105 protein-coding genes and 2 pseudogenes (1 of these 107 only partly in view) are annotated in these 112,141 nt (G+C 71.5%); 65 read left to right on the top strand and 42 right to left on the bottom strand.

The window, feature by feature from the left end; translation table 11 throughout:
• From ACZ6TD_RS33470 to ACZ6TD_RS33385, 18 genes are all read left to right on the top strand, one after another.
• Positions 1-348, top strand: the 3' portion of a protein-coding gene (locus tag ACZ6TD_RS33470; protein ID WP_471344209.1) for a Pycsar system effector family protein. The gene continues 144 nt to the left of window position 1, outside the view; only the last 348 of its 492 coding nucleotides appear in the window; its start codon lies off the left edge, out of view; it ends in the stop codon at positions 346-348.
• Entirely contained in the window at positions 345-1,955 is a 1,611-nt protein-coding gene (locus ACZ6TD_RS33465; RefSeq protein ID WP_471344208.1) for a DUF2637 domain-containing protein, read from the top strand. The genes ACZ6TD_RS33470 and ACZ6TD_RS33465 overlap by 4 nt, the downstream gene beginning before the upstream one ends.
• Positions 1,956-2,349: 394 nt before the next feature.
• Positions 2,350-2,628 (top strand): hypothetical protein, encoded by a 279-nt coding sequence (locus tag ACZ6TD_RS33460; protein WP_471344207.1) that lies wholly within the window; start codon positions 2,350-2,352, stop codon positions 2,626-2,628.
• 140 nt (positions 2,629-2,768) lie between these two features.
• Positions 2,769-3,218: a hypothetical protein gene (locus ACZ6TD_RS33455; protein WP_471344206.1), complete on the top strand. Its 450-nt coding sequence runs from the start codon at positions 2,769-2,771 to the stop codon at positions 3,216-3,218.
• Entirely contained in the window at positions 3,218-3,412 is a 195-nt protein-coding gene (locus ACZ6TD_RS33450; protein WP_471344204.1) for a hypothetical protein, read from the top strand. Before ACZ6TD_RS33455 ends, ACZ6TD_RS33450 begins: the two co-directional genes overlap by 1 nt.
• Positions 3,413-3,536: 124 nt before the next feature.
• Positions 3,537-5,426 (top strand): DNA polymerase III subunit gamma/tau domain-containing protein, encoded by a 1,890-nt coding sequence (locus tag ACZ6TD_RS33445; protein WP_471344202.1) that lies wholly within the window; start codon positions 3,537-3,539, stop codon positions 5,424-5,426.
• 3 nt (positions 5,427-5,429) lie between these two features.
• Positions 5,430-5,852 carry a hypothetical protein gene (locus tag ACZ6TD_RS33440; RefSeq protein ID WP_471344200.1) on the top strand — a complete coding sequence of 141 codons (423 nt, stop codon included), beginning with the start codon at positions 5,430-5,432 and terminating at the stop codon, positions 5,850-5,852.
• A gap of 87 nt (positions 5,853-5,939) precedes the next feature.
• Positions 5,940-6,731, top strand: coding sequence for a hypothetical protein (locus ACZ6TD_RS33435; protein WP_471344199.1), 792 nt, complete (start codon positions 5,940-5,942; stop codon positions 6,729-6,731).
• A complete protein-coding gene (locus tag ACZ6TD_RS33430) occupies positions 6,731-8,098 on the top strand; it encodes a DNA/RNA helicase domain-containing protein (RefSeq protein ID WP_471344197.1) in 1,368 nt (455 codons plus the stop codon). Before ACZ6TD_RS33435 ends, ACZ6TD_RS33430 begins: the two co-directional genes overlap by 1 nt.
• A gap of 34 nt (positions 8,099-8,132) precedes the next feature.
• Positions 8,133-8,279, top strand: coding sequence for a hypothetical protein (locus ACZ6TD_RS33425; protein WP_471344196.1), 147 nt, complete (start codon positions 8,133-8,135; stop codon positions 8,277-8,279).
• An 88-nt stretch (positions 8,280-8,367) separates the two neighbouring features.
• On the top strand, positions 8,368-8,559 hold the full coding sequence (locus ACZ6TD_RS33420; RefSeq protein ID WP_471344194.1) for a hypothetical protein: 192 nt from the start codon (positions 8,368-8,370) through the stop codon (positions 8,557-8,559).
• Between the two features lie 41 nt (positions 8,560-8,600).
• Positions 8,601-8,927 carry a hypothetical protein gene (locus ACZ6TD_RS33415; RefSeq protein ID WP_471344192.1) on the top strand — a complete coding sequence of 109 codons (327 nt, stop codon included), beginning with the start codon at positions 8,601-8,603 and terminating at the stop codon, positions 8,925-8,927.
• Positions 8,928-8,941: 14 nt separating this feature from the next.
• Positions 8,942-9,337, top strand: a complete 396-nt coding sequence (locus tag ACZ6TD_RS33410; protein ID WP_471344190.1) for an ASCH domain-containing protein — start codon at positions 8,942-8,944, stop codon at positions 9,335-9,337.
• Positions 9,338-9,361: 24 nt separating this feature from the next.
• Positions 9,362-9,637, top strand: coding sequence for a hypothetical protein (locus ACZ6TD_RS33405; protein WP_471344188.1), 276 nt, complete (start codon positions 9,362-9,364; stop codon positions 9,635-9,637).
• Positions 9,638-9,726: 89 nt separating this feature from the next.
• Positions 9,727-10,611 carry a bifunctional DNA primase/polymerase gene (locus tag ACZ6TD_RS33400; protein WP_471344186.1) on the top strand — a complete coding sequence of 295 codons (885 nt, stop codon included), beginning with the start codon at positions 9,727-9,729 and terminating at the stop codon, positions 10,609-10,611.
• Between the two features lie 2 nt (positions 10,612-10,613).
• Positions 10,614-12,089: an ATP-binding protein gene (locus tag ACZ6TD_RS33395; RefSeq protein ID WP_471344184.1), complete on the top strand. Its 1,476-nt coding sequence runs from the start codon at positions 10,614-10,616 to the stop codon at positions 12,087-12,089.
• Positions 12,090-12,603: 514 nt separating this feature from the next.
• Positions 12,604-12,846 carry a helix-turn-helix domain-containing protein gene (locus tag ACZ6TD_RS33390; RefSeq protein ID WP_471344183.1) on the top strand — a complete coding sequence of 81 codons (243 nt, stop codon included), beginning with the start codon at positions 12,604-12,606 and terminating at the stop codon, positions 12,844-12,846.
• A 90-nt stretch (positions 12,847-12,936) separates the two neighbouring features.
• Positions 12,937-14,202 (top strand): tyrosine-type recombinase/integrase, encoded by a 1,266-nt coding sequence (locus tag ACZ6TD_RS33385; RefSeq protein WP_471344181.1) that lies wholly within the window; start codon positions 12,937-12,939, stop codon positions 14,200-14,202.
• A 75-nt stretch (positions 14,203-14,277) separates the two neighbouring features.
• Here ACZ6TD_RS33385 and glnA read toward each other — a convergent pair whose 3' ends face one another.
• The gene (gene glnA / locus ACZ6TD_RS33380; RefSeq protein WP_470011235.1) at positions 14,278-15,639 is read right to left on the bottom strand and encodes a type I glutamate--ammonia ligase; all 1,362 of its coding nucleotides are present in this window, start codon (positions 15,637-15,639) and stop codon (positions 14,278-14,280) included.
• A 428-nt stretch (positions 15,640-16,067) separates the two neighbouring features.
• Here glnA and ACZ6TD_RS33375 point away from each other — a divergent pair, with 428 nt between their 5' ends.
• Both ACZ6TD_RS33375 and ACZ6TD_RS33370 read left to right on the top strand, forming a co-directional pair.
• Positions 16,068-17,822 (top strand): multicopper oxidase family protein, encoded by a 1,755-nt coding sequence (locus tag ACZ6TD_RS33375; protein ID WP_471344179.1) that lies wholly within the window; start codon positions 16,068-16,070, stop codon positions 17,820-17,822.
• 153 nt (positions 17,823-17,975) lie between these two features.
• Positions 17,976-19,730, top strand: a complete 1,755-nt coding sequence (locus ACZ6TD_RS33370; protein WP_471344177.1) for an NAD+ synthase — start codon at positions 17,976-17,978, stop codon at positions 19,728-19,730.
• A gap of 24 nt (positions 19,731-19,754) precedes the next feature.
• Here the strand turns inward: ACZ6TD_RS33370 and ACZ6TD_RS33365 are convergent, their stop codons facing one another.
• The 5 genes from ACZ6TD_RS33365 to ACZ6TD_RS33345 form a co-directional block, all read right to left on the bottom strand.
• Complete coding sequence (locus tag ACZ6TD_RS33365; RefSeq protein ID WP_471344174.1) at positions 19,755-20,552, bottom strand: alpha/beta fold hydrolase; 798 nt, start codon at positions 20,550-20,552, stop codon at positions 19,755-19,757.
• Positions 20,553-20,924: 372 nt separating this feature from the next.
• On the bottom strand, positions 20,925-22,130 hold the full coding sequence (locus ACZ6TD_RS33360) for an MFS transporter (RefSeq protein ID WP_471344172.1): 1,206 nt from the start codon (positions 22,128-22,130) through the stop codon (positions 20,925-20,927).
• A gap of 235 nt (positions 22,131-22,365) precedes the next feature.
• Positions 22,366-23,391 carry an endonuclease/exonuclease/phosphatase family protein gene (locus ACZ6TD_RS33355; RefSeq protein WP_471344169.1) on the bottom strand — a complete coding sequence of 342 codons (1,026 nt, stop codon included), beginning with the start codon at positions 23,389-23,391 and terminating at the stop codon, positions 22,366-22,368.
• A 199-nt stretch (positions 23,392-23,590) separates the two neighbouring features.
• A complete protein-coding gene (locus tag ACZ6TD_RS33350; RefSeq protein WP_164432731.1) occupies positions 23,591-24,199 on the bottom strand; it encodes a TetR/AcrR family transcriptional regulator in 609 nt (202 codons plus the stop codon).
• Positions 24,196-25,821 (bottom strand): MFS transporter, encoded by a 1,626-nt coding sequence (locus ACZ6TD_RS33345; protein ID WP_471344166.1) that lies wholly within the window; start codon positions 25,819-25,821, stop codon positions 24,196-24,198. Before ACZ6TD_RS33345 ends, ACZ6TD_RS33350 begins: the two co-directional genes overlap by 4 nt.
• A gap of 170 nt (positions 25,822-25,991) precedes the next feature.
• Here ACZ6TD_RS33345 and panB point away from each other — a divergent pair, with 170 nt between their 5' ends.
• The 3 genes from panB (at position 25,992) to ACZ6TD_RS33330 (ending at position 28,832) form a co-directional block, all read left to right on the top strand.
• Positions 25,992-26,852: a 3-methyl-2-oxobutanoate hydroxymethyltransferase gene (panB, locus tag ACZ6TD_RS33340; RefSeq protein ID WP_471344163.1), complete on the top strand. Its 861-nt coding sequence runs from the start codon at positions 25,992-25,994 to the stop codon at positions 26,850-26,852.
• 145 nt (positions 26,853-26,997) lie between these two features.
• The gene (locus ACZ6TD_RS33335) at positions 26,998-28,011 is read left to right on the top strand and encodes an ATP-binding cassette domain-containing protein (RefSeq protein ID WP_471344160.1); all 1,014 of its coding nucleotides are present in this window, start codon (positions 26,998-27,000) and stop codon (positions 28,009-28,011) included.
• Positions 28,008-28,832 carry an ABC transporter permease gene (locus ACZ6TD_RS33330; RefSeq protein WP_471344157.1) on the top strand — a complete coding sequence of 275 codons (825 nt, stop codon included), beginning with the start codon at positions 28,008-28,010 and terminating at the stop codon, positions 28,830-28,832. The genes ACZ6TD_RS33335 and ACZ6TD_RS33330 overlap by 4 nt, the downstream gene beginning before the upstream one ends.
• A gap of 94 nt (positions 28,833-28,926) precedes the next feature.
• Here the strand turns inward: ACZ6TD_RS33330 and ACZ6TD_RS33325 are convergent, their stop codons facing one another.
• Complete coding sequence (locus ACZ6TD_RS33325; RefSeq protein ID WP_471344155.1) at positions 28,927-32,301, bottom strand: ATP-binding protein; 3,375 nt, start codon at positions 32,299-32,301, stop codon at positions 28,927-28,929.
• 248 nt (positions 32,302-32,549) lie between these two features.
• On the opposite strand from ACZ6TD_RS33325, the gene ACZ6TD_RS33320 reads away from it, so the two are divergent.
• Complete coding sequence (locus ACZ6TD_RS33320; RefSeq protein ID WP_471344153.1) at positions 32,550-33,347, top strand: site-2 protease family protein; 798 nt, start codon at positions 32,550-32,552, stop codon at positions 33,345-33,347.
• A gap of 212 nt (positions 33,348-33,559) precedes the next feature.
• On the opposite strand, the gene ACZ6TD_RS33315 is transcribed toward ACZ6TD_RS33320, so the two are convergent.
• The 6 genes from ACZ6TD_RS33315 to ACZ6TD_RS33290 form a co-directional block, all read right to left on the bottom strand.
• Positions 33,560-33,751: a hypothetical protein gene (locus ACZ6TD_RS33315; protein ID WP_471344150.1), complete on the bottom strand. Its 192-nt coding sequence runs from the start codon at positions 33,749-33,751 to the stop codon at positions 33,560-33,562.
• 135 nt (positions 33,752-33,886) lie between these two features.
• Positions 33,887-34,624: an NADPH-dependent F420 reductase gene (gene npdG / locus ACZ6TD_RS33310; protein WP_137977668.1), complete on the bottom strand. Its 738-nt coding sequence runs from the start codon at positions 34,622-34,624 to the stop codon at positions 33,887-33,889.
• Between the two features lie 47 nt (positions 34,625-34,671).
• A complete protein-coding gene (locus ACZ6TD_RS33305; protein WP_471344147.1) occupies positions 34,672-35,670 on the bottom strand; it encodes a carbohydrate ABC transporter permease in 999 nt (332 codons plus the stop codon).
• A complete protein-coding gene (locus ACZ6TD_RS33300) occupies positions 35,667-36,599 on the bottom strand; it encodes a carbohydrate ABC transporter permease (protein ID WP_470011204.1) in 933 nt (310 codons plus the stop codon). Before ACZ6TD_RS33300 ends, ACZ6TD_RS33305 begins: the two co-directional genes overlap by 4 nt.
• A gap of 5 nt (positions 36,600-36,604) precedes the next feature.
• Complete coding sequence (locus ACZ6TD_RS33295) at positions 36,605-37,960, bottom strand: ABC transporter substrate-binding protein (protein WP_471344144.1); 1,356 nt, start codon at positions 37,958-37,960, stop codon at positions 36,605-36,607.
• The gene (locus ACZ6TD_RS33290) at positions 37,957-39,084 is read right to left on the bottom strand and encodes a sialidase family protein (protein WP_471344141.1); all 1,128 of its coding nucleotides are present in this window, start codon (positions 39,082-39,084) and stop codon (positions 37,957-37,959) included. Before ACZ6TD_RS33290 ends, ACZ6TD_RS33295 begins: the two co-directional genes overlap by 4 nt.
• A 261-nt stretch (positions 39,085-39,345) precedes the next feature.
• Between ACZ6TD_RS33290 and ACZ6TD_RS33285 the strand changes: the two genes are divergently transcribed.
• Together ACZ6TD_RS33285 and ACZ6TD_RS33280 are read left to right on the top strand one after the other, a co-directional pair.
• Positions 39,346-39,951 (top strand): hypothetical protein, encoded by a 606-nt coding sequence (locus ACZ6TD_RS33285; protein ID WP_471344138.1) that lies wholly within the window; start codon positions 39,346-39,348, stop codon positions 39,949-39,951.
• 102 nt (positions 39,952-40,053) lie between these two features.
• Positions 40,054-41,370 carry an MFS transporter gene (locus tag ACZ6TD_RS33280; protein ID WP_471358256.1) on the top strand — a complete coding sequence of 439 codons (1,317 nt, stop codon included), beginning with the start codon at positions 40,054-40,056 and terminating at the stop codon, positions 41,368-41,370.
• Between the two features lie 83 nt (positions 41,371-41,453).
• Here ACZ6TD_RS33280 and ACZ6TD_RS33275 read toward each other — a convergent pair whose 3' ends face one another.
• Positions 41,454-41,678, bottom strand: coding sequence for a hypothetical protein (locus tag ACZ6TD_RS33275; RefSeq protein ID WP_471358254.1), 225 nt, complete (start codon positions 41,676-41,678; stop codon positions 41,454-41,456).
• Between the two features lie 72 nt (positions 41,679-41,750).
• Between ACZ6TD_RS33275 and map the strand changes: the two genes are divergently transcribed.
• The 5 genes from map (at position 41,751) to ACZ6TD_RS33250 (ending at position 47,341) form a co-directional block, all read left to right on the top strand.
• Positions 41,751-42,608: a type I methionyl aminopeptidase gene (gene map / locus ACZ6TD_RS33270; RefSeq protein ID WP_471344135.1), complete on the top strand. Its 858-nt coding sequence runs from the start codon at positions 41,751-41,753 to the stop codon at positions 42,606-42,608.
• Positions 42,609-43,044: 436 nt separating this feature from the next.
• Positions 43,045-44,178 carry an iron uptake system protein EfeO gene (gene efeO, locus ACZ6TD_RS33265; protein WP_471344133.1) on the top strand — a complete coding sequence of 378 codons (1,134 nt, stop codon included), beginning with the start codon at positions 43,045-43,047 and terminating at the stop codon, positions 44,176-44,178.
• 11 nt (positions 44,179-44,189) lie between these two features.
• Positions 44,190-45,467: an iron uptake transporter deferrochelatase/peroxidase subunit gene (efeB, locus tag ACZ6TD_RS33260; protein WP_471344130.1), complete on the top strand. Its 1,278-nt coding sequence runs from the start codon at positions 44,190-44,192 to the stop codon at positions 45,465-45,467.
• A gap of 40 nt (positions 45,468-45,507) precedes the next feature.
• The gene (gene efeU / locus ACZ6TD_RS33255) at positions 45,508-46,485 is read left to right on the top strand and encodes an iron uptake transporter permease EfeU (RefSeq protein ID WP_471344127.1); all 978 of its coding nucleotides are present in this window, start codon (positions 45,508-45,510) and stop codon (positions 46,483-46,485) included.
• Entirely contained in the window at positions 46,418-47,341 is a 924-nt protein-coding gene (locus ACZ6TD_RS33250; protein ID WP_471344124.1) for an SCO2278 family lipoprotein, read from the top strand. Before efeU ends, ACZ6TD_RS33250 begins: the two co-directional genes overlap by 68 nt.
• 123 nt (positions 47,342-47,464) lie before the next feature.
• Here ACZ6TD_RS33250 and ACZ6TD_RS33245 read toward each other — a convergent pair whose 3' ends face one another.
• Positions 47,465-48,202: a bifunctional DNA primase/polymerase gene (locus ACZ6TD_RS33245; RefSeq protein WP_471344121.1), complete on the bottom strand. Its 738-nt coding sequence runs from the start codon at positions 48,200-48,202 to the stop codon at positions 47,465-47,467.
• Between the two features lie 169 nt (positions 48,203-48,371).
• Between ACZ6TD_RS33245 and ACZ6TD_RS33240 the strand changes: the two genes are divergently transcribed.
• Positions 48,372-49,277, top strand: coding sequence for a glycerophosphodiester phosphodiesterase (locus ACZ6TD_RS33240; protein WP_471344119.1), 906 nt, complete (start codon positions 48,372-48,374; stop codon positions 49,275-49,277).
• A gap of 331 nt (positions 49,278-49,608) precedes the next feature.
• Complete coding sequence (locus tag ACZ6TD_RS33235; RefSeq protein ID WP_471344117.1) at positions 49,609-50,625, top strand: small ribosomal subunit Rsm22 family protein; 1,017 nt, start codon at positions 49,609-49,611, stop codon at positions 50,623-50,625.
• Between the two features lie 55 nt (positions 50,626-50,680).
• On the opposite strand, the gene ACZ6TD_RS33230 is transcribed toward ACZ6TD_RS33235, so the two are convergent.
• The 3 genes from ACZ6TD_RS33230 to ACZ6TD_RS33220 all read right to left on the bottom strand — a co-directional run bounded on the left by ACZ6TD_RS33230 (position 50,681) and on the right by ACZ6TD_RS33220 (position 54,552).
• Complete coding sequence (locus tag ACZ6TD_RS33230) at positions 50,681-52,033, bottom strand: cytochrome P450 (RefSeq protein ID WP_471344115.1); 1,353 nt, start codon at positions 52,031-52,033, stop codon at positions 50,681-50,683.
• Between the two features lie 123 nt (positions 52,034-52,156).
• A complete protein-coding gene (locus ACZ6TD_RS33225; RefSeq protein ID WP_471344113.1) occupies positions 52,157-53,260 on the bottom strand; it encodes a serine hydrolase domain-containing protein in 1,104 nt (367 codons plus the stop codon).
• Positions 53,221-54,552 carry a multidrug effflux MFS transporter gene (locus ACZ6TD_RS33220; protein WP_471344110.1) on the bottom strand — a complete coding sequence of 444 codons (1,332 nt, stop codon included), beginning with the start codon at positions 54,550-54,552 and terminating at the stop codon, positions 53,221-53,223. The genes ACZ6TD_RS33225 and ACZ6TD_RS33220 overlap by 40 nt, the downstream gene beginning before the upstream one ends.
• A gap of 91 nt (positions 54,553-54,643) precedes the next feature.
• Between ACZ6TD_RS33220 and ACZ6TD_RS33215 the strand changes: the two genes are divergently transcribed.
• Entirely contained in the window at positions 54,644-55,663 is a 1,020-nt protein-coding gene (locus ACZ6TD_RS33215; protein ID WP_471344109.1) for a Gfo/Idh/MocA family protein, read from the top strand.
• Positions 55,664-55,788: 125 nt separating this feature from the next.
• On the opposite strand, the gene ACZ6TD_RS33210 is transcribed toward ACZ6TD_RS33215, so the two are convergent.
• Entirely contained in the window at positions 55,789-57,411 is a 1,623-nt protein-coding gene (locus ACZ6TD_RS33210) for an alkaline phosphatase D family protein (protein WP_471344107.1), read from the bottom strand.
• Positions 57,412-57,584: 173 nt separating this feature from the next.
• On the opposite strand from ACZ6TD_RS33210, the gene ACZ6TD_RS33205 reads away from it, so the two are divergent.
• The 3 genes from ACZ6TD_RS33205 to ACZ6TD_RS33195 all read left to right on the top strand — a co-directional run bounded on the left by ACZ6TD_RS33205 (position 57,585) and on the right by ACZ6TD_RS33195 (position 60,215).
• Positions 57,585-58,358, top strand: coding sequence for an SDR family oxidoreductase (locus ACZ6TD_RS33205; RefSeq protein ID WP_471344105.1), 774 nt, complete (start codon positions 57,585-57,587; stop codon positions 58,356-58,358).
• 238 nt (positions 58,359-58,596) lie between these two features.
• Positions 58,597-59,208 (top strand): hypothetical protein, encoded by a 612-nt coding sequence (locus ACZ6TD_RS33200; RefSeq protein ID WP_471344102.1) that lies wholly within the window; start codon positions 58,597-58,599, stop codon positions 59,206-59,208.
• A gap of 167 nt (positions 59,209-59,375) precedes the next feature.
• The gene (locus ACZ6TD_RS33195; RefSeq protein WP_471358251.1) at positions 59,376-60,215 is read left to right on the top strand and encodes a glycosyltransferase family 2 protein; all 840 of its coding nucleotides are present in this window, start codon (positions 59,376-59,378) and stop codon (positions 60,213-60,215) included.
• Positions 60,216-60,545: 330 nt separating this feature from the next.
• Here the strand turns inward: ACZ6TD_RS33195 and ACZ6TD_RS33190 are convergent, their stop codons facing one another.
• The 4 genes and pseudogenes from ACZ6TD_RS33190 to ACZ6TD_RS33175 form a co-directional block, all read right to left on the bottom strand.
• Entirely contained in the window at positions 60,546-62,636 is a 2,091-nt protein-coding gene (locus ACZ6TD_RS33190; protein ID WP_471344100.1) for a hypothetical protein, read from the bottom strand.
• A 617-nt stretch (positions 62,637-63,253) separates the two neighbouring features.
• Positions 63,254-63,610 carry an HAD hydrolase-like protein gene (locus ACZ6TD_RS33185; RefSeq protein WP_471344097.1) on the bottom strand — a complete coding sequence of 119 codons (357 nt, stop codon included), beginning with the start codon at positions 63,608-63,610 and terminating at the stop codon, positions 63,254-63,256.
• 133 nt (positions 63,611-63,743) lie between these two features.
• Positions 63,744-64,442 (bottom strand): annotated as a pseudogene (locus tag ACZ6TD_RS33180) (IS5 family transposase).
• Between the two features lie 41 nt (positions 64,443-64,483).
• The gene (locus ACZ6TD_RS33175) at positions 64,484-65,104 is read right to left on the bottom strand and encodes a TetR/AcrR family transcriptional regulator (RefSeq protein ID WP_471344096.1); all 621 of its coding nucleotides are present in this window, start codon (positions 65,102-65,104) and stop codon (positions 64,484-64,486) included.
• Positions 65,105-65,293: 189 nt separating this feature from the next.
• Here ACZ6TD_RS33175 and ACZ6TD_RS33170 point away from each other — a divergent pair, with 189 nt between their 5' ends.
• The 13 genes from ACZ6TD_RS33170 (at position 65,294) to ACZ6TD_RS33110 (ending at position 80,811) form a co-directional block, all read left to right on the top strand.
• Positions 65,294-66,358, top strand: coding sequence for a DMT family transporter (locus tag ACZ6TD_RS33170; protein WP_471344093.1), 1,065 nt, complete (start codon positions 65,294-65,296; stop codon positions 66,356-66,358).
• A 61-nt stretch (positions 66,359-66,419) separates the two neighbouring features.
• Positions 66,420-67,622, top strand: coding sequence for a PP2C family protein-serine/threonine phosphatase (locus ACZ6TD_RS33165; protein WP_471344091.1), 1,203 nt, complete (start codon positions 66,420-66,422; stop codon positions 67,620-67,622).
• A 22-nt stretch (positions 67,623-67,644) separates the two neighbouring features.
• Entirely contained in the window at positions 67,645-70,086 is a 2,442-nt protein-coding gene (locus ACZ6TD_RS33160; protein WP_471358249.1) for a SpoIIE family protein phosphatase, read from the top strand.
• A 184-nt stretch (positions 70,087-70,270) separates the two neighbouring features.
• On the top strand, positions 70,271-72,190 hold the full coding sequence (gene dnaK / locus ACZ6TD_RS33155) for a molecular chaperone DnaK (RefSeq protein WP_471344089.1): 1,920 nt from the start codon (positions 70,271-70,273) through the stop codon (positions 72,188-72,190).
• 103 nt (positions 72,191-72,293) lie between these two features.
• Positions 72,294-72,905: a nucleotide exchange factor GrpE gene (locus tag ACZ6TD_RS33150; RefSeq protein ID WP_471344085.1), complete on the top strand. Its 612-nt coding sequence runs from the start codon at positions 72,294-72,296 to the stop codon at positions 72,903-72,905.
• 7 nt (positions 72,906-72,912) lie between these two features.
• Entirely contained in the window at positions 72,913-73,881 is a 969-nt protein-coding gene (locus tag ACZ6TD_RS33145) for a DnaJ C-terminal domain-containing protein (RefSeq protein ID WP_471344083.1), read from the top strand.
• A complete protein-coding gene (locus tag ACZ6TD_RS33140; RefSeq protein WP_471344082.1) occupies positions 73,878-74,246 on the top strand; it encodes a chaperone modulator CbpM in 369 nt (122 codons plus the stop codon). Before ACZ6TD_RS33145 ends, ACZ6TD_RS33140 begins: the two co-directional genes overlap by 4 nt.
• Positions 74,237-76,879, top strand: a complete 2,643-nt coding sequence (gene clpB / locus ACZ6TD_RS33135) for an ATP-dependent chaperone ClpB (RefSeq protein WP_471344080.1) — start codon at positions 74,237-74,239, stop codon at positions 76,877-76,879. Before ACZ6TD_RS33140 ends, clpB begins: the two co-directional genes overlap by 10 nt.
• 121 nt (positions 76,880-77,000) lie before the next feature.
• Positions 77,001-77,264 carry a UBP-type zinc finger domain-containing protein gene (locus tag ACZ6TD_RS33130; protein WP_471344078.1) on the top strand — a complete coding sequence of 88 codons (264 nt, stop codon included), beginning with the start codon at positions 77,001-77,003 and terminating at the stop codon, positions 77,262-77,264.
• On the top strand, positions 77,264-78,877 hold the full coding sequence (locus ACZ6TD_RS33125; RefSeq protein ID WP_471344075.1) for an FAD-dependent oxidoreductase: 1,614 nt from the start codon (positions 77,264-77,266) through the stop codon (positions 78,875-78,877). Before ACZ6TD_RS33130 ends, ACZ6TD_RS33125 begins: the two co-directional genes overlap by 1 nt.
• A 51-nt stretch (positions 78,878-78,928) precedes the next feature.
• The gene (locus ACZ6TD_RS33120) at positions 78,929-79,441 is read left to right on the top strand and encodes an Hsp20/alpha crystallin family protein (protein ID WP_471344073.1); all 513 of its coding nucleotides are present in this window, start codon (positions 78,929-78,931) and stop codon (positions 79,439-79,441) included.
• A 69-nt stretch (positions 79,442-79,510) separates the two neighbouring features.
• Positions 79,511-79,942 carry a DUF2267 domain-containing protein gene (locus ACZ6TD_RS33115; RefSeq protein ID WP_471344070.1) on the top strand — a complete coding sequence of 144 codons (432 nt, stop codon included), beginning with the start codon at positions 79,511-79,513 and terminating at the stop codon, positions 79,940-79,942.
• 98 nt (positions 79,943-80,040) lie between these two features.
• Positions 80,041-80,811: an IclR family transcriptional regulator gene (locus ACZ6TD_RS33110; protein ID WP_471344067.1), complete on the top strand. Its 771-nt coding sequence runs from the start codon at positions 80,041-80,043 to the stop codon at positions 80,809-80,811.
• Positions 80,812-80,814: 3 nt separating this feature from the next.
• Here the strand turns inward: ACZ6TD_RS33110 and ACZ6TD_RS33105 are convergent, their stop codons facing one another.
• Together ACZ6TD_RS33105 and ACZ6TD_RS33100 are read right to left on the bottom strand one after the other, a co-directional pair.
• A complete protein-coding gene (locus ACZ6TD_RS33105) occupies positions 80,815-81,690 on the bottom strand; it encodes a citryl-CoA lyase (RefSeq protein ID WP_471344064.1) in 876 nt (291 codons plus the stop codon).
• Positions 81,687-82,913: a CaiB/BaiF CoA transferase family protein gene (locus ACZ6TD_RS33100; protein ID WP_471344061.1), complete on the bottom strand. Its 1,227-nt coding sequence runs from the start codon at positions 82,911-82,913 to the stop codon at positions 81,687-81,689. Before ACZ6TD_RS33100 ends, ACZ6TD_RS33105 begins: the two co-directional genes overlap by 4 nt.
• Positions 82,914-83,048: 135 nt before the next feature.
• On the opposite strand from ACZ6TD_RS33100, the gene ACZ6TD_RS33095 reads away from it, so the two are divergent.
• Positions 83,049-84,449 (top strand): MFS transporter, encoded by a 1,401-nt coding sequence (locus tag ACZ6TD_RS33095; RefSeq protein WP_471344059.1) that lies wholly within the window; start codon positions 83,049-83,051, stop codon positions 84,447-84,449.
• An 11-nt stretch (positions 84,450-84,460) separates the two neighbouring features.
• On the opposite strand, the gene ACZ6TD_RS33090 is transcribed toward ACZ6TD_RS33095, so the two are convergent.
• The gene (locus tag ACZ6TD_RS33090) at positions 84,461-85,363 is read right to left on the bottom strand and encodes an alpha/beta fold hydrolase (RefSeq protein ID WP_471344056.1); all 903 of its coding nucleotides are present in this window, start codon (positions 85,361-85,363) and stop codon (positions 84,461-84,463) included.
• Between the two features lie 130 nt (positions 85,364-85,493).
• Here ACZ6TD_RS33090 and ACZ6TD_RS33085 point away from each other — a divergent pair, with 130 nt between their 5' ends.
• The 4 genes from ACZ6TD_RS33085 (at position 85,494) to ACZ6TD_RS33070 (ending at position 89,432) form a co-directional block, all read left to right on the top strand.
• On the top strand, positions 85,494-86,384 hold the full coding sequence (locus tag ACZ6TD_RS33085; RefSeq protein ID WP_471358246.1) for a LysR family transcriptional regulator: 891 nt from the start codon (positions 85,494-85,496) through the stop codon (positions 86,382-86,384).
• A gap of 57 nt (positions 86,385-86,441) precedes the next feature.
• Positions 86,442-87,518, top strand: a complete 1,077-nt coding sequence (locus ACZ6TD_RS33080; protein ID WP_471344053.1) for a tartrate dehydrogenase — start codon at positions 86,442-86,444, stop codon at positions 87,516-87,518.
• 188 nt (positions 87,519-87,706) lie between these two features.
• Complete coding sequence (locus ACZ6TD_RS33075) at positions 87,707-88,939, top strand: serine hydrolase domain-containing protein (protein WP_471344050.1); 1,233 nt, start codon at positions 87,707-87,709, stop codon at positions 88,937-88,939.
• A gap of 91 nt (positions 88,940-89,030) precedes the next feature.
• Positions 89,031-89,432 (top strand): VOC family protein, encoded by a 402-nt coding sequence (locus tag ACZ6TD_RS33070; protein WP_471344048.1) that lies wholly within the window; start codon positions 89,031-89,033, stop codon positions 89,430-89,432.
• Between the two features lie 85 nt (positions 89,433-89,517).
• Here ACZ6TD_RS33070 and ACZ6TD_RS33065 read toward each other — a convergent pair whose 3' ends face one another.
• The 3 genes from ACZ6TD_RS33065 to ACZ6TD_RS33055 form a co-directional block, all read right to left on the bottom strand.
• Complete coding sequence (locus tag ACZ6TD_RS33065) at positions 89,518-89,595, bottom strand: 50S ribosomal protein bL37 (protein WP_370443954.1); 78 nt, start codon at positions 89,593-89,595, stop codon at positions 89,518-89,520.
• 165 nt (positions 89,596-89,760) lie between these two features.
• Positions 89,761-89,895, bottom strand: a complete 135-nt coding sequence (locus ACZ6TD_RS33060) for a hypothetical protein (protein ID WP_471344046.1) — start codon at positions 89,893-89,895, stop codon at positions 89,761-89,763.
• Positions 89,896-89,954: 59 nt separating this feature from the next.
• Positions 89,955-90,356: a metal ABC transporter solute-binding protein, Zn/Mn family gene (locus ACZ6TD_RS33055; RefSeq protein WP_471344042.1), complete on the bottom strand. Its 402-nt coding sequence runs from the start codon at positions 90,354-90,356 to the stop codon at positions 89,955-89,957.
• A gap of 111 nt (positions 90,357-90,467) precedes the next feature.
• On the opposite strand from ACZ6TD_RS33055, the gene ACZ6TD_RS33050 reads away from it, so the two are divergent.
• Together ACZ6TD_RS33050 and ACZ6TD_RS33045 are read left to right on the top strand one after the other, a co-directional pair.
• Entirely contained in the window at positions 90,468-91,451 is a 984-nt protein-coding gene (locus tag ACZ6TD_RS33050; protein ID WP_471344039.1) for an ATP-binding protein, read from the top strand.
• Positions 91,452-91,517: 66 nt separating this feature from the next.
• Positions 91,518-91,910, top strand: a complete 393-nt coding sequence (locus ACZ6TD_RS33045) for an SCO5389 family protein (protein WP_256655947.1) — start codon at positions 91,518-91,520, stop codon at positions 91,908-91,910.
• 62 nt (positions 91,911-91,972) lie between these two features.
• Here the strand turns inward: ACZ6TD_RS33045 and ACZ6TD_RS33040 are convergent, their stop codons facing one another.
• Together ACZ6TD_RS33040 and ACZ6TD_RS33035 are read right to left on the bottom strand one after the other, a co-directional pair.
• Positions 91,973-92,737, bottom strand: coding sequence for a TIGR03943 family putative permease subunit (locus ACZ6TD_RS33040; RefSeq protein WP_471344036.1), 765 nt, complete (start codon positions 92,735-92,737; stop codon positions 91,973-91,975).
• Positions 92,734-93,804 carry a permease gene (locus ACZ6TD_RS33035; protein ID WP_471344034.1) on the bottom strand — a complete coding sequence of 357 codons (1,071 nt, stop codon included), beginning with the start codon at positions 93,802-93,804 and terminating at the stop codon, positions 92,734-92,736. The genes ACZ6TD_RS33040 and ACZ6TD_RS33035 overlap by 4 nt, the downstream gene beginning before the upstream one ends.
• A 108-nt stretch (positions 93,805-93,912) precedes the next feature.
• Between ACZ6TD_RS33035 and ACZ6TD_RS33030 the strand changes: the two are divergent.
• Positions 93,913-94,077: pseudogene (locus ACZ6TD_RS33030) on the top strand (ArsR family transcriptional regulator); the annotation flags it as partial.
• Positions 94,078-94,141: 64 nt separating this feature from the next.
• On the opposite strand, the gene rpsR reads toward ACZ6TD_RS33030, so the two are convergent.
• From rpsR to ACZ6TD_RS33005, 5 genes are all read right to left on the bottom strand, one after another.
• Entirely contained in the window at positions 94,142-94,387 is a 246-nt protein-coding gene (gene rpsR, locus ACZ6TD_RS33025; RefSeq protein ID WP_210944082.1) for a 30S ribosomal protein S18, read from the bottom strand.
• A 34-nt stretch (positions 94,388-94,421) separates the two neighbouring features.
• Positions 94,422-95,588, bottom strand: a complete 1,167-nt coding sequence (locus ACZ6TD_RS33020) for a GTP-binding protein (RefSeq protein ID WP_471344033.1) — start codon at positions 95,586-95,588, stop codon at positions 94,422-94,424.
• Positions 95,585-95,842: a type B 50S ribosomal protein L31 gene (locus ACZ6TD_RS33015; protein ID WP_471344031.1), complete on the bottom strand. Its 258-nt coding sequence runs from the start codon at positions 95,840-95,842 to the stop codon at positions 95,585-95,587. The genes ACZ6TD_RS33020 and ACZ6TD_RS33015 overlap by 4 nt, the downstream gene beginning before the upstream one ends.
• A gap of 5 nt (positions 95,843-95,847) precedes the next feature.
• A complete protein-coding gene (gene rpmG / locus ACZ6TD_RS33010; protein ID WP_026252351.1) occupies positions 95,848-96,012 on the bottom strand; it encodes a 50S ribosomal protein L33 in 165 nt (54 codons plus the stop codon).
• Positions 96,013-96,160: 148 nt separating this feature from the next.
• Positions 96,161-96,373, bottom strand: coding sequence for a hypothetical protein (locus tag ACZ6TD_RS33005; RefSeq protein WP_471344030.1), 213 nt, complete (start codon positions 96,371-96,373; stop codon positions 96,161-96,163).
• A gap of 53 nt (positions 96,374-96,426) precedes the next feature.
• Between ACZ6TD_RS33005 and ACZ6TD_RS33000 the strand changes: the two genes are divergently transcribed.
• Positions 96,427-97,389, top strand: a complete 963-nt coding sequence (locus tag ACZ6TD_RS33000; RefSeq protein WP_471344028.1) for a phosphotransferase family protein — start codon at positions 96,427-96,429, stop codon at positions 97,387-97,389.
• Positions 97,390-97,550: 161 nt separating this feature from the next.
• Here the strand turns inward: ACZ6TD_RS33000 and ACZ6TD_RS32995 are convergent, their stop codons facing one another.
• Positions 97,551-98,297, bottom strand: coding sequence for a response regulator transcription factor (locus ACZ6TD_RS32995; RefSeq protein ID WP_471344026.1), 747 nt, complete (start codon positions 98,295-98,297; stop codon positions 97,551-97,553).
• Positions 98,298-98,348: 51 nt separating this feature from the next.
• Positions 98,349-98,480 (bottom strand): hypothetical protein, encoded by a 132-nt coding sequence (locus ACZ6TD_RS32990; protein ID WP_471344025.1) that lies wholly within the window; start codon positions 98,478-98,480, stop codon positions 98,349-98,351.
• 9 nt (positions 98,481-98,489) lie between these two features.
• On the opposite strand from ACZ6TD_RS32990, the gene ACZ6TD_RS32985 reads away from it, so the two are divergent.
• The 6 genes from ACZ6TD_RS32985 (at position 98,490) to ACZ6TD_RS32960 (ending at position 108,714) form a co-directional block, all read left to right on the top strand.
• Positions 98,490-99,797, top strand: coding sequence for a sensor histidine kinase (locus ACZ6TD_RS32985; protein WP_471344024.1), 1,308 nt, complete (start codon positions 98,490-98,492; stop codon positions 99,795-99,797).
• Positions 99,798-99,971: 174 nt separating this feature from the next.
• A complete protein-coding gene (locus tag ACZ6TD_RS32980; protein WP_471344022.1) occupies positions 99,972-101,336 on the top strand; it encodes an aspartate aminotransferase family protein in 1,365 nt (454 codons plus the stop codon).
• A gap of 12 nt (positions 101,337-101,348) precedes the next feature.
• Positions 101,349-102,680, top strand: a complete 1,332-nt coding sequence (locus ACZ6TD_RS32975; protein ID WP_471344021.1) for an aspartate kinase — start codon at positions 101,349-101,351, stop codon at positions 102,678-102,680.
• Positions 102,650-106,828 (top strand): Pls/PosA family non-ribosomal peptide synthetase, encoded by a 4,179-nt coding sequence (locus tag ACZ6TD_RS32970; RefSeq protein WP_471344018.1) that lies wholly within the window; start codon positions 102,650-102,652, stop codon positions 106,826-106,828. The genes ACZ6TD_RS32975 and ACZ6TD_RS32970 overlap by 31 nt, the downstream gene beginning before the upstream one ends.
• Before the next feature lie 14 nt (positions 106,829-106,842).
• Positions 106,843-107,682, top strand: a complete 840-nt coding sequence (locus ACZ6TD_RS32965; RefSeq protein WP_471344016.1) for a COG4705 family protein — start codon at positions 106,843-106,845, stop codon at positions 107,680-107,682.
• A 141-nt stretch (positions 107,683-107,823) separates the two neighbouring features.
• The gene (locus ACZ6TD_RS32960; protein WP_471344014.1) at positions 107,824-108,714 is read left to right on the top strand and encodes a COG4705 family protein; all 891 of its coding nucleotides are present in this window, start codon (positions 107,824-107,826) and stop codon (positions 108,712-108,714) included.
• Here ACZ6TD_RS32960 and ACZ6TD_RS32955 read toward each other — a convergent pair.
• From ACZ6TD_RS32955 to ACZ6TD_RS32940, 4 genes are all read right to left on the bottom strand, one after another.
• Entirely contained in the window at positions 108,695-110,086 is a 1,392-nt protein-coding gene (locus ACZ6TD_RS32955; protein ID WP_471344012.1) for a sensor histidine kinase, read from the bottom strand. The genes ACZ6TD_RS32960 and ACZ6TD_RS32955 overlap by 20 nt on opposite strands.
• Complete coding sequence (locus tag ACZ6TD_RS32950; protein WP_471344010.1) at positions 110,083-110,745, bottom strand: response regulator transcription factor; 663 nt, start codon at positions 110,743-110,745, stop codon at positions 110,083-110,085. Before ACZ6TD_RS32950 ends, ACZ6TD_RS32955 begins: the two co-directional genes overlap by 4 nt.
• 91 nt (positions 110,746-110,836) lie before the next feature.
• Entirely contained in the window at positions 110,837-111,244 is a 408-nt protein-coding gene (locus ACZ6TD_RS32945; RefSeq protein WP_471344009.1) for a BlaI/MecI/CopY family transcriptional regulator, read from the bottom strand.
• 60 nt (positions 111,245-111,304) lie between these two features.
• Positions 111,305-112,090 carry an ABC transporter permease gene (locus tag ACZ6TD_RS32940; RefSeq protein WP_471358242.1) on the bottom strand — a complete coding sequence of 262 codons (786 nt, stop codon included), beginning with the start codon at positions 112,088-112,090 and terminating at the stop codon, positions 111,305-111,307.
• Positions 112,091-112,141: the final 51 nt, after the last annotated feature.

Here is a 112,141-nt window from a genome sequence, read left to right as displayed (position 1 = left end):
ACTGTCGCCACCAGCCTGCCCCTCCACCCGGTAGCCCTGGCCGTCGGCGCGGTGGGCGTCGCGCTGGTGGTGGCCTCGGTCGCCGTGCTCCTGGCCGCGGTCCGCCCCGACCTCGGTGGCCCCCGTCGGAAGGGCTTCCCGCTGTGGGCGACGCTGACCGCCGAGCATCTGCGCGCAGCCCTGCTCGCCGATGACCTGGCCGAGCATGTGGCCCGCCTGTCGCGGCTGGCGGTGGGCAAGTTCGACCGGGTACAGCGCGCGGTGGACCTCACCCGCGCCGCCGGTGCCGCCTTCACCGTCGCCGCGCTGATCGCAGCGGGCCTGGCCCTGGCGGGAGGCGTCCGATGACCTCCTGGCTGTTTGACCTGTTCCCGGCCGCGCCGGGCTGGCTGTCCTGGGCCGCTCCCCTGGCCGCCGCCGTCCTGGTACTCGCGCTCGGATCGTGGGCGCTGGGGCGGCTGCGGAAGTCGGAGTGGCTGTCCGGCATCGGCCCCCAGGCCGTCGTCGCCCTCGGAGGCGTCGCCGTCTCCGTCCACGGCCTGTGGGGCTTCGCCACCGGCACCGCAGGACTGCCGGCACTGCTGGCGGTGGCGTTCATCGCCGTCTTCGACGCGGCCGAGATGACGCTGCTGGTCATGATGTACCGGGCGGCTGACCCGGAGGTGGGGTGGACGCCGGAGCTGCGGCTGATGCACCGCACCGCCTGGCTGCTGGTGTCCTTCTCCGCCGCGATGAACGCCGTCCACGCCCCGAACTGGTGGGCCCGCCCGGTCCTGGCCGCCATCCCCGGCCTGGCCGCCTGGCTGATCGAGCTGCAACTGCGCAGCAAGCTGCACCACGAGCGCCCCGACCAGGACGAGACGGGTGGGCGGCCGGGCCCGGTCCGGCTGGTGGTGCTGCTGTGGCAGCACGCATGGGCCGCCCTGTTCGCGCTGCTGGGCCTGGACGCCCGCACCTCCTCCTCCAGTGTCGCCCGCGCTGCGCTGGCGCAGCGGGCCGCGCACCGCGTCTACCGGCTCCGCCTGGCCCTGGAAACCCGCTCGTCCGGCAGGAGTTCTCGGCGAGCGCAACGCCGGTTGAAGCGGCTGCGGGGCCGGGCGCAAAAGGCGTTGGACCGTGCCGATGTCGCCACCGACACCGGCCAGTCGCTGGCCCTGGTGCGCCGTCTGGCCGCGCTCACTCGCGCGGATGAGGTGGCTCGCCTGAACTATGCGGATGCCCCGGCGGTGCTGGCGCTGATCGAGGACCTGGCGGTCACCCCGGCTGCGGAGCGGTTGGAGTCCTCGCGCGCGGATGCCGCGCGGCAGGAAGCCGAAGCCGCGCGGGAGCGCGCGGAAGAGGCCCTGCGTGCCGCGCAGAGGGACCTCGAAGCGGCCCGTGAGGAGCATGCCGTGCTGCTTGAGCAGCGGCAGGGTGTGGATGGTGAGGTGGAGGCTGCGCGGCAGCGCGCGGAGGATGCGCGGCAGGCCGAGGAGGCCGCGCGGAAGCGCGCGGATGGCCTGATCACTGCCGCGCAGCAGGAAGCCGACCGCATCCGCACCACCGTCGAAGGCGAGCAGCAGCGGCTGGAGCGACTGACCGCCAGAACCGACTCCCTTCAGCGGGCCCACGACCAAGCGTGCACCGCGTTGGGGCAGGTCAGGGACCAGATCGAGGAAGCCACGGCGCTGCGGGAGCGGCTGCTGGGGGACGTGGCCGAGCAGGCCAGCGGCGACCCGGATCCAGTGTTCAAGTCCGAGGCCAAGCAAGCCGGATGGCAGCTCTACCAGGACAAGGTCACCTCCGGGAACGGGGCCGAGCCGAGCGCTGCGGAGCTGGCTGAGCGCTGCTCGGTGGATCCGGGGAACGCGCGGAACTGGCTGCGTGATTTCCGTGCCGCGCGCGCCGCGCAGCTCACCGCGCACCAGCCGCGCGCCGCCGCGCAGAACGCTGACAGCGCGCTGGCGGGTGCCTGATGGAGCACTACGTATCGGGTGCTTTCCCGAACAACAACGCCTGCGAAGTTCTCAGTCTGGTGACCTGTAAGCGCTGCGGTGACGACCGGCTCGCATGGAAGAAGTCGGCCCGGACCGGCAGGTGGTACCTCTGCGACGTGCAGGCGATCGATCGCTGGTGCACTCCGCAGAACCCCCCGGCGTCGCTACTTCGTGCTGGCACGCCTGCCTCACAAGTGCACCGGGATGCAAAGCGCTACGGCCTGATGTCCTCGGCGTTCGGCAAGTGCTACGACCCCACCGGCGCCCGCTGCGGCATCCCCACCTCGATTGGTGTGCGTGACCTGCGCCTATCCGCTCGATCTCGCCGCCTGACCCGATTCCCATCACTCTGTTCATGCCTTTGGAGGCATTCGTGAAGCAGCGTCTTTTCCCTCTGCTCGTCGAGGCCATCGCCGCAGCGATGGCTGGGTACCTGGGATATCAGCTCACCACCTACGAGGTGCCGTTACTGCTCGACCTGGCGTGCGCTCTGGCGTTGTACATCGCTTTCCGCGAGAGCCTGCACCAGCTCAGGCAGGCGCCCCACACGGTCACGCACCGCTGCGCGTTCACCGTCCGGCTGACCCGCGCTGACGCGGTCGAGAACCGGCGGTGGCAGGAGATCGCCGCCGCCCATCCCAGCCACACCTGATCCCAGCAGTTCGTCCGGCATCACCAGTGAAGGCCAGCCCAGGGCATGTGGGCTGGCCTTTGCTGCGACTGCCGGAAGCAGTCGAACCCGGAGCGCCACGCACGCCCCGGGGCACGTTCACGATCCCATGGAGGAGCTGTATGGCACAGGAGAAGTGGTCTCCTGACCTGCTCAAGACGCCGGAGGACCGGGCGATCCACCTGGCGCAGCGGCGGGCGCAGATCGAGCCGATCATCGATGACCTGCGGAGGCTGGCCCGCGAAGTCGCCGCGGATCTCAAGGAGCGCGGGGGCCTGGAGGGTGACCTGCCGTTCCAGGCCAGGGCGCGCGCGTGGACGACTGGCCGTCCGATGTTCCAGGCCGTTGACGATCTGGAGGCGGCTATCACGCACCTGGTGGCGTTCGGCGCCCGCTACGAGCGGTCGTACGAGGAGCTGCCGGAGAAGCGGGCGAGGAAGGCGGCCGAGAAGCAGCGGGTCAAGGAGCTGAAGGCATCCGGCGGTGCCCCGCAGCTTGAGCAGCAGCGGACCGACGAGGGGTCGCAGGCCCAGAACGGTGGTCTGTTTGATCACCTCACGAAGGGCGCGTGATGGCCGGGAAGGATCCGGCGCGTGCGAAGCGGCTCCGTGCGGAGCTGTGGGCGCCGAGGGTCAACGAGGCCGCTGACGCCCGGTCGCGGGCCATCGTTCTGTTCGATCTGGCCCGCGCCAGGCTCGCCGATGATGACCCGCTGTGGCGGTCGCTGGCGTCGGAGCTGTCGCGCTACCTGGACGGCAAGCAGTGACGCTCTGTGTTCAACAACAACGCGTTCAACGAGGCGGTCCGGCCTCGCGCGCATAATGCGTGCGCGTCACGCGCGCGCGTACGCGAGGCGGCCCGCTACGTCAAGTAGTTGAAAGGGGCGGCCGATGGCCGACGACGACCCGGGGAATGTGATCACACTCCCCGTCATCAACCTGAACCCGCCAGGGGACGATCCGCCGGCATCCGGCGGCGGGCTGCCAGCCCTGCCGGACACCCCGCCCGCCGTCCCGCCGGGGCACATCAACCTTCCCTCGCCCGACCTGGACAGCGACGAGGACGACGAGAACGAGGACGATCCGGCCCCGGGGGTGATGGCGCGCGCCGCTGATGCCGGGTCACCGGCCCGGGGGAGTGCGTCCATGGCCATGGTGGCCCTGGCCGGTATCGCCGTGGCGGCCCTGCGCGGGGCCTGGAACGTGGCCGCCTACCTCAAGGCCCGGCGCGAGCATCATCAGGCCGTGGCCGAACAGGCCCGGCAGGACGCCAGCAAGAGCCGGTCTGGGGTGGACAAGGCCAGGACCGGTGCCGACGCGGCCCGTTGGAAGGGCCGTGTCCCGAGCGGTCCGGAGTTCGGCCGCGGCGCCGCCAGGGGCAGCGCCAAGCCGGGTGCCGCGATCTCCCGTACGGCGCCCACCCCTTCGGCCAAGCCCCACCACGCCACGGCAACGCACCCCAAAGCGTCCACGAAGGCCGATGGGTCCAGGAGCAGGACGCCGGACGGCATGAGGGCTGCTGACGCGCGCAGGGAAGCGCGGAGGGACGCTGCCGCTCGTGGGGGCGGCAGGAAGCCGACTAGGGGTTCCTCGTCGGCGGGCGCCGGGAAGGACCCGGGCACGCTGGGGAAGATGGCCCTGGCGCGGCAGGCCCGGAAGAACGATGACGCCACGGCGGCCCGGCAGGCTGATGCCGACCGGCGTAAGGCTGATCTGGCCGATCGGGCCAGCGCTCGGAAGCAAGCCGAGAAGGACGCTGACGCCAAGCGGGCCCGGAAGATCGCCAAGGACAAGGCCCGGAAGCGCAAGAACGACAAGCCCGACGACCCGAAGAAGCAGGACAAGGACGCACCACAGTCACCCGACAAGGCCAAGGACGGCGTCTCGAAGGCCGATCTGGCCACGAGACCCAACGGCGACAAGGGCAAGGACGACCAGACGAGGAAGCCGGGACGGTCCTCGTCGCACACGCCCGGCGGTGAACCGGGCAGCAGGCCGTGGAAGAACCGCACCAAGACAAAGCACACAAAGCGGGATACAAAGAAGCGCCGGAAGGCCCGCCAGGGTCCGTCAACTAGCGGGCCGCGCCCATCGGGTGGGCGTAGTCGTAAGAACGGCGCGCGCGGCCGTCAGCGCCCGCAGGACGCGCCCCGCACCGATGGTGAGTGGCTGCGTCCCCCACCCGGCTGGAAGGTCGGCTACTCCGTCACCATCACGCGGCCGGACCGCGAGAAGCCCGTACCGCAGCCCGCGGCCATCACCCGGGGTCAACTGGGGCTCCCCGCCGGAACCTCCACCGTCGCCGCCCCGACGGCCGGCACCGCCCCCGGACCCAGCGGTCCGGCAGCACCACAGAAGGGAGCGCCGCCTATGAGCGCAGCGCCAGCCGTGCGGACCACGCAGTTCACCGACGCCGAGCTGACGGTCTATGACGTCATCGACTCCGATGAGGACATGGCCGAGGAGATCCTGGCGGGCGCCGAGCACGCCCAGGCAGTCGCCGACCGGTGCGAGGACCTGACATCCGCCCTGGAGTCCCTGCGCGCCGAGCTGATCGACAAGAAGGTCCCCGGTGTCCTCATCGGCTGGACGGCGCGGCTGATCGAGCGGGCCCAGGTCGTCCAGGGCAAGGCCGAGGGCCTGGCGGCCGCGCTCCCCCGTGCGTCCGAGGCCATCACAGCTGCGGGCCAGCGAGCGGCCGAGGCGGACAAGCACCGCGCTGATGCGGTCAAGGACGCCGGACACGTCGCTCCGGCCGAGCGTGAATACCACCAGGAGTAACCCATGAGCGAGATCGAACCCGCAGGCATCGGCGGCCGGATCGCCCATCTGATCGGCGACGGGGTGACCTTCACCATCGTCACGGTCAGACTCACCGCCGCCTCCGCCGCCATGGCGGCCCTCTCGCAGGCCGTCAGGGGCGCCTACAAGTACGTCGAAGACTGTGCCACCTCGGTTGACCGGCTGGCCGACACCGCAGCGTCACTCCACGTGGACGCCGACGTGATCGCGGCCCACCGCGACGCGGCGGCCGTCATGCGCTCGGTACTGGCCGAGGCGGAGGAGCTGGCGAACGAGGCGGCCGAGATGTCCGGCGACTTCCGCCAGGCCGCCGACGGCCACGAGGCCGATTACGGCCCAGTCGCCGCCGCCATGCAGACCGGCGGCGCCGACGTGGCCGACCGGACCTACTACAGCAACCGATAACCCGATAACACCGCGCGACCCGGGGCGGCCCGCCGAACGGGCCGCCCCTTCGCGTCCCTGCCCGTCAGTCAGGAAGGACCGAAGGTCATGATGCCGCTGCGCACCTACATCGCCACCGCACGGGCCCGCATCGGCCGCGTGGCCACCACCGCCGGAGCCGCCACCCTCACCGCCGGTCTCTTCACCGACGCGGTCACACTGCCGGGCCTTACCGCCGCCCTCGGCGCGGCCCTGCTCGGAGTCGGCTTCTCTCCCCGGCTGATGGCCGCACACGAGAAGGTCAAGCCCGTCGCGATGATGATCTATGCCTCGCCGCACGCAGGCATGGCCGGGATCCTCGTCGCCGAACGCGTCACCTCCGGTGGGGTGGCCCGCCTTGTGGAGGCGGGTGCCGTCACCGTCTGGACGGCCGGTGTCTGGTGGATCCGCCCCGCCTTGCTGGCCAAGCGGATCGCCAAACCCTGGCTCACTACGGAGCAGCAGCAAGAGGCGGCGCCCGCCGTCGTCCAGGAGCTGGCCGACCCGGCGGCCCGCTGGTGGGCGGAGCACGTGGCCCGTGAAGGCGGCATCGCACCGGGCACACGGCTGGTCGCCACGCAGCGGATCGACGCCGATCGCAAGGCGGCCGTCATCGCCGCGACCACACCCGGCGAGCCCGTTCCCGAGATCAGCATCACGCGCCTGTCCGCCCTGACGGACATCCCCGAAGAGAAGATCTCGATCGACCCGTTACCCGGCCGGGGCGCGGGCCTGCGCATGCTCACCATCGGCAAGAAGCGTGAAGCATCCGCCGACACCTGGACCGAGATCGCCCGCTCCGCCCTGCCGGGCGTGGAGCTGGTGGAGACCAACACCTACGAACTCAAGGAACTCCGCTGATGGCGGACGTCACCGAACACGTCCTCAAGACTCCACCGGGGGGAGTGAAGAACATCGACCACGACGCGCTGTGCGACCTGCTCAAGATCGATGACCCCTCCCGGGTCATCTTCGAACAAGCCCGAGGAGAAGCAGTGGTCAGGGTCTTCCCCACCAACCCCCTGATGAACATGCGCCCCGCGACCCTGGCCGACCTGACCATGGACACACGCGGCCGCATCACCGTTGGCGCGTACTACGACGGATCGCCCCTGCGCATCCGCCTGTACGACCCGAAGACCGGCAACGCACAGCGGATGGCGATCTTCGGCACCACCGGAGCCGGGAAATCCCGGGCCCTGCAATCCATCCTGGCCGCCTGCAAACGCTCCGGCATCGTCGTCCACCTGGCCGACCTCAAGGAAGGCCAGAGCGTCCCCGAGGCGGCCGGGAACGTCGCCACCAGGGTCACCACCCAAAAGGGCGCCATCCGGCTTCTGCGCCGCCTCGTACGCGAGGCCGAGCGGCGGATGAAGGCGTACGGCGAGATGGGCCGGTCCGGCTTCATCATCGGCGACCCCGACCCGCTGATGTACGGCGTCATCGACGAGGCCAACCGGCTCCTGGAGAAGGGGGCCCCGTACCGCGATGAGGCAGCCGGGCTCATCAAGGAGCTGGGCCGCACCGGCCGGAGCGTCGGCGTCGGCATCATCCTGGCCGCGCAGGCCGGCCACCTTGAGGAGATGGGCGGAAGCGACACCCTCCGCGGCATGCTCAAGGAAGGCGAAGTGATCCTGCTGCGCTGGTCCTCCGCGATGATGGCCCAACTCGTCTCCGACGGCCTCCTCCCCCGGGGCGAATCCCTCCAGCCGATCCCGAAAATCGTCGGCCAGGTCCGCCGCATCCGCCGGTGGAACGAGGCGGCCGACGAGGACGAGGAGGAGCCGAACTCGCAGGGTATGTGCTACCACCTGACCTCGGCGCGGCCGACGAGCATGGCGCGCTTCTTCCTCGTCGGCTCCATCGCCCCGTGCCGTGGCCACGATCCCGTCATCCTCGCGCTATACGGCGACGGGCCACCCCCGGGCGAGCCGTTCGACCTGGACGACACGACAGAGGAGACCCCTTCGGGGGGCACTGCGGCCCCGTCGGGCCGACCGTCCGTACCGGCCACGGTGGAAGCGATGCCGCCGGGGCCGGTGACACTGGCCGACCGGATCACCGCCGCTCTGTCCAAGGGGCCGCTGACCGAGGCCGACCTCCTGACGGCCGTCAACGCCGACGGCCACAAGCAGATCAAGCGCGGCTCCCTGCGGACCCGCATCTCCGACCTGCGCCGGGACGGCGTGATCGGGCCGCCCGACGGCGGCCTGGTGACGCTGTCGTAGGCGCGCGCCATGCTGGCTCCAGGGAGGAGACGGCATGGACTTCGAGTTCGAATGCTGGTGCTGCGGCGCAGACTGCGTGGTCTACGGCAAGCCGGTGGGCTTCTGGACCGAGCGCTACCGACTACCCGCCGAATGGGACTGCTGGAACTGCGGCGCCACCAACACCACCCCCGACGAATAACCCCACAACACCCCAGCGACCAAGGGCCCCGGAGGGCAAAGCCTCCGGGGCCTTCGCATGCTCACATCCCTTTCAGCAAGGAGCCGCCGTGATCGTCTCCATATCCACCGTGCTCATCCTCGGAGCCCTCCTGGGCCTCATGCTCCGCAACCGCAGCCTCGGCGCTGGCGGCGCCACCGTCGCCGCGCTCTTCGGCTTCTGCCTCGCCTCGACCGGCGCGGCGCCTGCGATCAACGACGCCTTGCAGTCCCTCGCGGACTCCCTCAGCCGCATCGGCTGACACAGCCCCAGCACCCGCGCCAACCGGCCCCGGAGGCAGCCATGCAGCAACCCGACCCGCGCCACAACATCCCCGGAAACCTCGCCCCGCACATACCCGCCGACGTCTACCAGCGCGCCCAGGCCACCGGACAGCCGGTCATCATCGTCGTGACCGACACCGCCCCGACCGGCTTTCCCTGGCGGCGCGTCCTGATCCCGTTCGCGATCGCCGGGGCGGTCGTCGCCGGGGGCTGGGGACTGGTCGCGGCCCTGTGCTGGCTGATGGACGTCGCCGCCCACACCGCAACCGTCATCGCCGGGGCCACCGCCGGACCCCTCGGGGTCGGTGGCATCACCCTCAAGCTCTTCCAGCCCAAGAACAAGTGAGGAACACACACCGCATGAAGGCACTGACCGTTCACCAGCCATGGGCGGACGCCATCGCCTACGGCAGCAAACGCATCGAAAACCGCTCCTGGACCCCGCCCGCCGCGACTGTCGGCAGCACCATCCTCATCCACGCGGGCAAGAGGTTCGATCCCATGGCCCGCTTCCTCATCACCGACTGGGACACGCTCGACGGCTGGCCCGACACCCGCGGAGCTGTCATCGCCACCGCTGTCCTGGCCGGGTCCCACCGTGCTGATGGCTGCTGTGCCCCATGGGGTGACCTCCGCGGCCATCACTGGCAGCTCACCGACGTCCAGCCGCTCACCAAACCGGTGCCCTGCCACGGGGCCCAAAGGCTCTGGACCCCCACCACAGCCACCATCCAGCGCATCATCCGCACCGCCTGATCACCACGAAACGAGGAACGCCGCATGACCCGACTACGCATCCAGCTCACCACCTGGCCACGCCGCGCGCTCATCCTCACCGACACCCCCCGCCCCGACTGCCCCGACTGCGACGGATACGGCGGCATCGAGCACGACTACGGCGACTACGAGACGGGCGAATACGCGGGCACCGACTACGAGCCCTGCACTTGCTGGAACGAGACCCGCCGCTGGACCCTGCTGCCCCTCCCGCGCCGCCCCCGGTGGCTACGTCGGCACCGCCCCAACGTCGACCCGTGGGCCGAGCCCCCGTTCTAGACACGCCCGGGGCGGCGGCCTCCGACCAAGGACAGCCCGCCGCCCCGGCTTCCCCTGCCCATCCACAACGGAACAGGAGAACCCCAAGCATGCCCCAACCCGATCCACCCCGGCGAGACCACCCCGCCCGCACCCACCTACAGACCGCGCTCGAACTGGCCCAGGTCGGCATGCCGGTACTGCCCCTGCGGAAGGGCAAGGTCCCGTTCGGGAACTGCCCCGCGTGCACCGGCCAGCCGCCCGCATGCGGCGGGCGGCCGAACATGAAGACCCCCGGCCCCTGCCGGTGCCCCGGCCCCTGCCACGCGTGGGCCGCCGCCACCACCGACCCGTCCGTCATCACCTCACCCGTATGGGCCCCGGCCTGGCGCCAAGCCGTAGCCGTCGCCTACCACCCCGGGGGTGCCGGGCTGACCGTGGTGGACCTCGACGACACAGCAGCCGTCGCATGGGCCCGGAAGACCCTGCCCGCCACCAAGGTCGTGCCCACGACCCGCGGCGAGCACTGGATCTACCGAGGCGCCGTGCGCTCGGTGAACGCCGTCCGGGACGGTGTCGACATCAAATCCACGATGGCCTACGCCCGGTGGCTCGGCCCCGGCACCGGCACCATGACCGATCTGCCGGACATCGTGCGCGCCCTGGCCGTGAAGGAGCCCTCCACCGTCCGGTCGGCTCCGCAGGCCATCACCGTGCCCGCACGGGCCGCGGGGGAAGGGGGGTGCCCTCACCGCACGCCCGCCTACCTGGACCGTGGAATCGCCATGGCCGAGCAGCGCATCACCGAGGCCCGCAGCGCGATCCACACCACCGTCTACCGCGCCTTCCTCGCCGTGCTCTCCACGCACGGCCGGTGCGGCTGCCTCACCGAAGCCCACGTCACGCGGCTGTTCACCGCCGCGCAGGCCAAAGGCGAATCCCCGCGGCACTGCACCGACGCATGGACCAACGCCCGCACCACCTTGGGACTGTAGCCATGGCCGAGGACGAGAAGACTCCAGCCCGCGAGGTCATCACCGACTACGCGCAAGCGCACTTCCGGTACTTCCGCACCGCCGACGGCACCGTATACGCGCAGCGCAACGGCCACCCCGTCGCCCGCCCGATCCGCTCACAAGGCACCACGGGCAGCCACCGCCAGGAACTCATGGTCGGCCTGTTCAAGGACGGACACGGCGTATTCAACGGGACCGCGCTCAAGGAGGCGTTGGACTTGATCGAAGCACTCGCGCTGACCGAGGACGTACAGCCCACCCACATCCGCGTCGCCCCCGGATTCGACGGAGCGACCTGGCTCGACCTGGGCCGCAACGACGGCAAGTCCGTCCGCATCCACCCCACCGGCTGGGACATCACCACCCCCGACCCGCGCGAGGTCTGCTGGCGCCGCACCCAGCTCACCGGGGAACTGCCCCTGCCCGTCAAGGACACCGACGGCAAGGGCATCGACCTCCTTCTACGGCTGTGCAACTTCGCCAGCGCAGAGACCGAATGCCTGGCCATCGCCTGGCTCATCGGCTGCCTGGAGCCGTCCGTGCCCGTCCCTGCCCCCTTCCTCACCGGCCCCCAGGGCGCGGGCAAGTCCACCGGCGGCCGGATGCTCGTGCGGATCATCGAGGGCATGAGCGGCGACCTGCGCCGGGCGCCGAAGGACGAGGAGAACATGATCACGGCCGTTGCCGCCGGATGGGTCACCGCCCTGGACAACCTCTCCCACCTGCCCCCGGACCTGTCCGACCTCATGTGCTGCATCGTGACCGGCGCCGAGAGCATCAAGCGCGCGCTCTTCACCGACGGGGACGTCGTCCGCTCCCGCTACCGGCGCCCCATGCTCCTGACCGGCATCGACGTCGGCGTCATCAGGCCCGACCTCGCCGAACGCCTCCTCCCGCTCCGTCTCGTGCGGCCCCGGGTACGGCGGACCGAGGCGGAGCTGTGGACGGAGTACGCGGAGATCCTGCCGGTAGTTCTCGGCTCCCTGCTGGACCTCACGGTGAAGGTGCGGGCCGCGCAGGCGGAGACCCCCACCGATCTGCGGATGGCCGACTTCGCCCACCTGTGCGCGCAACTCGATGCGGCTACCGGCTTCGGCTCACTGGCCGCATACCGAGCCAGCCTCGATGACCTCAACGACGACGTCATCGAAGGAGACCTCCTCGCGCAGACGGTCTTGAAGCACGCCGCCGGACTCGACACGGGCGCGGAAGTCCGCATGACGTCCACAGAGTGGCTGCACTGCCTCACCGGCCTCTACAGCGGCGAGGAATGCCGTCCCCTGCCCAAGGGCTGGCCCACCACCGGCAAGGTCCTCTCCGACCGGCTCAAGCGCCTCCAGCCGACCCTCGCCGCACGCGGCGTCCTCATCGACTGGGGCCGCACCAGCGCCGCCCGCTACATCGAGATGACCCGCCCCGCGACACCACCCCCGCACCAGCAGAACGCGGCGTTCTGACCCACGTCACCGCGGCGGCCGAACAAGCAAGAGGAGCACCCCCGCCGGGCGCGCGGTGCTCCTCTTGCTGTTCCGGCGGCTTGCCGCCGCTGCACAAGACGGCCGCGAAGCGGCTCCTTCTTGTCCTGAGCAGCACCGCACCACCACAGACACCGCCCCTCTTCTTTTCCTAAGAGAAGAGATCTTGCGTCACCCACGTCACCAGCCATCCGAACCCGGACCCTGACCAGCGGCGACAGCGGTGACGCAGACGGCGAAACCTGCGTCATCCCGCGTCACCCACGTCACAGGTGACAGAATCCCGCTCCGCCCTGTGACACGCCCCGAGCTGCCCGCGTCACCGGATAACCACAGGTCAGAAGCGCAAATGACGTGCGTGACGCGATGACGCAGAAATCCGCGCTTCGGACAGGCGCGAGCAACAGCATCCCCTCGATCTCAGGGCAGCGGCCCCCGACCAAGGACAGCCCGCCGCCCTGTTCGCCCATCCCGACAGCCCCATCAGGAGGGCCAGGTGAGTCCAACCACCGCCACACAGGCCGACCCCCGCGCCAACCTCCGGGCCGGACTCCCGGACCGCTACCTCACCCCCGACGACATCGCGGAGCTCTTCGAGGTCCCCCTGGAGACCGTCTACCAGTGGCGTAAGAAGCGCATCGGCCCGCCCGGCTTCCGCATCGGCAAGCACCTGCGCTACGACCCCACCGACGTCCATCACTACGTCAGGGACCGGAAGGCCGCCCCCGAGGCCGCCTGACAGCAGACATCACCCAGCACGCCCACCAGCGGGGCGGGACCGCACGGTCCCGCCCCGCTCTCATGCATGCGAGAAGGGACCACCGCCTCAATGGCAGGTCACATCCAAGACCGCTGGTACAAGACCGAGATCGGCGCCGACGGGAAACGGCGTCGCGTCAAGACCGACCGCTACGGCACCGGCATGCGCTACCGCGCCCGGTACATCGGCCCGGACGGCACCGAGAAGAGCAAGTCATTCCCCGACAAGCAGAAGCGCCTCGCCGAGAAGTGGCTCACCAACACCGAGGCCGACATGTCGCGCGGGCAGTACATCGACCCGCGCGCCGGACGCACCACCTTCCGCGAGTACGGCGAGAAGTGGCTCGCCGCGCAGACCACCGACCCGAACACGCGGGTACCGGTGGGTGTGCAGCTCAGGCTTCACGCCTTCCCGTACATCGGCTCGCGCCCGCTGGACTCCTTTCAGCCTGGACACATCCGAGAGTGGCTGGCGGAGCTGGAGCGAGCGGTGCCGGCATCGTCGTACCGCCGGGTGATCTTCGCGAACGTCTCGTCTGTCCTGAACGCTGCCGTGGACGACAGCCTGCTGCTCAAGAACCCGTGCAAGGCGCGATCGGTCCGTGCGCCCGAACGCGGGGCCCCTCGAGTACGTCCATGGCCTGCCGAGCGTGTCTTCACGGTGCGGGCCGCGCTCCCCGAGCGCTATCAGGCGATGGTCGACATCGGGGGCGGCTGCGGTCTCCGGCAGGGCGAGATCTTCGGTCTGCCCGATGACGAGGTGAACTACGAGGCCGGATGGCTCCACGTCGCCTATCAGGTGAAGGTGGTCAACGGGCACCTGGTATTCGCACCGCCGAAGCGCAACAAGGAGCGGGACGTGCCACTGCCGGAGCGCGTCGGTCGCGTACTCAAGGAGCACCGGAAGCACTTCCCGCCCGCCGAGGTCACGCTGCCCTGGCTGCGGCCGGACGGCCCGCTCATAACCAAGAGCCTGCTGTTCTCCCTCTCAGGGGGCGGCGCGGTCCGTCGGACCGACTTCAACACCCGGGTGTGGAAGCCCGCACTCGTCGCGGCCGGGGTGATACCCGAGCCCGAGAGGGGTGAGCGGCACGAGGCGGCCCGCGAGCACGGCATGCACGCGCTCCGGCACTTCTACGCCTCGGTCCTGCTGGACGCCGGGGAGAACATCAAGGCCCTGAGTGGCTACCTCGGCCATGCTGATCCCGGCTTCACTCTCCGGACGTACACGCACCTGATGCCCAGCAGTGAGGGACGTACCCGGAAGGCCGTGGATCGGCTGTATGAGGCGGTCGAATCCGCGCCGGACGGCCCACAGACGGCCCAGGAGGAATGAGACGACTCCGGGCCAGCGTCGTGACGACGCTGGCCCGGATCATCGGTCGAGCGGGAAACAGCCACTGACCTGCGCCTACAGCACCGGGAGGTTCTTCCGCAGTTCGAACGGTGTCACCTCGGAGCGGTACTCCTCCCACTCCTGCTTCTTGTTGCGCAGGAAGAAGTCGAAGACATGCTCCCCGAGCGTCTCCGCGACCAGTTCGCTGCGCTCCATCAGGTCGATCGCCTCGCCCAGGTTCTGCGGGAGGGGCTCGATGCCGAGGGAGCGGCGTTCGGCGTCGGAGAGGGCCCAGACGTCGTCGTCGGCGCCGGCCGGGAGTTCGTAGCCGCCCTCGATGCCCTTGAGGCCGGCGGCGAGGAGCACCGCGTAGGCCAGGTAGGGGTTGGCGCCGGTGTCCAGGGAGCGGACCTCGACACGGGTGGAGCCGGTCTTGCCCGGCTTGTAGAGGGGGACGCGGACGAGGGCGGAGCGGTTGTTGTGGCCCCAGCAGATGTAGGAGGGGGCCTCGCCGCCCGCGCCGGCGGTGCGCTTGGAGCCGCCCCAGATGCGCTTGTAGGAGTTGACCCACTGGTTGGTGACGGCGGAGATCTCCCCTGCGTGGCGGAGCAGACCCGCGATGAAGGAGCGGCCCACCTTGGAGAGCTGGAACTCGGCGCCGGACTCGTAGAAGGCGTTGCGGTCGCCCTCGAAGAGGGAGAGGTGGGTGTGCATGCCCGAGCCGGGGAATTCGGAGAACGGCTTGGGCATGAAGGTGGCCTGGACGCCCTGCTCCAGCGCGACCTGCTTCATGACCAGGCGGAAGGTCATGATGTTGTCGGCGGTGGAGAGCGCGTCGGCGTAGCGCAGATCGATCTCCTGCTGGCCGGGGGCGCCCTCGTGGTGGGAGAACTCGACCGAGATGCCCATCGATTCGAGCATGGTGATCGCCTGGCGGCGGAAGTCCATGCCGATGTTCTGCGGGGTGTGGTCGAAGTAGCCGGAGGAGTCGGCGGGCACCGGGCGGCTGCCGTCCACCGGCTTCTGGCTGAGCAGGAAGAACTCGATCTCGGGGTGGGTGTAGAAGGTGAACCCGAGGTCGGAGGTCTTGGCGAGGATGCGCTTGAGGACGAAGCGGGGGTCGGCGAAGGACGGTGAGCCGTCCGGCATCAGGATGTCGCAGAACATCCGTGCGGTCCCGGGGGCCTCGGCGCGCCAGGGCAGGATCTGGAACGTCCCGGGGTCCGGCTTGGCGATCATGTCGGACTCGTAGACCCGGGCGAAGCCCTCGATCGCGGAGCCGTCGAATCCGATGCCCTCGTCGAAGGCACCCTCGAGCTCGGCCGGTGCGACGGCCACGGACTTCAGGAAGCCGAGCACATCGGTGAACCAGAGCCGCACGAACCGGATGTCGCGCTCTTCGAGCGTGCGGAGCACGAACTCCTGCTGCTTATCCATGGTCCCCTATCCTTGCAGGTCAAACGGCTCTTTGTGCGGGCGCGGGGCACCTTCCGCATCCCCAGTATCACGCGGCGGCATTTCACGGAGGTTTCGTCCGGTCGCCCCGGTCTCCCCTCACCTCACCACGATGGGTGCATCGTACTTTCACCCGGCCGGTCCCGGACCCGACCGTTCTGCCCCCTCCGTGGCGCCTTCCGGGGCTCCATACCCCTTGGGGGTAGGCTGCCGATCAACACGATGATCAAACGGTCAGATGATGATCTGAACGGTCAGATGGAGGCGGCGATGCACCGAGGCCCCTCACCCCTGAGCCGATCGCTGATGCGGCGCATAGAGCGGCGCGTCGGCCGCCCGCACTCCCGGCGGGGCGGTGGACGCGCCGACCCTGACGCATCCGGCACACATCAGCATTGGGGTACTGACTCATGCACGAAAAGACTCGCCGTGCCGTGCTCGGCACGGGCATCGCCGCCGCCGGCAGCGGTCTGCTCGCCGCCTGTGGCTCTTCCGGCCCCCGCCCCCGCCCCCGCGCCGAAGGCCCCGACGGCATGGACGGCACCGCGATGGACGCCCCCGCCAGGCCCGGCGCGCCCGCGGACGACACCCCGGCGCAGTACGTCTCCCCCCACGGCCCGGAGGTCGCCGCGGCCGAGCGGCGGCGGGGCCCCGGCCCGGTGCGCGCCTTCCGGCTCACCGCTACCGCGACCACCCTGGACATCGGTGCCCGCAAGGTGACGTCCTGGGCGTACGAGGACCAGGTGCCGGGCCGGGAGATCCGGGTGACCGCGGGCGACACGATCGCGCTCACCCTCACCAACAACCTGCCGCAGTCCACCACCCTGCACTGGCACGGCATCCGGCTGCGCAACGACATGGACGGCGTCCCCGGAGTGACCCAGCGGCCGATCAAGACCGGCGCCGCCTTCGACTACCGCTTCACCGCGTTCTACCCGGGCACGTACTGGATCCATCCGCACTCGGGCGTCCAGCTGGACCGGGGGCTGTACGCACCGCTGATCGTGGAGGATCCGAAGGAGCCGCTGACGTACGACAAGGAGTGGGTCGTCGTCCTGGACGACTGGCTCGACGGGGTGGGCGGCCGCACCCCGGACAAGGAGTTCGAGCGGCTCAACGCGGGCAAGGGCGGCAAGGGCGGCCATGCGATGGACGACGGCTCCATGGATGCCGACGGCAAGCGCGGCGCCACGGCCACAGGCAAAGCCATGGCCAAAGCCAAAGCCAAAGCCACGGCCACGGCCACGGCCACGGCAAAAACCACGGCGACAGCCGAGCCCAAGGCGACAGCCAAGAGCACCGCCGCGGGCGGCGCCGAGCGCGACCGCGCCCGGTCCACCGCGCGGAAGAAGACCGCGCCCATGGAGAGCCGGCTGCTGGGCGGCCCCGCGGGCGATGTCACCTACCCCTACTACCTGGTCAACGGCCGCGCCCCCGAGTCCCCGCAGGTCTTCCGCGCCAAGCGCGGCGACCGGGTCCGCATCCGCATCATCAACGCGGGCGGTGACACCGCCTTCCGCGTCGCCCTCGGCGGCCACCGGATGACCGTCACCCACACCGACGGCTACCCCGTCGTACCGGCCAAGACGGACGCGCTGCTGCTGGGCATGGGCGAGCGCTACGACGTGCTGGTCACGGTCAAGGAGGGGGTCTTCCCGCTCGCCGTGATCGCCGAGGGCAAGGGGCGGTCCGCGATGGCGGTGCTGCGCACCCGTGGCAAGAACCCGGTGAAGTTCCCGCGCCCCAAGGAGCTGGACGGCGAGCTGCTCACCGCGGACCGGCTGAAGGCGGCGGAGGACGTCCGGCTGACGCCCAAGGAGCCCGACCGCATCATCCGCATGCGGCTCACCGGCTCGATGCGGAAGTGGGACTGGGCGATCAACGGCCGGCCGTACGACCCCTCGCAGCGTTATCCGGTACGGGAGGGTGAGCGGGTGCGGATCTCCTTCATCAACGGCACCGACATGTGGCATCCGGTCCATCTGCACGGCCACACCTTCGCGCTGCCGGACGGCGGCCCCCGTAAGGACACCACGGTCCTGCTGCCGCACCACAAGGTGAACGTGGACCTCGACGCCGACAACCCGGGGCTGTGGATGGTCCACTGCCACAACGTCTACCACTCGGAGTCCGGGATGATGACCGTTCTCGGTTACCAGAAGTAGCCGCTCGCGGCGGGCAAGGCCCGGCCCCCGGAGGCGACGGGGCCGGGCGTGGTTCGCCCCGGCACGGTTCGCCCGGCGTGAGACCGCGTGAGACCGGCGTGAGAAGGGAGACACCCCCGGCTATCGCGTCAGACAGACGATTACACTGGGCGCGTGCCTCAACTTCGCCTCGCTCTGAACCAGATCGACTCGACCGTCGGCGACCTCGACGGCAACACCGAATCGATACTCCACTGGACCCGGCACTCCGCCGAGCAGGGCGCCCATCTGGTGGCGTTCCCGGAGATGGTGCTGACCGGCTACCCCGTCGAGGACCTGGCGCTGCGCTCGTCCTTCGTCGAGGCGTCGCGCGCCGCGCTGCGCTCGCTCGCCGAGCGGCTGGACGCCGAGGGGCTGGGCGAGGTGCCGGTGGTCGTCGGCTACCTCGACCGCAGCGAGCGCGCCCGGCGCTACGGCCAGCCGGCCGGCTCACCGCAGAACGCGGGCGCCGTGCTGCACCGGGGCGCCGTCGCCCTGACCTTCGCCAAGCACCATCTGCCGAACTACGGGGTCTTCGACGAGTTCCGCTACTTCGTGCCCGGCGACACCCTGCCCATGGTGCGCGTCCACGGCATCGACGTGGCCCTCGCCATCTGCGAGGACCTGTGGCAGGACGGCGGCCGGGTGCCGGCCAGTTGCTCGGCGGGGGCCGGGCTGCTGCTGTCGATCAACGCCTCGCCGTACGAGCGGGAGAAGGACGACACCCGGCTGGACCTGGTGCGCAAGCGGGCCCAGGAGGCGGGCTGCACCACCGCGTACCTGGCCATGATCGGCGGCCAGGACGAGCTGGTCTTCGACGGCGACTCGATCGTCGTGGACCGGGACGGCGAAGTCATCGCGCGCGCCCCGCAGTTCGCCGAAGGCTGTGTGCTGCTCGACCTCGAGCTGCCCGCCGCCGACCCGGGCTCGGTCCCCGAGGGGGTCGTGGACGACGGCCTCCGCATCGACCACGTCACCCTCTCCGCCGAGCCGCTGCCCGCTTACGAGCCGGAGCTCGCGGGCGGCGAGGCCGAGCGGCTCGGGGACGACGAGGAGGTCTACACGGCGCTGGTCGTGGGGCTGCGGGCCTATGTGGCGAAGAACGGTTTCCGCAGTGTGCTGATCGGACTCTCCGGCGGAATCGACTCCGCACTCGTCGCCGCCATCGCCTGTGACGCGGTCGGCGCGCAGAACGTGTACGGCGTCGCGATGCCCTCGCGCTACTCCTCCGAGCACTCGATCGACGACGCCACCGAGCTGGCACGGCGCACCGGGCTGAACTTCCGCACGGTCCCGATCGCCCCGATGTTCGACGCCTATATGGGCTCCCTGGGCCTCACCGGGCTGGCCGAGGAGAACCTGCAGTCGCGGCTGCGCGGCACGATGCTGATGGCGATCTCCAACCAGGAGGGCCACATCGTCCTCGCCCCGGGCAACAAGTCCGAGCTGGCCTGCGGCTACTCCACGCTCTACGGGGACTCGGTCGGCGCGTACGGCCCGATCAAGGACGTCTACAAGACCTCCATCTTCCGGCTGGCGAAATGGCGTAACCGTGCGGCGGAAGAGCGGGGCCAGACCCCGCCCATCCCCGAGAACTCGATCACCAAGCCGCCGAGCGCCGAGCTGCGCCCCGGCCAGGTCGACACCGACTCGCTCCCCGACTACGACGTCCTCGACCGGATCCTGGAGCTGTACGTCGACCGCGACCAGGGGCGTGCCGAGATCGTGGCGGCGGGATACGACGACACGCTGGTGACCCGGATCCTGCGGCTGGTGGACACCGCCGAGTACAAGCGCCGGCAGTACCCGCCGGGCACGAAGATCTCCGCGAAGGGCTTCGGCAAGGACCGCCGGCTGCCCATCACCAACCGCTGGCGGGAGCGCGTCTGAGGCTCTTGGGCGGCGCCCTGTGAGCTATGCCTGAGCGTCCAGGAATGTCCTGATCAGGCCCAGCCACGCGTCGGGCGCCTCCGCGAACGGCAGATGGCCGGACTCCAGCTCGGCGAAGCGCGCCCCCGGGATCGCGTCCGCCACCTGGCGGTGGTGGTACGGCGTGGCCATCGTGTCCTGCGTCGTGGAGATCACCAGGGTCGGCACCCGGATCCGGCCCAGGTCCTCGCGGACGTCGATCCGGCCGACCAGCTCGACCTGGTCGATCGCGCCGGGCGGTACGGAGGCGCGGGCGCCCTCGATCACCGCGCCGAGCTGCTCGGGCGTCATCCGGTCCAGATAGGGCGCGCCCGCGCCGATGAGCGCGGTCCAGCGGGCGGTGGCCTCCTGGTCGCCCGAGCGGAGATGGCGCAGCCAGTCGTCCACCAGGAGCCGCATCCGGGCGCTGGGGTGGGCGAAGGTCGCGGTCAGGACCAGCGCGGTGACCCGCTGCGGATGGCGGGTGGCGGCGCGCAGGGCGACCGGGCCGCCGAGGGAGTATCCGGCGACGGCGAAGGTGTCCAGGCCCTCCTCGAGGGCCGTGGCCACCAGTTGGTCGGCCAGGGTGTCGAGGTCCAGCGGTCCGCTCGCGCACGGGGTGCGCCCGGAGCCGGGGTAATCGGGGCCGACCACGCGGTGGCGCTCGGCGAGACCGTCCAGGATGGGGCCGTAGTTCCCCTCGATGGAGCCGGTCCCGCCGTGGGCGAGCAGCAGTCCGGGGCCGGTGCCCCGGACGATGCGGGCCAGGGGTGAGGTGCTGGTGCTGGTGCTGGTGCTGGTCATCAGGTGGTGTCCTTACGTCTCACGGCTGATGACGGGACGCTAAAGCCTCACATGGGTGTCAAAGTCAAGCGAACGGGTCCCGGGGCCGCCCCGGGTCGCGGCCCCGGCCGCCCCGGACGACGGGGCCGGCACTCGCCGGGCAACGGAAGGCCCCCGCCGGGCGGCGGGCCCCTCGTCTCGGTTACGGCTCGGAGGCGCGCCGAAGGGCCGGCGCGGGGCTGTGTCGATATGCGGCTCCGCCGCGTGAGCGGAGCCGCGTGGTGGGGGCTTCGCCCCAGATCTCGGGGGCTGGGGCGGAGCCCCAGTTTCGGGAAGGGGCGGGGAGGGGAGCAGCCCGCCGCAGGCGTCACGGTCCGCCGGACACCCGTCAGCTCAGCGCACCTCGGACATTTGCGGCATCGACTCGCTGCTCGCGACGACCCGCGAGCCGCTCACCGGGGCCCGGTCGGTCAGGCCCGCGATCAGCGCGATCGCGAGACCGATCACCGCGAGCACCGCACCGACCAGCGTCGGGGAGGTCCAGCCCCAGCCCGCCGCGATGGCGACGCCGCCGAGCCACGCGCCACCGGCGTTGGCCAGGTTGAAGGCGGAGTGATTGGAGGCGGAGGCCAGCGTCGGGGCGTGCTGGGCCTTGTTCATCACCAGCATCTGGAGCGGGGTGGTGGTCATGAAGCCGACCGCGCCCAGCACCACGACCGACAGCAGCGCCGCCCACTTCACATGCACCGTGAAGTCGAAGACCACGAGCACGGCGGCCAGCGCCGCCAGCGAGCCGTAGAGCGTCGGCCGCAGCGCCCGGTCGGTCAGCGGACCGGCGACCAGGGCGCCCAGCGTCATGCCGATGCCGAACAGCGCCAGCACCAGGGTGACCGTCGACTCACCGAACCCGGTGACCTCGGTCATCATCGAGGCGAGGTAGCTGTAGACGGCGAAGACACCGGCGAAGCCGAAGACGGCGGTGAGCAGCCCCAGCAGCACCTGGCGGTCGCGCAGCGCGCCGAGCTCCTGGCGCAGCCCGCCGTGCTGCTCGTGGGAGACCTGCGGGACCAGCCGGGCGAGGGCGGCCATGGCGACCACGCCGATCACGGCGACGACCAGGAAGGTCGCGCGCCAGCCGAGGTGCTGGCCGAGCAGGGTGGCCACGGGGACGCCGACGATGTTGGCGATGGTCAGCCCGAGGAACATGGTGGCGACCGCGCGGGCCCGCCGATCCTCGGTCACCAGCCGCGCGGCGACCACCGCGCCGACGCCGAAGAACGCGCCGTGGGGCAGCCCGGCGAGCACCCGGCCCGCGATCAGCAGCCCGAAGTTGGGGGCGAGGGCGGAGGCGAGGTTGCCCACCGTGAAGAGCGCCATGAGCAACACGAGCATCCGCTTGCGCGGGATACGGGAACCGAGGGCGGTCAGCAGCGGAGCGCCCACCACGACTCCGATGGCGTAGGCAGAGACGAGGTATCCGGCCGTGGGCACCGAGGTGTCCAGATCATTCGCGACATTGGGCAGCAGGCCCATCATCACGAATTCGGTAGTACCAATGCCGAAGGCGCTCACAGCAAGGGCGAGCAGGGCCAGGGGCATGAGAGACCTTTCAAACGAAGGAGAAACGTGCAGGGATGCGTATGTTCTCTAGCTGAACAAAGTCTCTCACGCAGAATGTTCCCGAGGAGATCCCCAAGATGAACGGCACGTAAGATCTCGCCGGGTGCCCCGTGAGCCGTGTCACCCGACGGCTCCGAGCGGCACGGGCTCAGTACCCCAGCGGCACGGGCTCAGTACCCGAGCGGCACGGGCTCAGTACCCGAGCGGCACGGGCTCAGTAGTCGACCGACGCCGCCACCGGAAGGTGATCGCTGCCGGTCCTGGGCAGCGCCCACGCCGAGACCGGATCCAGCCCCCGCACCATGATCTGGTCGATCCGGGCCATCGGGAACGAGGCGGGCCAGCTGAAGCCGAAGCCGTCGCCCGCCGCGCCCTGGGCGGACCGCATCTGCGCGGTGACGGGGGCGAGCGCGCGGTCGTTCATGGTGCCGTTCAGATCGCCGAGCAGGATCACCTTGTTGAGCGGCTCCCGGGCGATGGCCTGGCCCAGCGCCTCGGCGCTGTCGTCGCGCTGCCCGGCGGTGAAGCCCGCGTTGAACTTCACCCGCACCGAGGGCAGATGGGCCACGTAGACACCGACCTCACCGCGCGGGGTGGCCACGGCGGTGCGCAGCGCGCGCGTCCAGCCCAGCTTGATGTCCACCGGCTTGGTCCCGGACAGCGGGTACTTGCTCCACAGCCCCACCGTGCCCTGCACCGTGTGGTAGCGGTAGGTGCCCGCCAGGGCCCGCTCGTACGTCGGCACGGCCGAGCTCGTCAGCTCCTCCAGGGCCACCACATCGGCGCCCGAGGCGGCCACGTCCTTCGCGGTGCCGGTCGGATCGGCGTTCTCCGCGTTGACGTTGTGGGTGACGACGGTCAGCTCACCGCCGCTGCCGGACTTGTCGGCGAACATCAGCCCGCCGAAGAGGTTCAGCCAGACGGCGACGGGCAGCACCAGCGCCAGCACGGCGCTCGCCGACCGCCGCACCAGGCCGAGCACCAGCAGCACCGGAAGGAACAGGCCCAGCCAGGGCAGGAAGGTCTCCAGCAGCGAGCCCAGGTTGCCCACCCGGTTGGGGATGTCGGCGTGGAAGATCATGACCAGGGCGAGCAGGACCGCGATCGCCGCCAGCACCAGTCCGCGCCGCCAGATGCCGCGATCGTTCCGGAGCCGGTCGAACAGGCGGCCGATCCGGGAGCCCGATTGCTGGGGCGCGTCCCCGAGCTGTCCCGTCTCCTGCGTGTACGCCTGCGTCATTCGCTGTCCCTCACTGCCTCAACTGCCGCGCCTTGGACTACGACCCTAGGTGATGACCAGGGCTTTTCCCGACGCCCCCGGTGGGAGTGCGCAACGCCCCCGGTGGAGGTGCTCCCCGTCCGAGGACGACGGGACGACGGCCGCGAGTTCCACGTCCCGGCCCGGGAGGGGGCGTTGTGACACAACAGGCACAAACCGCTCAGCGGCGTGGGGAGACCCCTTCGAGGACCGTGTCGACGATCCGTTCGGCCAGCCCCTCGGGCAGCTCCTTCCACTCGTGGAGCATGGCGCGGGCGAGCATCGGGCCGGTGAAGAGGTCGGCGAGCAGCTCCAGATCCACATCGGCACGGATCTCACCGCTCTCCCGCCCCCGCCGCAGCACGGCGCGCAGGCTCGCGCGGCGCGCCGCTATGACGTTCTCGTCGTAGGCCCGCCACAGCTCCTTGTGCGCGTGCATCTGGGTGATGACGCTGCGCAGCAGGGCGGAGTTGCGCTTGGCGAGCCCGCGCCGACGCATGAACTCCAGGATGGTGACGAGGTCGTCGCGCACCGAGACCCCGGCCGGCTCGGGGCTGGGCTCCTCCAGGGAGCGCAGCACATCGAGCATCAGCGCGTCCTTACCGGGCCAGCGGCGGTAGACGGTGGCCTTACCGACCCCCGCCTCGCGGGCGATCCCCTCGATCGAAAGACCGCCGACCGAGGCACCCTCCTCCAGCAGCCGCAGCGCGGCCTCGATGATCGCGGCGTCGGTGGCGGGGCTGCGGGGACGGCCGCGGAGCCTGGGCGCGGAGCTCTCCGGTGCGGTCATCGGTCGGCCGACGCCTCCTCCCGCGGATGCGGCCGCCCGTCGTCGGGGGCCTTGCCGGAGCCTTCCTTGCCGGGCAGGAAGGCCAGGACGACCAGCGCGCCGAGGACGGCGACGCCCGCCGAGCCGAGGGCGGCGATGTGCATGGCGTGGACGAAGGCGTCCTGGGCCGGGCCCACCAGCGCCTGTCCCCTGGGCCCCAGCTTCTCGGCGACCCCCATGGTGGCCTCGACGGACTCGCCCGCCGAGCGTTGTACGGAGTCGGGCAGTCCGGGCACGGCGGCCAGGGTGTCCCGGATGCGGTCGCGGTAGGCGGTGGAGAGCACCGAGCCCAGCACCGCGACCCCGAGCGCGCCGCCGACCTGCCGGAAGGTGTTGTTGAGCGCCGAGCCGGAGCCGGCCTTCTGGCGCGGCAGCGCCTGCATGATCCCGGTGGTCACCGGCGGCATGATGTGCGCCATTCCGGTGCCCTGGGCGAAGAACAGCACCTCGAGCACGACGATCGGGGTGTCCACGCCCAGCAGCAGGAACCCCGACATGGTGGCGGCCACCAGCAGCATCCCGCAGGTGCACACCGCGCGGGCGCCGAACCGCTCGACGACCAGCCGGGCGCGCGGGGCGAAGATGAGCTGCGCCACGGCCAGCGGCAGGATCAGCAGCCCGGATTCGAGGGCGCTGTAGCCGCGCACGCTCTGGGTGTAGAAGACCATGAAGAAGGTCACGCCCATGAGGGCGAAGAAGACCAGGGCGACGGCGGCGATGGCGGCGGAGAAGGCGGGGTTGCGGAAGTAGCCGATATCGATGGCCGGGTGGTCGCTGCGCTTCTCGTGCACCACGAACAGGGCCAGGACGGCGAGCCCGGCGGCGATCGAGCCCAGCACCTGGGCGTCGGTGAAGTCGGCGAGCTGGCCGCCCTTGATGATGCCGTAGACCAGCAGGACGAGCCCGACGACGGACAGCAGCACGCCCAGCGGGTCCACCCGGCCGGGCGCGGGGTCCCTGGAGTCGGGGACGAGCACCACCATCGCGATCAGTCCGACGATCACGATCGGCACATTGACGAAGAAGACCGAACCCCACCAGAAGTGTTCGAGCAGCAGTCCACCGGTGATCGGGCCGATGGCGATGGCCAGCCCCACCGCGGCGACCCAGATGCCGATCGCCTTGGCCTGCTCCTCGCGTTCGAAGACATTGACCAGGATGGCGAGGGTCGCGGGCATCACGAACGCGGCGCCGAGACCCATGAGCGCCCGGAAGCCGATGAGTTCACCGGGCGATCCGGAGAAGGCGGCGAGCACCGAGCCCGTGCCGAACACCGCCATCCCGCCGAGCAGGACCTTCTTACGGCCGATCCGGTCGCCGAGGATCCCCGCGGTGAACAGCAGCCCGGCGAAGACCAGCGTGTAGGAGTTGATCGCCCATTCGAGCTGGCTCTGGGTGGCGCCGAGCCCGGTGGGCTTCGGCGTGGCGATGGTCTTCATCGCCACGTTGAGTATCGAGTTGTCGAGGACGACGACCAGCACGCTGAACATCAGGACGACGAGGATCGCCCAGCGCCTGCGGTGGATCGCCTCCGCGACGCCGGACCCGGCCGGCGCGCCCTGGGTGCTGGGTGGGGTTGCCATGCGGCCCAGGCTAGGCGACTTACGATACGAGACCGTCTCGTATTGGAGAATCTTTGCGAGGCTTTGGGTCGATCCGGGCCCACTTTCGCCTCGGCAGGAGCCGTGCCAGCATGGGGTTGGTCCGGGGACGCCGTCAGGGCGCCTCGAGATGATGAACAGGAGCCGTAGCGATGACGCACGTCAGTCCTGCGCGAAAGCAGTCCGAGAAGGCGCTCTACGGGGGCACGGGCTCCCGCCGCATCACCGTCCGTGACATCGCGGCCGCCAAGGAGCGCGCCGAGAAGTGGCCGATGCTCACCGCCTACGACGCGATGACCGCGTCCGTCTTCGACCAGGCGGGCATCCCGGTGCTGCTGGTCGGCGACTCGATGGGCAACTGCCACCTGGGCTACGAGTCCACCGTGCCCGTCACCATGGACGAGATGGCGCTGCTGTCCGCCGCCGTGGTCCGCGGCACCCGGCGCGCCCTCGTCGTCGGCGACCTGCCCTTCGGCTCGTACCAGGAAGGCCCGGTCCAGGCGCTGCGCAACGCCACCCGCCTGGTCAAGGAGGCGGGCGTGGGCGCGGTGAAGCTGGAGGGCGGGGAGCGCTCCGCCCATCAGATCGAGCTGCTGGTCCAGTCCGGCATCCCGGTCATGGCCCACATCGGCCTGACCCCGCAGTCCGTCAACGCCTACGGCGGCTACCCCGTCCAGGGGCGCGGCGAGGAGGCGGCCCAGCAGCTCCTGCGGGACGCCAAGGCGGTCCAGGACGCGGGCGCCTTCGCGGTCGTCCTGGAGCTGGTCCCGGCCGAGCTGGCCGCCGAGGTGACCCGGTCGCTGCACATCGCCACCGTCGGCATCGGCGCAGGTCCGGACTGCGACGCCCAGGTGCTGGTGTGGACGGACATGGCGGGCATGACCGACGGCCGGGTGCCGCGCTTCGTCAAGCAGTACGCCGAGCTGCGGCAGGGCCTGGGCGACGCGGCACGGGCCTTCGCGGAGGACGTCGTCGGCGGGGCCTACCCGGCCGAGGAGCACTCCTTCCACTGAGACCACACCGGAGCCCCGCTGAGCACCACGCCGTCAGGCGCCAGGAGCCACCGCGGTACAACGACAGCCCGCCGATCTTCCCCCGTCGGCGGGCTGTCTGCCGCTTGTCGGTGGTCTGTCGGTGGCGGCTGTCATCGTGGGCGGCATGACGCGACGGGAACACAGGATCAGGGACGGCAACGCCGTCGAAGTTCGGGGGCTGGTCAAGCACTTCGGTGACACCAAGGCCGTCGACGGAGTGGATCTGGACGTGCCGGAGGGCACCGTCCTGGGGGTGCTGGGCCCCAATGGCGCCGGTAAGACGACACTCGTCCGGTGTCTGTCCACCCTGCTGGTGCCGGACGCCGGCACCGCGGTGGTGGCCGGGTACGACGTGGTGCGCCAGCCCCGGCAGTTGCGCCGCACCATCGGGCTGACCGGGCAGTACGCCTCGGTCGACGAGAAGCTCCCCGGCTGGGAGAACCTCTACATGATCGGGCGGCTGCTCGATCTCTCCCGCAAGGAGGCCCGTGCGCGGGCGGACGCCATGCTCGAGCGGTTCTCGCTCACCGAGGCGGGCAAGCGGCGGGTGCGCACCTACTCCGGCGGTATGCGCCGCCGGCTGGACCTGGCCGCGTCCATGATCGGCCGGCCGTCGGTGCTCTATCTGGACGAGCCCACCACCGGTCTGGACCCGCACTCCCGCAACGAGGTGTGGGACGAGGTCCGGCGGATGGTCGCCGACGGCGCCACCGTGCTGCTGACCACCCAGTACATGGAGGAGGCCGAGCAGCTCGCCGACAACCTGACGGTGATCGACCGGGGCCAGGTCATCGCCAACGGCCGGGTGCACGAGCTCAAGGCCAAGATCGGCGGCCGCACCCTGCAGATCCGCCCGTCCGACCCCGGTGAGCTGCACCGCATGGTCGGCGCCATCAGCCAGGCGGGGCTCGACGGCATCGGCGGCGCGATCGCCGACGTCGAGGAGGGCCAGGTCAATGTGCCCATCGCCAGCGATGAGCAACTGACCGCCCTGATCGGTCTGCTCGGTGAGCGCGGCTTCGCGATCTCCGGGATCCACACCCAACTGCCCAGCCTGGACGAGGTCTTCCTGGCCATCACCGGCCGGAAGGCGTCCACACCGCAGGACGACAAGAAGCTGGAAGAGGTCGCCGCGTGAGTACGGCCACGATGACCGCGCCCGTGGGGGGAAAGAGCGACGGCCGGATCGGCCTCCGCGCCAATCTGCGCCACATCGGCGCGCTGGTGCGGCGCTATACCATGCAGATCAGGTACGAACCGTTCGCGATGTTCGACGCCCTGGCGATGCCGATCGTCTTCGCGCTGCTGTTCACCTATGTCTTCGGTGGCGCGATGACGGGCGGCAACCGCTCCGAGTACGTCAACTACTTCATTCCCGGTCTGATGGCGATGGGCGGGCTCAACATCGCGATGTCGATCGGCATCGGCGTCAATGACGACTTCAGCAAGGGCGTCATGGACCGCTTCCGCACGATGCCGATCGCCCGCTCCTCGGTGCTGATCGCCAAGCTGATCGTGGAGAGCGGCCGGATGCTGGTGTCCACCATCATCCTGCTGATCATGGGCTTCATCATGGGCTTCGAGCTCGAGACCGGCCCCCTGGAGCTGCTGGCCGCGGTGGCCCTGTCCGTGGTCTTCGGATCCTCTCTGACCTGGATCTTCATGCTGCTGGGGATGTCGCTGAGCACCCCGCAGGCGGTCAGCGGCATGGGCTTCCTGGTGATGATGCCGCTGCAGTTCGGCTCGTCCATCTTCGCCCCGACCGCCACCATGCCGGGGTGGCTGCGGTCCTTCACCGAGTACAACCCGCTGTCCCGGCTCGCGGACGCCGCACGGGCGCTGACCAGCGGCCACGGCGCGGTGGCCGAACCGGTGATGGTGACCCTGGGGTGGGCGGTGGCCCTCACGGTGGTCGTGGCGCCGCTCGCGGTGCGCAGGTTCCGCAACAAGACGAGCTGACGGTCCGCGGACCGCGGCCACCGGCAGGGCGCGTCCTGCGGGGGGACGCGCCCTGCCGGTCGGCATGTCGCCGCCGGACCCCGGGCGGGCCCGCTCAGAGCAGTGCGGTGGCCTCCTCCAGCGTGAGGCCGGTGCCCTCGGCGTGGGCCCGCTCGTACGCGGCGTCCCCGAGCTCGGCCCGCGCCGCGGCCTCGGTGCGCTCCCGGCCCGTCAGCTCGACGGCGGACTTCCGGTAGTACTGCGCCTTGCGCAGCGCGTCGTACGCCCCCACCAGCCGCGCCGCAGTACCGGCCCGCTCGGCGCCGCCGAGGCCGCTCAGCGCCTCGGCCCCGGTGAGCAACTGGGTCACCGGGATGTACGGCGCGATGAGGTCCGTCATCGCGCCGCCGCACTTCGCCAGCGCACCGCGCACCCTCTCCAGGGCGTCGCCCGGCCGTCCCTCCAACAGGTCCAGCCAGGCCAGCATCCCCTCCACCATGCCCGCGAACAGCCGCAGCGACCGGCCCTCGAACTCCCCGTGCAGCGTGACCAGCAGGGCCCGTGCCTCCGCGACGCGGCCCGTGGACCCGCAGCGCAGCGCCAGATGGATCCGGGCGTACGACAGCGCCTCGGCGCCCACGTGCTGCCGCTGCCCGACCACCTCGCGCAGGATCCGCTCGCCCTCCGCGGCCTCCTCCTCGTCGCCCAGCTCCACGAAGACCCCGGCCAGCCGGGAGCGGAGGAACAGCACCTGCTCATGGGCCCCGAGCTCCTGGGCGCAGCGGATCGCCGCGCGGTAGTCCTCGGCCGCGGCCGCGCCCTCGCCGCGCTGCTCCCGTGTCTCACCGCGGCCGGCCAGCGCCTCCGCCGTGCCCCATACGTCACCGAGCCGGCGGAAGATCTCCAGGGCCTCGTCGGCGTCGCGGATCGCGCCCTGGTGCTCGCCTCTGCGCTCGTTGTGCACCCTGGCCCGCAGTTGGAGGTTGAACGCCAGCTCCCACGCGTAGCCCAGCTCCCGGCAGGTGCGCACCGCCTCGTCGGCCATCCCCCGCAGCAGGCCGAAGTCACCCTTGAGGATCACCGCGAAGAACCACAGCACGCCCGGGAGACGGCAGGTCTGGGGCAGCCCCGGCCGGTAGGCGGAGACGATGCCCTCCAACTCGCGCCGGGTGTCGCCGCCCACCATGGCCTGGAGGTCGCCCTCGATGTTGGACAGCGCGAACAGCCGCACCCCGCGCCGCGCCTCCTCCAGCAGCTCGGGCTCCATCGGCGGCGGGGCGGCGGTACAGCTCACGTACAGCGGCGGCGCGGGGGTCACGGGCGGCGCGAAGGGGCTCGGCCCGAGCTCGGCCGCGGCGGTCGCCCAGTGGTGGGCCTCGACGCGGTGGCCGCGCAGATGCCAGAACCAGCCGAGCGAGAGCACCAGGCACAGCGCCTCCTGCTCGTCGCGGGCGGCCACGGCCCGGCGCAGCGCGGTGCGCAGGTTCTCGTGCTCGGTCTCCAGCCGGAGGAGCCAGTGGCGCTGTGCCGGGCCGCGCAGCAGCGGGTCGGCGGTACGGGCCAGCTCCCGGTAGGCGACGAGGTGGCGGCGTTCGACCGCGGCCCGCTCGCCGGACTCGTCCAGCCGCTCCGCCGCGTACTCGGCGACGGTCTCCAGCAGCCGGTAGCGCATGTCCCCGTCCGCCCCGGGCTCCGGTCCGGGTGCCGTTCCGGGTGCCGTTCCGGGCGCGGTGACGACAAGCGATTTATCGACAAGGGAACCGAGCAGGGCGGCCACATCGCGGGGGTCCACGGCCCCGGCGTGCTCTTCGGTGTCCCCGCACACCGCCTCCGCCTCGGCCAGCCCGCAGCCGCCCGCGAAGACGGACAGCCGGGCGAGCACGGTGCGTTCGGGGGCGTCGAGCAGGCCCCAGGACCAGTCGACGACCGCGCGCAGGGTCTGCTGGCGGGGCAGCGCCGTACGGCTGCCGCTGGTCAGGAGGCGGAAGCGGTCGTCAAGCCGGTCGGCGAGCTGCCGCGGGGTGAGCAGCCGCAGCCGCGCGGCGGCCAGCTCGATCGCCAGCGGCAGCCCGTCGAGGCGGCGGCAGATCTCGGCACACGCGGCCGGGTCGTCCTCGGTACGGAACCCGGGCCGGGCCGCCGCGCCCCGGTCCTGGAGCAGCCGCAGCGCGACGGGGTCGGGCAGCGGCTCCACGGGGCGCACCAACTCGCCGGGGACGCCCAGGGGTTCGCGGCTGGTGGCCAGGATGGTGACCCCGGGGCACTGGGCGAGCAGGGACTCGGCGAGGTGGGCCGCGGCCGCCACGAGGTGTTCGCAGTTGTCGAGCACGATCAGCATCCGGCGCGGGGCGCAGTGCTCGATCAGCCGAGCGCGCGGATCGTGCAGGGTCGGGTCGGTCGCGGCGCGCAGCCCCTCGGCCGCCGTGCCGAGGATGACCGTCTCGCGCGCCCCGAGCGCGCTGAGGACCGTCTCCGGAACGGTCTCGGGGTCGTCCACGGGCGCGAGCTCGGCCAGCCACACCCCGTCCGGCCAGCCGGGCGCGACCGACTCGGCGGCCTCCTGCGACAGCCGCGTCTTCCCGGCCCCGCCGGGCCCGAGGAGCGTGATCAGCCGGTGCTCGGCCAGATCGCCGCGCAGGGCCGCCAGATCGGCCTCGCGCCCGACGAAGCTGGTCAGCCGGGCCCGCAGATTGCCACCGCCGGTGCGGGCGGGACCGGCCGGTACGGGCTCCGGGGAACCGGGTCCCGACGGCCCGGGAACCCCCTCACCGGTCACCGCCAGCAGCTCGGCGTGGAGCGCCCGCAGCTCCGGCCCCGGATCGGCGCCCAGCCGCTCGGCGATCTCCGTACGGATCGCCTCGTACGCGGCCAGCGCCTCCGCCACCCGCCCCACGTCCCGCAGGGCACGGATGCGCAGCGCGTGCAGCGGCTCGTCCAGGGGATGGGCGTCGCAGAGCCCGGTGAGCGCGGGGAGGGCGTGGTCGGCGCGGCCGAGGGCGAGGTCGGCGGCGAGCCGGGCGCGCCGCGCGTCCAGCCGTCGCGCCTCGGCGCGGGCGGCGGGCGCGGTGGCGTCGGGCAGATCGCTGAGCGCGGGCCCGCGCCACAGGGCGAGGGCGGCGTCGAGCAGATCGACGGCCTTGGCCGGATCGCCGTCGGCGAGGGCGCGGGCGCCCTCCTCCGCGAGCCGTTCGAAGCGGTGCAGATCGACGTCGTCGGGGTCGGCGCTCAGCCGGTACCCGCCCGGAACGGACTCCACGGCGTCCCTGCCGAGCGCCCGCCGCAGCCGCCCGACCAGCGCCTGCAACGCACCGTGCTCGTCGGCGGGCGGATCGGTGTCCCAGATCTCCCCGATGAGCGCTCCGGTGGTCCGCGCCCGCCCGGGCGCCAGCGCGAGCGCCGCCAGCAGCGCACGCAGCCGCGCCCCGCCGACGTCCACGGGGGTGCCGTCGTCATGGCGGGCCTGGGTGGTGCCGAGGATGCCGTAGCGCACGGGCCCATTCTGATGGATGGCCCGCCGGGCGAGGCATCGGCCTCGGACGCGCGGGAACGGTGACGGGCCGCGGGAACGGCGACGGGCCGCGGGAACGGCGACGGGTCGAGGGAACGGCGACGGGTCGAGGACGGGCGTCCGCGGGCGCGTGGCACTGATCACATCTGTGCCTCCCGGCCCGGAACTCCGCGCACACTGTCCGTCGTTTCCCCCTCAGCGCTCACCAGCCCGTATGGAGACCCCACCCGATGACCACCGCAGTCAGCCGCCGTGACCGGCGTATCAGCCCCGTCTTCCTCGGTCTGTTCGCGATCATGGTCGTGTCCGCGTGGGCCGTGTGGACGGAGTACTCCGCGAGCCCCGGCTTCGCCGTGTTCCTGTTCGTGGTCTCGGGGTGGATCGTCTCCCTGTGCCTGCATGAGTACGCCCATGCGCGCACCGCGCTGCACGGCGGGGACCTGACGATCGGCGCGAAGGGCTATCTGACCCTCAACCCGTTGAAGTACACCCATGTGGCGCTGAGCATCGTGCTGCCCGTGATCTTCGTGATCATGGGCGGGATCGGGCTGCCGGGCGGGGCGGTGTTCATCGAGCGGCACCGGATCCGGGGGCGGTGGAAGCACAGCCTGATCTCGGCCGCGGGGCCGCTGACGAATGTGCTGTTCGCGGCCGCGCTGACCGCGCCGTTCTGGCTCGGCGCCACCGACCGGGTGCCGGAGCTCTTCCGCTACGCGCTCGCGTTCCTGGCGCTGCTCCAGGTCACGGCCGCGATCCTTAACTTCCTGCCGGTGCCGGGCCTGGACGGGTACGGGGTGATCGAGCCGTGGCTGTCCTACCGCATCCGGCGCCAGGTCGAGCCGTACGCGCCGTTCGGGCTGCTCGCGGTCTTCGGGATCCTGTGGATACCCGAGGTCAACCAGGGGTTCTTCGATGCGATCGACGCGGTGATGCGGGCCCTGGGCGTATCGGCGTGGGACACCTACTGGGGGCAGGAGTTCTTCCGCTTCTGGCAGGGCGAGCCCGATATCGCGGGGTTCCGCTCCTAGGGGGCGCCTGCGGCGGGCTGTTCCCCTCCCCGCCCCTTCCCGTATCCAGGGGCTCCGCCCCTGGATCCCGGACGCCCTTCGGGCGTGTCCTCAATCGCCGGACGGGCTGAAATCAGCCCCTCCGGCGATTGAGGAGCGGGGTCTGGGGCGGAGCCCCAGTTGTGGGAAGGGGCGGGGAGGGGAACAAGCCCGCCGCAGGCGCCCCCGTGGCCTCAGCCCGCCGCGCCCGTGCTGCTCTCGCGGTCGGCGCGGGCCTTGCGGAGGTAGTACCAGGCCATGTTGGACGAGATACCGGCGATCAGGATCCAGACGATGCCGAGCCAGCTCCCCCGCGCGAAGGACACGACGGCCGCGGCGATCGCGAGCACGCAGACGGCCAGGGTGTAGAGGGCGAGGCGGGGCATGGGGTCGGCTCCTGTCGGGGGGTGTGTCACTCCCCGCCATTGTCCCCCATGCGCCGCCGGAGGGGCCGGGCGCCCCGGATGTGGGCCAGGGCCCTTCTGACGGATCTCCGCGGCGTCGCGACGCCCGGCACGCCCTCAGACGTCCGTGACGCGCAGGCCCGCGTGGGCCTTGTAGCGGCGGTTGACCGAGATCAGATTGGCCACCAGGGACTCCACCTGGTGGGCGTTGCGCAGCCGGCCCGCGTAGACCCCGCGCATGCCCGGGATGCGGGCCGCGAGCGCCTGGACCACGTCGGTGTCGGCGCGCGACTCGCCCAGGACCATCACATCGGTGTCGATCTGCTCGACCTCCGGGTCCTGGAGCAGCACGGCCGAGAGGTGGTGGAAGGCCGCGGTGACCCGGGAGTCCGGCAGCAGGGCGGCGGCCTGCTCGGCCGCGCTGCCCTCCTCCGGCCGCAGCGCGTACGCGCCCTTCTTGTCGAAGCCCAGCGGGTTGACGCAGTCGATGACCAGCTTGCCGCCGAGCTCCTCGCGCAGCCCCTCCAGCGTCTTGGCGTGGCCGTCCCACGGGACGGCCACGATGACGATGTCGCTGCGGCGCGAGCACTCGGCGTTGTCCGCGCCCTCGATGCCGAGCTCCGCACCGCCCAGCTCCCGCGCCGCGGTCTGCGCGCGCTCGGCGGCGCGCGAGCCGATGATCACCTTCTGGCCGGCCCGGGCCAGCCGGTAGGCGAGGCCGCGGCCCTGGTCGCCGGTGCCGCCGAGGACACCGACGGTCAGGCCGGACACATCGGGGAGGTCCCAGGGGTCCTTGGCCGGGGCCTTCTTCGCGGGGGCGCCGGACGCGGAGTTCGTGGCATCAGGAGTAGTCATGACAGTGATCCTGTCACGCACCGCGGTCACCTTCACGGTGACGTCTCTTACGCTTTGACACTCCCCTCCGTCAGCCCTGTGCGCCAGTACCGCTGGAGTACGCCCATCAGCACCATCAGCGGCAGGACGGACAGGAACGCCCCGCCGACCGTGTACTGGTACAGCTCCGGCTGCCGGTCCGCGTACCCCTGCCAGGCCGTCAGACCGAGCTGGATCGGATAGAGGTCGGAGTCGGAGAGCATGACCAGCGGCAGAAAGAAGTTGTTCCAGATGTGCACGAACTGGAACAGGAAGACGGTCACCAGCGCCGGGGTCATCAGCCGCAGCCCCAGCGTGGAGAAGATCCGGGCCTCCCCCGCGCCGTCGATCCGCGCCGCCTCCAGGAGGGAGTCCGGGACGGCGGCGGCCGCGTAGATCCGGCACAGATAGACCCCGAACGGGCTGACCACGCTGGGGATCAGCACGGCCCAGTAGGTGTTGGCCAGACCGATCTCGCTGAAGAGCAGATACAGCGGGAGGGCGAGTGCCGTGCCCGGGATCAGCACTCCGGCCAGGATGACGTTGAAGACACCCTCCCGGCCGGGGAAGCGGTACTTGGCCAGGGCGTAGCCGGCCGCGGCCGACAGCAGGGTGGCCGCGAGCGCGCCGACGCCCGCGTACATCAGGCTGTTGGCGAACCACCGGGCGTAGATGCCGTCGTCGTAGGTGAGCACCCGGTGCAGATAGTCCAGCGGATGCGGGTCGTGGAACCAGAAGCCGAAGGTGCCGAAGAGATCGCTGCTGGACTTGGTGGAGGAGACCACGAGCCAGTAGACGGGGGTCAGGAAGTAGAGGGCGGCGACGGTGAGCAGCGAGACGGTGATGATCCGGTGCCGCAAGGGGGGTTCCAGCCCCTCCCGGCCCTTCGCCGCCCGGCGGCGGCCCGCACCGGGCCGGGCGCCTGGCGGGGCCGCCTCGGGCCCTCGCCGGGGCGCGGCCTCGCCCCCGGCCTCGTCCCCGGGCTCGCCGGCGACCACGCCGCCGGTCAGGTCGTTCGCCTCGCTCATCCGCTCTCGCCGTCCTTCCCCCGCTGGCCCACGAGCCTCAGGAAGCCGAAGGACAGCACGCAGGCGACGAGGGCGAGCAGCACCGCCTCGGCCGCCGCGATGTGCTGGTTGTTGCTGGTGAACGCCTCGTTGTAGGCGGCCAGATTGGGGGTGTAGCCGGAGTCGATGGAGTTGCTCAGCGGTTTGAGCACCTTCGGTTCGGCGAAGAGCTGGAGGGTGCCGATGAGGCTGAAGACGGTGGTGAGCACGAGCGCGGGCCGGATCAGCGGGAGCTTGATGTGCCGGGCCACCTGCCAGGCACTGGCCCCGTCGATCCGCGCCGCCTCGTACAGCTCGCCGGGGACGGCCTTGAGCTGGGCGATCAGCACCAGCATGTTGTAGCCGGTGAACTGCCAGGTGACGATGTTGGCGATGGACCACAGGACCGCCCCGCGGCCCAGGAAGTCCACGTTCCAGCCCACCGAATCGGCCATCTCCACCAGCGGGCTGATCCCGGGGACGTAGAGGAAGCCCCACAGGATCGAGGCGATCACGCCCGGCACGCCGTACGGCAGGAAGAAGGCGGTCCGGAAGAAGCCGACCCAGCGCGCGGACGCCGCGTCCAGCAGCAGCGCCAGCGCGGTGGCGAAGGCGATCATCACCGGGATCTGGACGGCGCCGAAGAGCAGCACCCGCCCGAAGCCCGCCGTGAACCGGTCGTCCTCCAGGGCGTGGGCGTAGTTGGACAGGCCCGCCCACACCTGCTTGGTCTCCCCGCCGAGGCCGAGCGGCCCGGTGCGCTCGACCTTCAGCAGGCTCTCGTAGAGGGCGTAGGCGATCGGGGCGATGAAGCACAGCAGGAAGAGGGCGAGGAAGGGCAGCAGGAACCCGGACGCCGCCCGGGCGCTGCGTGCCTCGGTCCTGGTGAGGCGGCGGGGGGCTCCTCTCATCCGCCTCACCCGGCCTTCACCTGGAGGCCCTTTTCCTTCAGATCGGTGATCGTCTGGCTCTGCACCTTCTTCAGCACGGAGCGGAAGTCGGACCCGTCCCCGATGGCCGCCGTGAAGGCGTCGCCGAGCCGCTGGTAGAGGGTGTCCGTGGCGGGGCCCCACTTCCAGCTGGTGTCCACGCCCTTGCTCGCCTGGTCGAAGACCTTGCTGTACTCCTGGCCGCCGAAGAAGTCCTTGTGCACATCGAGCTGGGAGGTGGTGTAGCCCTGCTTGGCGCCCGGGGTGCCATAGCCGTTCTCGATCAGGAGCTTGATCGACTCGGGGTCGGTGTTGAGCCAGATCGCGAAGGCCAGCGCGTCCTTGGGGTACTTGGTCTTGGCGAAGACCGCGGTGGTGGAGCCGCCCCAGTTGGCGTAGGCGGCGTCGCCCTTCTTCCACTGCGGCATGGGCACCACGCGCCATTTGCCCGCGGTCTTGGGGGCGTTGCCCACCAGCAGGGCGTCGCCCCAGCTGGCGCCGAGCCAGGAGGCCATGTCGCCGGTCTGGACGTCCTTGTACCAGGCGTTCTGCCGGTCCGGGATGGTCTTGATGAGCTTCCGGCGGACCAGCCCGTACCAGTAGTCGGCGACCTTACGGGTGGGCTCGTCGTCGATGGAGACGGTCCAGGTGTCGCCCTCGGCGCCGAACCAGCGCGCCCCGGCCTGCCAGGCGAGCCCCGCGAAGCGGTTGCCGTTGGTGGCCGAGAAGGTCTCGATCCAGGCGCCCTTCTTACGGATCGCGGTGGCGGCCGCCTCGTACTCGTCCCAGGTGGTGGGCGGCTCTATGCCCCACTTCTCGAAGAGGTCCTGACGGATGAACAGGCCCATCGGACCGGACGCCTGCGGTACGGCGTAGACGGCCTTGCCGAAGACGGACTGCTGCCACTGCCAGCCGATGAACTCGTCCTTGTGCTCGGCGACCCCGTACTTGGTCAGATCCAGCAGCCCGTTGTCGATGAGGAAACTGGGCACGACCGGGTATTCGATCTGGCCGAGGTCCGGCGGATTGCCCGCCTTGATGGCGGCGTGCATCTTGGCGTACTGGGCGCCGTCGACGGCCGAGACCTTCTCGACCTTGACCCGCACCTCGGGGTTCTTGCTGTTCCACAGGGCGACGGGCTTGTCGATGCCCGGCACCCAGGACCAGAAGGTCAGGGTGATCTTCTCGCCCTTCTTGCGGCCCTTGGGCTCATCACCCCCGTCGTCGTCCGAGCCGCAGCCCGCGAGGGCGAACCCGGCGGCCGCGGCGGCCGCGCCGCCGAGGACCGCGCGGCGCGGCGTTCCGTGCGTCCAGGTGTTCCGGTTCCTTGCGGTGTCGCTCATACCAGCTCCTCCATCGGAATGCGCCGGAATGTGATGGTCGAGTAGGCGCTGAAGTCGCCGGTCTCGTAGAGCAGTCCGACCGTGGCGTCGTCGAGCCGGACCAGATCGGAGTAGGCGGCGGGCAGGCCGTTCACGGTGTGGGCGGGCCGCCAGGTGACGCCGCCGTCAAAGCTGGTGCGGACGGTCATCAGCGCCCGGTACGCGGGGTCGGCGGGGCCGGAGAAGAGCAGCGCGTCCGGCTCGCCGAGGTGCAGCACGCTGCACTCCACGACGGGCGCGACCAGACCGGCCTGCGGCCGGAAGGGAAGGTCCAGGGTGACGCCGCCGTCGCCGGAGTGGGCGTCGGCGCGGGTGCCGGGCGCGGTGGCGTCGGTGCGGGTGTTGAAGTAGACCCGGCCGTCGGGGAGTTGGGCGGCGGTGGTCTCGTTGACGTTGACGTAGCCGTCGGGGTTGTCGTCCACGTACCCGATCCGCCAGGTGGCGCCGTCGTCGTCGCTGAGCAGGTCGTGCCCGCCGTTGTACCGCCCCTCGGTGCCGTCGTCGCCGGGGACGGTCGGGGGCAGGGAGTGGTTGCCGGGGATGACGATCCGGCCCGCGTGGGGGCCGTACCGCAGTTGGAGGGCATGGCCGGGGGTGGTGGCGTACCAGCGCCATTCGGGCCGCTTGACGCTCGCGGTGATCTCGCGGGCCTCGCTCCAGCTCGCGCCGTCGTCATCGCTGTACGTCAGCCACACCCGCCGCCCGTCGGCCGCGCTCACCTCGCCGCGCCGGATCCGGTCCTCGGTGGCGGAGGCGGCGCTGCGGACGTGCACCAGCAGGACGCGGCCGTCGTTCGGGCCGCCGTCGAGGACGACGGGGGCGGGGTTGCCCGCGGTTCCGTCGCCGTTGCGGGCGACGACCCGTAAGGGGCCCCAGGTGCGTCCGCCGTCGGCCGACCGCTTGAGCACGAGGTCGATATGGCCGTCGTCGGCGGAGGAGTCCACCCGGCCCTCGGCGAAGGCGAGGACGGTGCCGCCGTGGGTCAGCACGGCCGCCGGGATCCGGTAGCTCGCATAGCCGTCGGTCCCCGCCCGGAACGGAACGGACACCTCGTACGAGCGTGCCGCCCCCGTGCCGACTGTCATCAGACCTCCCGATGCCCCGTCGCAATCGAGTGCCGAGTCAGAAAAATAGGACGTAGGACGTCCCTTGTGTGCGGCGACCTTAGGGTTTGCCTCACAGAGCGTCAAGAGACGGCGCATGAACAGTTGGAGACGCGGACGGAGCGCGCGTGGGCGCCGGGCGCGGGGCGGGTCGACGGCATGCCTGGCGCATATGCCCCGAACGGGTGAGCCGGGGCCGAATCGCGCCCGCCGGGGCGCGGGCCGGGGCAGGATCCGGATGCCATGGACGCCGTAAGGGTCGCGCTGCTGCGCGAAGTCCTCGCCGGAACGGAATGGCTCCAGGCCACCCGCCGCTTCGCGGGCTCGCTACGGGCCTCGGTCGGACCGCGTGCGGGCGGACTGCTGCTGGTCGGCAGCGAGGCGTACGAACCGTGGCACCTGGCCGCGCACCTCGACGACGAGGCGGCCTGGTCCGGGCTGCCCGAGCTGTCCCCCACCCTCGTCCGCCACCGGGTGCCGGAGGGCGGCGCCGTCCCCGCGCACCTGGCGGTCGGGCTCGGGCGGCTGGAGCGGGCGGGCCGCGGGGAGACCCTGCTGGTGGTCGCGCCGGGCGACCCCGGGGCCGGGCTGCTGGAGCGGGTGAACGACGCCCGCCGGGGCGGGGCGACCGTGCTAGCCCTCGACGGCGGCGACGCCGAGCTGCACGCCCTGGCCCATGACGCGCTGTCCGCGCCCGAGGGCGGCGAACTCGACCTCGACACCCTCCAGCACCTGGTCAGCGCGGCCACCGGCGAAAACAGCCTGCCGCGCCCGGGCCGCCGCCGCTTCCAGGACCGGCTCGCCCGGCTCGCCGAGCACTTGGCGGCGCCGCCGCCCGCGCATTGGTGAGGGTGGCGTACGGACCGCGGCCTACGGCTGGTGATGGCGCCCTGGGGCCCGTAATTCGGTTGCCCGGTACGGCGGCCCGGCCGGACGATTCGCCTCGTGGCCTTGACCGACCAGGACGACCCTCCGGCGCCCCGCGCGCCGCGGCGGGCTCGCGCACTGCTGCCCGATCTCGCCCCGTGGCGCTCCTCCCGCGACTTCCGGCTGTTGTGGACCGCGGGGCTGGTGACCGCCTTCGGCAGCTTCCTGACGATGGTGGCGCTGCCGCTGCAGATCAAGGAGTTGACGGGCTCCGCCGCCGCGGTGGGCGCGATCGGGGCGGTCGAACTGGTGCCGCTGATCGTCTTCGGGCTGTACGGCGGTGCGCTGGCCGACGCCGTCGACCGGCGGCGGCTGATCCTGCTCACCGAGGCCGGGCTCGGGCTGCTCTCCGCGCTGCTGCTGGTCAACAGCGTACTGCCGGATCCCATGCTGTGGCCGCTGTATGTGGTGGCCGCGCTGACCAGTGCGCTGACCGGGCTGCAGCGCCCCGCCATCGACGCGGTGGTCGCCCGGATCGTCCCGCACGGCCAGCTCACCGCGGCCGCCGCGCTCAACTCGCTGCGCTGGCAACTGTCCGCGATCGCGGGGCCCTCGCTCGCCGGGGTCGTCGTGGCGTACGCCGGGCTGCCGCTCGCCTACGGCCTCGATCTGCTGACCTTCGCCGTCTCGGGGCTGCTGGCCCTCCGGCTGGCCTCCGCCCCGCCCGCGCACGACGCCGAGCCGCCGTCGCTGCGCGCGATTCGAGAGGGCGCGCAATACGCCTGGCGGCGCAAGGAACTGCTGGGCACCTACGCCGTGGACATGGCCGCCATGTTCTTCGCCTTCCCGAACGCGATCTTCCCCTTCCTCGCCGACGATCTGGACGCGCCCTGGGCGCTGGGCCTGATGTACGCGGCGGGCTCGATCGGCTCGGTGGTGGTCAGCGTGACCAGCGGCTGGACGTCCCGGGTGCACCGCCACGGCCGGATGGTGGTCGCGGGCGCGGCCGTGTGGGGCCTGGCCATGGCGGCGGCCGGATGGCTGTCCAACGTCTGGCTGGTGCTGCTGTGCCTGGCGGTGGCGGGCGGCGGGGACATGGTCAGCGGGCTGTTCCGCGCCACGCTGTGGAACCAGACGATCCCGGAGAAGCTGCGCGGCCGACTGGCCGGTATCGAGCTGCTCTCCTACGCCACCGGCCCCCAACTGGGCCAGGTCCGGGCCGGTTCCATGGCGGGCTGGACGGGCGTACGGGCCTCGGTGTGGTCCGGCGGGCTGGCCTGTGTCGCCTCGGTCGGCCTGCTGGCCCTGGCACTGCCCCGGCTGATGGCCTACGACGCCCGGACGGACGAACACGCCCGCCGGGCACGAGAGTCCCGCGAGCTCCGCCCCGCCACTGACTGATCGCCCCGCCTGGGCCGATACCCGACGCCCCGCACCCGGGGAGGCTCTCCGCACCCGGGGAAGACCCCGGCACCCGGGAAACCTCAGCCCGCCGCCGGGGGCTCGTCGTCGCGCCAGCGCGGGTCGTTCCGCCACTCCTCATCGCGCTCGCGCGCCGTCTCCATCGCACGGGCGGCCTCCTCCGGGGAGGCGTACGGGCCGAGGCGGTCGGCGGCCCGGCACTCCGGGCCCTCCTCGACCTTCTGGTGCTTGATGCAGTAGTACCACTCGCCGGGCTTGCCGGCGGTCCCTCTTCTGAACAGCGCCATCCCGGCCCCGACCTTCCGCTCGTACTCCCTTGCGGCCATGCTGCCCCACGCGCCGCCGATACACTCGCTGATATGTCTGGCCAGTCGCTTCTAGTCCCGGGGAAGCTCTCCCCCACCCGCACCGTCCCCGCCTCGATCCCGCGTCCGGAGTACGTCGGGAAGGAGGGCCCCACTCGTTACGACGGGCCCGAGGTCCAGGACGCCGAGACGATCGAGCGCATGCGGATCGCCGGGCGGATCGCCGCGCGGGCGATGGAGGAGGCCGCCAAGCTGATCGCCCCGGGGATCACCACGGACGAGCTGGACCGGGTGGCCCACGAGTACATGTGCGACCACGGCGCGTACCCCTCGACGCTGGGCTACCGCGGGTTCCCCAAGTCGCTGTGCAGCTCGGTCAACGAGGTCATCTGCCACGGCATCCCCGACACCACCGTCCTGAGGGACGGCGACATCGTGAACCTCGACGTCACCGCCTACATCGGCGGCGTGCACGGGGACAACAACGCCACCTACCTGTGCGGTGAGGTGGACGAGGAGTCGCGGCTGCTCGTCGAGCGCACCCGGGAGTCCCTCAACCGCGCGATCAAGGCCGTCAAGCCGGGCCGCCGGATCAACATCATCGGCCGGGTCATCGAGTCGTACGCCAAGCGCTTCGGCTACGGCGTGGTCCGCGACTTCACCGGCCACGGGATCAACACCTCGTTCCACTCGGGCCTGATCGTGCCGCACTACGACAGCCCGCACCACACCACCGAGATCAAGCCGGGGATGACCTTCACCATCGAGCCGATGCTGACGCTCGGCACCCACGAGTACGACATGTGGGAGGACGGCTGGACCGTGGTCACCAAGGACCGCAAGCGGACGGCGCAGTTCGAGCACACGCTGGTGGTGACCGAGACCGGGACGGAGATCCTCACCCTCCCGTAGCGGCCGGGCGGTTCGCATGTCGTGTGAGTGCGAGCGCGCCTACGCGCTGAACGCGGGGACCTTCCGGGAGCCGGCCGAGGAGTTCCGGCCCAGCGCCTGAGCGGGGCGCCCGCGGGTGCGGCGGGTCGGTCAGGACCCGCCGGTGTCGCCGCCAGGCAGGTCGGGGTCCTCGTCGAGGGAGACGGACGCGGCGACCGGGCCGGGGGCGTCGCCCGCCGCCAAAAAACGAGCCGCGCCCCTAAGAGGCGTGCGTCACTCTTCCCGGACTGCGAACCGCATCAAATCAGCCACCTTGGCCAAACCTTTGCCATCCACTGGGTACTCCTTGACCTTACACGGGATCCACACAGGCAAGGCTCAGTTAAGTTAGGCCAGCCTTATCCGACCGCCGTACGTCCGCCCTGTCCCGCCTGTCCCGATTCCGTCTGGAGCCCGTATGCGAGCCGCTCGCACCTCCGTTGTCGCCGCGATATCGGCACTGACGACGATCACCGCCGTCGCCGGATGCGCCCAGAAGTCCGACGCCAAGGACTCGGACGCCATCCAGGTCACCGCCTCCGACAGCGCGTGCGAGGTCTCCAGGACCTCCTTCCCCGCCGGGCATGTGAAGCTCGCGGTGGAGAACAAGGGCTCCAAGGTCACCGAGGTCTATGTCTACGCCCCGGGCGACCGGATCGTCACCGAGCGGGAGAACATCGGCCCCGGCACCCGCGCCTCCATCAACGCCGAGGTCAAGGCCGGTTCGTACGAGATCGCCTGCAAGCCCGGGATGAAGGGCCACGGCATCCGCCAGAAGGTGTCCGCCACCGGCAAGGGCAAGCAGCCCCAGCGCGATCCGCGGCTGGACAAGGCGGTGGCCGCGTACCGGACGTACGTCCAGAAGCAGGCCGACGACACGCTGCCCGCGGTGAGGAAGTTCGCCGACGCGGTCAAGAAGGACGACCTCGAGGGCGCCAAGAAGCTCTACGCCCCCTCGCGCATCGGCTGGGAGCGCACCGAGCCGGTCGCCGAGTCCTTCGGCGACATCGACCCCAAGGTGGACGTGCGCGAGGACGGCCTGGAGAAGGGCCAGAAGTGGACCGGCTGGCACCGGCTGGAGAAGTCGCTGTGGCAGACCAAGAAGATCACCGCGGCCGACCATGACCTCGCCGACCGGCTCATCGAGGACCTGAAGGACTGGCAGAAGCGCGTCGGCACGGCCGACATCACCCCCACCGGCATGGCCAACGGCGCCAAGGAGCTGCTGGACGAGGTGCAGACGGGCAAGGTCACCGGTGAGGAGGAGCGCTACAGCCACACCGACCTGGTGGACTTCAAGGCCAACGTCGAGGGCGCCGAGACCTCGTACAAGCTGCTCAAGCCCGTGGCTTCGAAGAACGACCCGGAGCTGGCCAAGGAGCTCGACAAGCAGTTCGCGGCCGTCGCCAAGCTGCTGGACCAGTACCGCGAGGGCGATGGCTTCGTGTCGTACGACACCGTCTCGGAGTCCCAGCGCAAGAAGCTGTCCGACGCGGTCAACGCGCTGGCCGAACCGCTGTCCCGGCTCGCCGCCGCCGTCGTCACCAAGTGAGGGGGCCGGACATGACCGACGAGGCCAACACGGCTGACGAGACCGGTACGGCTCCCTCGCGCCGGGCGCTGATCGGCTGGGGCGGCGCCGGGCTCGCGCTCGGCGCCGCGGCCGCCGGGGGCGCGGCGGCCGCGCTCAGCGGCGACGCCGACGACACCCGGACGGTGGCCGACAGCGGTGGCGCGGTGCCCTTCTACGGGGCGCACCAGGCGGGGATCGCCACCGCGGTGCAGGACCGGCTGCACTTCGCGGCGTTCGACGTCACCACCGACGACCGCGCCGAGCTGATCGCGCTGCTGAAGGAGTGGACGAAGGCGGCGGCCCGGATGACCCAGGGGCACGCGGTCGGCGGCGGCGCGGTGAGCGATCTGGCGGAGGCCCCGCCGGACGACACCGGCGAGGCGCTGGGCCTCAAGGCGTCCCGGCTCACCCTCACCATCGGCTTCGGCCCCACGCTGTTCAAGGACAAGAAGGGCAAGGACCGCTTCGGCATCGCCGACCGCCGCCCCGAGGCGCTGATCGACCTGCCCGCCTTCCCCGGCGACAACCTCGACCCGGCGCGCAGCGACGGCGATCTGTGTGTGCAGGCGTGCGCCGACGACCCGCAGGTGGCCGTGCACGCCATCCGCAACCTGGCCCGCATCGGCATGGGCAAGGTGGCCATCCGCTGGTCGCAGTTGGGCTTCGGCAAGACGTCCTCGACCACGCCGGACGCGCAGACCCCGCGCAACATGATGGGCTTCAAGGACGGCACCCGGAACATCGCGGGCACCGACACCGCCGCCCTGGACAAGCATGTGTGGGTGAGCCGGAAGGCGGGCCCGGCGTGGCTGGCCGGCGGCTCGTACCTGGTGGCGCGCCGCATCCGGATGCACATCGAGACCTGGGACCGCACCTCGCTCCAGGAGCAGGAGGACGTCTTCGGCCGCGACAAGGGCGAGGGCGCGCCGCAGGGAAAGCAGCGCGAGCACGACGAGCCGAACCTGAAGGCGATGCTGCCCACCGCGCACGTCCGGCTCGCGCATCCGGACTCCAACGGCGGGGCCCGGATCCTGCGCCGCGGCTACTCCTTCACCGATGGCACGGACGGTCTGGGACGGCTGGACGCGGGGCTGTTCTTCCTCGCCTACCAGCACGACGTACGCGACGGATTCGTGCCGGTGCAGCGGCGGCTGGCGCGCACCGACGCGCTCAACGAGTACATCCAGCACGTGGGTTCGGCGCTCTTCGCCGTCCCGCCGGGCGTCCGGGACGCGGACGACTGGTGGGGCAGGGCGCTGTTCTCCTGACGGACTCCTCCAGGAACCCTCGACAAGGAAGGCGAACCTCGTGTTCGGCAATTACCTGATCGGTCTGCGCGAAGGGCTCGAAGCCAGCCTGGTGGTCTGCATCCTGGTCGCCTATCTGGTCAAGACCGGGCGCCGGGAAGCACTGCGCCCGGTGTGGCTCGGGATCGCCGTCGCGGTGATCCTGAGCATGTCCTTCGGCGCCGCGCTGGAGTTCGGCTCGCAGGAGCTGACCTTCGAGGCCCAGGAGGCGCTGGGCGGCTCGCTGTCGATCCTGTCGGTGGGCCTGGTGACCTGGATGGTGTTCTGGATGCGGCGCACCGCCCGCCATCTGAAGTCCGAGCTGCACAGCAAGCTGGACGCGGCGCTCGCCATGGGCACCGGGGCGCTGGTGGCCACGGCCTTCCTCGCGGTCGGCCGGGAGGGCCTGGAGACCGCGCTGTTCGTGTGGACGGCGGTCCGGGCGAGCAACGACGGTACGGCGGACCCGCTGATCGGCGTGGTCCTGGGCCTGGTCACCGCGGTGGTGCTGGGCTGGCTGTTCTACCGGGGCGCGCTGCGGATCAACCTGGCGAAGTTCTTCACCTGGACCGGTGCGATGCTGGTCGTGGTGGCGGCGGGGGTGCTCGCTTACGGCTTCCACGACCTCCAGGAGGCCGACTGGCTCCCCGGGCTGCACTCGCTGGCCTTCGACATCAGCTCCACCATCGCGCCGGACTCCTGGTACGGCACGGTGCTCAAGGGCGTCTTCAACTTCCAGCCGGACCCGACCTGGCTCCAGGTGGGGATGTGGGCGCTCTACCTGGTCCCCACGCTCGCGCTGTTCCTCCGTCCCGGTAGGGTGTCGCCGTCCACAGCAGCCCCCACGAATCGGGAGCCGGAGCCCCATGACACGCAGGTCGCCCCGTCGGCAACTGGCAGTTCCGACCGCAGCGGTGGTACTGACGCTGGGGATGACGCTCACGGGGTGCATGACGGTGCACGGCGAGCGGGAGAACATTCCCTCGGTGGACAAGGCTGAGGCACCCAAGGCGCTCCAGCGGTTCACCGACACGTACAACAAGGCGTACCGGGAGCTGGATCCGGCGCTGGCGAGCCAGGTGGAGACGGGCCCGCTGGAGGCCATCACCACGGCCGATCTCAAGGCCCAGCACGCGAGCTCGCCCGGCGGCAACCCCACGTACCCGTCGCTGGAGCTGTCCGACGTCACCTACCACATCCCCAAGCAGGTGGGCTGGCCGAAGTTCTTTGTCGCGGACACCGACAGCAACCGCGACGACAACCGCTGGCTGTTCGTCTTCACCCGCGGCGGTGCCGATGAGCCGTGGAAGGCCGCGTATCTGTCGATCCTCAGCCAGGACGAGGTGCCGGACTTCGCGACCGACAAGGACGGCTGGGCCAAGCCGGTCCGGGCCGCGGGGCCGGCCCCGAAGCTGGCCACCCGGCCGGACCAGCTGAGCGCGGAGTACACCGACTACCTGATGACGGGCAAGGGCTCGGTCTTCGCCGACGGGCAGTCCACGTCGGGGCTGCGGGACACCCGGAAGAAGTACCTGCGCACGCCGAAGTTCTGGACGGAGTACATCGACAGCCCGGCGCAGGGCGCGGAGGACGCCCCGGTGGGGCTGCGCACCTCGGACGGCGGGGCGATCGTGTTCTTCACCTCGCACCACCGGCAGAAGCAGACCATGGCGAAGGGCTTCCGGCCCAACCCGGATCCGCAGATCAAGGCGCTGATGACGGGGGAGGCGAAGAAGGCGGTGACGCTGACGAGGATCGCCGAGTCGGCGGTACGGGTCCCGGCGAAGGACGCGGCGGACCCGAAGGTGGTCTTCCTGAACCGCCTGGAAGGGGTAACAGCGGCAAAGGGCGAATAAGCACTGGTGTGGGCAATCGTTCCGCGGAGGGGGCACCTCCCAGCGGTAGCTGGGGGAGGAACGGGTGGGCACACCCCACCCACCGGGCCGCACCCGGCAACGAAACCCCCAGGCGCGACGGCCCTACCGCCCCATGGGCCAGGCGGCCGTCTCCTGATCCTGGTCCTCGCCCGCGAAGCGGGCACACGCATCGGTGAGCGCCTCCAGCAGCGTCAGCGGATCCGGCAGCGGCCGCTCCGGCCCGAGCACCCACCCCACATGCCCGTCCCCGGGCAACCGCGCGGGCGGCATCAGCACATAGCTCCCCCGGCAGTGCCACCGAAGCCCCGGGTGCTCATCCATCGTCTCCGGATGGCAGTCCAGCTCACACGGCCACCACTCGTCCTCGTCGTCGGGCGTGCCCCGCGTGGCCGTGAAGAAGAGCATCCGGCCCTGCTGGAGATCGCCACTGCTCGTGGCCACCGGCCCGACCTCGACCTCGGCCGCGCCCAGCCGCTCCAGGGCCAGCCGGCCCGCGTCCGCGGGCACGTCGAGCACATCGTGGACGATGCCGGTGGCGGTGATGAAGTTGGCCTGCGGATCGGCGCGCAGCCACTGCGCGACCTTGTCCGGGTCCGTCGTCGCCTGGGTCTGCCAGGCGAACGAGACGGGGTGGCGGGCCGGGGTGGGACAGCCGATGCGGTCACAGGAGCAGCCGTAGCCGGAGGGGTGCGCGGCCGGCGCGAGCGGGAATCCCGCCGCCGCGGCGGCCATGAGCAGGTCCTCGCGGACGCCCCCGGCGCCCGCCCCCGTGCCCTGGTCGCCGCCCGCTCCGCTCCTCGGCCGACGCAGCCACTGGGAGAACCTGCCCTTGCGTTCCATCTACCGCCTCGCTTCACCGCCCGTACCGGCGGTACCGCCGGTACCCGATCAATGCTGCCACCATCCTGCTCCGGAAGTGGCCGGTGTCCGCATCCGGGGTGGGCGAGAGCACCCCGACCGGGTGTCGATATCAGGACATAAGGGATGTCACGCCCCTAGCGTTCCGTTTATGATCAGCAGGCATTTTCTGACCGCCGTCGTGGTGCTCGGCCTCTCCATACCGGCGGCCGTCGCGGCCCACCCCACCGCTCGTCCGTCCGTACGACGCCTCATCCCCCCGGCCGCCGAACCGGCGCGCCTCCGCCTCCAGCCCGCGCTCACGCCGTCGTCCCGGAAGCCCGCCGTCGTCTACACCGCGCACCGCGGCGGTGCCCTGGAAGTGCCCGAGAACAGCATGTCCGGGCTGGCCACCGCCTTCCGGCGACATGACGTCCAGGTCCTGGACTTCGACAGCCGCATGCTCGGGGACGGCACGCTCGTGGTGATGCACGACGCGACGCTGGACCGCACCACCGACCGGACCGGGCCCGTGCGGGCCCTCACCGCCGCCCAGTGGCGGGACGTCCGGCTGCGCCCCGACCCCTCCCTGCGCGGCACCTGGCGGCCCGAGCGGCCGCCGACCGTCGCCGAGGTGCTGGACCGGTTCGGCGGCCGGATCACCTTGATGGTGGAGGCCAAGGACCCGGAGAGCCTGCCGCGGCTGGCGAAGATGATCCGCGACCGGGGGCTGATCCACTCCGTCTACGTCAACAGCAACCGCCCCGAGGTGGCCCGCGAGGCCCACCGCAAGGGGCTGCTCACCCAGCTCTGGCGGTCCGCCCGGCAGATGCGCACCGACACCCCGCGCGGCTGGCGCGGGGTCGTCGATCTGCTGGACGTGGACTACCGGGCGCGCGACACGGACGTACGGCGGGCCGTCGCCTCCGGGATACCGCGGGTGTGGGCGCACACCGTGGACACCCCGGCGCAGCGGGACCGGATGCTGCGGCTGGGCTGCGACGGCATCATCACGGACGCGCCGGGACTGCTGGTCTCCACGCCCGTACGAATGCCGCGGGCGCTCGGCGGGGGATGAGCGGCGGCCGGGGTGGGCGTCGGCCACACCCAGGCCGCCGCCGGTGTCGCCCGGGCCGACCAGCGGCCTCCGGCCCGGGCTGCGAGGTCGGCCCTGGCCGCGAGACCAGCCCCGGGGCGAGGCCGACCCCGCAAAGGGACCCCGTGAGGCCCCGGCCCCGGGCGGCGGCCAGCCCCCGGTCCGCGCGGCGGGGGCGGCCCTGGGGGCAGCGGACCGCGCGGGAGGTTCCCGGCCCGGGTGGCGAGGGCGCCGCCCAGGGGCAGCGCGGCTCCCGCGAGAGGCCCCCGCCCAGGCGCCGGAGGCGCCCCCTCCCACCGGTAGAATCCCCCGAATGCACGCCCCCGACGCCGCCTCCACCGACGAGACGCCCCACACCGCGCTCGCCGGACTCCTCGACGGTCTGCCGCCCCGCCAGGCGACCCAGGCGGTCGACCGGCTGATCGGCCACTACCGGGGGCGCACCCCGACCGACGCGCCCGTGCTGCGCGACCGCTCCGACGTCGCCGCGTACGCCGCGTACCGGATGCCCGCGACCTTCGAGGCCGTGCGCGCCGCCCTCGACGCCTTCCGCGCCCGGACGCCCGGGTGGACCCCGGCCACGCACATCGACATCGGCGGCGGTACCGGCGCGGCCAGTTGGGCGGTGGCCGCCGCCTGGCCGCGGGCCGGGCACACCACCACGGTCCTGGACTGGGCCGAGCCCGCGCTGGCCCTCGGCCGCGAACTGGCCCGGCAGGCGCCCTCCGAGGCGCTGCGCACCGCCCACTGGCAGCGCCGGGCCATCGACGACGGCCTCGCGCTGCCGGACGGGACCGACCTGGTCACCGTCAGCTATGTGCTGGGCGAGCTGACCGAGGCCGGCCGGCACGCCGTCGTGGCCGAGGCGGCGCGCGCGGCGCGGGCCGTGGTGCTGATCGAACCGGGCACCCCGGACGGCTATCTGCGGATCCGCGAGGCCCGGGACCGGCTGCTGGCGGCGGGGCTGCGGATCGTCGCCCCCTGCCCGCACGGCGCCTCCTGCCCGATCGAGCCCGGCGCCGACTGGTGCCACTTCGCCACCCGGGTCCGCCGCTCCTCCCTCCACCGGCGGGTCAAGGGCGGTTCGCTGCCGTACGAGGACGAGAAGTTCAGCTATGTCGCGGCCGTACGGTTCGACGGGACGCCCGCCGGGGCGCGGGTGGTGCGCCGCCCGCAGATCCGCAAGGGCCAGGTGCTGCTGGACCTGTGTGCGCCCGAGGACGGGCTGGGGCGCACCACGGTGACCAAGCGTCAGGGGCCGCTGTACCGGGCCGCCCGCGATGTGGCCTGGGGCGATGTCTGGCCGCCCGAGGAGGAGCCGCCCCGCTAGGGGTCCGACGGACCTTGACGCCCGCGGCGGGGAGGGGAACAGCCCGCCGCAGGCGTCAAGACTCGCCGGACACCCCCTGGCTCGCGGCCGGTGCGGGGGTGAAGGTGACCGGGAGGGAGACCAGGCAGCGGTACCACAGGGAGTCCATCCACTGCAGCTCATCGGGCTCGACCGCCAGCTCCAGGTCCGGCACCCGGTCCAGCAGCACCTCGATCGCCGTCTCCGAGATGATCTTGCCCAGGTCGGGCGCGCCCACCGGGCATCCGTAGTCGCCGCCGGTGAAGGACACATGCGCGTTGTTCCCGGCGTAGCCCGCCTCGGTGTCGGGCCACAGCAGCGGGTCCGCGTTGGCGGCGGCGAGGCCGAGGACGAGGAGGTCGCCGGCGCGGATGCGCTGGCCCCCGAGCGTGGTGTCCCGGGTGGCGAAGCGGCCGATGACGTTCTGGAGCGGGGAGTCCGCCCACAGCACCTCGTTCATGGCCTCGCCGATGCTGCGGCGGTTGCCCGCGAGGGTCATGGTGAACCGGTCGTCGGTGAGCATCAGCCGGACGGTGTTGCCGATCCAGTAGGACGTGGCGGGCATGCCCGCGGCGATCATCACCATCAGGTCCCCGACGAGTTGCTCGTCGGTGAGGTCCGGGGAGTTCTCGATGAACCGGGAGGTGACGTCCGGGCCCGGCGTCTCGCGCTTGGCGGCCACCAGCCGCTGTACCACCTCGGCGGCCCGCTGCTGGGCCGCCATGGCCTCGTCGTTGGAGAGCAGCGAGACGGTCACCGCCTCCGCCATGTACTCGAGCTGGTCCTCGGGCAGGCCGAACATCTGGCCCATGGCGAGGGCGGGTACCGAGTAGACGTAGTCGAAGACCAGGTCCGCCTTGCCGCTGCCGATGAACTTGTCGATCAGCGAGTCGGCGAAGCGCTCGCAGTGCCGGCGCAGCTCGAAGGGGTCGACGGAGGCGAGGGCGTCGCTGACGGCCGCCGAGCGCCGCCGGTGCTCGTCCCCCTCCGTGAAGTGCATCATGGGGCTGTGGGCCACCCAGGGCATGAGGGGCCAGTCGGACGGCACCTCGTCCCAGCGGTTCCAGCGGCGCGAGTCGCGGCCGTAGGTCTGGACGTCGGTGACGACCTGGCGTATCTCGCGATAGCCGAGGACGAGCCAGGCCGGGACGTCGGACTCCAGCAGGACCGGGGCGACCTGCCCGTGGTCGCGCCGCATCCGCTCATAGCTCTCGGCCGGATTCCGCAGGTACCGCTCCCCGTACAGCAGCGCGGGGCCGGTGGAGGAGGGGTCGGCGTGGGCGGGGCAGCCGGGGGGCGGCGCCGTCGGGCCCGGGTCGCCGGGCGCGTCCTCCGCGCCCGGCGCGTCCTGAGGGGCCGAAGAGTCCTGCGGGTCCTGGAGGTTCGTCACAACGGTCTTCCTCATGGGGCGGTGGAGCAGCGCGGCCGTCCGGGGGTACACGGCAGTGGCACAGGCTAGCCAAGCGAACGGATCAGGCCAACTGTCCTGACGTCCCCGGCTGGTGAGAGCCGGTCAGTCCAGGGCGCGGGCCAGCGCCGTGGCCGCCGCCGCGCGGGGCGCGCTGTCGCCGGGGCGGCGGCGCGGATGCACGGTGGTGGCGAGCAGCACCAGGTAGGCCCCGCGGGCGCGGTCCACCACCAGGCTGGTCCCGGTGAACCCGGTGTGCCCCGCGGCGCCCCGGCCCGCCAGCTCCCCCATGAACCACGGCTGGTCGACCTCGAAGCCCAGCCCCGGCGCGGTCAGCATCAGCTCGGTGGACTCCGGCGACAGCACGGGCCCGCCCCCGGCCAGCAGCGCCCGGCACAGCACGGCCAGGTCCCCGGCCGTCGAGAAGAGCCCGGCGTGCCCCGCGACCCCGCCCAGCGCCCAGGCGTTCTCGTCGTGCACCACGCCCCGCAGCATCCCCCGGTCCAGCTTGCCCCAGGGCCGCCGCTGGTCCTCGGTGGCCGCGATCCGGGGCAGCCAGGAGGCGGGCGGGTTGAAGCGGGTGCCCGCCATGCCCAGCGGGCCGGTGACCGTCTCCTGGACGAGCCGGTCCAGCGGCCGCCCCGCCGACCGCTCCACGACGCGCTGGAGCAGCAGGAAGTTGAGGTCGGAGTAGCGGCGGGCGGTGCCGGGCGGGGTGGCCGGCGGCTCGGCCGCGAGCCGGGCCAGCGCCCGCTCCCGCCCGTCCTCCTCGTACAGCGGCAGTTCGGGGATCAGCCCCGAGGTGTGGGTGAGCAGGTGCCGCACGGTGATGCCGTGCTCGGCGGCGGCCGTGCACTCCGGGGCGTACGCGGCCACCCGCCCGTCCAGCGCGATCAGCCCGCGCTCGACGGCCCGCAGCGCCACGATCGTGGTGAACAGCTTGGTGAGCGAGGCGAGGTCGAAGACGGTGTCGCGGCGCACCGGCACCCAGCGCTCGCGCGGCAGCTCCACGCCCCGGTCGGCCCTCTCGTCGTACGCCGCGTGGCGCACCGCCCAGCCGAAGCACTCCTCGGCCAGCGGGCCGGAGCCGGTCCCGGCGGCCAGCGCCACCCCGGAGCACCAGGGGCGCTCCCCCTCGGGAAGCGCGTGGACGGTCTCCAGCAGCCGGGTCAGACCACGGTCACGCTGTGCTTCGTACGTCGCTGCCACGGACGGCAGAGTCCCATGAAGCAGGCCATGGCCGCGACCGCGCAGCAGAGCTGGACGACGGCCATCGGCACCGCGGTGGTCTCGCCCGCGACCCCCACCAGCGGGGAGGCGACCGCGCCCAGCAGGAAGGTGGAGGTGCCCAGCAGCGCGGAGGCGGAACCGGCGGCGTGCGGGGTGCGGTTCAGGGCCTGGGCGTTGGTGTTCGGCATCGCCAGGCCCATGGCCGACATCAGCACGAACAGGCTCCCCGCCACCGGGACCAGACCGGCCTTCCCGAAGACCCCGGAGGCCAGCACGAGCAGCGCGGCCGCCGCGACGGTGATCACGACCAGCCCCACGGTCAGCACCTTGTCCATGCTGACCCGGCCCACCAGCACCCGTCCGTTGAGCTGACCGGTGGCCACAAGACCGATCGAGTTCAGCCCGAAGAGCAGGCTGAAGGTCTGCGGCGAGGCGCCGTAGATCTCCTGGACGACGAAGGACGAACCGGAGACATAGGCGAACAGCGCCGCGAAGGCGAAGCCGCCCGCGAGCACATAGCCGGTGAAGACGCGGTCGGCGAGCAGCCCGCGCATGGTGCGCAGAGTCTGGCCGAGCCCTCCGTCGTGGCGCCGCTCGGGCGGCAGCGTCTCGCCCAGCCGGCGCCAGACCACGAGGGTGAGCAGGGTGCCGATCACGGTGAGCACCACGAACACCCCGCGCCAGTCGGTGAAGCGGAGGATCTGGCCGCCGATGAGCGGGGCCACGATGGGCGCCACGCCCGAGATGAGCATCAGGGTGGAGAAGAAGCGGGCCATCGCGATGCCGTCGTAGAGGTCCCGGACGACGGCACGGGCGATCACGATCCCGGCCGCGCCCGCGAGCCCCTGGAGCAGCCGGAAGCCGATGAGCAGCCCTGCGGTGGGGGCGAAGGCGCAGACGGCGGTGGCGATGACGTAGACCACCATGCCGATGAGCAGCGGACGGCGGCGCCCCCAGCGGTCGCTCATCGGACCGACGACGAGCTGGCCGAGCGCCATGCCCATCAGGCAGGCGGTGAGGGTGAGCTGGGCGGTGGCGGCCGAGCTGTGGAGCGCGTCGGTGACCTCCGGCAGGGCCGGGAGGTACATGTCCATGGACAGCGCCGGGAGGGCGGTGAGTCCGCCGAGGATCAGGGTGACGAGAAGGCTCGTACGGCGCTGCGCGGTGAGCCCGGGAGTGGCGGCAGCGGAGCTGAGGGAGACGTCGGGGGACGGGGTCCCGGGCAGGTCGGCCCGGGTGGGAGCGGCGGCCGGTTGGCCGGGCTGCTGCATGCGTACCTTCCATGAGTCGTTGATGCGTTTCTATGCTCTCAGCGATTCGAATGGACTCGAACCTCTGGGGACAGGGGGGAACGGGGTGGGGATGGCCGGGACGAGCGGGTCGGGGACCGTGCGGTGGGGGATTCTGGCGACCGGTGGGATCGCCGCCTCGTTCGCCACGGATCTGCTGGAGATGGCGGATGCGCAGGTCATCGCGGTCGGCTCGCGCCGGCCGGAGTCGGCGAAGCGGTTCGCGGAGCGGTTCGGGATACCCCGCGCCCACGGCGGCTGGGAGGAGCTGGCCGCCGATGACGACATCGATGTGATCTATGTCGCCACCCCGCACTCGGCCCATCGGGCGGCGGCCGGGCTGTGTCTGGAGGCGGGGCGGGCGGTGCTGTGCGAGAAGCCGTTCACGCTCAATGTCCGCGAGGCCGAGGAGCTGGTGGACCTCGCCCGGGCCCGGGGCCGCTTCCTGATGGAGGCGATGTGGACGTACTGCGATCCGGTCGTCCGCCGGATGACCGAGCTGATCCACGACGGCGCGATCGGCGAGGTCCGGGCGGTCCACGCGGACTTCGGGCTGCCCGGCCCGTATCCCCCGGACCACCGGCTGCGCGATCCGGCGCTGGGCGGCGGCGCCCTGCTGGACCTCGGCGTCTATCCGGTGTCCTTCGCGCAACTGCTGCTCGGCGAGCCGGACGAGGTGCGGGCGGTGGGGCGGCTCTCCCCCGAGGGCGTGGACGTGAACACGGGCCTGGCGCTGGGCTGGGACAGCGGGGCGGTGGCGCTGCTGTCCTGCTCGATCACCGCCGATACGCCGATGACGGCGGCGGTGACGGGCACGGCGGGGCGGATCGAGTTCCCGCGCGGCTTCTTCCACCCCGAGCGCTTCGTACTGCACCGGCCGGGCCGGGATCCGGAGGAGATCACGGCGGTGGACGGGCTGCGCTCCTACCAGCGGGAGGCGGCGGAGGTGATGCGCGCGCTGCGCGCGGGCGAGACGGAGTCCCCGCTGGTGCCGCTGGACGGCACGCTGGCGGTGATGCGGACCCTGGACGCGGCGCGGGAGCGGCTGGGGGTGCGGTATCCGGGAGAGGCCGGATACGAGGGCGAGGGGTGAGCGGGGCGGACCGGTGACGAGGCGAGCGGGGCGGGCCGGTGACCAGGGGTGAGCGGGGCGGGGCGGCGCATGGGGTGAGCGGGGCGGGCCCGGCGCATGGGGTGCGCGCCGGGCCCGCCCGCCCGTCAGACCTGCTTCAGGCCGGGGTTCCCGGCCTCGCTGACGAACGACGCCGCCGTGGTGAGCGGCGCGCCCTGGGTCGTGACCGCGGAGACCGTCTTGTAGTCGGCCCGTGCCCGCTCCTCGTCCAGCGAGACCGTCACATAGCCGCGCCGGCCGTTGTAGAACTTCATGTGCGGGTTGGCGGCCATGTACGTGGCCCAGTTGGCGGGCTTGTCGGCGCCGTCCTTGCCACTGCTGATGGAGGTGCCGACGAACTCCACGCCCAGGGTCCGGGAGCCCGGGTCGTCGAAGTCCTTCTTGATGTCGAAGGCGTAGTGCACATGGACATCGCCGGTCAGGACGACGAAGTTGTCCAGGCCCGCCTTCTCCACACCGGCCAGGATCCGCTCCCGGGAGGCGGGGTAGCCGTCCCAGGAGTCCATGGAGAGCTTGGAGCGCGCGGCCGTGGTGTTCTTCCGCTGGGAGAAGGTGACCTGCTGCGGCAGCACGTTCCAGGTGGCGGTGGAGCGCTGGAAGCCGTCGAGCAGCCAGCGCTCCTGGGCGGCGCCGGTGAGGGTGCGCGAGGGGTCCTCTGACTCCGGTCCCGGGTACTGCCAGCCGTCGCCGTACGCCTGGTTGGAGCGGTACTGGCGGGTGTCGAGGATGTCGAACTGGGCCAGCTTGCCGTAGTGGAAGCGGCGGTAGAGCCGCATGTCGGCGCCGCTCGGCTGCTGCGGCATCCGCAGCGGCATGTTCTCCCAGTACGCCCGGTAGGCGGCCGCCCGGCGGATCAGGAACTCGTCCGGCGGGCCGCCGTTCTCGTCGGTGTCGCCCGCGTAGTTGTTCTCGGTCTCGTGGTCGTCCCAGGTGACGTACCAGGGGAAGGCGGCGTGGGCGGCCTGGAGGTCCTCGTCGGACTTGTAGAGCGCGTAGCGCAGCCGGTAGTCCCCGAGCGTCATGGTCTCCTTGTTGAACACCGCGGGGAGGGTGCGGTCGGTGTAGTCGCGGGCGCCGCCCGCGGCGTTGACCGCGTACTCGTACTGGTAGTCGCCCACGTGGAAGACGGCGTCCAGGTCCTCCTCCGCCAGGTGGCGGTAGGCGGTGAAGTAGCCGTCGTGGTACGCCTGGCAGGACACCAGGCCGAAGCGGACCTCCTGGACCTTGGCGCCCCGGGCGGGGGTGGTGCGGGTGCGGCCCACCGGGCTGGTCCAGTTCCCGGCCTTGAAGCGGTACCAGTAGACGCGGCCCGGCTCGAGCCCCTTGGCGTCCACGTGCACCGTGTAGTTGAACTCGGCGTGCGCGGTGGTGGTCCCCCGGCGGGCGACGCGCTGGAACGTCTCGTCGCGGGCGATCTCCCACTCGACCTCGACGGTGCCCTCGTCGGGCAGCCCGTTGCCCGGCTCGTACGGGCGGGGCGCCAGCCTGGTCCACAGCACGACGGCGTCGGGCAGCGGGTCGCCGGAGGCCACGCCGAGCGTGAAGGGATTGTCGGCGAGCGCGTGCGGCGACACCTGCGCGGCGTGGGCGCTGGGCAGGTTGGTGGTGAAGGCGAGCGCGGCGGCCGCCCCCGTCACGGTGAGGAAGCGGCGGCGTCCGGGCGTTGCGGCCGCGGCTCGTATGGCGCGCTGATGCGAGTCGTGTGCCATGTGCTCTCCCCTGGCTCGTGGCGTCAGGGGAATTGGAGTGCCGGGGGACGGCCGGGCGTTTGCGTGCACACGACATCGATATGGCCGCTCGGTGAGGTCCGTTGCGGGAAGGGACCTTTACGGCGAATCGGCGCGCCTGCGCGGCGAACTGACCTGGCGTACGCTGCGGCGCCATGAGCGACGGTCGTGTGTCGGTGGTGTCGAAAGTGGCGGTGGTGACGGGTGCGGGCTCCGGGGTCGGCCGGGCCGTGGCCCTCGAGCTGCTCGAGGCGGGCTGGTCGGTGGCGCTGGCGGGGCGCCGCGAGGAGGCCCTGGCCGAGACGGCGCGGCTGGCCGGTGGCGGTCCCCCGGCCCCGGTGGTGCCGACGGACGTGGCCGACCCGGAGCGGGTGGACGCGCTCTTCGCGGCGGTGCGGGAGCGGTTCGGACGGCTGGATCTGCTGTTCAACAACGCGGGCAGCTTCGGCCCGCGCGGCGTGCCGCTGGAGGATCTGGCCTACGAGGACTGGCGGTCGGTCGTGGACACCAACCTCACGGGGGCGTTCCTGTGCGCGCAGGCGGCGTTCCGGCTGATGCGGGATCAGGACCCCCGGGGCGGTCGGATCATCAACAACGGCTCGCTCTCGGCGCATGTGCCCAGGCCGGACAGTGTGGCGTACACGGCCACCAAGCACGCCATCACCGGGCTCACCAAGTCGCTGTCGCTGGACGGGCGCCGGTACGGCATCGCCTGCGGACAGATCGACATCGGCAACGCGGCGACCGAGATGACCGAGCGGATGTCCGCCGGTGTGCCGCAGGCGAGCGGGGAGGTGGTGGCCGAGCCCGTGATGGACGTCGCGGACGTGGCACGCACGGTGCGGCACATGGCGTCGCTGCCCCTGGAGGCGAATGTGCAGTTCGCGACGGTCATGGCGACGGCGATGCCGTACATCGGCCGCGGCTGACGGATGAGGGTACGTCACTCGTCGTAGATAACCCTCCGATTGTGGAGATAATGTGAGGATGCGGGCAATTCACCCCATCGGCACAGCGGTTCCCGGACGCCCCCGCGCCACCCCCCGGACTGTTCGAGGTCCGCTCGATATGGCAGGGTCGTTCCCCACCGCACCACATCCTTCACCACCGCCCCACCACCGCCTCACCACCGCCCCACCACCGGCATCCGAACGAAGAGAGACCGCCATGCGTTCTCTGCCGCTCACCTTGGTCGCCCGTCTGCTGCCCGTCGCCGTCCTCGCCGCCGCGGGGGTGGCCATGACGACCTCGGACGACTCGGACGCGAGCGCCACCCCGGCGAGCCCCTCCCCGCAGACCTCGGCCCCGGCCACCGGCGCCGCCGCTCCGCGCTACGCCAAGCCGCCCGAGGAGGCGTGCACGGTCCTCCCGGAGTCGATGATCAAGGACCTGGTGCCGGGCGCCAAACCGGCCGGGAACGAGCTGAAGTCCAGCGACCTCAACCGCCGTACGGGCTGCTCCTGGCACGCGCTGGACGACTTCGACTACCGCTGGCTGGACATCGCCTACGACGTCAAGAGCGTGGCGGGGAAGCAGAAGAGCGAGGGCGGCAGCCCGGTGCCCGGCCTCGGCGACAACGCCTCGGTGACCGAGAAGACCACCGAGGACGACGACCAGGGCATACGCGAGGCCGTGGTGACGGTCCACCAGGACAACGCCACGGTCACCGTGACCTACAACGGCGGCGACTTCGAGAGCCACAAGGCCGCCGACTCCGATGAGATCCGTAAGGGCGCCATCAGCGCGGCCAAGAAGGCGCTCGGCGCACTCGACGGCTGATGGTGCCGCTCAGCCTTTGAAGCTCGTCGCTCAGTCCTTGATGAACATCCGCCGTACGGAGGTGGCCTTCTGAGTGAACGGTTACGATCGCGGGCATCGCAACCGAACTCTGGAGTCCCACCGTGCCCGCCGCCCCCGAACCACGCCTGGGTATCGCCGTCCTGACCATGGGCAACCGGCCCAGAGAGGTGGCCGCCCTGCTCGAGTCGGTCGCGAAGCAGGACGTGCCCCCGGCCCGCGTCGTGGTCGTCGGCAACGGCTCCCCGCTCCCGGAGCTCCCCGCCGAGGTGACCGCGGTCGAGCTGGCGGAGAACCTCGGGGTCTCGGGCGGCCGTAACGTCGCCTGGCGGCGGCTGCGCGAGTTCGGCGACGTGGACGTGGTCGTCGACCTCGACGACGACGGGCTGCTGGTGGACGCCGACGTCTTCCGCCGGGTGCGCGACCTGTACGCCGAGGATCCGCGCCTGGGCATCGTGAGCTTCCGCATCGCCGACGAGACGGGCGAGACCCAGCGCCGCCACGTGCCCCGGCTGCGCGCGTCCGACCCGATGCGCGGCGGTGAGGTGACCACCTTCCTCGGTGGCGGCCACGCCCTGTCGATGGCGATGCTGGAGCAGATCGGCGGCTGGCCGGACGAGTTCTTCTTCACCCATGAGGAGACCGACCTCGCCTGGCGGGCCCTCGACGCGCGCTGGAAGGTCCTCTACGCCCCCGAGCTGCTGCTCCAGCACCCCCGGACCTCCCCCGCCCGGCACGCCGTCTACCACCGGATGACCGCCCGCAACCGGGTCTGGCTGGCCCGCCGCCACCTGCCGCTGCCACTGGCGCCGCTCTACCTGGCCACCTGGACGCTGCTCACCCTCGCCCGCACCCGCTCCCTGACCGGGCTGCGGGCCTGGGCGGGCGGCTTCCTGGAGGGCCTGCGCACCAGCTGCGGGCGGCGCCGCCCGATGCGCTGGCGCACGGTATGGCACATGACCAAGCTGGGCCGGCCGCCCATCATCTGACGGCGGCCCGGCAGCGCGGACAGAACGGGCCCGGCAGCCCAGCCGACGAGCCCGGCCGCCCAGCCCCCTGGCCGACGGGCCGACGAGCCGACGAGCCGAGCAGCCCGGCCGACGGCCTTACGGGGCCGGCCCGAAGGTGCCGAAGGCCGTACGAGTTTCCGGCGGACCACGCGGCGGAGCCGCATATCGATGCTGCCGGGAAGGCGCGGAGCTCCGATCCTCGGTCTGGGGCGGAGCCCCGGTTTCGGGGCCTGGGGCGCAGCCCCAGGTTCGGGAAAGGGCGGGGAGGGGAACAGCCCGCCGCAGGCGCCAACGCCCGCCGGACACCCCCTATTCGAGCAGGAACCGCGCTTGGGAGCCGGGGCCGGTGGAGTCCATCCAGAACGAGATGATCGCGTGTCGACTGGCCTGCGCCCAGCCCGATGGCGCGTATTCCTCCAAGGGGAGGACGAGCTTGGCCTGGTCAGCCCGAGCACGATCAAGTTCCCGGGCCTCGACCACGACATCCGCGGTCGGGCCGCCCCGCCCCCACGGCAAGGGCGTCTTCCTGCGACTGTCGAAGGTATCGCCGTGCCAGAGCACGCTCTTCACGGGTTCATCCGCGAGCAGATAGTCGACCCGGATGCCGAACATCGCCTCCGACGACTTCGGGTCGGAAGCCAACGTGTCGGCCGATATCTCCAGTTTCAGGGAATCCGGCAGCTTGCGGTATTCCGCGCCGACCAGGGCGGTTCCCGCGTTCCCTTCGACACCCACGTAGGCGATGGCCCGTACGGCGTCATAGCAACCGTAGGCGTTGCCCCGCACGGAGGTCGTGTTTTTCGAACCTGGTATCCGATCGGCGAATGTGTGCTTGCGGACCAGTTCGGCATCCAGGCCATTCCGGTCCAGGACCGGATGCGCAGACTTGGTACCGACCTCGATGTACGCGATGCCGGGGCCGGCTACGGTCACGGTCTTGGACAATGACCGGGGAAGCTCGTCAAGGGTGGTGACCTCGGTGGGGACGAACTTGTTGTCGCTGTGTTCCAACGGACTGCCGTGCTTGCTGTCGATGAGGTAGACCCGCAACTCGGCCTCACCTCGGCTGGAGCTCTGAAGGTGAGACAGCTGCACATCGATGCTTTGCGCTCGGCTGGTTTCATTCCACACCAAGACCGCGCTGCGATACTGGTCACTCGAGGCCATGGCGCCGATACCGGAAGGCAATTCCCCCTGTACCGAGCCGCGGCGGTCCGGCATCCGCGCATAGAGCTTCAAGGCATTGAACAAAGGAAGTTGGAGCGCCTCGCCCCCCTTGTATTCAATCAGGTGGGGAATCCAGCCACTGAAGGTGAATGTCTGTAGGTCGGGCACTTGCAGCGCATTCTTCAATGACACCATGGACCGCACCGCTTCCAACGTGGTCCCGCGACGCTTCCCCCACTCGTGCGGCTTGAACACACCGGACTGCGCCTGAATGATGGGAACGGTGTTGAAGTCGGTTCCCAGTGCATTGCGAGCAGCGGCGAACAGCTCGTCGAGATCCGCGCCATAGCTGTTCAGGGTGAGGTAGTCGAACGGCAGGCCAGAGTTGGCCTTGACTCGTTTCCGCAATGCATCGATCGTGGCTTGAAGGTGGGTGCGGCCACCTAGCTTCTCCCGGACGGGAGCGCTTGTCTTGATGAAGCTCGCCATACCGAACAGCCCTCGAGGAGCGATCGCATTCGTGTAGGCGTCGTAGATGTCGACCATTTGCCTGACCGAGGCGCGGTTCGGGGACCCGGTGAGATTGTGACTCGGCTCGTTCCACATGCACCAGCTGATCGGATAATCGCTGTAGAGCTTGGTCCACTTACCGATAGCATCCGCAGCGGCCGTCAAGTCGGTCGGCATGGGGAACAGGTGTGGCCGTTCAGCCTTTTCGTAGTCCCACCACTGCTTCGGCGCGCCCATCAACTGGATCATGATCTCCATGTTGCGCCGTTGCAGCCCGGTGAACAGTTTTTCGAGGAACTCATTCGGCAACACCGAGACCTCGTCGTTCTCACCCACCACGAAGGGGTATGGCGTCAACGAGGGGTAATCGGTCTCCGGAAAGCGGATCTCCCCGTCGTAGACCGCCGGCCGGATCTGGTCCATGTACGGCAGACTGTCCAGGATCTCAGTCATACTGAGGGCTCGCCCCACCCCGATCTTCGACTTGAGCAGCGGAAAGAACTCCACCTTCCCAAAATCTACCTGAAGTGTCGACGAGGAGGACTTTCCCTCGGAACTGCTGCAAGCGCCGAGGAGAGCTGCGGTCGCGACCCCGGCGGCAGCCAGGACGCCACGCCGGGTGTGCTCGACGGAAGTCGACTGAAATGATTGTTCCATTACTGGTACTTCTTTCCTGAATTCGCGGTCGGCGCGGTAAGGAATGATTTCCCTGTTCGGGATCACGATTCACGCACTCCACGGCGATCACTCTCGCGGCGGCATCGACGAGTACATGGCTCGAGAGCCGAGGTTGCGCGGTGTCCGCAGTGGCCGAACTCCACCTCGGTGCCGGTGCCGGTGCCGATGAAAGTGAGGCATGCACGGTCGCCTCCCGGTGCGGCCGTGGTGCGCTGTATACGTGAAGGAAGTGAAAATATCCGGTCGCAAAACCTCCGACTCCGACTTGCCAGCCCTTCATTCCGTCCGTGCACCGCACAGCGGCGGCCTCACGGACCCGTTCCCCTCTTTTCTCCTAGATGCACTACAGCGCGCTTTGGTTCACCACAGCACGCCGCCCGCACTTTCTCGCCCTTCTCACACTTCCCTCTCGCGGCTTTGCGGGCATCGCTCGCGCTGCACGCCTTCTGTGCGGTTTTGCCTTTTTCGTTCTCCCCGCACCTCTGATCCGTGTTTTCACCTTTTTCGCAGCTCCTGCGTTTCCGCGTACCCGCTCAATTTTGGCTGTGCTTTTCTTTCCTCCTTTTCGTTTCCCTCGGAGAGGCTGGTGCCCTTGGCGTCGGCAGTGTTTGCTGTTGCTCACACAACGGGAAGTGGCGGCAGGGCGGTTCGGCGCGCCGACTTCAACGGCGGCGAGGAACTGACCGACCGGATCTTCGACCAATTTCGGCAGCTTCAGCGGCCCGCGGATCCTCCGCGCTGGTGCGCCCGGTGGCGACGCCGACCACACGGACGCCTGCACCCAGCCCACCCCGCACATCTGATGGCGCGTCCCCGACCGCGACTTCCGCACTTACCTGGGGGCACCCGACTGCGGTACGCACCAGCTCCGGGCGCCCGTCAGCCAGTCCGTGGCTGCCCGGCCTGGCGCGTTCTGCGATGGATGCTGTGGCTCTGGCCTCATCGAGTACACCCCGGCCAGCCTGTCCTCCGGCATCGGCCGTGCGTTGGCGGACCGCCTCACGGCACACGTCGACCATCTGAGGGTGCGCCTCGCCTGATCGATGTCATCTGTGGATGTCAAAGACCCCCAACCGGGATCGGCTGGGGGTCTTTTCGCTGGTGGGCGCAGACGGATTCGAACCGCCGACATCTGCCTTGTAAGAGGGCATTTCATTTGGTGAGTCTGCGGTGGCATATGAGGGTTGCCGCGATGGCGGTAAAGGCGAGGAAGTGCTCGGGCTTGCGCTCGGTGGGGGATCTGACGTAAGGAGAGCCGTCGCCGCAGGTGGGAGTAGTCGTAGCCCTTGTCGCCGTGGAGCTTGGCGGGCCGTCGGCGCCGGGGGCCGCGGCGGGAGCGTATGGGTGGGTTGCCTCGGACCAGCGGTATGAGTGCCTGACTGTCGTGAAGGTTGGCGGCGGAGATACCGAGTGAGAGGGGCAGGCCCTGGCGGTCGACGATCAGATGGATTTTCGATCCGTTCTTGCCGCGGTCGGTCGGGTTCGGTCCGGTCAGCCGCCCCCTTTGAGGGCGCGGACACTGATGGAGTCGATCGCGCACCGCGACCAGTCCAGCTCACCGCGGGAGCCGAGCTCGTCGAGGACCAGGCGGTGGAGCTTGGCCCACACCCTCGCCTCGGTCCACTCGGTGAACCGGCGGAACGCGGTCACTCCCGAAGGGCCGAAGCCCGGGGGCAGCTGGTTCCATGTACAGCCTGAGGTGGCCACGAAGATGATCGCGGCCAGTACCTCCCGATTCCCGTGCCGACGCCGGCCGCCGCCTTGCGGTCGCTCCGGCGCAGGTGGCACCACTCGCTCGAACAACTCCCACAGACCGTCCGGAGCCATCCGCTCAACAAGCGAAGAAGTCACCACACCAGACTGGCGCAAGATCACATCAAACGAAATGGCCTCTAAGGCGCCAGCCCCAGCGCGGGGAAGACCGACGCCTCGAGGAAGCGCGTCAGATACGGGCGGTCGGCGAGCCGCCCCTCGAGCAGGGGGCGCACCCGCATCGCGCCGATCAACTGGGCGGGGACGAACTCGAGGGCGGGGTTGTCCGCGTCCACCTCACCGCGCTCCACGCCCCGGCGGATCATCGCCTGGATCGTCTTCACCTCGTGCTCGATCAGCGCGGCGCGCAGCGCCTGGAGCAGATCGGGGTTCTGCAGCGCGGCGTGCCCGAGCGCGTACACCAGCGCGGTGTCACCGCCGCACACCTCCCCCGCCTCGCCCACGGCCTCCGCGACGGCGCGCAGATCGCCCGTGAGGGACCCGGTGTCGATGCCCTCCAGCGCGAAGGGGCGCTTGCAGGAGCGCAGCGCGGCGACGACGAGCTGGGGCTTGGTGCACCACTGCCGGTAGAGGGTGGAGCGGCTGGCGCGGGTGCGGGCGGCGACCGCCTCGATGGTGAGGGCCTCGTAACCGCCCTCCTGGAGCAGGTCGAGGACCGCCTGGTAGAACTCCTGCTCCCGCTCGGGGGTGATCTTGGAACGGCGCTGCGGCGCGGCCGTCTCCGGGCTCTGCGTCGCCATCGGGTCCTCCTCCTCGGTCCACCGGACTCCGGCTCCCCTCCCCGACCACGCAGTGTACCGACACATCCGCGTACCGATACGCCCTTGTACCGATACGGCCCCGCACCGGTACACTCTCGTATCGATACGTCTGTGTGCCGATAGGTCCACCGGTAGCAGGCAGACAGTGCCCAGAGGAAGGCACGGTGGATGAATCCGACCGTCATAGCCGTCGCGCTCGCGCTCGCCTCGGCCGTCGCCTACGCGACCGCGGCCGTGGCCCAGGAGCGGCTGGCCGCGGGCGGGCGGCCGGACCGCATGCCGCGGCTGCTGCTGCGCGGCGCCTGGTGGGGAGCGGTCGGCCTCAACTCCACCGGTGCCCTGCTGCATGTGGCCGCGCTGCGGTACGGGCCGCTCACCCTGGTCCAGCCGCTCGGCGCGCTGACCCTGGTGGCGGCCGTCCCGCTGGGCGCGCGGCTCGCGGGGCGGCGGGTGGTCCGGGACGAGTGGCGGGGCGTGGTCCTCGCGCTGCTCGGCCTCGGCGCCCTGCTGCCGGTCACCGCCGGGGAGACCCCGCGCGAGACGCTGAGCCTGCCGGAGGCGGTCGGGCTCGCGGCCGTCGTGCTGGCGTTCATCGGGCTGTGCGTCCGGCCGGGGCGCGGGGGGCGCGGAACGCCGGGCCGGGGCCTGCGGTTCGCCACCGCGTCCGGGGTCGCCTCCGGCGTCGCCTCGGCGCTCACCCAGACCCTCACGGTGGCGCTCGCCGACTCCCGCGCCCCGGGGGCGGCCCTGGTGTCCTGGCGGACCGCGGTCGTGGCCGTGCTGGTCGCGGTCTTCGCGGTGAGCGGCCTGCTGCTGTCCCAGAGCGCCTACGGCAGCGGCCTCGGCGCGCCCCTGGCCACCCTGACCCTCGCCAACCCGGTGGCGGCGGCCGCCATCGGGATCGTCCTGCTGGACGAGCGGTTCCGGGGCGGTCCGGGCGGCTGGGCCCTGGCCGCCGCCGGCGCGGCGGCGGCCGCCCGCGGGGTCGTCCTGCTCTCCCGGGCTCCGCAGTCGGGGGTGGGGGTGCGCGGGGATGCCGTGGCCGTACGAGATCCCGTCGTACGCGAGGCCGCCGCAGCCGTACCGGAGACCGCCGTACGCGAACCCGTCGTACGCCAGGCCGCCCTGGAGACCGTCGTACGCCAGGCCGTCGCACGAGAGGCCCTCGCCCCCGGCGAGCCCCCGCGCGAGCCCGCCGCCGTCCCCCGGGAGCCGGTGCCCGCACCCCCGTGACCCCCGTGATCCCCCGTGATCCCCCGGGCGTCGCGGTGCCCGCCGCCGTAAGGTTGATCGCATGGTGGACGCGAACGTGTCGACCTCGGCCGAGACCGCTGAGCAGTCGCTGGAGGAACTGCTCAGGGCCACCCACGAGGCATCCCCGACAGAGCTCCCGCTGGCCCTGGACCGCTATACCGAGGCCATGGGCATGGGCCGCGCGGTCGTCTACCTGATCGACCTCCGGCAGCGGCTGCTGATGCCGCTCGACGATGACGAGCCGCGCCTGGAGCTCGACGACACCCTGGCCGGATTCGCCTACCGCACCGGCTCGGTGCGGATCGAGGAGGCGACCGCGGGCGGGCTGACCGTATGGCTGCCGCTGATGAACGGCGCGGAGCGGCTGGGGGTGCTGCGCCTCCGGCCGGCCTCCCTGGACGGGCGCATGCTCTCCCGCTGCCGGATGCTGGCCTCGCTCCTCGCCCTGATCATCACGTCCAAGCGGACCTATATCGACACCATCGCGCAGTTCACCCGCACCCGGACCATGAAGCTGCCCACGGAGATGCTGCGGGCCTTCCTCCCGCCCCGCTCCATCGGCACCGGCCGGGTGGTCTCGACGGCCGTTCTGGAGCCCGCGTACGAGCTGGGGGGCGATGCCTTCGACCACTCGTTCACCGAGGACGTCCTGCACGCCGCGATCCTCGACGCCATGGGCCACGACCTGGCGTCCGGGCTGACCACCTCCGTGGCGATGGCGGGCAGCCGCAACGCCCGGCGCACCGGCGCCGACCTGGCGGCCCTCGTCACCACCGTGGACGAGGCGCTGGCCAAATGGCTTCCGGACCAGTTCTGCACGGGCGTCTTCCTCCAGCTGCACATGCCCAGCGGGGCGCTGAGCTGGTCCAACTGCGGTCACCCCACACCGCTGGTCATCCGCCGCCGACGGCTGCTGGACAAGGTGCTGGAGCGGCCTTTCGAGCCCCCGCTGGGGCTGCCCCCGCGGCTGTCGGACGCCCCCCGCCAGATCCATGAGACGACCCTGGAGCCAGGTGACCGCGTCCTGCTCTACACCGACGGGGTCGTGGAGTCGCGCGACGAGGGAGGCGAGCAGTTCGGCCTGGAGCGCTTCGCCGACCACATCATCCGCTCGACGGCCGCCGGGCAGAACGCCCCCGAGGTGCTCCGCCTGCTCATTCACGCGATCCTCGACCACGGGCACAGCGAACTCAGCGACGACGCCACGATTTTGATGATCGAGTGGCATCCGCCGGACCCATGAGCCATCGACACGATGTCCGATGATGACGCCCCCTGACCCCACCGCCCCCCGCGTCCGGCCGGACCCGCCGCCCGGCGCCCCCGGCCTGGCCACGGCCACCGTCGACGACCACGGCGTGCTGACCGGGTGGAGCGAGGGCGCACGGCGGCTGCTGGGCTACCGCGCCGAGGAGGTCGTGGGACGGCCGGCGGCCGAGTTGCGCGCCGAGACGACCGCCGGGGACACCGGTCGGGACAACGGCGGGGACACCGGCGAGGGCGTCGGCCCGTGCCTCGCCCACGGCCACCGGTGGAGCGGCCGGATCACGCTGTGCCACCGGGACGGCCATCCGCTGGAGGTCGAGCTGCTGGCCCACCGCGGCCCGCTGGACGACGGACCCGCGGGCTGGCTCCTGGTCTCCGCCGCGCCCCGGGAACCACAGGAGCCGGGGATCCCGACGGATCACGCCTTCTCCCAGTGCCCCTGCGTCCTGGCGCTCTTCGACACGGAGCTGCGGCTGGCGCGGGCGAACGCCTATATGCAGGCCGCCACCGCCCTCAGCGAGGAGCAGATGCGCGGGCTGCGACTGACCGAGCTGGTCGGCCACGGGGAGAGCGACCGGGTCGAGGGGGCCATGCGGCGGGTGCTGGAGAGCGGCGAACGGCTGGAGCTGGAGACGCGTCTACGGGAGCCGGGCGATCGCCAGGAGCACGCCTGGTCGGTCTCGCTGGCCCCGCTGGCCAACCGGACCGGCGGGCTGCGCGGCGTGTGCTTCGCGGCCCGCGACACCACCGCCGAGCAGGAGGCCCGGCAGCGGCTCCAGTTGCTCAACGAGGCGGGAGCGCGGCTGGGCAGCCATCTGGACCTGGACCGGATCGCCCAGGAGCTGGCCGAGGTGGCGGTCCCCCGGCTCGCCGACTTCGCCAGCGTCGATCTGCTCACCTTCCTCCACGAGGGCGACGAGCCCCCGGAGGGGCCGCTGCGCGAGCCCGTCACCCTGCGGCGCGCCGCCCACCGGTCCGTCCTCGACGGCGCCCCCGAGGCGCTGACCGACGTCGGGGGCCTGACCACCCACCCCGAGCACTCCCCCACGGCGGCGTGTCTGCTCAAGGGCCGGGCCGCACGGCACCAGGTGACGCCGTCCCTGCTGGCGAGCTGGGAGACCAAGGACCCCGGCCGGGCCGTCCGTATCCGCGAGCACGGAGTGCATTCGGTGATCGTGACGCCGATGCGCGCCCGCGGGGTCACCCTCGGCGCGGCCTTCTTCGCCCGCCACCGCACCCCGGCGCCCTTCACCGACGACGACACGCTGCTGGCCGAGGAGCTCACCGCCCGGGCGGCCGTCTGTGTGGACAACGCCCGCCGCTATCTGCGCGAGCGCAGGACGGCCGAGGCCCTCCAGCGCAGCCTGCTGCCGCAGCGGCTGCCCGAGCTGACCGCGCTGGAGATCACCTCGCGCTATCTGCCCTCGGGCGCCTGGGCCGGGGTGGGCGGCGACTGGTTCGACGCGATCCAGCTGTCCGGCGCCCGCGCCGCCGTGGTGGTCGGCGATGTCGTGGGGCGCGGCATCCACGCGGCCGCCACCATGGGGCGGCTGCGCACCGCCGTGCGCACCCTGGCCGATATCGATCTGCCGCCGGGGGAGCTGCTGACCCACCTCGACGACATGGTCACCCGGCTGCACTCGGACGAGCGGAGCGAGCCCTTCTGGTCCTTCGGCGCCACGTGTCTGTACGTGGTCTACGACCCGGTCTCGCGCCGCTGCAGCATCGCCGCGGCGGGCCACCCGGCGCCGCTGGTGATCAGTCCGGAGGGCACCGCCGACGTGCTCGGCCCGCCCATCGGTCCGCCCCTGGGTCTTGGTGAACTGCCCTTCGAGATCATGGAGACGGAGCTGCCCGAGGGCAGTCTGCTCGCCCTCTACACCAACGGCCTGATCAACGGCCGCGAGCGCGAGATCGGCGACGGGCTCGAGACGCTGCGCGACGTCCTGAGCCGCCCCGCCGCCTCCCTCGACGCGCTCTGCGACGACGTCCTGCGGGCCCTGCCCCCGGCCCACACGGACGACGACATCGCCCTGCTCCTCGCCCGCACCCGGGCGCTCCACTCCGACCGGGTCGCCACCTGGGACATCCCGGCGGAAGCGCCCGCCGTCGCAGCGGCCCGCCGGAGCACCACCGAGCAACTGATCGACTGGGGTCTTGAGGAGACGGTCTTCACCACCGAGCTGATCGTCAGCGAACTGGTCACCAACGCGATCCGCTACGGCCGCCCGCCCATCCGGCTGCGGCTGATCCGCGACCGCGACCTCATCTGCGAGGTCTCCGACGCCAGCAGCACCGCACCCCATATGCGGCGGGCCCGGGTCTTCGACGAGGGCGGCCGGGGCCTGATGCTGGTGGCCCAGATGGCGACGCGCTGGGGCACCCGGCAGAGCACGGACGGCAAGACAATCTGGGTCGAGCAGGACGTCTCCACGGACTGACGGGACCGGCCCCGGCTCCCCCGTCCCGTGGGCGCATTTCGGGCCACCGATATCCGACCACGGGAACAGGGGCCGATTCCTGTCCGATTTGTCACCCTTGAAGGAGAGGCCCCGCTCACCGATCCGTTTCCGCGGCCGACCGGGCGCCGCATGTGACCCGCGGCCGCCCCCGGAAGGAGTTGCCATGGCCAAGGCAGTCGGCATCGACCTGGGCACCACCAACTCGGTGATCGCCGCGTGGGAAGGCGGTGAGTCCTCGGTCGTTCCGAACTCCGAGGGAAGCCGCACCACACCGTCAGTGGTGGCCTTCACCGACACCGGTGAACGGCTGGTGGGGCAGCTGGCCCGGCGCCAGGCGATCCTCAACCCGAAGGGCACCATCTACTCGGCCAAGCGGTTCATCGGCCGCCACTACGACGAGGTCTCCGGCGAGGCCAAGGCGGTCGCCTACGACCTCGTCCCGGACGAGGGCGGCCTCGCCCGCTTCACGGTGCGCGAGAAGCTGTACTCGCCGGAGGAGATCAGCGCCCAGGTGCTGCGCAAACTGGCCGACGACGCCGGGAAGCAGCTGGGCGAGCGGGTGACCGAGGCGGTCATCACGGTGCCCGCGTACTTCAACGACGCCCAGCGCAGCGCCACCAAGGACGCCGGGGAGATCGCTGGCCTGAAGGTGCTGCGGATCATCAACGAGCCGACCGCGGCCGCCCTCGCCTACGGCCTGGACAAGAAGGGCCATGAGACCGTCCTCGTCTTCGACCTCGGCGGCGGCACCTTCGACGTGTCCATCCTCGACGTCGGGGACGGGGTGGTGGAGGTCCGTTCCACCGCGGGCGACAGCCACCTGGGCGGCGACGACTTCGACCGGCGGCTGGTCGACCACCTCGCCGACACGTTCCAGCGGGAGAACGGCATCGATCTGCGCCACGACGCGCAGGCGCTGCAGCGGCTCTTCGAGGCCGCCGAGAAGGCCAAGACCGAGCTGAGCTCGGTGACCCAGACCCAGGTCAACCTGCCGTTCATCACCGCGGACGCGGCCGGGCCCAAGCATCTGACCGAGACCGTCCTGCGGTCCACCTTCGAACACCTCACCGCCGATCTGGTGGAGCGCTGTCTGGACCCGGTGCGGCAGGCCATGGCGGACGCCAAGGTCGGCGAGAGCGACGTCGACGAGGTGATCCTGGTCGGCGGATCGACCCGGATGCCCGCCGTACAGGCCCTGGTCCGCCGGCTGACCGGCGGCAAGGAGCCCAATATGAGCGTCAACCCCGACGAGGTCGTGGCCCTGGGCGCCGCGATCCAGGCCGGGGTGCTCAAGGGCGAGGTCAAGGACGTCCTGCTGCTCGATGTCACCCCGCTGTCGCTGGGCGTCGAGACCCGCGGCGGCGTCATGACGAAGATCATCGACCGGAACACCACCATCCCGGTGCGCCGCACCGAGACCTTCTCCACGGCCGAGGACCACCAGCAGGCCGTGGACATCGTGATCCTCCAGGGCGAGCGCGAGCGGGCCGCCGACAACCGGGTGCTCGGCCGCTTCCAGCTGACCGGCATCCGCCCGGCGCCGCGCGGCGAACCGCAGGTCGAGGTCGTCTGCGACATCGACGCCAACGGCATCCTCAACGTCACCGCCCGCGACCGGGACACCGGCAAGGAGCAGTCCATCCAGATCAGCGAGACCGGCAACCTCGAACGCGGCGAGGTCGAGCGGATGGTCCAGGAGGCCGAGCGCAACCGCGGCGAGGACCAGGCGCTGCGCGAGGCCGTGGACGCGCGCAACGACCTGGACGCCGCCGCCTACCAGGTCGAGAAGCGCCTCTCCGAACTGGGCGACGCGGTGCCCTCCCATGAGAGATCGCGCGCCGAGATGCTGGTGCACGACGCCCGCCGGGCGGTCAGGAACGAGGCCGGGATCGACCGGACCAGGCCACTGGCCTCCGAGCTCCAGCAGGTCTACGCGGGCCTGGCCGCCCATGAGACGGCCGGTGCGGGCGCGGGCCCGGGCGGCGCGGCCGGTGGACCCGGGGCGGGCGGCGCCCAGGACACCGGGGCCGGGGGCGGCGGAGGCGACGAGGACGTCATCGACGCCGAGTTCGACAAGGGCTGACCGATTCGGCAAGGACAGGACTGAACCGAAAGGCAGATCCCACGAAGGCAGATCCCACGAAGACCGCACAGGCCGATCCACAAAGGCTCACTGAGAGGCCGCCATGTCCACTCAACCGCAGCAGCCCGACCCGGTGCCGGAGGGCGCCGTGACGGAGCCGGAGCAGGAGCAGGACCTGCCCGCCCCGGGCGCCGCGGAGGCGCGCGGCGCGGGCGGGGAGGGCCCCGGCCCGGACGCGGCCGGCGGCCCGGCCGTCGGCGAGGCCGACGAGCAGGCCGCCGAGCAGGCCGCCGCGCTGGCCGAGCTCGACGACCGCTGGCGCCGGGCCCTGGCCGACCTGGAGAACCTGCGCAAGCGCCACGCCAGGGAGCTGGAGCGGGAGCGGGCCGCCGAGCGGGCCCGTACGGCGGTGGCCCTGCTGCCCGTCGTCGACAACCTCGAACTGGCCCTCTCCCACGCCGAGGCCGACCCCGGCTCGATCGTGGAGGGCGTCAAGGCCATCCACGACCAGGCCGTGGCCGCCCTGGCCCGGCTCGGCTACGAGCGGCAGGGCGAGACCGGGGTGCCGTTCGACCCGGCCCGGCACGAGGTGGTCGGCGTGGTCGAGGACCCCGAGGCCGAACCGGGCACCGTGGTCCAGGTGCTGCGCCCCGGCTACGGGGACCCCGGCCACCAACTCCGGCCGGTGGCCGTGGCCGTGGCCAAGCGGGAGTGAGACGGCCATGGCACGGGACTACTACGAGGTGCTGGGGGTCTCCCGGGGCGCGAGCCAGGACGAGATCCAGCAGGCGTTCCGCACCCGGGCCCGCCGCCACCACCCAGATGTGAACAAGGACCCGAACGCCGAGGAGCGGTTCAAGGAGCTCAACGACGCCTACAGCGTGCTCTCCGACCCGAGGACCCGGGCCCGCTACGACCGGTTCGGCGAGGACTTCCGCAAGATCCCCGAGGACTGGGAGGAGCGCGTCGGGGCCGGTGCCGGAGGCGGTGGCGGTGGCTTCCGCGGCTGGACGACGGCCGGCGACGGCGGCCGGGTGCGGTTCACCCGTGGCTTCGGCGAGGACGCCGGGGGCGAGGGCGTGGACTTCGAGGACCTGTTCGGCGCGTTCTTCGGCGGCGGCGCGGGCCCGGCCGGCGCGGGCCGCGTCACCATCCCCGGGGCCGACCAGGAGGCGGAGCTGCCGCTCACCGTCGAGGACGCCTTCCACGGCGGGCGCCGCGGCGTCACCCTCGCCGGGCCGACGGGGCAGCGCACCTTCGAGGTGAACGTCCCGCCGGGCGTCATCGACGGGCAGCGCATCCGGCTGGCCGGGCAGGGCGGCCGGGGCACCGGTGACGCACCGGCCGGGGATCTGTACCTACGGGTGCGGATCCAGCCCCATCCGCGGTTCCGGCTGGACGGCCGGAACGTCCATGTGACGCTCCCCGTGAGCCCCTGGGAGGCCGCGCTCGGCGCGACCGTCCCCGTGCCCACACCCGGCGGCACCGCCAAGGTGACCGTCCCGCCCGGCTCCTCCGGCGGCCGCCGGCTGCGGCTGCGCGGCGAGGGCATGCCGGACCCGCGCGGCCCCGACGGCGATCTGTACGCCGAGATCCGCGTCATGGTGCCACCCCACCTCGGCGCCCGGGAGCGGGAGCTGTTCGAGGAGCTGGGCCGCACCTCCTCCTTCGACCCCCGGAGGGAGCGATGAGCACTCACACACCCGGGGCCGTCACGGCCACCCGCCACCCGCCCGTGACGTCCGTCCACTACGAGCTGGTGCCCGCGCGCAGGCTGTCCCTGGAGACCGTGGCCGACCGCACCGGGCTCCACCCCGACCTGATCCGGCGCTTCGTCGCCCTCGGCCTGATCGACGCCGAACGCGACGCCGCCGGGCGGCTGGTGTTCGCCCTCGACGCCCCGGCGGCGCTGGCCCGCGTCGAGCGGCTGCACACCGGCCTCTGCCTCAACTACGCCTCCATCGGTCTGGTGCTCGACCTGCTCGACCGCATCAACCGTCTCGAAGCCGCGCTGCGCCGCGGCGGCGCGAGGAGTGAAGAACCACCATGGACATGAACCGCCTCACCCAGAAGTCCCAGGAGGCTCTCCAGGACGCCCAGACCACGGCCCAGCGATACGGCCACACCGAGGTCGACGGCGAGCATCTGCTGCTGGCCCTCCTCGAACAGCCCGACGGGCTGGTGCCCCGGCTGATCGCCCGGCTGGGCGCCGACCCCGAAGCGGTGCGCACCCTGCTGGAGGCGCAGGTGGCCCGCAAGCCCAGGGTCACCGGCCCCGGGGCCGCACCGGGGCAGATCTTCGCCACCCAGCGGCTGGCCCAGGTGCTGGACACCGCCGAGCAGGAGGCGAAGCGCCTGAAGGACAGTTACGTCTCGGTGGAGCACCTGGTGCTCGCGCTCACCGAGGAGGGGTCCGCCACCGCGGCGGGGCGGGTGCTCAAGGAGCACGGCGTCACCAAGGAGGCGTTCCTGGGCGCCCTCACCCAGGTGCGCGGCAGCCAGCGGGTCACCTCCGCCAACCCCGAGGTGGCGTACGAGGCGCTGGAGAAGTACGGCCGGGACCTGGTCCTTCAGGCCCGCTCGGGCAAGCTGGACCCGGTGATCGGCCGGGACGCCGAGATCCGCCGGGTGACGCAGATCCTCAGCCGCAGGACGAAGAACAACCCCGTGCTCATCGGCGACCCCGGCGTCGGCAAGACCGCCGTCGTCGAGGGCCTGGCCCAGCGCATCGTCCGCGGCGACGTCCCCGAGGGGCTGCGCGACAAGACCGTCTTCGCCCTGGACATGGGCTCCCTGGTGGCCGGCGCGAAGTACCGCGGGGAGTTCGAGGAGCGGCTCAAGGCCGTGCTCACCGAGGTCACCTCGGCCCAGGGGCGGATCCTGCTGTTCGTCGACGAGCTGCACACCGTGGTCGGGGCGGGGGCCGCCGAGGGCGCCATGGACGCCGGGAACATGCTCAAGCCGATGCTGGCCCGCGGCGAGCTGCACATGATCGGCGCGACCACCCTGGACGAGTACCGCAAGCACGTCGAGAAGGACGCCGCGCTGGAGCGCCGCTTCCAGATGGTGCTGGTGGACGAGCCGAGTGTGGAGGACACCGTCTCGATCCTGCGCGGCCTGCGCGAGCGTCTCGAGGTCTTCCACGGCGTCAAGATCCAGGACACCGCGCTGGTCTCCGCCGCCGCCCTCAGCCACCGCTACATCAGCGACCGGTTCCTGCCGGACAAGGCCATCGACCTGGTGGACGAGGCGTGCGCCCGGCTGCGTACCGAGATCGACTCCATGCCCGCGGAACTGGACGGGATCACCCGCCGGGTCACCCGGCTGGAGATCGAGGAGGCCGCGCTCTCCAAGGAGACCGACCCGGCCAGCGGCCGGCGGCTGGAGGAGCTGCGCCGGGAGCTGGCCGATCTGCGCGCGGAGGCCGACGCCAAGCACGCCCAGTGGGAGGCCGAGCGGCAGTCCATCCGCCGGGTGCAGGACCTGCGCCGGGAGCTGGAGGAGGTGCGCCGCGAGGCCGAGGAGGCCGAGCGCGCCTACGACCTGGGCCGCGCCGCCGAACTGCGCTACGGCAGGCTCCAGGAGCTCCAGCGCAAGCTGGCCGCCGAGGAGGAGCAGCTCGCCGCCAAGCAGGGCGCGCACCGGCTGCTGCGCGAGGTGGTCACCGAGGAGGAGATCGCCGACATCGTCTCCGCCTGGACCGGGATCCCGGTCTCCCGCCTGAAGGAGGGCGAGCGGGAGAAGCTGCTGCGCCTGGACCAGATCCTCCAGGAGCGGGTCATCGGCCAGGACGAGGCGGTCAAGCTGGTCTCCGACGCCATCATCCGCGCCCGCTCGGGCATCCGGGACCCGCGCCGCCCGATCGGCTCGTTCATCTTCCTCGGCCCCACCGGCGTGGGTAAGACCGAGCTGGCCAAGGCGCTGGCGGCCGCGCTCTTCGACACCGAGGAGAACATGATCCGCCTGGACATGAGCGAGTACCAGGAGCGGCACACGGTCAGCCGGCTGGTCGGCGCCCCGCCGGGGTACGTCGGCTACGAGGAGGGCGGCCAGCTCACCGAGGCGGTGCGGCGCAAGCCGTACGCGGTCGTGCTCTTCGACGAGATCGAGAAGGCGCACACCGATGTCTTCAACACCCTGCTCCAGGTCCTGGACGACGGCCGGATCACCGACGCCCGGGGGCGGCTGGTGGACTTCCGCAACACCGTGATCATCATGACCTCCAACATCGGCTCGGTGCACCTGCTCGACGGCGTGACCTCCGGGGGCGAGCTCAAGCCGGACGCCCGGGGCCTGGTGATGAGCGAGCTGCGCGGCCACTTCCGCCCCGAGTTCCTCAACCGGGTCGATGACATCGTGCTGTTCAAGCCGCTCGGCGAGCCCCAGATCGAGCGGATCGTGGAGCTGCGGTTCGACGAGTTGCGCGAGCGGCTGGCCGAGCGCCTGATCGCCGTCGAGCTGACCCCCGCCGGACGCGAGGTGATCGCCCACGAGGGCTACGACCCGGTGTACGGGGCCCGCCCGCTGCGCCGCTACATCTCCCACGAGGTGGAGACCCTCATCGGGCGCGCCCTGCTGCGCGGCGAGGTCGAGGAGGGCGCCACCGTCAAGGTGGACGGCCGGCACGGCGAGTTGGTGGTCAGCTACGAACGGCAGCCGGAGGTCGCCGGACTCGGGAAGGCCGCGTGAGCGCGATGCCGCACCGGACCGTCCCGCCCCGTCATCGGCCGCACCTCACGGACCGCCCCTCGGTTCGAGGTGCGGGCCGTCCCGTCCCTGCTCATCCTGGAAACGAGAAAGGGTGAACGCCATGGCCATCGAGCCCGATCCGCACCTGTCGATGGTGCGCCCGGTCACCCCGCGCAGCCCCGAGGGGTGCGAGGAGTGCCTGCGTCTCGGGTCCCCCTGGGTCCATCTGCGGCTCTGCCTGACCTGCGGACACGTGGGGTGCTGCGACTCCTCGCCGCTCAAGCACGCCCGTGCCCACGCGTACGCCGAGGAGCACCCCATCGTCGAGCCCATGGAACCGGGCGAGACCTGGCGGTGGTGCTTCGCCCACGAGGCCATGGCCTGATGTCGGGCGAGGACCGGCCCCCGGACACCGCACCGGAGGGAGCGGCACCGGACGAGACCCCGGATCTGTACGGCGCGTTTCCGCGGCTGACGGACCAGCAGATCGCGTTCCGGTCCGGGCACGGCACCCGCCGGTCGGTGGCGCCCGGTGAGGCGGTCATCCGCGAGGGCGACCAGGGCACGGACTTCCTCGTCGTCCTCAGCGGCACCATCGCGATCACCGAGCACCACGGCACCCCGGACGAGCGGGTGCTGAGGGTGCACGGCCCCGGGCGCTTCCTCGGCGAACTGGCCCTGCTCCAGGGGCAGGGGTCGGCCCGCAACCATCTGCCGTACCGCTGGATCGACCTGGAGGCGGACAAGGAGGCCGAGACACTGCTGCGCCGCGTCTCGGTCAGCCCGGAGGACACTCCGATCGTCATCTGGCGCGAGCAGCAGGTGCTGCGCAACCCGGACAACGCCGAACTGGCCCGGCTCATCGGCCTCTCCCCACCGGCGGGCACCCGCGGCCACTGCGATCTGCTGGTCGTCGGCTCCGGCCCGGCCGGGATCGCCGCCGCCGTCTACGGCTCCTCCGACGGGCTGGGCACCACGCTCGTGGACGCCTTCGCCACCGGCGGCCAGGCCGGCACCTCGTCCCTGATCGAGAACTACTTCGGCTTCCCGGCGGGGATCTCCGGCTCCGAACTCGCCGAGCGCGGTGTGCTCCAGGCGCGCATGTTCGGAACGCGGGTGAGCGTCCCGGCGGAGGCCACCTCCCTCGCACCGGACGAGGGCCACTACCGCGTCACCTTCGCCGACGGCGGCGAGACGCTGTGCCGCACCGTCGTCCTGGCCACCGGCGCCCGCTACCGCAGGCTGGAGGTCCCCGGGATCGAGCGTCTCGAGGGGGCGAGCGTCTATTACGCGGCCACCGTCTACGAGGCGCGACAGTGCGGTGCCGACCCGGTCGTGGTGGTCGGCGGCGGCAACTCCGCGGGCCAGGCGTCGCTCTTCCTCGCCGAGCGGGTGCCCCGGGTGCACCTGCTGATCAGGGGCTCGTACCTGGGCTCCCGGATGTCCCGCTATCTGGTCGACCAGATCGAGCGCCATCCGCGGGTGAGCGTGGCCCTGGACACCGAGGTCCGCGAGGTGCGCGGCGACGACGCCCTGCGGGCGGTCGTGGTGGAGCACCGCCGCACCGGGGAGCGCCGCGTCCTGAACGCCTGCTCGCTGTTCGTCTTCATCGGGGCCAAGCCCCGCACCGAGTGGCTCTCCGACGTCCTGGCCCTGGACGGCCGGGGTTTCGTGCTCACCGGGGCCGAGGCCGAGGCCCGGGCGGCCGCGGGCGTCTGGGAGGGCCAGGGCCGCCGCTGTCTGAGACTGGAGACCAGTCTGCCGGGGGTCTTCGCCGCCGGTGATGTGCGCAGCGGCTCGGTCAAGCGGGTGACCTCGGCGGCCGGCGAGGGGGCGATGGCCGTCCACCACGTTCATGACCACCTCGGCCACACCACCGCCGACCTCACCCGCATGAGCGGCGACCCCCCGGCTCCGTCCGGCCGGTCCGCCGGACCGAGCGGCGCTCCGGCACCCATCCGTCACCACAGCGCATCCACTCCCCACAACCGGAGGTGAAGGGCGATGAGCACACCCGCACGACGACACCAACAGCAGCACCAAGGAGCGATGGAACGCCCCCGAGTCTGGGCGCGCAATCCGCTGGCGGAGTTCGACGACCTGCTCAGCCAGATGGGCGGTCTGCTCGAATCCACGGTCGGCGGGGCGGCGGTGCCCGGCCTCGCGGCGTGGTCACCCGCCGCCGATGTGACGGAAGGGGACGAGGCGTACCACGTCGAACTCGAACTCCCCGGCGTCCGGCGCCAGGAGATCGACATCGAGGTCAACGGCCAGGAGCTGACCGTCACCGGGGAGATCAAGGAGCGGGAGCGCAAGGGCGTCCTGCGCCGCGGCGGGCGCCGCACCGGTCGTTTCGAGTACCGGCTGCTGCTCCCGAGCGAGGTGAACACCGAGGGCGTCAAGGCATCCATGTCCGAGGGCGTCCTCACGATCACCGTGCCCAAGGCGGAGACCGCCAAGCCCCGCCACATAGAGATCACCGAGAGCATCCAGGGCGAGAGCCGGCGACAGCAGGAACCCCAGCAGCAACAGCAGCAACAGCAACAGCCAGGAGGCTTCTGAGGTCTCCCACCCCCGTGGCGGCCCCCGCCCCGCCGGGCGGCCGCCACGGGCACCGAAAGGACGAACACGATGGTTGCGACAGGCTTTCCCGCGTTCGACACGACCGTCGACAAGACCAACCGGCTCCTGAAGGACATCGAGGACGCGTACGGCTGGCCCAAGGAGCGCCGTAAACAGTCCTACGCCGCCCTGCGCGCGGTGCTGCACCAGCTCCGGGACCGGCTGACGGTGGACGAGGCCGTCCAGTTCGGCGCACAGCTCCCGATGCTGGTGCGCGGCATCTACTACGACGGGTGGCGGCCCTCGGAAACGCCCGTGAAGATGCACAGCGAGGAGTTCTTCCAGCGGATCCGGCACGACTTCCCGTACTCGATCCAGGGCGACACCGAACAGTTGGTGCACACCGTCCTGGAGGCTCTGCAGCGCCACATCAGCGAGGGCGAGTGGCATGACCTCCGGGGCCGGATGCCCGCCGATCTGGTCACCGTCATACCGGCCTAGCCGAGTACCCGCATAGCCGACTCCAGGCCCTCGGACCGCCTGGTGGTACCGTCGCACCGATAGGCGGCTCATGCGGTGGTGCGGCGAGGAGGACGGCGATGGGGACGGCGGCCGGAGAGGGCGGCGAGGGAGTACGGAGCGTCCTGCGCGCACTGGATCTGCTCGCCCTGTTCGACGAGTCCCATCGCTCCCGCAGCGTACGGGAGTTGACCGACGCCACCGGACTGGCCAAGTCCACCGTGGTCCGGCTGGTGGCCACGCTGGAGCAGCGCGGGCTGCTGTGGAGCCGTGGGGACGGGCGGCTCACCCCCGGCGCGGGTCTGCTGCGCTGGGCGGCGCTCGCCCAGGACGCCTGGCGGCTGCCCCCGGAGGCGGTGGAGTGTCTGCGCGTCCTCTCGGTCCGGTCGGGCGGCGAATCCTCGCGGATCTACATCCGCCAGGGTGGCTCCAGGGTGTGCGTGGCCCAGCACGAGGGCACCCAGCAGCTGCGCCATGTGGTGCGCATCGGCGAGGAGATGCCCCTCTGGGCCGGTGCCTCCGGGCACGTCCTGCTCATCGGCGGCTCGTCCCGGACGCTGAGCCGGGTGGCCGCGGCGGCCGGGCGCGGCCCCGACTTCGCCTCCGTCCTGGCGACACGGGCGCGCCTCGCCGCGGAGCGGGGCTTCGCGGTCAGCCACGGTGAGCGCGAGGACGGAGTGTCCGCCGTGGCCGCCCCGGTCACCGACGCGACCGGGCAGGTCGTCGCCGCGGTGGGCCTCGGCGGGCCCACCAGCCGTTTCACCGAGGAGCGCGTCGAGTCCTTCCGCCCGGCGCTGGCCGAGGCCGCGAAGCGGCTGTCGGAGCTGCGGTTCCTCGGCGGGAGCGGCTGACCCTCACGCACCCTCGGCGCTCTTCCCACCGCTCTCCGGCCGGTTGAGGTCCCGGGGCGCCGGGCCCTCGTACGAGGGCAGCAGCCGCCGGGGAAGGGGGCCCTTGATCCTGGCCCCGCCGGATTTCTCCTCCCAGGCGTGGGAGAGGATGCCGACGCTGCGGGAGAGCACGAACAGCCCGCGTCCGAGCTCGGGCGGAAAGCCGAGTTCGCTGTAGACGATGGCGGTGGCGCCGTCGATGTTCATCGGCACGGGACGGCTGCGGCCCTCCGCCAGCGCCCGCTCCAGGGCCGTTCCGGCGCGCAGCGCCCAGCCCGGTGCCTCGCCGTCCGCCACCGCCGCGCCCACCAGGTCGAGCAGCGGGGTGCGGCGCGGGTCGTACGGGTGGAAGCGGTGGCCGAATCCGGGGACGTGGGAGCCCGTGGCGCGGTACTCCGCCACCAGCTTCTTCGCGGCGTCGTCGACGTCCGCCCCCTCGGCCACGGCCTCCTCCAGCTCGGCCAGGACCCCCATGCACTGCTGACCGGCCCCGCCGTGGACGTCCCCCAGCAGGTTCACCCCGGTGGCCACCGCGTTGTTCAGCCCCAGTCCGCAGGTGGCCGCCATCCGGGCGGCGGCGATCGACGGGGCCTGGGGCCCGTGGTCGACGGCGGCGACGAGCGCGGCCTCCAGCAACCGGCCCTGGGTCCGGGTGGGCAGCTCACCGCGCAGCAGCAGCCAGATGGTCTCGGCGAAGGACACCTGGCCGATCAGCTGCTCGACCGGGTAGCCGCGCAGCAGGATCTCACCGGGCCGGATGCGGCTGACGGCGGTGGCCCACCAGTCGGTGACGTCTTGTGCAACCGTCGTGGCCTCTGGCTCTCCGGGCCGGCGGGTCATATCGCGCCACGCTCCTTCATCGCGTCGATCTCCTTCGGGGTGTAGCCGAGTTCGGCCAGGACCTGGTCGGTGTGCTGGCCCAGCAGCGGTGGCGGGGCGGTGGCGGCCGCCGGTGCGCCGTCGACGCGGAACGGGCTGCCCAGGACGCGCAGTTCGCGCGTCCGCCCGTCCGGGAAGGGCAGCGTGCGGACGAAGTCGCGCTCCGCGAGCTGCTCCAGGCCCAGCGCGTCGGGTACGGACAGCACCCGCGCGGCCGGCACTCCGGCGTCGGCGAGGATCTCCTCCCACTCCCCGGCGGTCCGCTCGGCGAGCCCCTTCTCGATCTCGGCGCGCAGCTCCTCGCGGTGGGCCTTGCGGTCCGCGGGATGCGTGAACCGCTCGTCCGCCAGCAGTTCCGCACGGCCGATGAGCCGGCACAGGGTGGCGAACTGCCGCTGGCGGTTGGCCGCGATGTTGAGGTATCCGTCCGCCGTGCGGAAGGTCCCCGACGGCGCGGCGGTGAAGTTCTCGTTGCCCATGGGCCGCGGCGGGCGGCCGGTGATGAGGTAGTTGGAGGTCACCCACCCCATCGCGGTGAGCGCGGCCTCCAGCATGGAGACGTCCAGATACGCGCCGCCTCCGGTGCGCTCCCGGCGCACCAGGGCCGCCGCCACGGCGAAGGCGGCGGCCATGCCGCCCAGGGTGTCGGCGACCGGGAAACCGGCGCGCAGCGGGCTGACCTCGGGGGTGCCGGTCACGCTCATCATCCCGGAGAGGCCCTGCACGATCTGGTCGTAGGCGGGCCGGGCGCGCAGCGGTCCGGTCTGGCCGAAGCCGGAGACGGCGCAGTAGATCAGCCGCGGGTTCTCCCGCATGAGGACCTCGCGGCCGACGCCCAGCCGGTCCATCACTCCGGGCCGGAAGTTCTCGAGGAGGACGTCGGACTCCCGCACCGCGCGCAGCAGGGCCGCGCGCCCCTCCTCATCCTTGAGGTTCAGGGTCAGCGAGCGCTTCCCGGCGTTCTGGGCCAGGAACGACGCGCCCAGCAGATCCTCGCTGAGCTGCCGGTCGGCGCCCAGTTGGCGGGCCAGGTCCCCGGCCCCCGGCATCTCGACCTTGAGGACGTCGGCGCCGTGGAGGGCGAGCTGATATCCGGCGAAGGGCCCGGCGAGGACATTGGTCAGATCCAGGACCCGGATGCCGTCGAGCAGGGGTGGCGGGGCGGCGGGGGCGGGCGTGCTCAACGGATGACCTCCAGCGCGAATCGGGGTGTGACCCCTTGCCACGGGGTGTGTGCCTCCATAACATCACCGAACCACCAAGTGGCACAAGCGAACCACACAGTGGTACTCGATCCACGGTGACAAGGGAGTCCCCCAATGACGCACACCGGCAGCTCCGCCACCAGAAGGCCGGTCTTCCAGCCCAAGGTCGCCCTCGCCGCCGTCTTCGGCACCACGGTGGAGTGGTACGACTTCGCCCTCTACGGAACCGCGGCCGCCCTCGTCTTCAACAAGATCTACTTCCCGGACAGCGATCCGCTGGTCGGCACGGTCCTCGCCTACGGCACCTTCGCCATCGGCTTCCTCGCCCGGCCCCTGGGCGGCGCCTACTTCGGGGAGCGGGGCGACACCCAGGGCCGTAAGGGCGTGCTGGTGGCCACCCTGCTGATGATGGGGCTCGCCACCACGGCCATCGGACTGCTGCCGACGCACGCGCAGATCGGCGTCGCCGCGCCGGTGCTGCTGACGCTGCTGCGCTTCGTCCAGGGCTTCGCCGCGGGCGGCGAGAAGACCGGAGCGCTGATCATCCTCTTCGAGAACGCACCGCCCAAGTGGCGCGGACTGCTCACCTCACTGCCCGCGATCGGCACCGGCACCGGCACCCTCCTGTCCACCGGCGCCTTCGCGCTCACCACCGGGCTGCTGTCCGAGGACGCCTTCCTCGCCTGGGGCTGGCGGATTCCCTTCCTGCTCAGCGCGGGCCTGACCTTCTTCGGCCTCTGGGTGCGCCGCTCGCTGCCGGAGACCGCCGAATTCCAGCAGGTGCGCCAGGCGGGTTCCGTCGCCGCGACATCCGGCCGCTCCGTCCCGTCCGGCCGCCCGCTGCGGCGGCGGATCGCCGAGAGCCGCTGCGTCGCCGCCTGGCGCCGCTACCCCAAGGAGATGCTCATCGTGATCGGCGCGGGCGCCGCCGAGAACGCGGGCTACTACGTCTTCGGCACCTTCTCGGTCACCTACGCCGAGGACCGCGGGCTGCCGACCGCCGCACTTCTCAGCGGCATCTCGCTGGTCGCGGCCGTGAAGCTGGTGACGGTGCCGGCCTTCGGCGCACTCTCCGACCGCGTCGGGCGGCGCCCGGTCTCGATCGGCGGGGCCCTGGTGCTGCTGGCCGCCGCATGGCCGTTCTTCGCGGTGATCGACGGCGGACACACCTGGGCCATCTGGCTCGCGCTCTTCGTCACCCTGGGCATCGGCCAGTCCGCCGTCCTCGGCTCCCAGCCCGCGTTCTTCGCCGAACTCTTCGACACCACGGTCCGGTTCAGCGCGGTCGGCATCGCCAACAACATCGGCACCGTGCTCACGGGCGGCCTCGCGCCCATGCTCGCGTCCGCCCTGCTGCTCTGGTTCGACCACAGCGTCACGGGCGTGGTGGTCTTCATCGCCCTGATGAGCGCGCTCACCGTGGCCACGGTGGCACTGGCGCGGGAGACGCGCGGGGCCGCCGACCCGGCCGAGGAGACGGCCTCGCGGAAGGAGAACCTCCAGGCGGCGCCGTGAGCCCCGGCCGGTCAGGCGCTCCCGTGCTCCCCGAGGAACGCCCGAAGATGGCGCAGCGTCTCGTCCGGCGCCTCCTCGGGGAGGTAGTGGTCGCACGGCAGCGCGTGCCCGCGCACATCGTCCGCGTAGCCGCGCCAGACCTCCGGTACGTCGTAGTGGCGGCCGACGAAACCGTGCGCGCCCCACAGGGCCAGCAGCGGTGCGGTGACCCGGCGGCCCGCGGCGGCGTCCGCGTCGTCGTGGACCAGGTCGATGGAGCCGGCGGCGCGGTAGTCCTCGCAGCTGGCGTGGATGGCCGCGGGATCCGAGAAGCAGCGGATGTACTCGGCCTGGGCCGCCTCGTCGAACGGGGTCCCGCCCCGGTGGCGCGCCCCCATCCGGGTGCGGATCCAGAACGCGGGGTCCTGGCCGATGAGGTGTTCCGGGATGCCGTGGTCCGCGGCCAGGAAGAACCAGTGGAAGTAGCCGAGACCGAAGTCCTTGTCGGCGTGCTGGAAGGCGTACCGCGTGGGCACGATGTCCAGGACCGCGAGCGCGGAGACCGCGCGCGGATGGTCGAGGGCCATCCGGTGGGCCACCCGGCCGCCCCGGTCGTGGCCCACCACCGCGAACCGGTCGAAGCCCAGCTCCCGCATCACCAGTAGCTGATCGCGCGCCATGGCCCGCTTGGAGTACGGGGTGTGCTCGGCGTCGGACACGGGCTTGTCGCTGTCGCCGTAGCCGCGCAGATCGGCCAGGACCACGCGGTGGGTGGCGGCGAGCGCCGGGGCGATGTGGTGCCAGATCATATGGGTCTGCGGATAGCCGTGCAGGAGGAGGACCGGCGGCCCGTCCCCGGCGGTGCGCACGTTGATTCCCACACCCTCGACGTGGACGGTGCGGCGGTCGAAGTCGCCCAGCGGCTGATCGCTCATGGTCCGATCCCAGCAGCCGCCCGCGGTGCGCGTCCAAGACCCGTTGACGACAATGCTTATAAGCAACACCTATGGACGTGTGGAGGCCGCCGAAGGTGGCGGGAGTGGCGAGGCGCGGGGAGGCGGCGCGGTGGATGTGCGGCAGTTGGAGTACTTCCTGGCCGTGGTGGACCACGGCGGGTTCAACCGGGCCGCCGCCGCGCTGTATCTGTCCCAGCCGTCCCTCTCCCAGGCCATCCGCGCCCTGGAGCGCGACCTGGGCAGCGACCTCTTCCACCGCATCGGCCGCCGGGCGGTCCTCACCGACGCGGGCACGGCGCTGATCGGCCCGGCGCGGGAGGCGGTGCGCAGTCTCCAGCTCGCGCGGGCCAGTGTGGAGTCGGTGCACGGACTGCGCGGCGGCCGGGTGGACATCGCGGCCCCGCCCTCCCAGGCCGTCGAACCGCTCACGGGGCTGATCGACCGCTTCGCCCACGCCCATCCCGCGGTGTCCGTACGCGTGCAGGCCGCGTTCACCCCGCGCGATGTGACGGAGATGGTGCGCACCGGCGTGTGCGAGCTGGGGCTGCTGGCCTCCCCCGACCCCGTACCGCCGGGCGATGTGCGCACCTATCCGCTGGCCGAGCAGCGCTTCGTGCTGCTGACGGCGCCGGACGGGCCGTTCCGCCCCGGGGTGCCGGTGCGCCATGAGCAGTTGTCCGGACACCGGCTGATCGTGGGCCAGAAGGGCACCGGGATGCGCCGGTACGTCGACGACCTGGTGGCCGAGGGCGTCGCGCCGACCGTCGTGGTCGAGACCGAGCACCGGGTGTCGATCCTGCCGCTGGTGCTGCGGGGCGTGGGCCTGGCCGTGGTCGCCGACGCCTGGCGCGGCCTCGCCGAGCGGGCGGGGGCCCTGGTCCTGGACCTGGAGCCGAGCACCAGTCTGCGTATCGCCCTGGTCAGCAGGCGGGCCCCGCTGACACCGGCGGCGGAGGCGTTCGTCAGCACCGCCGTGGAAGCTCATAGGGCCGGCCTATAAGGCAGATGCGAACTGCGTCTTGGACGCGGAAGACGCTCCCCTGCTGCAATCCCCTCCATGACGAACCGCCGCACGACCACCACCCACCGCATCGCCCTGATCCCCGGCGACGGCATCGGCAACGAGGTCATCCCGGCCGCCCGCCGGGTCCTGGACACCGTCGCCGCCCGGCACGGCCTCGGCTTCACCTACGAGACGTTCGACTGGTCCTGCGAGCGCTATGTCAGCCTCGGCGCGATGATGCCCGACGACGGTCTCGACCAGTTGCGCGGCCATGACGCGATCCTGCTCGGCGCGGTCGGCTACCCCGGCGTCCCCGACCATGTCTCGCTGTGGGGGCTGCTGATCCCCATCCGCCGGGGCTTCCAGCAGTACGTCAATCTGCGCCCCATCCGCGTCTTCGAGGGCGTGCCCAGCCCGCTGCGCGACGCGGGCCCCGGCGATGTCGACCTCGTCGTCGTCCGGGAGAACGTCGAGGGCGAGTACGGCGAGATCGGCGGCCGCCTCGGGCGGGGGCTGCCGGAGGAAATGGCCGTCCAGGAGGCGGTGTTCACCCGCAAGGGCGTCACCCGCGTCCTGGACTACGCCTTCTCCCTCGCCGAGCGGCGCGGCGGCCGGCTCACCTCGGCCACCAAGTCCAACGGCATCGTCCACACCATGCCGTTCTGGGACGAGCTGGTGGCCGAACGCGCCGCCGCGCACCCGGAGGTGGCCTGGGACCAGGAGCACATCGACGCCCTCGCGGCCAAGTTCGTCCTCGACCCGCGGCGCTTCGATGTCGTGGTGGCCTCCAACCTCTTCGGCGACATCCTCAGCGACCTCGCCGCCGCGGTCGCGGGCAGCATCGGCATCGCCCCCGCGGCCAACCTCAACCCCGAACGCGACTTCCCGTCCATGTTCGAGCCCGTCCACGGCTCCGCCCCCGACATCGCCGGACGCGGTGTCGCCAACCCGCTCGGCGCGATCTGGTCCGCCGCGATGATGCTCGACCACCTCGGCCACCCCGAGGCGTCCACCCGCGTCACCGACGCCATCGCGACCGTCCTGGCGAAGACCCCCGTCCGCACCCCGGACCTGGGCGGCACGGCCACTACCGAGGAATTCACCGACGCCCTGCTCGAACTGCTCCGATGACAGAATGACCGGACGGTCCCGCCGACCCGGCGCGCGCCCACGCCGTCCACCAGCCGTAGGCGCCCACTCACGCGGGCGGGACGGTGGGGTTGTCCCCAGGGCGATGGGGGTGGCCAGCCGGATCGATCCCGAGCTCGGCGGTCTCTAAGGTGGCCTTCGGTCGCAATGGGGCTTCGAGGGGGGATCACATGAACGTGGTCAAGCGCAGGCGCGTGCTGACTGGCGGACTCACACTGGCGGTGGCGGCGGGTGGCGCGGCGGTGGCACCGAAGGGTGTCGCGGCGGCGACACCGGCGCATCACGACGCGCCACGGCGGAACACCGCCGCGGAATCGACCACCACCGCCGCCGACCTCACCCCTCGCCTGCGCGACATCCTGCACCGGCTGACCACGGTCGACGGCGCGCCCGGAGCGCTCGTGGAGGTGCGGAACCGGCGCGGCAGCGCGGTCCTGACCAGCGGCGTCGCAAACGTGAAGAGCCACGCGCCGATGCGCCGCGACAGTCGGTTCCGGATCGGCAGCATGACCAAGCCGTTCGTGGCGACGGTCGTGCTCCAGCTGGTGGGAGAGCGTCGCGTCGCCCTCGACGCGCCGGTGGAGCGCTATCTGCCGGGCGTCATCCGCGGCCACGGGAACGACGGGCGGGTGATCACCGTCCGTCAGCTGCTCCAGCACACCAGCGGCGTGCCCGACATCCTCGACTACCTCACCCCGCAGGACGTCCTCGAGGATCCGCTCGCCCACCACGACACCCGCGACATGGTGAACATCGCGCTCGCCCACCCCCCGACCTTCGAGCCCGGCACCGACTGGCGCTACTCCAACACGGGCTATCTGCTGGCCGGCCTGCTCATCGAAAGGGTCACCGGCCACACGTACGGCGAGGAGATCCGCCGACGCGTCATCGCGCCACTCGGCCTGTGCGAGACGTACGTACCGGGTGACGACCCGACGATCCCCGGACCGCACCCGCGCGGCTACGTCCGGCCGGGCGAGAACGCGCCGCTCAGGGACATCACCGCGATCAACCCCTCGGTCGCGGGCGCGGGCGGCGGCATGATCTCCAGCGCCACCGACCTCAACCGCTTCCTGGACGCACTCGTACGCGGCAAGCTGCTGCGCCCGGCCCAGCAGCGGCAGATGATGACGACCCGCCCGACCGGCAACCCGGACGGCCGGGCGTACGGCCTCGGCCTGGAGAGCAGGCCACTGCCCTGCGGCGGCCTCTACTGGGGCCACGGCGGCGACATCCCCGGATACGGAACGGTGGGCGGCGCCACGCTCGACGGCAGGCAGGCGACGGTCATGGTGAACCTCAACCCGGATGGTACGGACGCCCAGGACGCCGACATGAAGGCCGCCGTCCAGACGGCCCTCTGCGAAAGCCACCACCACCAGGGGGTGTCCGACGGATCGTGACGCCTGCGGCGGGGACGGGAAAGATCCGCCGGAGATCCGTCGGACACCCCGTAGCGGAATAGCCGCGGCTGATCACACCTTGCTGGTAAGCATGCGCATCTTCCGCACCTACGCACGCGTCTACGCCACCGACCTGAACGCGGCGCTGGCACCGCTCACCGCCGTCACCGGTGAACCGATCACCACCCGCTTCACGATGCCGAACGGCCTGGAGCTGGCCACCGTCGGCCGGGTTCTGGTGGTGGCGGGAGACGAGCGGACGCTGGAGCCGTACAGGGCGACGTCGGCCACGCTGATCGTGGACGACCTGGACGAATGCCAGGTACGCCTCACCCGGACCGGAGCAGAGATCGTACGCGGCCCGCAGCCGGTCCCCACCGGCAGAAACCTGACCGCCAAGCTGCCCGGTGGCGCCCAGATCGAATACGTCGAGTGGGACGAGGCCCAGTGGGAACGGGCCGGAGGCCGCCCGGACAGCTCGAACCCGTCGTAGAGCGACCGACGGGACTCCCCGTGCCCGGGCGCGGTGGCGCCACGCGCTCGGGGAGCCCATCGCCGTCACTCGGCAGAAGCCCAGGTCAGGACTGGGGACGGCTCCCGTGGTTGGCCCCGTTCTTACGACGGGCCTTCTTCTTACGACGTCGCTTCGACGACATGTCGCCTCCTTTCCAGCAATGCTTTTCGCCCTATGTGTACCGATTACCTCGGCATCTCAAGCGATGATCGCGGCGCGCTTACCCAGCCCCCGGCACATCACGCCCCTCCGTGAAACACCTCACGCCGCCCTCCCGCACGGGCGGCTCGCGGGCGAACCGGCCGGTTCAGCCGGCCAGGTCGAGGACGAAGCGATAGCGCACGTCGTTGCGTGCCAGCCGGTCGAGGCTGGTATCGACGTCGTGCGCGGGCACGATCTCGGTCTCGGCGGTGATGCCGTGTTCATCGCAGAAGTCGAGCATCTCTTGGGTTTCGCCGGTTCCACCGCTGCCCGCGCCGGCCAGGTTCTTCGCGCCGACGATCAGACTGAGCGCGCTGAGCCGCAGATCACACCAGCGTTTCCACCCGGCCTGACGCCGACCAGGTCACCGATCTTCAGCTCGGTGCGGTCGCTGCACGGGTTGGCGGAGAGCAGCTTGTCGGCCCACGCGTCGTAGCCGATGCCATTGACGATCGTGTACCGGGCGGTGGCGACGGCGCGACCGTCGGCGGCGGTCGGCTCGTAGTCGTGCGGGTCGGCGGCGGGGTTGTCGATGATGCTCGTGACGTGCGCGTGTCTGCCGCCCAACTGCTGGGCGATGCTGCCCCAGAAGTTCTCCGCCACCACCTGGATCACCTCGCCGGACCTCTCCCTGCCGGAGGCGGAGCCATCGGCCGCGTTCGAGGAAGCGGTGGAACAGGCGCTGGTGCCGGACAGCGACACCCCGCACCCATCTCCCCTTCGCCGGTGGCGACTTGACAGGGAAGCCGCGATCCGGGAAGTCTTCAAACCTCGCACATGACATTCATATTCACCTGGAGGTGATGCGCAGCCATGCGCACCGCGTTCGTCGGCAAGGGCGGAAGTGGCAAGACCACGCTGTCCGCCCTCTTCGCCCGGCACCTGGCGCGCTCGAACGCGCCCGTCGTCGCCATCGACGCCGACATCAACCAGCATCTGGGGGTGGCGCTGGGGCTGGCGGAGGACGAACTGCGCGAGGTCGTCCCGCTCAGCACTCGCCTCGGCGGGATCAAGGAGTATCTGCGCGGCGACAACCCCCGTATCGCCTCCGCCGACGCCATGGTCAAGACCACTCCCCCGGGACGCGGCTCCCGCCTGCTGCGGCCGCTCGGACCCGACCCGGTGCACACCCGCCACATCCGGGACGTCGCGGGAGTCGGGCTGATGACCACCGGCGTGTTCACCGAGGAGGACCTCGGTGTCGCGTGCTACCACTCCAAGCTCGGCGCCGTCGAGCTGTATCTGAACCACCTCGTGGACGGCCCCGGCGAGTACGTCGTGGTCGACATGACCGCCGGCGCGGACTCCTTCGCCTCCGGGCTGTTCACCCGGTTCGACATGACCTTCCTGGTGGCCGAGCCCACGCGCAAGGGGGTGTCCGTCTACCACCAGTACAAGGACCACGCCGCCGAGTTCGGCGTGCCGCTCGCCGTGGTCGGCAACAAGGTGACCGGCGAGGACGACCGGCTCTTCCTCAAGGAGCACGTCGGCGACGACCTCCTGGTCTGCTTCGGCCACTCCGACTGGGTCCGCGCCCGCGAACAGGGCCGCCACACCGGGGAGCTGGAACCCGAGCACCGCCTGGCGCTGGAGGAGCTGCGCATCGCGGTGGACTGCCGCACCAAGGACTGGGAGACCTTCCAGAGGCAGGCGGTCGAGTTCCATCTGCGCAACGCCCGCGCCTGGGCCGACCGCGCCACCGGCCAGGACCTGAGCACCCAGGTCGACCCCGGCTTCCAGCACGGACCGGCAGCTCTGTCCGAGGCACTCGTCGCCGCCCCCACGGCATCGAGCTGAATCCCCCCCAGCACCCCCGCTCATCCCCATCCACATCCGCAACCCAGCCGATAGGACCCGCATCCCATGTCACTGAACGTCGCACCGGAACTCCTCGCCCAGGCCGAACAGGGCGAGATCCAGGAACGGGACTTCGTCGCCACCGTCCGCGAGTCGCTTCCGTACGCCTACAACCTCATCGCCGGCCTGGCGGACAAGCTCCGCGAGGGTGACGCCGAGTTCGCCGACAACCAGACCCCGCCACCGTCGGAAGCCGAACGCGGACAGCTGCTACGGGCCCTGGCCAGCAACGCCATCCGCGGCAGTCTGGAACGCCACTTCGGCATCACCCTGGCCTTCATGAACTGCCACCGGGTGGCCGCGTTCCGCCCCGGCACCGAAAACGGCAGCACGTACGAGAAGTTCACCTCCACGCGCTCCCAGATCCTCAACCAGTCACCCGAGTTCCGCGACTGCTGAGCCGCGCGGCGTACCTGAGCCCCGGGCCGGCGGCCCGGGGCTCGGGTGCGCCGCCGCCCCCTTCAGCGACCGTCCGGGGTGACCACCACATCGTGGTAAGGGTCCTTGGGCGCGGGAACGCGTTCGACGGTGGAGACGTCGAGGGCCGGGCTGGCGTCGTCGGTGCCCAGCTTTCCGGTGGGGTGCCAGGTGCCGGTGACCGTCACCCAGGTGTCGGCGGGTGGAGCGGCGGACCCGTGCACCCCCACCTTGCGCACTTGCGCATCGGCGGCGCAGCAGCTGATGACCAGGCGGCTGACGTACCAGGCGCCGTGGCGGCCCGGGGTGACGAAACCGGTGAGGCGCACGGTGTGGCCCTTCAGGGTGCGGTCGGTGTCCCAGACCGCCCGGGAGCTGAAGTCGTTCAGCGACATCTCGACAACGCCTTTGTCGGGCAGGGCCGGGAAGAGGCTGTCACCGGTGGTGGCGGCGGGGGCCTTCGGGGTCTTGGCGTCGTCGCGGGAGGCGGTGTAGGAGCCGAGGGCGGGCGGCGCCAGGAACAGGATGGTCAGGGCCGGTACGTACAGCAGCCAGGCGATCCGGGGACCCCGGGAGTGATCGTGACCGTGCTCCTGGTCGTGGCCCTGGTTCGTGCGGGGGCGGTTGAAGGGGAAACCGTCGCGGGCGGCGCTCACCGCGCCGAGCAGGATCAGCAGCACGCCCGAAGCGATGAGCGCGGGGCGCAGACCGGCGCGCACATAGCGCAGATACAGATCGGTCAGCAAGGAGATGTGGAGCAGACCGACCCCGGTGAACAGCAGCAGGAGGACCTGCAGGTTGCGCTTCACAGCAGCCACCACCCCACCAGCCCGCTGCACGTCACCGCCACGACCCAGGTGGCCGAGGAGAAGCGCACCGCGAAGGCCCGTCCGAAAGTGCCCGATTGCAGGGCGATGAGCTTCAGGTCGACCATCGGGCCGACCACCATGAAGGCGAGCCGGGCGGTGGGCGAGAACCCGGTGAGCGAGGCGGCGACGAACGCGTCCGCCTCCGAGCAGACCGCGAGGACCACCGCGAGCAGCCCCAGCATGGGCAGCGAGAGCCACAGGGAGTCGGAGAAGAGCCGCAGCACGGAGTGCGGCACCGCGACATTGAACGTGGCCGCGGCCGCCGCGCCGACCACGAGGAAGCCCCCGGCGTGCAGGAAGTCATGCTGGAGCGAGAGCCGGAACTCCTCCGCGCGGCTCGCGCCCGGAGTGTGCCCGGCGGGCCCCTTCGGCAGCCGTAGCCACTCCTCGCGGCCGAACCGGATCCACAGCCAGCCCATGGCCACGGAGGTCAGCAGCGAGGCGATGACGCGGGCGGCGACCATCCACGGGTTGCCGGGGAAGGCCACATAGGTCGCGACCAGCACGATCGGGTTGATGGCCGGGGCCGACAGCAGAAACGCCAGCGCCGCCGCCGGGGCCACCCCGCGCCGCATCAGACTGCCGGCCACCGGCACCGAAGCGCACTCGCACCCCGGCAGCACCGCCCCGGCGGCACCGGCCACGGGGACGGCGAGCGCCGCGTTGCGCGGAAGCGCACGGGTGAACACCCACGCCGGTACGAACGCGCTGATGGCGGCCGACACCACCGTGCCCAGCAGCAGAAACGGCACGCCCTGGATGACGATCGCGGTGAACACCGTGCGCCACGCCGCAACCGCCCGATCGTCCAGCGCGGCGGTGATCTCGGGCCCAAGCGCGAGGGCGAGACCGCCGATCAGCACCACCGGGAGGCCGGCGATCAACGCATGAGAGGTGATGCGTGCCGCGGTGCGCACCCCGCCGACCGCGTCGGGGGGAGAGGTCGTCCCACCACCGTCGCGGTCTGCGGACGATGACGGCGGCGCGAGGTCGACATCGCTGCCCAACCCGCCTCCTCTCACAGGACCTTCACCAAGCCGACATACGGCGACCCACCTTAGCGGCACGGCGTGTCCGCGACTTCGGGTCCCGATGAAGCATGAGCCACCACTCATGTGGCGCATCAACTCCGTCTCCTGCGCACCCTCGGCCTGGTCACCGGGCGCCGCGACGGCCGCCGCATCGTCTATCGCCTCTATGACGACCACGTGGCCCAATTCCTCGACCAGGCCGTCCACCACATCGAGCACCTACGCCTCGGCATCCGCGACACACCCTGACCGAAGCGGGGCCCGACGGCACAACCGTCCGGCCCCGCTTAGTCCGGTCGACGCAATCCGACGGCTAACGGGAGCCGTAGGGAAGCAGGGCCATCTCGCGCGCGTTCTTGACGGCGCGGGCGATCTGGCGCTGCTGCTGTCGTGTCACATGGGTCACCCGGCGGCTGCGTATCTTGCCGCGGTCGGAGATGAACTTCCGCAGCAGGTCGGTGTTCTTGTAATCGACATAGGTGATGCCGGCGGCGTCGAGCGGGTTGACGCGGGGGCGCTTGGCTCCCCGGCGGTCGGTGATGGTGGTGCGGCGGGCCATGAGCGAGTCCTGTCCGTATGGGCGTGAGGCGCCGTCAGGCGACCGGGTCGAGCAGTTCGTCGAAGGCGTGCGGCAGCCGGCTCCAGGCGTCCGGCCCGGCGGCGTACTCGGTGTCGGTCAGCAGACACGAGTCGAGCAGGGCCAGCAGCCCGTCGCGGTCGAGACCGGGCGAGGTGAACGTGAGGTGCTGACAGCGGTCGCCGTGCTCGGGGTGCCAGTCCAGCGAGGCGGCGACCCGCCGCTCGGCCGGCACCATCTCCCAGGCCGCGTCCGGCAGCGCGGCCAGCCACGGTCCGGCCGACTCCACACACAGCGCCCCGCCCGCGGCGTCCCACGAGAGCAGGGTGTCGCCCCGGTCCGCCAGCCAGAAGCGGCCCCGGCTGCGGGCCGCGGCACAGGTCAGATCCTCCAGCGCCGCATAGAGCCGCCCCGGGTGGAAGGGACGGTGGCGCCGCCAGACGAGGGTGCTCACTCCGTGCTCATCGCTGTCCTGTGGCAACAGTGCGCAGGCCGGGTGCTGACGGGCGGCCGCCGCCGCGATGTCGAAGCCCTCGAGCAGGGCGGGCCCCAGGGCCCCCTCGCCGAGCCGTATCTGCCGTGCGCCCGGGGTGAGTTGGGTGAGCAGGGCCAGATCGCCGTCGTCCGCGGGCGCTTCGGACGTCTCGTCCTCGGCGACGGCGAGCACGGTGGGGTACTCCAACTGCCGGGCGAAGGTGTCCGCGATGGTGCGCTGGTCGGTCGGGGCGGCGGCGAGACCGGCCTCGGCGAGGTCGTCACCGTTCGCCAGGTACGGCACCATCAGGGCCGGGTCGACCGCGGTGGCCACCCCGGTCAGCTCCAGCGGGGCGCCTTCGGCGGCGATGACGGCGGCCATGGCCTGGGGCTCGACCGAGTCCCACAGCTCCACGACGGCGAGCCGGTGCCCGCCGCCCGTGGCCAGGCGCAGCAGCTCGGGGACCATGTCCTCGCGCAGCGCACAGCACGCGCAGTCGTTCACCAGCGGCGCCTCACCACCGCCGAGCGGCCCGGAGGCGTCGCGCACCGTGCGGCGCACGGCGCGGTCGGTGGCGGCGGACAGGTCGTGGTGCAGCGCCACGGAGCCGGGCACCGTGCGCAGGATCTCCTCGACGGCGGCGCGTCGGGCGTCGGCGTGCAGCCCGCCCACGACCGCGACGGCCAGCCGGTTCTCGTCCGCGGTCACCGGCCCCTCCGCACCCGTCCGTAGCGCCGCTCGAACCGCTCGACGCGGCCCGCGGTGTCCACGACGCGCTGGCTGCCGGTGTAGAAGGGGTGGCTCGCCGAGGAGATCTCGACGTCGATGACCGGATAGGTGTTGCCGTCCCGCCACTCGACCGTCTTGTCACTGGTGGCGGTGGAGCGGGTGAGGAAGGCGAAGTCGGCGGCCCGGTCGCGGAAGACGACGGGCCGGTAGGCGGGGTGGATACCGGGCTTCATGGCGGTCAGCGCTCCTCACGGAAGTCGACGTGGCGGCCGACGACCGGGTCGTACTTGCGCAGGGTCAGCCGGTCGGGGTCGTTCCGCCGGTTCTTGCGGGTCACATACGTGTAGCCGGTGCCCGCCGTGGACCTCAGCTTGATGATCGGACGTAGTTCATTGCGCGCCATGGCCACAGCATACACGGTAGTGGTTTTCATTTTCATCAAGCTGCCACGTGGAGCGGGAGCTACGTCCGCCGCGGCCACGGCTCCAGTACGCCCGGTGGGGACCACCTCGTCAGTGGGGTCATCCGGCCATGAGCCGGACGCACTCCTCCTACGGTTCAGCCCCCGGGTCCCGGGCCGCGGTGCCGAGCAGCGGATCGGGCAGGCCGGCCCAGCGGTCGGCGCCGAGTGCCAGTTCACGGTCGTCAAGTACGGCGGTGTCCAGCACGGCCCGCAGCCGGTCGGCCGGCCCGGCCGCGGCCCACCCGGAACCGGGCCGTATCAAAGGCTCCAGCGAGGCGCTGTCGCGTTCTTCACCCCTCACACCGAGGCATAAAACTCTCGCGCGTGCCGCCGTCCGGATGATGAGGTGGCACGGTGACCAACCACGACGAGACGGCGACTGTCCGACCGTTGACACTGGCTTGGGTGAGCCGGCACCTGGAGGTCGGCGAACGGGTCGTCAGAGCCGAGGCGCTGCACGGCGGCATCACTGCCGAAATGCGGAGGCTGACCATCGGCACGCGGGACGGAGGCACCCGTGACCTGGTGCTGCGCAGCTTCGTCGACCCGTTCTACGTGAGGCAGGCCGAGGACCGGCTGGCCAGGGAGGTCGGCGCCCTGACCCTGCTCACGGGGACCGGCGTGCCGGCTCCTGGACTGGTCGCGGTTGATCCGACCGCCGCGCATTGCGAGTATCCGTCGCTCCTGATGACACATCTGGCGGGCCGGGCGGTCCTCGACGACGAGGGATTGGAGACGCGCGTCCCTCTGCTGGCCCGTCAACTCGTGGCGATCCACGCGGTGCGACCCCTCGAGCGGCCCCGGGAGTATGTGGCGTTGACGACCGCCGACACCGTCGTGGTTCCGAAGGGCGCCGACGCGGCGGCATGGGCCGCGGCGATCGACGTGATCCGCGAGCCCGCGCCACCCTATGAAGGGCGATTCCTGCACCGGGACTTCCAACCCGGCAACGTGCTGTTCGACCTGCCACCCCCGAGTCCGGCAGGTGCCCGGATCACCGGCGTCGTCGACTGGGCAGCGGCCTCCTGGGGCCCGGCGGATCTCGATGTGGCGCACTGCTCCACCAATCTCGCGCTGCTGCACGGCCCGGCGTGGGGTCTGCGGTTCGCCGAGGCGTACGAGGAGGCCGGCGGGGTGCTGGCCGCGGCCACGAGCGAGCGGCTGTACTGGCAGGTGCGGGACGGGCTGGCGTGCTCGGAAGAAGTGCGGTTGGTGGCGCGGCCATGGCGGGAGGCAGGGAGGACAGACCTGACGACGCGAGCTGTGGAGGAGCGGCTGGATGCCTATGTCACCGCCCTGATGGACACGCTGGGCTGAGCCACGGCGGCCCGGGGCGCGGCCCCGACTTCACCGTTCACCGCTCAACCAGGTAGGGAATCGAGCAGGCCCTGGGGAATGCCGTCCGGGCATCCCATCAACCGGATCCATGGGCTCCCGCAGGCGGGCCTGGAGTACTCGACGGGAGCACTCACGATGGGTCACGTGCCACCCAGCGACTTGGGCGGGTCGAGCCGGTAGCCGTGTCCGCGCAGAGTGGTGAGGGCGGGCAGGGCAACGGGCGCGGGCGTGTCGGACGCCGCCGCCTGCAGCCGACGGCGCAGGGAGGACATGGTGACGTCCAAAGTCTTGGTCGGCCCGAACCAGTTCTCGTCCCACACCTCCGCCATGAGCGATTCGCGGGAGACCGCCTCCTCCGGGTGCCGGACGAGGACGGCGAGGAGTTCGAACTCCTTGGGGCGCAGTTCGACCTCCCGGTCGCCGAGACAGCAGCGGCGCGCCGCGATGTCCACGGTGAGATCGCCGATGCGGACCAGTCCGTCCGGTCCCGCCGGGGCGGGCGGGCGACGGCGGAGATGGGCGCGGAGGCGGGCGAGCAGCACGGTCATGCTGAAGGGTTTGGCCAGGTAGTCGTCGGCGCCCGCGTCCAGGCCCGCGATGACGTCGATCTCCTCGCTGCGGGCGGTCAGGATGAGGATGAGGACATCGGGATGCTCGTTGCGCAGCCGCCGGGCCACGTCGATGCCGTCCATGTCGGGGAGACCGAGGTCGAGGAGGACGACGTCGATGGGGCTCCGATCGGCCTCGGCCAGGCCGGAACCGCCGGTCCGGGCCCAGGTCACGGCGTAGCCGTGGGATCGCAGACCAGCTTCCACATGCCGGCCGATGACCTCGTCGTCCTCGATGAACAGGACGGATACCGTGTCCTTGGCCCCTGTCGTCCCCATGCCCCGAAGCGTAGAGCGCGTGACCGCCCGGGGCGCGCGGACGGTCCGCTGTCAGAGTTCACTCGGCTCGTCCACGGCCGGACGGCCGATCCGAGTCCGGTGGACGGTGGCGCGGTCGCGGCCGAGAGTAAAACCGGACGGTGGCGTCGCCACCTCGGCCTCATCGGGCGCGCCCGCGTTCATGATGGGCGTATGAGACAGCGCGTGATGCGGGTGGCCGTGATGGCGGTGCTGGTGGCACTGATCCTGCTGGCCACGCCGCTGGCGCTCGGGATCCAGGCGTCCTTCTTCGCGGACGAGCGGGATGAGCTGGAGCGCGTGGCCCTGGCGGCCGCGGTCCATGTACCCCCGTTCGTGGTGGGCGGCCACGTGAAACTGCCCGCCCATGAGCGGGGCATCGACGTCGGGGTGTATGACCTGTCCGGACGGCGGCGCGAGGGCAACGGCCCCAGGAAGGCGGACGCGATCACCCGGGAGGCCCGGAAGGGGATCGTGGTCCGGGGCCGCGGCGACCACCGGCTCGTGGTGGCCGTCCCCCTGTCCACCAGGGAGCAGGTGATCGGCACGGTCCGCGCGTCGTCCGGCACCGCAGGGGTATGGCGCCACATCGTCCTGGCCTGGCTGGGTCTGGCCGGTCTCGCCTTGGTGGCGCTGGCCACGGCCGTCGTGGTGGCACGCCGCCAGGCGCGCACGCTCAGCGCGCCCCTGGAGGCACTGTCGGCGAAGGCCGGAGCGGTGGCGGACGGGGACTTGACCGCGCGCGCCGAAGGCAGCGCGATCGCCGAGATCGACCAGGTGGCCCGCACCCAGAACACCATGGTCGAGCATCTGACCAGATGGCTCGAACACGAGCGCCACTTCACCTCCAACGCCTCCCATCAGCTACGCACCCCGCTGGCCGGTCTGCAGCTCGGCCTGGAGGCAGCCGCCGCCGATCCCGACGCGGATCCGCGAGCGGCGGTGACGGAGGCCCTGGAACAGGCCCGGCATCTTCAGCGGACCGTGGACGAGGTGCTCCGGCTGGCCAGAACGACGCCACGCCCCGGTGTGCCCACGACCGCTGCTCGGCCCGCCGCCGAGGTGGTCGACGGGGTGGAGCGCCGCTGGCACGGTACGTTCGCCGCTGAGGGCCGACGTCTGGACTTCGCCGCGGAGCCGGGCGGCGAGGGTCTCCCGATCCCCGACCGCACCGCCGAACAGATCCTGGACGTCCTGCTGGACAACGCCCTGCGACACGGCCGCGGTGCCGTCCGGATCACTGTGCGCGAGATGGGCGGCGCGACCGCCGTCGACGTGTCCGACGAGGGCTCGCTGGCACTCGACCAACGGAACCTCTTCCGGCGGGGGGCGACGACGTCCCCCGCCGGAATCGGCATCGGACTGACACTGGCCCGGGAGCTGGCCGAGACGGCCGGGGGCCGGCTCACCCTCGCCCGGTCGAAGCCCACCACCTTCACCCTGCTGCTGCCGGTCGCCGAGCCACCGCCGTCCCGCGAGTGAGGCGGGGGGGCGACGGCCCGGGCCCGGCGAGTCCCGCGTCCACCAGGGACGATGTAGCCCCATCGGCATGTTTTGCCGTCGTCTAACCTCCGTCGCGCTGCGGGTTAACCGCCCCCTTCCTAGCGTGGAAAGCGTCAAGGGTTCGCCCGCGGCCCACGTTTGGGGAGACCTCCGATGACAACGCTCCTCCAGCCCGCTCCGCTGACGGCACCGCGAGTCAGCGGCGATCTGCCCGGCCCCCGCTCCACCGCCCTGCTGGCCCAGCAGGAGCGGTGGGAGTCGAGCGCGCGGACCTACCCGCGCCATCTGCCCATCGCCCTGGCCGAGGGCTCGGGCAGCTTCGTCCGGGACGTCGACGGCAATGTCTTCATCGACTTCCTCGCCGGCGCCGGAGTGCTGTCGCTCGGCCACAACCATCCGGAGCTGGTGCGGGCCGTCTCGCAGCAGCTCGACTCCCTCACCCACGGCCTGGACTTCCCCACCCCCGCCAAGGACGCCTTCACCCAGGCCCAGCTGTCCATGCTGCCGCCGGAGCTGCGCAAGCGCACACGGCTGCACTTCTGCGGGCCGACGGGGGCCAACGCCGTCGAGGCCGCCATCAAGCTCTGCAAGATCGCGACCGGCCGGGGCGACATCATCTCCTTCCGGGGCGCCTTCCACGGCAGCACCCACGCCACGATGGCGCTCAGCGGGCTGGTGTCCCAGAAGGCGCCCGTGCGCGACGGCATGCCCGGGGTGCACTTCTTCCCGTACACCGCCGACGACCCGGCCCCGGACGGCCCCTCCGTCAACGGCGCCGACCTCCTGGAGCAGGCGTTGCGGGACAGCAACGGCGGCATTCCACCGCCCGCCGCGGTGATCATGGAGATGGTCCAGGGTGAGGGCGGAAACACCGTCGCCCGCACCGACTTCGTCCGCACAGTGCGCGAGGTGACCCGCTCGCTGGGCATCCCCCTGATCGTCGACGAGGTCCAGACCGGCTGCGGACGCACCGGCACCTGGTTCGCGTATGAGCAGTACGGCATCGAACCGGATGTCATCGTGGCGTCCAAGGCGCTGAGCGGCATCGGTCTGCCGGTCGCCCTCATCCTGTACGACACCGCGCTGGACACCTGGGGGCCCGGTGCGCACATCGGGACCTTCCGCGGCAATCAACTGGCCTTCGCCGCCGGGGTGGAGACGGTCCGCATCATCCGGCGGGACGACATCCTGGGGAACGTCCGCCGACAGGGTGCCCGGATCGCGGACCGGCTGGCCGGGATGACCCGCGATCCGTGGGTCCGCCAGGTGCGCGGCCGCGGGCTGATGTGGGGGATCGAACTGGCGGACCCCCGCGACGGCCGCCCCGCCACCGAGGTCGCGGCCGCGGTCCAGCACCACGCGCTGCGCCACGGCCTCATCGTGGAACGCGGCGGACGCGACGACGCCGTGGTGCGTCTCCTGCCCCCGCTGAACGTCACCGCCGAGGTCGTGGACATGGCCTGCTCGATCCTGGTGGATGCCGTGTCCGCCGCCGCCGATCGTTCCTCGATCCGCTGAGAGGGGCACAGGATGGCTCTCATCGTCCAGAAGTACGGAGGCTCCTCGATACCCACCACCGAGCGGATCGGGCGGGTCGCCGAACGAGTGGTCAGGGGCTACGACGAGGGCCATGACGTGGTCGTGGTGGTGTCCGCCATGGGCGGCGCCACCGATGAGCTCCTCGGGCTGGCCCGGAATGTGGACACCGCACCCTGTCCGCGGGAGCTGGACACCCTGCTGAGCGTGGGCGAGCAGGTCTCCAGCGCGCTGACCGCGATGGCGATCCACGCGCTCGGTGCCTCGGCGTGCTCCTGCTCCGGCCGCCAGGCCGGGGTGATCACCACTCCGGCCCATGGCGGGGCCCGGATCGTGGACGTGCGGCCTCGCCTGGTCCGGGAGGCGCTGGACCGCGGCATGATCCCGGTGGTCACCGGGTTCCAGGGGGTGTGCGGGGAAAACGACGACGAGGTCACCACCCTGGGCCGCGGCGGATCCGACACCACGGCGGTCGCCCTGGCGGCGGCGCTCAAGGCCGACGTATGCGAAATCTGCACCGATGTGGACGGGGTGCTGACCGCGGATCCCACGATCGTGCCGGAGGCGAGGCCGATCGGCCACCTCACCCATGAGGCCATGCGGGAGCTGGCGGCCGGGGGAGCGCGGGTGCTGGCGCTGTCCGGTGCCGAATACGCCGAGCGTTACGCGGTGGCCCTCCGAGTGCGGTCGTCCTACGACGAACGTCCGGGTACCGTCGTCTCGGACGAGCCCGGGCCGCCCCCGCCGTACGGATCCCCCACCCGGGTGGTGGGCCTGGCCCATGACCTGTCCCGCACGAAGATCACTCTGTCCGGCGTGGTGGACCGCGCGGGGGTGACGGCGAGCGTGACGCACGCGCTGGCCGAGGCGGGGAGCGGGGTCGGCACGGCTGACCTCCCTGCCGTCCCGGCCGACGACGGGAGGCACGGCGCGCTCACGCTGGTCCTGCCCACGGCCGACGCCCCCGCCGCGCTGGCCGCCCTCCGGACCCGCCGCCGGGACATCGGCTACGACACCCTGAGCCGCGAGGACGACGTCGGGACCGTGTCGCTGGTCGGGTCCGGCCTCCGGTCGCACGCCGGGATCCTCCTCCGGCTGAGGGAGACGCTGGACAGGATGGACGTGCCGTTCGAGCCGTTGTCGGCGTCGGACACCCGCGTTTCCGTACTGTGCCGTGCCTCCCTGCTGCCGGACGCCGTACGTGCCCTGCACAAGGCGTTCGTGGAGAGGGAGCCCGCCCCGCCCCTCGGACAGACCGGGCCCGCGAAGGCCGTGGTGCGCGAGAGGAGAGCACGATGTCGGGAAGTGACCGGAACGAGGCGGTGAGGGGAGGGCCGTCCTGCGCGTGGGCGCCGAGGTCGCGGAGTCGCACCGATGGCCTGCTCGCCTGTGCGGGCTGGGACGGTTCGGTTCGGTGGCGGGACGGCGAACGGCTCGAGCGGCTGTTCGAGGAGCGCTGCGACCGGATGCGTGCGCGGGGAACCGGAGACCGGCTCGCGGTGGACGCCGCCGGCGTCGCCCTCACGTACCCGCAACTGGACGAAAGGGCCAACCGGCTTGCTCGTTTTCTGATGGCCGAGGGCGTACGGCCCGGCGACCGGATCGGGTTGCTGCTCGACGAGGCGGTGGACGCCTATGTCGGGATGCTGGCCGTGCTCAAAGCACACGCCGCGTACGTACCGTTGGATGTCGGATTCCCGCCGGATCGTTTGAGTTACATCGTGTCCGATGCCTCCGTGCGCATGGTCCTGTCACTGTCCCGGCTCTCCGAGCGGACACGCCCCCTCGCGGCCAGTGCCGAGCTGCTGTACCTGGACCGGGTGCGGTCCAGGGTCGCGGAGCAGTCTCCCGACCGCCCCGATCCCCCGGCCGTCGGGGAGCCGGCCGACGACCTGTGTTACGTGATCTACACCTCGGGGTCCACGGGCCGCCCGAAGGGGGTGGCCGTCGGACATCCCGCTGTGTGCAACTTCGTCCGAGTGGCCTCGGAGGTCTACGGCATCACCTGCGACGATCGGGTCTACCAGGGGATGACCATCGCGTTCGACTTCTCCGTCGAGGAGATATGGGTGCCCTGGATGGCCGGTGCCACGGTGGTACCCAGGCCCGAAGGGCCGAGCCTGCTCGGTGCCGAGCTGGACGCGTTCCTGCGGGAGCGCCGGGTCTCGGCCCTGTGTTGCGTTCCCACGTTGCTGGCCACCCTGGACGAGAACGCGTCCGAGCTGCGGTTCCTGCTGGTATCCGGGGAACCGTGTCCGCGGGATCTCGTCACCCGCTGGCACCGGCCCGGCCGCCGGTTCCTCAACGTCTACGGCCCGACCGAGGCGACCGTCACGGCGACCTGGAGCCCACTGGCCCCTGACCGTCCGGTGACGATCGGTGTCCCGCTGCCGACATACTCGGTCGCCGTCCTCGATCCGGAACGGGACACCGCCCTGCCGCCGGACACGATGGGAGAGATCGCGATCGGCGGGATCGGGCTCGCCGACGGTTACCTCAACCGGCCCGAGGCGACCGAAGGTGCTTTCATTCCGGACTTTCTCGGCATCCCCGGGAATCCGTCCGGCAAGATCTACCGGACCGGGGACCTGGGCAAGATCAACGCCCACGGTGAGGTCGAGCACCACGGCCGCATCGACACCCAGGTCAAGATCCGTGGCTACCGCGTGGAACTGACCGAGATCGAGTCGGTGCTGCTGCACCTGCCCGGAATCGCCCAAGCGGTGGTCAGCGACCGCGAGACCACCCCGGGAACCGTGGAACTGTGTGCCTACTACACCACCTGCGCGGGCATGACCGTGGATCCCGAGCGGGCCGTGGCACACCTGCGGGAACGGCTGCCCGGCTACATGGTCCCCGCCTATCTCGAACACCTCACGTCGATTCCGACGCTGCCCAGCGGGAAGGCCGACCGCCGGCGTCTGCCGCCACCGACCGGACGGCGCCGGCTCACCCAGGGCGACGGCACGGCTCCACGCACCCGTACCGAACGGATGCTGGCCGAACTGCTGGCCGCGGTCCTCCAGGTCGAGCGGGTCTCCGTGGACGGCCACTTCTTCGCCGACCTCGGCGCCGATTCCCTGCTCATGGCGCGGTTCAACGCGGCCGTGCGCGCACGTCCGGACCTTCCCGATGTGTCGATGCGGGACGTCTATCTGCACCCCACGGTGCGCCGGCTCGCCACCGCCCTGACCGAAGCGCCACCCCCTGCCCTGGCCACGCTCGACCGCGTACCGCGGCCACCGTCCGCCCCGGCCGCTCCGGCGGTGGGCAGGCTCCGGTACGCCCTGTGCGCGGCCCTCCAGTTCCTGGCGTTCCTGGCCTACGTCTGCCTCGCTTCGGTGGCGCTGGACGCCGGAACGTCCTGGCTGGCCCGGGGGCAGGGATGGCTCGGCGGCTACGAACGCGCGGTCGCGCTCGGTGCCGTGGCGCTGATCGGCGCGAGCCTGTTCCCCATCGCCGCCAAATGGGTGCTCATCGGGCGGTGGAAACCGCGGCGCATCCGGTTGTGGAGCGTGGCCTACGTCCGCTTCTGGTGTGTCAGAACCCTCATCGCCGCCAACCCGCTGGCCCGGCTGACGGTCGGAACGCCGATGTACACCCTGTACCTGCGGGCGCTCGGCGCCAAGATCGGACCGCGCACGCTGATCTTCACCCGGTGGGTACCGATCTGTACCGACCTGCTGACCGTCGGGGCGGACACCGTGATCCGCAAGGAGACCTATCTCAACGGTTACCGAGCATGCGACGGGGCCATCGAGACCGGCCCGGTCACCATCGGTGCCGGCGCCTTCGTCGGCGAACACAGCACTCTCGACATCGGCGTGCACCTCGGCGACGCCGCCCAGCTCGGTCATGCCTCGGCGCTGCACGAAGGTCAGTCGATACCCGCCGGGCAGCGGTGGCACGGCTCGCCGGCCCGGCCCGCGCCGACAGGGTGTGAGTACCTCGCCGTTCCGCCGACCCGCTGCGGCCGCCTGCGGCGAGTGTGTTACTCCCTCGTCACGCTGCTGACGCTGACGGCCAGCGTAGGAGTGGCCGAGGTGGCCGTCGCGGCACTGCTGGAGGCCCGGCCCGCGCTGGTCCACACCGTCACCGGAGCGGGCGGCCCCGGCAGTTGGACGTACTACGCCGACGGCCTGGAGATCGCGGCGGCCACGGTGTTCGGCCTCGCCCTCCTGGGGGCGGTCCTCGTGCCGGCCCTGTCACGCGTACTGTCCCGTCCCCTCAGACCGAACACCGTGTACCCGCTGTACGGGGTCCGGTTCACACTCCAGCGCGCCGTCGCCCGCCTGACCAGCACCCGCTTCACCATCGCCCTGTTCGGCGACAGCTCGGCGATCGTGCACTACCTGAAAGCCCTCGGATACCGTCTGGCGCCGGTCGAGCAGACCGGATCCAACTTCGGCACGATGCTCAAACACGAGGTGCCCGCCCTCAGCCGGGTCGGCACCGGGACCATGGTCTCCGACGGACTGTCCATGGCGAACGCGGAGTACTCCAGCACCTCGTTCCGCACCGCCCCGGCCGCCATCGGAAACCACAACTACCTGGGCAACAACATCGTCTACCCGGCCGGCGGCAGGACCGGCGACAACTGCCTGCTGGCCACCAAGGTCATGATCCCGGTCAGTGGTCCGGTCAGGGAGAACACCGGACTGCTCGGCTCGCCCCCCATCGAGATCCCCCGCTCGGTCGAACGCGACCACCGCTTCGACCACCTCACCACCGGATCCGGACTCCGGCGCCGCCTCGCGGCCAAGAACCGCCACAACGCCGGGACCATGGCCCTGTTCCTGACCGTGCGCTGCCTGTACGTCTACGGCCTCCTCCTGATCGCGATGTTCCCCCTGGCCGGCAACGGCGGGCTGTACTGGCTGGAGACGGTCGGCACCGCTCTCCTCGAACTCGCCTTCACGGTCGGCTTCTTCGTGTCGACCGAACGGGCCGTGCAGGGCTTCCGTACCCTGCGGCCACGGTTCTGCTCCATCTACGAGCGGGCTTTCTGGCGGCACGAGCGCTACTGGAAGGTGCCGTCCATCCTCTACCTCGCCATCTTCAACGGCACTCCCTTCAAACCCGCCGTCTGGCGGCTGCTCGGTGTCCGTATGGGACACCGGGTCTTCGACGACGGCTGCCGGATCCTGGAACGGACCCTCACCGGGGTCGGCGACGACTGCGCCCTCAACGCCGGCTCCATCCTGCAGGCGCACTCCCTCGAAGAGGGCGTCTTCAAATCCGATCGCATCGCCATCGGCAACGGCTGCACGATCGGCACCAGCGCCTTCGTGCACTACGGCGTCGTCATCGACGACCACGCCCGCATCGACGCCGACTCCTTCCTCATGAAGGGCGAACACGTACCGGCACACACCCGGTGGCGCGGCAATCCGGCGGTGGAACCGACCACGGTGAGCCCTCCTGGACGGCAGGATGACGTCGCGGTGGTCAGGACGCGTTCAGGTATCCGGTGACAGCGTCGGGCTCCATGACCTACGAGACATCCGAGCCCCTGCCGACCCCAGCGGCCGACGCGCCGACCGCCCGGTCGCGTCACCGACGACACTGGAACAAGGTTCCCGAAGTAACCCTCTACTTCTGGGTCATCAAGGTGCTGTGCACGACGGTCGGTGAGACCGCGGCCGACCTGCTGAACGAGAAGGCCGGGCTCGGCCTGACCGGTGTGTCGGCCCTGATGAGCGTGGTGCTGGCCGTGGTGCTGGTGGCGCAGTTCCGCACCAGCGGCTACCGCGCGGGCGTGTACTGGCCGGTCGTCGCCCTGATCAGCGTCGTCGGCACGCTGATCAGCGACAACCTGACCGACAACATGGGCGTGCCGCTGGAGACGAGCACGGCGGTGTTCGCGATCGTCCTGGCGGTCGTGTTCGTCGTCTGGTACCGGCGGGAGCGGACACTGTCCATCCACAGCGTCGACTCCACCAGCCGTGAATCCTTCTACTGGCTGGCGGTGCTGTTCACCTTCGCCTTGGGAACCGCGGCCGGTGATCTGGTCTCCGAGCGGATGAACCTCGGGTACTGGCTGTCCGCGACGCTGTTCGCCCTGGCCATCGCCGCCGTCGCCGTCGCTCACTTCGCCCTCGGTCTCGACGCGGTGTGGAGCTTCTGGATCGCCTACATCCTCACCCGTCCGCTCGGCGCCTCCGTCGGCGACTATCTCTCCCAGCCCACCGGCGACGGCGGCCTCGGCCTGGGCACGGTCGTGACCAGTGTCCTGTTCCTGGCGGTCATTCTCGGCCTGGTCGTGTTCCTCTCGGTGACGCGCAAGGACGTCACCGAACCGGAGCGAGTCGCCCGGCGGACGGCCTGAGCCCCGGCAGGCGTTCAGGACGCGTTCAGGCTGCCCCTGGCAGGGTCGTAGACAGCCGCCGTCCGCGGTCGGCCCATCTCATAGGGCGCTCGGCCCCTTCCGCGCGGGCGCCGTACCCCCGAACAGACGGGAGCAGTGACATTGGGGAAGCCAGAAGTCCTCACCGACCTCGACGTCGCGAGTACGAGCACGTCGGTGATGAAGAAACTGCCCGAGGTCACCCTTGCCTTCTGGATCATGAAGATCGCCGCGACGACCCTGGGTGAGACGGCCGGAGACCTCTTCGCCCAGACCCTGAAGCTCGGCTACTTCCTCACCACGATCGCGCTGTTCCTGATCTTCGTGGTGACCCTCGTCGTCCAGCTCAGGTCCAGCCGTTACAACCCCTTCTTCTACTGGACCGTGATCCTGTCGACCAGTATGGCCGGCACCACCATGTCCGACTTCATGAACCGTGACGCCAGTGCCAAGTTCCTCTCGGGCGGCGCCACATCGCTCGGCTGGGGCCCGCAGGGCCTCGGTCTGGGCTATCCGGTGGGCGCGGCGATCCTGATCTCGATCCTGCTGGCGATCTTCCTGGCGTGGAAGGTGAGCGGGATGACGTTCCAGATCCGCGACATCGTCACCTTCCGGGGTGAGGCGCTGTTCTGGTCGGCCATCCTCGTCTCCAACACGCTCGGCACATCGATGGGGGACTTCCTGTCCGACAGTTCCGGCCTGGGCTACGCGGGTGGCGCGCTCCTGGTCATCGGGGTGCTGGCCGTCCTCGTCGCGATGATGAAGGTCTCCGTGGTGCCGAATGTGCTGCTGTTCTGGATCGCCTTCGTCCTCACCCGGCCGCTCGGCGCCACCGCGGGCGACTTCCTCACCAAGCCGGTCGCCAAGGGCGGCCTCGACCTGGGCACGGCGGGCTCGTCGGCTGTCCTGCTCGCGGTCCTGTTCGGGCTGATGGCCCACGCCCACGTGCGGGAGCGCCGGGTCCCGGGCCCGCGGAGTGCGGAGCGGGAGCCGGTCACCCAGCGGGCAGGGTGACGGTGAATCGCGCCCCGGGCGCGTGCCCGGCGTCGTAGGACACCTCGCCGCCCGCGGAGCGGGCCAGACGGCGCGCGAGCGGCAGTCCGAGGCCCGCTCCGTGGTGACCGTCGCCGGGGTCGGCGCGTCGCCCCGGCTGGAAGAGCTCGCCGACGAACGTCTCCGGTACGCCCGGTCCGTCGTCGGTGATGTCGATGACCACGGCGCCGGGTGTGCGCCGCCCGGACACGGTGACGGTGGAACGGGCGTGGCGGACGGCGTTGGCGAGCAGCGGGCTGACGACGCGTTCGAGGAAGGCGGGTGCCACTCCTGCCTCGAGTCGCCCGTCCTCGGCCTCCACCACGGCTCTCACCTGGGCCGGTGTGTCCAGGCGCTGGACCATGCGGCGCAGAACGGGTACGACATCGGCCGTGCCGGGGGCTGTTGAGGTGTGGGCCGCGTTGTCGCGGGCGTCGAGCAGGAGCGTGTCGCAGATGGCTCGCATGGACTGGGCGGCCTCGTCGATCACCTCGTGAGTGGCGCGGGTCTCCGCGGCGGAGCGGGGCCGGGATCGCCACCAGTCGAGTTCGGCGATGATCCGGGTGAGTGGGGTCCGCAGTTCGTGGGACAGCTCCCCCGTCAGTTGCTGCTCATGACGCAGCACGGCGCGTATGCGGTCCAGCAACGCGTCCAGCGAGGCGCCCAGACGGGCCAGTTCGACCGGGCCTCCCCCCGTGCTGAAGCGCTCGTCGGAGGCCACGGCACTCCACTGGGTGGCCTGGTCGGTCATCGTCCGCACCGGGCGCAGGGCCCGGCCGACCGCGAGACGTGTCAGCACGTAGGCGCAGACGAGCATCGCCGCGTCCAGGATCAGCGACCCCCACAGCAGGGTGTCGGCCGAACTCTGGTACGGGGCCAGGTCGAGGGCCGTGACGACGGTGGCTTCGGCATCGCCACCGGCCACCGGCCGGGCGCACAGGCGGACGGACCGATGGCCCTCGGCGTGGACGGTCGCGCAGTCGGGCGCGCCCCGCGCGGCGAGCCGGTCGGCGGTCCGGGTGAGCGGGCTGGGCTCCGAGGTGGCGGGCGGCTTTTCCAGCAGGCGCTTCCCTGCGTAGATCCACACGTTCGTGTCCAGCGGCTGATCGTTGGCGGTCTCCAGGACGCGCACCTGTGGGCCGCTGGTGTCGACGGTCGCGGCGACGGCGGTCGCCCGGGCCCGCAGCTCGTCGTCCGCCTGGTGCCGCAGGTGTCGTTCCACCGCGGTGTTGAACACGGCCGTCAGCGCCGTGATCAGCAGCGCGGCGGTGGTCAGCGCGACGAGCGAGAGCCGTCCGCGCAAGGTACGGGGAGCCAGCGCGCGAAGCACCGGTCGGTGCCAGGTCGATCTCATGACAGACGGTGCCCGATCCCGCGCGCGGTGGCGATGGTCAGGCCGCTGCCCGTCTCGCGTAGTTTGCGGCGCAGCCTGGTCAGATACTGGTCCAAGGTGTTGTCACTGACCTGTCCGCCTTCGGGCCAGCCCGCCCTGACCAGGTCACGGCGGCGCACCAGGTCCCCGTCCGCGGCGACGAGCGTGGCCAGCAGCCGGAACTCCGTCGGGGACAGGGCGACCCGGGCGCCGTGCACCGTCGCGCTGTGCCGGACCGCGTCCAGGACCAGGTCCCCGACCGAGGCAGCCGGCGGGGGCGTGGCCCGCTTGAGCGCCGCCCGCAGCCGGGCGGCGAGCTCGGCGAGGTGGAACGGCTTCGGCAGGTAGTCGTCGCCCCCGGCCGAGAAGCCGGACAGCCGGTCGGTGAGGTGGTGCCGTGCGGTCAGGAAGATGACCGGGGCGTGGAACCCGCCCGCGCGCATGGCCTGGCACACGTCCCGTCCGTCCGCGTCGGGCAGGCCGATGTCCAGGACGACCGCGGCGATGTCGGCGGTGACCAGGCGTAGGGCGGTGGCGCCGTCGGCGGCCGGGACGGGATCGAAGTCTTCGTCGTACAGACCGCGACGGAGCACGTCACGCAGGGCGTGATCATCCTCGACGATCAGGATCTTGCGGCGCATGGTCCTCCGGCGGTCTTCACGCCCCAGTAGCCGATCACGGCCCTGTCGGACGCACGGCCCGCGTCCGACTACAAACATGTAGACGGTCTGCCTACTGTAGACGATCGCGGGGCGGGGAACACGAACAGCAGGTAACGTCGCCGTCCAGCAGCGCGCGGAGTATCTCTTCGTCCTCGGGACTGAGGTCGGAGACGAATCGGGCCAGGATGCCGCCGTGGTCTTCGCCGCGTTCGAGCTCGGCGTGCATGCGGCGGGCGTGGAGGCCGGAGTCGCCGGCGCCAGGGGCATAGGCGTATCCGCGTCCCTGGCGGGAGCGGTCGACCACCCCCTTTTCGTGGAGCCGGGTCAGGATGGTCGTCACTGTCGTACGCGCCAAGCCCGCGTTGAGGAGCTCCCGGACCTCTCCGGGAGTGAGGGGCCGGTCGGCGGCCCGCAGCACCGCCAGGACGTCGGCCTCCAGTTCCCCGGCCGATCGGCGGTCGCGGCGCTGCTCAGTCATGGCGTTCATTTTCGCAGACGTCTCCGGATGGACCTCGGGTACGAGGTCCCGGCGCGGACGTCAGGGGGCATGCGCTTCAGGGCGGAACAGCCGGTGCCGCGCGATGAGTTCGACGGTCACCGCAACGGCGATGGCCTGGACCGCCATCAAGGCGATCAGGACGAAAAGCTGAACGGCCCCGGCCATGAGCGGGCTCGCCCCGCCCAGGAGCATGCCCACGAACGCCCCGGGAAGCGTCACCAGCCCGACCGTGCGTGTCTGGTCCAGCCCCGGCAGCAACGCGTCGGACGCGGCCGGCCGTGCGATCTCCATTCGCGCGTCCCGGTCGAGCAAACCCAGAGCCATCGCCGCTTCGACCTCGCCACGCCGGAGTTCCAGCTCATCGAGGGCGCGTCGGCCCGCGAGCACCGTTACCGTCAGGGCGCCGCCGATGAGGATGCCGCTGATGGGGACGAGGACAAGGCCCTTCGCGGGAACGAGTCCCGTCAGGAGCAGAGCGGCCACCGTGGGGACGACGCCGGCGGCGATCGGTGCGGCGGTCAGCCACCAGGTGCGGTTGCTCGTCAGCCGTCGGCCCGCCGTGCGCACGGCGACGCCGAACATCACGACCAGGAACGCGGCCAGCCCTGCCAAGTTGGTGACGGCCCAGGTGAGACCCAAGGACACAGCGGCGAGCTGCCCCGCCGCGCGCACGCCCGCGACCACGATCTCGCGGGGCCGGTTGACGGAGTCATGGGGAAACAGCCGAAACACGTAGGCGACGCCCGCGGCCACGGCAAGCAGCATGACCAGCAGCACGCCGAGGGTGAGGTTGACCGGCAGCAGGGATCTCGCGCTCAGCGTCACGCGCCTCACCGTAATTGCCGCTGCCGTGGTGATGGACCACGTGCGGATGAC

It is taken from the genome of Streptomyces yongxingensis (assembly GCF_055597465.1).
Note: the sequence above shows the minus strand (reverse complement) of the source record. Positions and strands in the feature narration are given on the sequence as shown.

Excerpts from the sequence above, each read along its gene's own strand:
- ACZ6TD_RS33160 (WP_471358249.1), top strand. The coding sequence starts at position 67,645 with ATGACGCCCCCTGACCCCACCGCCCCCCGCGTCCGGCCGGACCCGCCG.
- efeO (WP_471344133.1), top strand. The coding sequence starts at position 43,045 with ATGCGAGCCGCTCGCACCTCCGTTGTCGCCGCGATATCGGCACTGACG.
- ACZ6TD_RS32945 (WP_471344009.1), bottom strand. The coding sequence starts at position 111,244 with ATGACTGAGCAGCGCCGCGACCGCCGATCGGCCGGGGAACTGGAGGCC.
- ACZ6TD_RS33275 (WP_471358254.1), bottom strand. The coding sequence starts at position 41,678 with ATGGCGCTGTTCAGAAGAGGGACCGCCGGCAAGCCCGGCGAGTGGTAC.
- ACZ6TD_RS33365 (WP_471344174.1), bottom strand. The coding sequence starts at position 20,552 with ATGACCAGCACCAGCACCAGCACCAGCACCTCACCCCTGGCCCGCATC.
- ACZ6TD_RS33015 (WP_471344031.1), bottom strand. The coding sequence starts at position 95,842 with ATGAAGCCCGGTATCCACCCCGCCTACCGGCCCGTCGTCTTCCGCGAC.
- ACZ6TD_RS33355 (WP_471344169.1), bottom strand. The coding sequence starts at position 23,391 with ATGACGCAGGCGTACACGCAGGAGACGGGACAGCTCGGGGACGCGCCC.
- ACZ6TD_RS33060 (WP_471344046.1), bottom strand. The coding sequence starts at position 89,895 with ATGCTCGACTTCTGCGATGAACACGGCATCACCGCCGAGACCGAGATC.
- ACZ6TD_RS32995 (WP_471344026.1), bottom strand. The coding sequence starts at position 98,297 with ATGGGGACGACAGGGGCCAAGGACACGGTATCCGTCCTGTTCATCGAG.
- ACZ6TD_RS33435 (WP_471344199.1), top strand. The coding sequence starts at position 5,940 with ATGATGCCGCTGCGCACCTACATCGCCACCGCACGGGCCCGCATCGGC.
- ACZ6TD_RS33215 (WP_471344109.1), top strand. The coding sequence starts at position 54,644 with ATGGCCGGGACGAGCGGGTCGGGGACCGTGCGGTGGGGGATTCTGGCG.
- ACZ6TD_RS33245 (WP_471344121.1), bottom strand. The coding sequence starts at position 48,202 with ATGGAACGCAAGGGCAGGTTCTCCCAGTGGCTGCGTCGGCCGAGGAGC.
- ACZ6TD_RS33445 (WP_471344202.1), top strand. The coding sequence starts at position 3,537 with ATGGCCGACGACGACCCGGGGAATGTGATCACACTCCCCGTCATCAAC.
- ACZ6TD_RS33360 (WP_471344172.1), bottom strand. The coding sequence starts at position 22,130 with ATGCCCCTGGCCCTGCTCGCCCTTGCTGTGAGCGCCTTCGGCATTGGT.
- clpB (WP_471344080.1), top strand. The coding sequence starts at position 74,237 with ATGGACATGAACCGCCTCACCCAGAAGTCCCAGGAGGCTCTCCAGGAC.
- ACZ6TD_RS33070 (WP_471344048.1), top strand. The coding sequence starts at position 89,031 with ATGCGCATCTTCCGCACCTACGCACGCGTCTACGCCACCGACCTGAAC.
- ACZ6TD_RS33095 (WP_471344059.1), top strand. The coding sequence starts at position 83,049 with ATGACGCACACCGGCAGCTCCGCCACCAGAAGGCCGGTCTTCCAGCCC.
- ACZ6TD_RS33235 (WP_471344117.1), top strand. The coding sequence starts at position 49,609 with ATGCACGCCCCCGACGCCGCCTCCACCGACGAGACGCCCCACACCGCG.
- ACZ6TD_RS33405 (WP_471344188.1), top strand. The coding sequence starts at position 9,362 with ATGACCCGACTACGCATCCAGCTCACCACCTGGCCACGCCGCGCGCTC.
- ACZ6TD_RS33185 (WP_471344097.1), bottom strand. The coding sequence starts at position 63,610 with ATGGTCGACGTGTGCCGTGAGGCGGTCCGCCAACGCACGGCCGATGCC.
- ACZ6TD_RS33385 (WP_471344181.1), top strand. The coding sequence starts at position 12,937 with ATGGCAGGTCACATCCAAGACCGCTGGTACAAGACCGAGATCGGCGCC.
- ACZ6TD_RS33080 (WP_471344053.1), top strand. The coding sequence starts at position 86,442 with ATGACGAACCGCCGCACGACCACCACCCACCGCATCGCCCTGATCCCC.
- ACZ6TD_RS32985 (WP_471344024.1), top strand. The coding sequence starts at position 98,490 with ATGAGACAGCGCGTGATGCGGGTGGCCGTGATGGCGGTGCTGGTGGCA.
- ACZ6TD_RS33150 (WP_471344085.1), top strand. The coding sequence starts at position 72,294 with ATGTCCACTCAACCGCAGCAGCCCGACCCGGTGCCGGAGGGCGCCGTG.
- ACZ6TD_RS32950 (WP_471344010.1), bottom strand. The coding sequence starts at position 110,745 with ATGCGCCGCAAGATCCTGATCGTCGAGGATGATCACGCCCTGCGTGAC.
- ACZ6TD_RS33145 (WP_471344083.1), top strand. The coding sequence starts at position 72,913 with ATGGCACGGGACTACTACGAGGTGCTGGGGGTCTCCCGGGGCGCGAGC.
- ACZ6TD_RS33345 (WP_471344166.1), bottom strand. The coding sequence starts at position 25,821 with ATGGCAACCCCACCCAGCACCCAGGGCGCGCCGGCCGGGTCCGGCGTC.
- ACZ6TD_RS33115 (WP_471344070.1), top strand. The coding sequence starts at position 79,511 with ATGGTTGCGACAGGCTTTCCCGCGTTCGACACGACCGTCGACAAGACC.
- ACZ6TD_RS33295 (WP_471344144.1), bottom strand. The coding sequence starts at position 37,960 with ATGAGCGACACCGCAAGGAACCGGAACACCTGGACGCACGGAACGCCG.
- ACZ6TD_RS33075 (WP_471344050.1), top strand. The coding sequence starts at position 87,707 with ATGAACGTGGTCAAGCGCAGGCGCGTGCTGACTGGCGGACTCACACTG.
- ACZ6TD_RS33375 (WP_471344179.1), top strand. The coding sequence starts at position 16,068 with ATGCACGAAAAGACTCGCCGTGCCGTGCTCGGCACGGGCATCGCCGCC.
- npdG (WP_137977668.1), bottom strand. The coding sequence starts at position 34,624 with ATGACTACTCCTGATGCCACGAACTCCGCGTCCGGCGCCCCCGCGAAG.
- ACZ6TD_RS33305 (WP_471344147.1), bottom strand. The coding sequence starts at position 35,670 with ATGAGCGAGGCGAACGACCTGACCGGCGGCGTGGTCGCCGGCGAGCCC.
- ACZ6TD_RS33175 (WP_471344096.1), bottom strand. The coding sequence starts at position 65,104 with ATGGCGACGCAGAGCCCGGAGACGGCCGCGCCGCAGCGCCGTTCCAAG.
- ACZ6TD_RS33140 (WP_471344082.1), top strand. The coding sequence starts at position 73,878 with ATGAGCACTCACACACCCGGGGCCGTCACGGCCACCCGCCACCCGCCC.
- ACZ6TD_RS33300 (WP_470011204.1), bottom strand. The coding sequence starts at position 36,599 with ATGAGAGGAGCCCCCCGCCGCCTCACCAGGACCGAGGCACGCAGCGCC.
- ACZ6TD_RS33415 (WP_471344192.1), top strand. The coding sequence starts at position 8,601 with ATGCAGCAACCCGACCCGCGCCACAACATCCCCGGAAACCTCGCCCCG.
- ACZ6TD_RS33130 (WP_471344078.1), top strand. The coding sequence starts at position 77,001 with ATGGCCATCGAGCCCGATCCGCACCTGTCGATGGTGCGCCCGGTCACC.
- ACZ6TD_RS33050 (WP_471344039.1), top strand. The coding sequence starts at position 90,468 with ATGCGCACCGCGTTCGTCGGCAAGGGCGGAAGTGGCAAGACCACGCTG.
- ACZ6TD_RS33455 (WP_471344206.1), top strand. The coding sequence starts at position 2,769 with ATGGCACAGGAGAAGTGGTCTCCTGACCTGCTCAAGACGCCGGAGGAC.
- ACZ6TD_RS32970 (WP_471344018.1), top strand. The coding sequence starts at position 102,650 with ATGTCGGGAAGTGACCGGAACGAGGCGGTGAGGGGAGGGCCGTCCTGC.
- ACZ6TD_RS33210 (WP_471344107.1), bottom strand. The coding sequence starts at position 57,411 with ATGGCACACGACTCGCATCAGCGCGCCATACGAGCCGCGGCCGCAACG.
- ACZ6TD_RS33395 (WP_471344184.1), top strand. The coding sequence starts at position 10,614 with ATGGCCGAGGACGAGAAGACTCCAGCCCGCGAGGTCATCACCGACTAC.
- glnA (WP_470011235.1), bottom strand. The coding sequence starts at position 15,639 with ATGGATAAGCAGCAGGAGTTCGTGCTCCGCACGCTCGAAGAGCGCGAC.
- ACZ6TD_RS33410 (WP_471344190.1), top strand. The coding sequence starts at position 8,942 with ATGAAGGCACTGACCGTTCACCAGCCATGGGCGGACGCCATCGCCTAC.
- ACZ6TD_RS33465 (WP_471344208.1), top strand. The coding sequence starts at position 345 with ATGACCTCCTGGCTGTTTGACCTGTTCCCGGCCGCGCCGGGCTGGCTG.
- ACZ6TD_RS32965 (WP_471344016.1), top strand. The coding sequence starts at position 106,843 with ATGACCTACGAGACATCCGAGCCCCTGCCGACCCCAGCGGCCGACGCG.
- rpmG (WP_026252351.1), bottom strand. The coding sequence starts at position 96,012 with ATGGCGCGCAATGAACTACGTCCGATCATCAAGCTGAGGTCCACGGCG.
- efeB (WP_471344130.1), top strand. The coding sequence starts at position 44,190 with ATGACCGACGAGGCCAACACGGCTGACGAGACCGGTACGGCTCCCTCG.
- panB (WP_471344163.1), top strand. The coding sequence starts at position 25,992 with ATGACGCACGTCAGTCCTGCGCGAAAGCAGTCCGAGAAGGCGCTCTAC.
- ACZ6TD_RS33110 (WP_471344067.1), top strand. The coding sequence starts at position 80,041 with ATGGGGACGGCGGCCGGAGAGGGCGGCGAGGGAGTACGGAGCGTCCTG.
- ACZ6TD_RS32955 (WP_471344012.1), bottom strand. The coding sequence starts at position 110,086 with ATGAGATCGACCTGGCACCGACCGGTGCTTCGCGCGCTGGCTCCCCGT.
- ACZ6TD_RS33400 (WP_471344186.1), top strand. The coding sequence starts at position 9,727 with ATGCCCCAACCCGATCCACCCCGGCGAGACCACCCCGCCCGCACCCAC.
- map (WP_471344135.1), top strand. The coding sequence starts at position 41,751 with ATGTCTGGCCAGTCGCTTCTAGTCCCGGGGAAGCTCTCCCCCACCCGC.
- ACZ6TD_RS33430 (WP_471344197.1), top strand. The coding sequence starts at position 6,731 with ATGGCGGACGTCACCGAACACGTCCTCAAGACTCCACCGGGGGGAGTG.
- ACZ6TD_RS33065 (WP_370443954.1), bottom strand. The coding sequence starts at position 89,595 with ATGTCGTCGAAGCGACGTCGTAAGAAGAAGGCCCGTCGTAAGAACGGG.
- ACZ6TD_RS33105 (WP_471344064.1), bottom strand. The coding sequence starts at position 81,690 with ATGACCCGCCGGCCCGGAGAGCCAGAGGCCACGACGGTTGCACAAGAC.
- ACZ6TD_RS33195 (WP_471358251.1), top strand. The coding sequence starts at position 59,376 with ATGGGCAACCGGCCCAGAGAGGTGGCCGCCCTGCTCGAGTCGGTCGCG.
- rpsR (WP_210944082.1), bottom strand. The coding sequence starts at position 94,387 with ATGGCCCGCCGCACCACCATCACCGACCGCCGGGGAGCCAAGCGCCCC.
- ACZ6TD_RS33315 (WP_471344150.1), bottom strand. The coding sequence starts at position 33,751 with ATGCCCCGCCTCGCCCTCTACACCCTGGCCGTCTGCGTGCTCGCGATC.
- dnaK (WP_471344089.1), top strand. The coding sequence starts at position 70,271 with ATGGCCAAGGCAGTCGGCATCGACCTGGGCACCACCAACTCGGTGATC.
- ACZ6TD_RS33165 (WP_471344091.1), top strand. The coding sequence starts at position 66,420 with ATGGTGGACGCGAACGTGTCGACCTCGGCCGAGACCGCTGAGCAGTCG.
- ACZ6TD_RS33090 (WP_471344056.1), bottom strand. The coding sequence starts at position 85,363 with ATGAGCGATCAGCCGCTGGGCGACTTCGACCGCCGCACCGTCCACGTC.
- ACZ6TD_RS33220 (WP_471344110.1), bottom strand. The coding sequence starts at position 54,552 with ATGCAGCAGCCCGGCCAACCGGCCGCCGCTCCCACCCGGGCCGACCTG.
- ACZ6TD_RS33450 (WP_471344204.1), top strand. The coding sequence starts at position 3,218 with ATGGCCGGGAAGGATCCGGCGCGTGCGAAGCGGCTCCGTGCGGAGCTG.
- ACZ6TD_RS33335 (WP_471344160.1), top strand. The coding sequence starts at position 26,998 with ATGACGCGACGGGAACACAGGATCAGGGACGGCAACGCCGTCGAAGTT.
- ACZ6TD_RS32980 (WP_471344022.1), top strand. The coding sequence starts at position 99,972 with ATGACAACGCTCCTCCAGCCCGCTCCGCTGACGGCACCGCGAGTCAGC.
- ACZ6TD_RS32990 (WP_471344025.1), bottom strand. The coding sequence starts at position 98,480 with ATGAACGCGGGCGCGCCCGATGAGGCCGAGGTGGCGACGCCACCGTCC.
- ACZ6TD_RS33205 (WP_471344105.1), top strand. The coding sequence starts at position 57,585 with ATGAGCGACGGTCGTGTGTCGGTGGTGTCGAAAGTGGCGGTGGTGACG.
- ACZ6TD_RS33440 (WP_471344200.1), top strand. The coding sequence starts at position 5,430 with ATGAGCGAGATCGAACCCGCAGGCATCGGCGGCCGGATCGCCCATCTG.
- ACZ6TD_RS33240 (WP_471344119.1), top strand. The coding sequence starts at position 48,372 with ATGATCAGCAGGCATTTTCTGACCGCCGTCGTGGTGCTCGGCCTCTCC.
- ACZ6TD_RS33120 (WP_471344073.1), top strand. The coding sequence starts at position 78,929 with ATGGAACGCCCCCGAGTCTGGGCGCGCAATCCGCTGGCGGAGTTCGAC.
- ACZ6TD_RS33320 (WP_471344153.1), top strand. The coding sequence starts at position 32,550 with ATGACCACCGCAGTCAGCCGCCGTGACCGGCGTATCAGCCCCGTCTTC.
- ACZ6TD_RS33425 (WP_471344196.1), top strand. The coding sequence starts at position 8,133 with ATGGACTTCGAGTTCGAATGCTGGTGCTGCGGCGCAGACTGCGTGGTC.
- ACZ6TD_RS33045 (WP_256655947.1), top strand. The coding sequence starts at position 91,518 with ATGTCACTGAACGTCGCACCGGAACTCCTCGCCCAGGCCGAACAGGGC.
- ACZ6TD_RS33125 (WP_471344075.1), top strand. The coding sequence starts at position 77,264 with ATGTCGGGCGAGGACCGGCCCCCGGACACCGCACCGGAGGGAGCGGCA.
- ACZ6TD_RS33250 (WP_471344124.1), top strand. The coding sequence starts at position 46,418 with ATGACGCTCACGGGGTGCATGACGGTGCACGGCGAGCGGGAGAACATT.
- ACZ6TD_RS32975 (WP_471344021.1), top strand. The coding sequence starts at position 101,349 with ATGGCTCTCATCGTCCAGAAGTACGGAGGCTCCTCGATACCCACCACC.
- ACZ6TD_RS33170 (WP_471344093.1), top strand. The coding sequence starts at position 65,294 with ATGAATCCGACCGTCATAGCCGTCGCGCTCGCGCTCGCCTCGGCCGTC.
- ACZ6TD_RS33350 (WP_164432731.1), bottom strand. The coding sequence starts at position 24,199 with ATGACCGCACCGGAGAGCTCCGCGCCCAGGCTCCGCGGCCGTCCCCGC.
- ACZ6TD_RS33200 (WP_471344102.1), top strand. The coding sequence starts at position 58,597 with ATGCGTTCTCTGCCGCTCACCTTGGTCGCCCGTCTGCTGCCCGTCGCC.
- ACZ6TD_RS33290 (WP_471344141.1), bottom strand. The coding sequence starts at position 39,084 with ATGACAGTCGGCACGGGGGCGGCACGCTCGTACGAGGTGTCCGTTCCG.
- ACZ6TD_RS33285 (WP_471344138.1), top strand. The coding sequence starts at position 39,346 with ATGGACGCCGTAAGGGTCGCGCTGCTGCGCGAAGTCCTCGCCGGAACG.